Origin of the sequence: Blastococcus sp. CT_GayMR19, assembly GCF_004570385.1 — a bacterium.
Classification (GTDB): Bacteria; Actinomycetota; Actinomycetes; order Mycobacteriales; family Geodermatophilaceae; genus Blastococcus_B.
This window is the reverse complement of sequence record NZ_SPQL01000006.1, coordinates 114293-227480: the sequence shown is the minus strand read 5'-3', so window position 1 is coordinate 227480 and position 113188 is coordinate 114293. Positions and strand designations below refer to the sequence as shown.

114 protein-coding genes (2 of these 114 cut by a window edge) are annotated in these 113188 nt (G+C 73.9%); 31 read left to right on the top strand and 83 right to left on the bottom strand.

Annotated elements, in window-relative coordinates; all coding sequences use genetic code 11:
* Positions 1-1975, top strand: the 3' portion of a protein-coding gene (locus tag E4P39_RS11065; RefSeq protein WP_245159768.1) for a diguanylate cyclase. It extends 296 nt beyond the left edge of the window; the window shows 1975 of its 2271 coding nt (coding positions 297-2271); the start codon falls outside the window, past its left edge; its stop codon occupies positions 1973-1975.
* Between the two features lie 6 nt (positions 1976-1981).
* Here E4P39_RS11065 and E4P39_RS11060 read toward each other — a convergent pair whose 3' ends face one another.
* Positions 1982-2296: a DUF4873 domain-containing protein gene (locus E4P39_RS11060; protein WP_135136559.1), complete on the bottom strand. Its 315-nt coding sequence runs from the start codon at positions 2294-2296 to the stop codon at positions 1982-1984.
* 9 nt (positions 2297-2305) lie between these two features.
* Positions 2306-2977 carry a TetR/AcrR family transcriptional regulator gene (locus E4P39_RS11055; RefSeq protein WP_135136558.1) on the bottom strand — a complete coding sequence of 224 codons (672 nt, stop codon included), beginning with the start codon at positions 2975-2977 and terminating at the stop codon, positions 2306-2308.
* A 63-nt stretch (positions 2978-3040) separates the two neighbouring features.
* Here E4P39_RS11055 and E4P39_RS11050 point away from each other — a divergent pair, with 63 nt between their 5' ends.
* A complete protein-coding gene (locus E4P39_RS11050) occupies positions 3041-3967 on the top strand; it encodes a diiron oxygenase (protein WP_135136557.1) in 927 nt (308 codons plus the stop codon).
* 68 nt (positions 3968-4035) lie between these two features.
* Here the strand turns inward: E4P39_RS11050 and E4P39_RS11045 are convergent, their stop codons facing one another.
* The 5 genes from E4P39_RS11045 to E4P39_RS11025 all read right to left on the bottom strand — a co-directional run bounded on the left by E4P39_RS11045 (position 4036) and on the right by E4P39_RS11025 (position 7056).
* Complete coding sequence (locus E4P39_RS11045) at positions 4036-4830, bottom strand: RNA methyltransferase (RefSeq protein ID WP_135136556.1); 795 nt, start codon at positions 4828-4830, stop codon at positions 4036-4038.
* A gap of 88 nt (positions 4831-4918) precedes the next feature.
* Positions 4919-5308 carry a 50S ribosomal protein L20 gene (gene rplT, locus E4P39_RS11040; protein WP_135136555.1) on the bottom strand — a complete coding sequence of 130 codons (390 nt, stop codon included), beginning with the start codon at positions 5306-5308 and terminating at the stop codon, positions 4919-4921.
* Positions 5309-5346: 38 nt separating this feature from the next.
* Positions 5347-5541, bottom strand: a complete 195-nt coding sequence (rpmI, locus tag E4P39_RS11035) for a 50S ribosomal protein L35 (RefSeq protein WP_135136554.1) — start codon at positions 5539-5541, stop codon at positions 5347-5349.
* Positions 5542-5642: 101 nt separating this feature from the next.
* Entirely contained in the window at positions 5643-6317 is a 675-nt protein-coding gene (gene infC / locus E4P39_RS11030) for a translation initiation factor IF-3 (RefSeq protein ID WP_245159767.1), read from the bottom strand.
* Between the two features lie 250 nt (positions 6318-6567).
* Entirely contained in the window at positions 6568-7056 is a 489-nt protein-coding gene (locus E4P39_RS11025) for a PH domain-containing protein (protein WP_245159766.1), read from the bottom strand.
* 59 nt (positions 7057-7115) lie between these two features.
* Between E4P39_RS11025 and E4P39_RS11020 the strand changes: the two genes are divergently transcribed.
* The 3 genes from E4P39_RS11020 to E4P39_RS11010 all read left to right on the top strand — a co-directional run bounded on the left by E4P39_RS11020 (position 7116) and on the right by E4P39_RS11010 (position 9929).
* Positions 7116-8165, top strand: coding sequence for an MBL fold metallo-hydrolase (locus E4P39_RS11020; protein WP_135136553.1), 1050 nt, complete (start codon positions 7116-7118; stop codon positions 8163-8165).
* A complete protein-coding gene (locus E4P39_RS11015) occupies positions 8144-8746 on the top strand; it encodes a uridine kinase (protein ID WP_135136552.1) in 603 nt (200 codons plus the stop codon). The genes E4P39_RS11020 and E4P39_RS11015 overlap by 22 nt, the downstream gene beginning before the upstream one ends.
* 67 nt (positions 8747-8813) lie before the next feature.
* A complete protein-coding gene (locus E4P39_RS11010) occupies positions 8814-9929 on the top strand; it encodes a uroporphyrinogen-III synthase (protein WP_135136551.1) in 1116 nt (371 codons plus the stop codon).
* Here the strand turns inward: E4P39_RS11010 and E4P39_RS11005 are convergent.
* Positions 9919-10509 (bottom strand): GNAT family N-acetyltransferase, encoded by a 591-nt coding sequence (locus E4P39_RS11005; protein ID WP_135136550.1) that lies wholly within the window; start codon positions 10507-10509, stop codon positions 9919-9921. The two genes, E4P39_RS11010 and E4P39_RS11005, sit on opposite strands and share 11 nt — an antisense overlap.
* A 120-nt stretch (positions 10510-10629) precedes the next feature.
* Entirely contained in the window at positions 10630-12030 is a 1401-nt protein-coding gene (locus E4P39_RS11000; RefSeq protein WP_135136549.1) for an MFS transporter, read from the bottom strand.
* Positions 12031-12165: 135 nt separating this feature from the next.
* On the opposite strand from E4P39_RS11000, the gene E4P39_RS10995 reads away from it, so the two are divergent.
* Positions 12166-12969 (top strand): hypothetical protein, encoded by an 804-nt coding sequence (locus E4P39_RS10995; RefSeq protein WP_135136548.1) that lies wholly within the window; start codon positions 12166-12168, stop codon positions 12967-12969.
* Positions 12970-13005: 36 nt separating this feature from the next.
* Here the strand turns inward: E4P39_RS10995 and E4P39_RS10990 are convergent, their stop codons facing one another.
* Positions 13006-13635, bottom strand: a complete 630-nt coding sequence (locus tag E4P39_RS10990; protein ID WP_135136547.1) for a class I SAM-dependent methyltransferase — start codon at positions 13633-13635, stop codon at positions 13006-13008.
* A complete protein-coding gene (locus E4P39_RS10985) occupies positions 13632-14603 on the bottom strand; it encodes an NAD(P)/FAD-dependent oxidoreductase (RefSeq protein WP_135136546.1) in 972 nt (323 codons plus the stop codon). The genes E4P39_RS10990 and E4P39_RS10985 overlap by 4 nt, the downstream gene beginning before the upstream one ends.
* Positions 14604-14652: 49 nt before the next feature.
* Here E4P39_RS10985 and E4P39_RS10980 point away from each other — a divergent pair, with 49 nt between their 5' ends.
* On the top strand, positions 14653-15249 hold the full coding sequence (locus E4P39_RS10980) for an XRE family transcriptional regulator (RefSeq protein ID WP_135136545.1): 597 nt from the start codon (positions 14653-14655) through the stop codon (positions 15247-15249).
* A 28-nt stretch (positions 15250-15277) separates the two neighbouring features.
* On the opposite strand, the gene E4P39_RS10975 is transcribed toward E4P39_RS10980, so the two are convergent.
* Genes E4P39_RS10975 through E4P39_RS10965 form a run of 3 tightly spaced genes read right to left on the bottom strand, consistent with a single transcriptional unit; the run spans position 15278 to position 20777 of the window.
* Positions 15278-15631 carry a Rieske (2Fe-2S) protein gene (locus E4P39_RS10975; protein WP_209306480.1) on the bottom strand — a complete coding sequence of 118 codons (354 nt, stop codon included), beginning with the start codon at positions 15629-15631 and terminating at the stop codon, positions 15278-15280.
* A complete protein-coding gene (nirB, locus tag E4P39_RS10970) occupies positions 15628-18159 on the bottom strand; it encodes a nitrite reductase large subunit NirB (RefSeq protein ID WP_135136544.1) in 2532 nt (843 codons plus the stop codon). The genes E4P39_RS10975 and nirB overlap by 4 nt, the downstream gene beginning before the upstream one ends.
* A gap of 20 nt (positions 18160-18179) precedes the next feature.
* Positions 18180-20777, bottom strand: coding sequence for a molybdopterin oxidoreductase family protein (locus E4P39_RS10965; RefSeq protein ID WP_135136543.1), 2598 nt, complete (start codon positions 20775-20777; stop codon positions 18180-18182).
* 146 nt (positions 20778-20923) lie between these two features.
* Between E4P39_RS10965 and E4P39_RS10960 the strand changes: the two genes are divergently transcribed.
* The 3 genes from E4P39_RS10960 to E4P39_RS10950 all read left to right on the top strand — a co-directional run bounded on the left by E4P39_RS10960 (position 20924) and on the right by E4P39_RS10950 (position 23282).
* Positions 20924-21592, top strand: a complete 669-nt coding sequence (locus tag E4P39_RS10960; RefSeq protein ID WP_135136542.1) for a GNAT family N-acetyltransferase — start codon at positions 20924-20926, stop codon at positions 21590-21592.
* A 77-nt stretch (positions 21593-21669) separates the two neighbouring features.
* Entirely contained in the window at positions 21670-22038 is a 369-nt protein-coding gene (locus tag E4P39_RS10955; protein ID WP_135136541.1) for a YciI family protein, read from the top strand.
* Complete coding sequence (locus E4P39_RS10950; protein WP_209306479.1) at positions 22035-23282, top strand: sigma-70 family RNA polymerase sigma factor; 1248 nt, start codon at positions 22035-22037, stop codon at positions 23280-23282. The genes E4P39_RS10955 and E4P39_RS10950 overlap by 4 nt, the downstream gene beginning before the upstream one ends.
* A gap of 202 nt (positions 23283-23484) precedes the next feature.
* Here E4P39_RS10950 and E4P39_RS10945 read toward each other — a convergent pair whose 3' ends face one another.
* A complete protein-coding gene (locus E4P39_RS10945) occupies positions 23485-23865 on the bottom strand; it encodes a nuclear transport factor 2 family protein (RefSeq protein WP_135136540.1) in 381 nt (126 codons plus the stop codon).
* A gap of 127 nt (positions 23866-23992) precedes the next feature.
* On the opposite strand from E4P39_RS10945, the gene E4P39_RS10940 reads away from it, so the two are divergent.
* Both E4P39_RS10940 and E4P39_RS10935 read left to right on the top strand, forming a co-directional pair.
* Positions 23993-24349, top strand: coding sequence for a metalloregulator ArsR/SmtB family transcription factor (locus tag E4P39_RS10940; RefSeq protein WP_167761760.1), 357 nt, complete (start codon positions 23993-23995; stop codon positions 24347-24349).
* Positions 24346-24828, top strand: coding sequence for an SRPBCC family protein (locus E4P39_RS10935; protein WP_135136539.1), 483 nt, complete (start codon positions 24346-24348; stop codon positions 24826-24828). Before E4P39_RS10940 ends, E4P39_RS10935 begins: the two co-directional genes overlap by 4 nt.
* A gap of 73 nt (positions 24829-24901) precedes the next feature.
* On the opposite strand, the gene arfB is transcribed toward E4P39_RS10935, so the two are convergent.
* The 4 genes from arfB to E4P39_RS10915 form a co-directional block, all read right to left on the bottom strand.
* Positions 24902-25342, bottom strand: coding sequence for an alternative ribosome rescue aminoacyl-tRNA hydrolase ArfB (arfB, locus tag E4P39_RS10930; protein WP_135136538.1), 441 nt, complete (start codon positions 25340-25342; stop codon positions 24902-24904).
* Between the two features lie 15 nt (positions 25343-25357).
* Positions 25358-26389, bottom strand: coding sequence for a phosphotransferase (locus tag E4P39_RS10925; RefSeq protein ID WP_135136537.1), 1032 nt, complete (start codon positions 26387-26389; stop codon positions 25358-25360).
* 32 nt (positions 26390-26421) lie between these two features.
* Positions 26422-26895: a membrane protein insertion efficiency factor YidD gene (yidD, locus tag E4P39_RS10920; RefSeq protein ID WP_135136536.1), complete on the bottom strand. Its 474-nt coding sequence runs from the start codon at positions 26893-26895 to the stop codon at positions 26422-26424.
* Between the two features lie 117 nt (positions 26896-27012).
* Positions 27013-27870: a glucose 1-dehydrogenase gene (locus tag E4P39_RS10915; protein WP_135136535.1), complete on the bottom strand. Its 858-nt coding sequence runs from the start codon at positions 27868-27870 to the stop codon at positions 27013-27015.
* Between the two features lie 103 nt (positions 27871-27973).
* Between E4P39_RS10915 and E4P39_RS10910 the strand changes: the two genes are divergently transcribed.
* The 5 genes from E4P39_RS10910 to E4P39_RS10890 all read left to right on the top strand — a co-directional run bounded on the left by E4P39_RS10910 (position 27974) and on the right by E4P39_RS10890 (position 33742).
* Positions 27974-30535: a DEAD/DEAH box helicase gene (locus tag E4P39_RS10910; RefSeq protein ID WP_135136534.1), complete on the top strand. Its 2562-nt coding sequence runs from the start codon at positions 27974-27976 to the stop codon at positions 30533-30535.
* A gap of 2 nt (positions 30536-30537) precedes the next feature.
* Entirely contained in the window at positions 30538-31122 is a 585-nt protein-coding gene (locus tag E4P39_RS10905) for a GNAT family protein (protein WP_209306478.1), read from the top strand.
* A gap of 264 nt (positions 31123-31386) precedes the next feature.
* A complete protein-coding gene (locus E4P39_RS10900; protein WP_135136533.1) occupies positions 31387-31965 on the top strand; it encodes a hypothetical protein in 579 nt (192 codons plus the stop codon).
* A 218-nt stretch (positions 31966-32183) separates the two neighbouring features.
* Positions 32184-32972, top strand: coding sequence for a sulfite exporter TauE/SafE family protein (locus E4P39_RS10895; RefSeq protein WP_135136532.1), 789 nt, complete (start codon positions 32184-32186; stop codon positions 32970-32972).
* Positions 32969-33742, top strand: a complete 774-nt coding sequence (locus tag E4P39_RS10890; protein ID WP_135136531.1) for a sulfite exporter TauE/SafE family protein — start codon at positions 32969-32971, stop codon at positions 33740-33742. The genes E4P39_RS10895 and E4P39_RS10890 overlap by 4 nt, the downstream gene beginning before the upstream one ends.
* A 70-nt stretch (positions 33743-33812) precedes the next feature.
* On the opposite strand, the gene E4P39_RS10885 is transcribed toward E4P39_RS10890, so the two are convergent.
* From E4P39_RS10885 to E4P39_RS10865, 5 genes are all read right to left on the bottom strand, one after another.
* Positions 33813-34409: a hypothetical protein gene (locus E4P39_RS10885; RefSeq protein ID WP_135136530.1), complete on the bottom strand. Its 597-nt coding sequence runs from the start codon at positions 34407-34409 to the stop codon at positions 33813-33815.
* 134 nt (positions 34410-34543) lie between these two features.
* On the bottom strand, positions 34544-35257 hold the full coding sequence (locus tag E4P39_RS10880; RefSeq protein ID WP_209306477.1) for an HNH endonuclease family protein: 714 nt from the start codon (positions 35255-35257) through the stop codon (positions 34544-34546).
* An 81-nt stretch (positions 35258-35338) separates the two neighbouring features.
* Positions 35339-37009 (bottom strand): alpha-amylase family protein, encoded by a 1671-nt coding sequence (locus tag E4P39_RS10875; RefSeq protein ID WP_135136529.1) that lies wholly within the window; start codon positions 37007-37009, stop codon positions 35339-35341.
* Complete coding sequence (locus E4P39_RS10870; RefSeq protein ID WP_135136528.1) at positions 37006-37992, bottom strand: TIGR03885 family FMN-dependent LLM class oxidoreductase; 987 nt, start codon at positions 37990-37992, stop codon at positions 37006-37008. Before E4P39_RS10870 ends, E4P39_RS10875 begins: the two co-directional genes overlap by 4 nt.
* Positions 37993-38069: 77 nt before the next feature.
* The gene (locus E4P39_RS10865) at positions 38070-38702 is read right to left on the bottom strand and encodes a LysE family translocator (protein ID WP_135136527.1); all 633 of its coding nucleotides are present in this window, start codon (positions 38700-38702) and stop codon (positions 38070-38072) included.
* A 61-nt stretch (positions 38703-38763) separates the two neighbouring features.
* Here E4P39_RS10865 and hrpB point away from each other — a divergent pair, with 61 nt between their 5' ends.
* From hrpB to E4P39_RS10835, 6 genes are all read left to right on the top strand, one after another.
* Entirely contained in the window at positions 38764-41241 is a 2478-nt protein-coding gene (gene hrpB, locus E4P39_RS10860) for an ATP-dependent helicase HrpB (RefSeq protein ID WP_209306476.1), read from the top strand.
* A 37-nt stretch (positions 41242-41278) separates the two neighbouring features.
* Positions 41279-43111 (top strand): 4-alpha-glucanotransferase, encoded by a 1833-nt coding sequence (gene malQ / locus E4P39_RS10855; RefSeq protein WP_135136525.1) that lies wholly within the window; start codon positions 41279-41281, stop codon positions 43109-43111.
* 89 nt (positions 43112-43200) lie between these two features.
* A complete protein-coding gene (locus tag E4P39_RS10850; protein ID WP_135136524.1) occupies positions 43201-43542 on the top strand; it encodes a hypothetical protein in 342 nt (113 codons plus the stop codon).
* 72 nt (positions 43543-43614) lie between these two features.
* A complete protein-coding gene (locus tag E4P39_RS10845) occupies positions 43615-43815 on the top strand; it encodes a hypothetical protein (protein ID WP_135136523.1) in 201 nt (66 codons plus the stop codon).
* A gap of 14 nt (positions 43816-43829) precedes the next feature.
* The gene (locus tag E4P39_RS10840; protein WP_135136522.1) at positions 43830-44294 is read left to right on the top strand and encodes a hypothetical protein; all 465 of its coding nucleotides are present in this window, start codon (positions 43830-43832) and stop codon (positions 44292-44294) included.
* Between the two features lie 19 nt (positions 44295-44313).
* Entirely contained in the window at positions 44314-45117 is an 804-nt protein-coding gene (locus tag E4P39_RS10835; protein WP_167761758.1) for a DUF998 domain-containing protein, read from the top strand.
* A 13-nt stretch (positions 45118-45130) separates the two neighbouring features.
* On the opposite strand, the gene E4P39_RS10830 is transcribed toward E4P39_RS10835, so the two are convergent.
* Positions 45131-46141, bottom strand: a complete 1011-nt coding sequence (locus E4P39_RS10830; protein WP_167761756.1) for a nitroreductase family protein — start codon at positions 46139-46141, stop codon at positions 45131-45133.
* 103 nt (positions 46142-46244) lie between these two features.
* Here E4P39_RS10830 and E4P39_RS22315 point away from each other — a divergent pair, with 103 nt between their 5' ends.
* Positions 46245-46727 (top strand): pyridoxamine 5'-phosphate oxidase family protein, encoded by a 483-nt coding sequence (locus E4P39_RS22315; RefSeq protein WP_167761754.1) that lies wholly within the window; start codon positions 46245-46247, stop codon positions 46725-46727.
* Positions 46728-46742: 15 nt separating this feature from the next.
* Here the strand turns inward: E4P39_RS22315 and E4P39_RS10820 are convergent, their stop codons facing one another.
* The 6 genes from E4P39_RS10820 to E4P39_RS10795 form a co-directional block, all read right to left on the bottom strand.
* Positions 46743-47684 carry a DMT family transporter gene (locus E4P39_RS10820; RefSeq protein ID WP_245159765.1) on the bottom strand — a complete coding sequence of 314 codons (942 nt, stop codon included), beginning with the start codon at positions 47682-47684 and terminating at the stop codon, positions 46743-46745.
* 100 nt (positions 47685-47784) lie between these two features.
* Complete coding sequence (locus tag E4P39_RS10815; protein WP_135136518.1) at positions 47785-48540, bottom strand: SDR family oxidoreductase; 756 nt, start codon at positions 48538-48540, stop codon at positions 47785-47787.
* 94 nt (positions 48541-48634) lie between these two features.
* Positions 48635-49819 carry an amidohydrolase family protein gene (locus E4P39_RS10810; RefSeq protein ID WP_135136517.1) on the bottom strand — a complete coding sequence of 395 codons (1185 nt, stop codon included), beginning with the start codon at positions 49817-49819 and terminating at the stop codon, positions 48635-48637.
* A 79-nt stretch (positions 49820-49898) separates the two neighbouring features.
* On the bottom strand, positions 49899-50657 hold the full coding sequence (locus E4P39_RS10805; RefSeq protein WP_135136516.1) for an SDR family NAD(P)-dependent oxidoreductase: 759 nt from the start codon (positions 50655-50657) through the stop codon (positions 49899-49901).
* A gap of 81 nt (positions 50658-50738) precedes the next feature.
* Entirely contained in the window at positions 50739-51482 is a 744-nt protein-coding gene (locus E4P39_RS10800; RefSeq protein ID WP_135136515.1) for a DUF5995 family protein, read from the bottom strand.
* A gap of 11 nt (positions 51483-51493) precedes the next feature.
* A complete protein-coding gene (locus E4P39_RS10795) occupies positions 51494-53308 on the bottom strand; it encodes a PucR family transcriptional regulator (RefSeq protein WP_135136514.1) in 1815 nt (604 codons plus the stop codon).
* 407 nt (positions 53309-53715) lie between these two features.
* Here E4P39_RS10795 and E4P39_RS10790 point away from each other — a divergent pair, with 407 nt between their 5' ends.
* Positions 53716-54723, top strand: a complete 1008-nt coding sequence (locus E4P39_RS10790) for a DUF2877 domain-containing protein (RefSeq protein ID WP_135136513.1) — start codon at positions 53716-53718, stop codon at positions 54721-54723.
* Between the two features lie 19 nt (positions 54724-54742).
* Here the strand turns inward: E4P39_RS10790 and E4P39_RS10785 are convergent, their stop codons facing one another.
* The 9 genes from E4P39_RS10785 to E4P39_RS10745 all read right to left on the bottom strand — a co-directional run bounded on the left by E4P39_RS10785 (position 54743) and on the right by E4P39_RS10745 (position 61299).
* Positions 54743-55204, bottom strand: a complete 462-nt coding sequence (locus tag E4P39_RS10785; RefSeq protein WP_135136512.1) for an SSI family serine proteinase inhibitor — start codon at positions 55202-55204, stop codon at positions 54743-54745.
* 62 nt (positions 55205-55266) lie between these two features.
* Positions 55267-56133 carry an ATP phosphoribosyltransferase gene (gene hisG / locus E4P39_RS10780; RefSeq protein WP_135136511.1) on the bottom strand — a complete coding sequence of 289 codons (867 nt, stop codon included), beginning with the start codon at positions 56131-56133 and terminating at the stop codon, positions 55267-55269.
* 31 nt (positions 56134-56164) lie between these two features.
* Positions 56165-56428, bottom strand: coding sequence for a phosphoribosyl-ATP diphosphatase (locus tag E4P39_RS10775; RefSeq protein WP_135136510.1), 264 nt, complete (start codon positions 56426-56428; stop codon positions 56165-56167).
* Entirely contained in the window at positions 56425-56949 is a 525-nt protein-coding gene (gene ribH / locus E4P39_RS10770; RefSeq protein WP_135136509.1) for a 6,7-dimethyl-8-ribityllumazine synthase, read from the bottom strand. Before ribH ends, E4P39_RS10775 begins: the two co-directional genes overlap by 4 nt.
* Positions 56950-57022: 73 nt before the next feature.
* Positions 57023-58330: a bifunctional 3,4-dihydroxy-2-butanone-4-phosphate synthase/GTP cyclohydrolase II gene (locus E4P39_RS10765; RefSeq protein WP_135136508.1), complete on the bottom strand. Its 1308-nt coding sequence runs from the start codon at positions 58328-58330 to the stop codon at positions 57023-57025.
* Positions 58327-58938: a riboflavin synthase gene (locus E4P39_RS10760; RefSeq protein ID WP_135136507.1), complete on the bottom strand. Its 612-nt coding sequence runs from the start codon at positions 58936-58938 to the stop codon at positions 58327-58329. The genes E4P39_RS10765 and E4P39_RS10760 overlap by 4 nt, the downstream gene beginning before the upstream one ends.
* A gap of 1 nt (position 58939) precedes the next feature.
* Complete coding sequence (gene ribD, locus E4P39_RS10755; protein ID WP_209306475.1) at positions 58940-60028, bottom strand: bifunctional diaminohydroxyphosphoribosylaminopyrimidine deaminase/5-amino-6-(5-phosphoribosylamino)uracil reductase RibD; 1089 nt, start codon at positions 60026-60028, stop codon at positions 58940-58942.
* On the bottom strand, positions 60025-60696 hold the full coding sequence (gene rpe / locus E4P39_RS10750; RefSeq protein WP_245159764.1) for a ribulose-phosphate 3-epimerase: 672 nt from the start codon (positions 60694-60696) through the stop codon (positions 60025-60027). The genes ribD and rpe overlap by 4 nt, the downstream gene beginning before the upstream one ends.
* 111 nt (positions 60697-60807) lie before the next feature.
* Positions 60808-61299 carry an N-acetyltransferase gene (locus E4P39_RS10745; RefSeq protein ID WP_135136506.1) on the bottom strand — a complete coding sequence of 164 codons (492 nt, stop codon included), beginning with the start codon at positions 61297-61299 and terminating at the stop codon, positions 60808-60810.
* A gap of 62 nt (positions 61300-61361) precedes the next feature.
* On the opposite strand from E4P39_RS10745, the gene E4P39_RS10740 reads away from it, so the two are divergent.
* Entirely contained in the window at positions 61362-61988 is a 627-nt protein-coding gene (locus tag E4P39_RS10740) for a GPP34 family phosphoprotein (RefSeq protein ID WP_167761752.1), read from the top strand.
* A 21-nt stretch (positions 61989-62009) separates the two neighbouring features.
* On the opposite strand, the gene E4P39_RS10735 is transcribed toward E4P39_RS10740, so the two are convergent.
* From E4P39_RS10735 to def, 3 genes are read right to left on the bottom strand one after another with little or no spacing between them, the layout of a single operon-like run.
* Entirely contained in the window at positions 62010-63404 is a 1395-nt protein-coding gene (locus E4P39_RS10735; protein WP_135136504.1) for a transcription antitermination factor NusB, read from the bottom strand.
* A complete protein-coding gene (fmt, locus tag E4P39_RS10730) occupies positions 63401-64387 on the bottom strand; it encodes a methionyl-tRNA formyltransferase (RefSeq protein WP_245159763.1) in 987 nt (328 codons plus the stop codon). Before fmt ends, E4P39_RS10735 begins: the two co-directional genes overlap by 4 nt.
* Complete coding sequence (def, locus tag E4P39_RS10725) at positions 64324-64869, bottom strand: peptide deformylase (RefSeq protein ID WP_135136503.1); 546 nt, start codon at positions 64867-64869, stop codon at positions 64324-64326. The genes fmt and def overlap by 64 nt, the downstream gene beginning before the upstream one ends.
* 33 nt (positions 64870-64902) lie before the next feature.
* Between def and E4P39_RS10720 the strand changes: the two genes are divergently transcribed.
* On the top strand, positions 64903-65397 hold the full coding sequence (locus tag E4P39_RS10720; protein ID WP_135136502.1) for a hypothetical protein: 495 nt from the start codon (positions 64903-64905) through the stop codon (positions 65395-65397).
* A gap of 9 nt (positions 65398-65406) precedes the next feature.
* On the opposite strand, the gene E4P39_RS10715 is transcribed toward E4P39_RS10720, so the two are convergent.
* The 15 genes from E4P39_RS10715 to pyrR all read right to left on the bottom strand — a co-directional run bounded on the left by E4P39_RS10715 (position 65407) and on the right by pyrR (position 82504).
* Positions 65407-67368, bottom strand: coding sequence for a primosomal protein N' (locus E4P39_RS10715; protein WP_135136501.1), 1962 nt, complete (start codon positions 67366-67368; stop codon positions 65407-65409).
* A 74-nt stretch (positions 67369-67442) separates the two neighbouring features.
* The gene (metK, locus tag E4P39_RS10710; protein ID WP_135136500.1) at positions 67443-68657 is read right to left on the bottom strand and encodes a methionine adenosyltransferase; all 1215 of its coding nucleotides are present in this window, start codon (positions 68655-68657) and stop codon (positions 67443-67445) included.
* 105 nt (positions 68658-68762) lie between these two features.
* Positions 68763-69998, bottom strand: coding sequence for a bifunctional phosphopantothenoylcysteine decarboxylase/phosphopantothenate--cysteine ligase CoaBC (coaBC, locus tag E4P39_RS10705; RefSeq protein ID WP_135136499.1), 1236 nt, complete (start codon positions 69996-69998; stop codon positions 68763-68765).
* A gap of 156 nt (positions 69999-70154) precedes the next feature.
* Complete coding sequence (rpoZ, locus tag E4P39_RS10700) at positions 70155-70418, bottom strand: DNA-directed RNA polymerase subunit omega (protein WP_012949163.1); 264 nt, start codon at positions 70416-70418, stop codon at positions 70155-70157.
* A 77-nt stretch (positions 70419-70495) separates the two neighbouring features.
* On the bottom strand, positions 70496-71083 hold the full coding sequence (gene gmk / locus E4P39_RS10695; protein WP_135136498.1) for a guanylate kinase: 588 nt from the start codon (positions 71081-71083) through the stop codon (positions 70496-70498).
* Between the two features lie 41 nt (positions 71084-71124).
* Positions 71125-71451, bottom strand: a complete 327-nt coding sequence (gene mihF / locus E4P39_RS10690; RefSeq protein ID WP_135136497.1) for an integration host factor, actinobacterial type — start codon at positions 71449-71451, stop codon at positions 71125-71127.
* A gap of 330 nt (positions 71452-71781) precedes the next feature.
* A complete protein-coding gene (locus E4P39_RS10685) occupies positions 71782-72084 on the bottom strand; it encodes a hypothetical protein (protein ID WP_135136496.1) in 303 nt (100 codons plus the stop codon).
* Between the two features lie 38 nt (positions 72085-72122).
* Entirely contained in the window at positions 72123-73022 is a 900-nt protein-coding gene (gene pyrF, locus E4P39_RS10680; RefSeq protein WP_135136495.1) for an orotidine-5'-phosphate decarboxylase, read from the bottom strand.
* Positions 73019-73975, bottom strand: a complete 957-nt coding sequence (locus tag E4P39_RS10675; RefSeq protein WP_209306474.1) for a dihydroorotate dehydrogenase — start codon at positions 73973-73975, stop codon at positions 73019-73021. The genes pyrF and E4P39_RS10675 overlap by 4 nt, the downstream gene beginning before the upstream one ends.
* Before the next feature lie 94 nt (positions 73976-74069).
* Complete coding sequence (locus E4P39_RS10670; RefSeq protein WP_209306473.1) at positions 74070-74939, bottom strand: dihydroorotate dehydrogenase electron transfer subunit; 870 nt, start codon at positions 74937-74939, stop codon at positions 74070-74072.
* 26 nt (positions 74940-74965) lie between these two features.
* Complete coding sequence (gene carB / locus E4P39_RS10665) at positions 74966-78295, bottom strand: carbamoyl-phosphate synthase large subunit (protein WP_135136494.1); 3330 nt, start codon at positions 78293-78295, stop codon at positions 74966-74968.
* Positions 78295-79461 (bottom strand): glutamine-hydrolyzing carbamoyl-phosphate synthase small subunit, encoded by a 1167-nt coding sequence (gene carA / locus E4P39_RS10660; protein WP_135136493.1) that lies wholly within the window; start codon positions 79459-79461, stop codon positions 78295-78297. The genes carB and carA overlap by 1 nt, the downstream gene beginning before the upstream one ends.
* A gap of 76 nt (positions 79462-79537) precedes the next feature.
* Complete coding sequence (locus E4P39_RS10655; RefSeq protein ID WP_135136492.1) at positions 79538-80827, bottom strand: dihydroorotase; 1290 nt, start codon at positions 80825-80827, stop codon at positions 79538-79540.
* A 73-nt stretch (positions 80828-80900) separates the two neighbouring features.
* Positions 80901-81821: an aspartate carbamoyltransferase catalytic subunit gene (locus E4P39_RS10650; RefSeq protein WP_135136491.1), complete on the bottom strand. Its 921-nt coding sequence runs from the start codon at positions 81819-81821 to the stop codon at positions 80901-80903.
* The gene (pyrR, locus tag E4P39_RS10645) at positions 81818-82504 is read right to left on the bottom strand and encodes a bifunctional pyr operon transcriptional regulator/uracil phosphoribosyltransferase PyrR (RefSeq protein WP_135136490.1); all 687 of its coding nucleotides are present in this window, start codon (positions 82502-82504) and stop codon (positions 81818-81820) included. Before pyrR ends, E4P39_RS10650 begins: the two co-directional genes overlap by 4 nt.
* A 252-nt stretch (positions 82505-82756) precedes the next feature.
* Between pyrR and E4P39_RS10640 the strand changes: the two genes are divergently transcribed.
* Positions 82757-83314: a transcriptional regulator gene (locus E4P39_RS10640; RefSeq protein WP_135136489.1), complete on the top strand. Its 558-nt coding sequence runs from the start codon at positions 82757-82759 to the stop codon at positions 83312-83314.
* 219 nt (positions 83315-83533) lie between these two features.
* On the opposite strand, the gene nusB is transcribed toward E4P39_RS10640, so the two are convergent.
* The 15 genes from nusB to E4P39_RS10565 all read right to left on the bottom strand — a co-directional run bounded on the left by nusB (position 83534) and on the right by E4P39_RS10565 (position 98133).
* Positions 83534-83941, bottom strand: coding sequence for a transcription antitermination factor NusB (nusB, locus tag E4P39_RS10635; protein ID WP_135136488.1), 408 nt, complete (start codon positions 83939-83941; stop codon positions 83534-83536).
* A 17-nt stretch (positions 83942-83958) separates the two neighbouring features.
* Positions 83959-84519, bottom strand: coding sequence for an elongation factor P (efp, locus tag E4P39_RS10630; protein WP_135136487.1), 561 nt, complete (start codon positions 84517-84519; stop codon positions 83959-83961).
* Positions 84520-85623: a Xaa-Pro peptidase family protein gene (locus tag E4P39_RS10625; protein ID WP_245159762.1), complete on the bottom strand. Its 1104-nt coding sequence runs from the start codon at positions 85621-85623 to the stop codon at positions 84520-84522.
* A gap of 20 nt (positions 85624-85643) precedes the next feature.
* Positions 85644-86078: a type II 3-dehydroquinate dehydratase gene (gene aroQ, locus E4P39_RS10620; RefSeq protein ID WP_135136485.1), complete on the bottom strand. Its 435-nt coding sequence runs from the start codon at positions 86076-86078 to the stop codon at positions 85644-85646.
* Positions 86079-86139: 61 nt separating this feature from the next.
* Positions 86140-87189, bottom strand: coding sequence for a 3-dehydroquinate synthase (aroB, locus tag E4P39_RS10615; protein WP_135136484.1), 1050 nt, complete (start codon positions 87187-87189; stop codon positions 86140-86142).
* Positions 87186-87758 carry a shikimate kinase gene (locus E4P39_RS10610; RefSeq protein ID WP_135136483.1) on the bottom strand — a complete coding sequence of 191 codons (573 nt, stop codon included), beginning with the start codon at positions 87756-87758 and terminating at the stop codon, positions 87186-87188. Before E4P39_RS10610 ends, aroB begins: the two co-directional genes overlap by 4 nt.
* Positions 87755-88936, bottom strand: coding sequence for a chorismate synthase (gene aroC, locus E4P39_RS10605; RefSeq protein ID WP_135136482.1), 1182 nt, complete (start codon positions 88934-88936; stop codon positions 87755-87757). Before aroC ends, E4P39_RS10610 begins: the two co-directional genes overlap by 4 nt.
* 46 nt (positions 88937-88982) lie before the next feature.
* On the bottom strand, positions 88983-89675 hold the full coding sequence (locus tag E4P39_RS10600; RefSeq protein ID WP_135136481.1) for an A24 family peptidase: 693 nt from the start codon (positions 89673-89675) through the stop codon (positions 88983-88985).
* A gap of 12 nt (positions 89676-89687) precedes the next feature.
* Positions 89688-90491 carry a shikimate dehydrogenase gene (locus tag E4P39_RS10595; RefSeq protein ID WP_135136480.1) on the bottom strand — a complete coding sequence of 268 codons (804 nt, stop codon included), beginning with the start codon at positions 90489-90491 and terminating at the stop codon, positions 89688-89690.
* A gap of 53 nt (positions 90492-90544) precedes the next feature.
* Entirely contained in the window at positions 90545-92440 is a 1896-nt protein-coding gene (gene mltG, locus E4P39_RS10590) for an endolytic transglycosylase MltG (protein ID WP_135136479.1), read from the bottom strand.
* A gap of 73 nt (positions 92441-92513) precedes the next feature.
* Positions 92514-93188 (bottom strand): Holliday junction resolvase RuvX, encoded by a 675-nt coding sequence (ruvX, locus tag E4P39_RS10585; RefSeq protein WP_245159761.1) that lies wholly within the window; start codon positions 93186-93188, stop codon positions 92514-92516.
* A 6-nt stretch (positions 93189-93194) separates the two neighbouring features.
* Positions 93195-95882, bottom strand: coding sequence for an alanine--tRNA ligase (gene alaS, locus E4P39_RS10580; RefSeq protein ID WP_135136478.1), 2688 nt, complete (start codon positions 95880-95882; stop codon positions 93195-93197).
* A 102-nt stretch (positions 95883-95984) separates the two neighbouring features.
* Positions 95985-96266: a hypothetical protein gene (locus E4P39_RS10575; RefSeq protein ID WP_135136477.1), complete on the bottom strand. Its 282-nt coding sequence runs from the start codon at positions 96264-96266 to the stop codon at positions 95985-95987.
* Positions 96266-96691, bottom strand: coding sequence for a DUF948 domain-containing protein (locus E4P39_RS10570; RefSeq protein ID WP_135136476.1), 426 nt, complete (start codon positions 96689-96691; stop codon positions 96266-96268). Before E4P39_RS10570 ends, E4P39_RS10575 begins: the two co-directional genes overlap by 1 nt.
* A gap of 104 nt (positions 96692-96795) precedes the next feature.
* The gene (locus E4P39_RS10565; RefSeq protein ID WP_135136475.1) at positions 96796-98133 is read right to left on the bottom strand and encodes a replication-associated recombination protein A; all 1338 of its coding nucleotides are present in this window, start codon (positions 98131-98133) and stop codon (positions 96796-96798) included.
* Between the two features lie 35 nt (positions 98134-98168).
* Here E4P39_RS10565 and E4P39_RS10560 point away from each other — a divergent pair, with 35 nt between their 5' ends.
* Together E4P39_RS10560 and E4P39_RS10555 are read left to right on the top strand one after the other, a co-directional pair.
* The gene (locus E4P39_RS10560) at positions 98169-99074 is read left to right on the top strand and encodes an aldo/keto reductase (protein ID WP_135136474.1); all 906 of its coding nucleotides are present in this window, start codon (positions 98169-98171) and stop codon (positions 99072-99074) included.
* Positions 99075-99217: 143 nt separating this feature from the next.
* The gene (locus E4P39_RS10555; protein WP_135136473.1) at positions 99218-100093 is read left to right on the top strand and encodes a hypothetical protein; all 876 of its coding nucleotides are present in this window, start codon (positions 99218-99220) and stop codon (positions 100091-100093) included.
* 79 nt (positions 100094-100172) lie between these two features.
* Here E4P39_RS10555 and aspS read toward each other — a convergent pair whose 3' ends face one another.
* From aspS to E4P39_RS10535, 4 genes are all read right to left on the bottom strand, one after another.
* Complete coding sequence (aspS, locus tag E4P39_RS10550; protein ID WP_135136472.1) at positions 100173-101948, bottom strand: aspartate--tRNA ligase; 1776 nt, start codon at positions 101946-101948, stop codon at positions 100173-100175.
* Between the two features lie 45 nt (positions 101949-101993).
* Positions 101994-102983 (bottom strand): aldo/keto reductase, encoded by a 990-nt coding sequence (locus tag E4P39_RS10545; RefSeq protein WP_245159760.1) that lies wholly within the window; start codon positions 102981-102983, stop codon positions 101994-101996.
* A gap of 154 nt (positions 102984-103137) precedes the next feature.
* Positions 103138-104400, bottom strand: a complete 1263-nt coding sequence (gene hisS, locus E4P39_RS10540; protein WP_135136471.1) for a histidine--tRNA ligase — start codon at positions 104398-104400, stop codon at positions 103138-103140.
* Positions 104397-105080: an MBL fold metallo-hydrolase gene (locus E4P39_RS10535; protein WP_135136470.1), complete on the bottom strand. Its 684-nt coding sequence runs from the start codon at positions 105078-105080 to the stop codon at positions 104397-104399. Before E4P39_RS10535 ends, hisS begins: the two co-directional genes overlap by 4 nt.
* Positions 105081-105239: 159 nt before the next feature.
* Between E4P39_RS10535 and E4P39_RS10530 the strand changes: the two genes are divergently transcribed.
* Complete coding sequence (locus tag E4P39_RS10530; RefSeq protein WP_135136469.1) at positions 105240-106022, top strand: peptidylprolyl isomerase; 783 nt, start codon at positions 105240-105242, stop codon at positions 106020-106022.
* Between the two features lie 58 nt (positions 106023-106080).
* On the opposite strand, the gene E4P39_RS10525 is transcribed toward E4P39_RS10530, so the two are convergent.
* From E4P39_RS10525 to ruvB, 6 genes are all read right to left on the bottom strand, one after another.
* The gene (locus E4P39_RS10525; RefSeq protein ID WP_135136468.1) at positions 106081-108561 is read right to left on the bottom strand and encodes a bifunctional (p)ppGpp synthetase/guanosine-3',5'-bis(diphosphate) 3'-pyrophosphohydrolase; all 2481 of its coding nucleotides are present in this window, start codon (positions 108559-108561) and stop codon (positions 106081-106083) included.
* Between the two features lie 91 nt (positions 108562-108652).
* Positions 108653-109243 (bottom strand): adenine phosphoribosyltransferase, encoded by a 591-nt coding sequence (locus E4P39_RS10520; protein WP_135136590.1) that lies wholly within the window; start codon positions 109241-109243, stop codon positions 108653-108655.
* Positions 109240-110748, bottom strand: coding sequence for a protein translocase subunit SecF (secF, locus tag E4P39_RS10515; RefSeq protein WP_209306472.1), 1509 nt, complete (start codon positions 110746-110748; stop codon positions 109240-109242). The genes E4P39_RS10520 and secF overlap by 4 nt, the downstream gene beginning before the upstream one ends.
* Positions 110745-112433: a protein translocase subunit SecD gene (gene secD / locus E4P39_RS10510; RefSeq protein WP_135136467.1), complete on the bottom strand. Its 1689-nt coding sequence runs from the start codon at positions 112431-112433 to the stop codon at positions 110745-110747. Before secD ends, secF begins: the two co-directional genes overlap by 4 nt.
* Positions 112434-112447: 14 nt before the next feature.
* On the bottom strand, positions 112448-112789 hold the full coding sequence (yajC, locus tag E4P39_RS10505) for a preprotein translocase subunit YajC (RefSeq protein ID WP_135136466.1): 342 nt from the start codon (positions 112787-112789) through the stop codon (positions 112448-112450).
* A 166-nt stretch (positions 112790-112955) separates the two neighbouring features.
* Positions 112956-113188 carry the 3' portion of a Holliday junction branch migration DNA helicase RuvB gene (ruvB, locus tag E4P39_RS10500; protein WP_135136465.1) on the bottom strand. 901 nt of this gene lie beyond the right edge of the window, so the window shows 233 of its 1134 coding nt (coding positions 902-1134); the start codon falls outside the window, past its right edge — the gene reads right to left on this strand; its stop codon occupies positions 112956-112958.

The window sequence follows — 113188 nt, the reverse complement described above, 5'->3', positions numbered from 1 at the left end:
GGTGCTCGACAGCGCGCCGCTGGACGACCTCCTGGCGATCGCCGAGAGCGCTCCCCGGGAGCTGCGCGTCGTCCTCGAGATCACCGAGCGGGCCCTCGCCGCCCGCCCTGCTGAACTGCTGCGCACCGTCGAGCGCGTGCGCGCCCTCGGGTGGGGGGTGGCCGTCGACGACGTCGGGACCGACTCGATGTCCCTGGCCTTCCTCCCCCTGCTCGCCCCGGACGTGATCAAGCTCGACCTGCGACTCGTCCAGGAACGCCCCGGCCCGGCGATCGCGGAGATCATGAACGCGGTCAACGCACACGCCGAGCGCACCGGTGCCGTCGTTCTCGCTGAGGGGATCGAGACCGAGGAGCACCTCGCCACGGCGCGCGCGCTGGGCGCCACCCTCGGTCAGGGCTGGTACTTCGGCCGACCCGGCCCCGGCCCCGCCCCCGGCCTGGTCGCCGGCGAGCTCGTCCTCCCCGGCGGCCCGCCGGGCAGCACCACGGACGTCTCACCGTTCGCCTGCCTGCCGGGGGGCTTCCCGTTGCGCCGCTCGGCCAAGTCGCTGCTGATCGAGCTGAGCAAGCAGCTGGAACGGGAGGCACTGCGTCTGGGCGACACCTGCGTGGTCGCCGCCACCTTCCAGGAGGCGCGGCACTTCACCCCCTCGACCGGCCTCCGCTACCGCGACCTGGTCGAGCGCACCGCATTCGTGTGCGCGCTGGGTGAGGATCTCGCCGTCGAGCCCCTGCCGGGTCTGCGCGGGGCGACTCTCGGGGCGGATGACCCGGTGCGCGGGGAGTGGGACGTCGTCGTCCTCAGCCCCCACTTCAGTGCCGCCCTGCTGGCCCGCGATCTCGGGGACGGCGGGCCGGACCTGGAGCGCACCTTCGAGTACGCACTGACCTACGACCGCGACACCGTGGTGCGGGCGGCGGCGGCACTGCTGTCCCGCGTCGCACCGCGCCACACCGCCGTCATCGCTGTGCCGCCAACGCATCCCGTCGTCGTCGCGCGCCCGCACCGCCCGGTCGTCGCCCCCGACGCGGACGGTCTCCTGCACCGTGCCCTCGCCGCCACGACGAGCGGCGTGACCATCTCGGACCTGCGGCAGCCCGACCAGCCGCTGGTCTTCGTCAACGATGCCTTCGAGCAGCTCGCCGGGCTGTCCCGCGACGACGTGCTCGGCCGCAACTGCCGTTTCCTGCAGGGGCCGGACACCGACCCCGCGGCGATCGCCAGGATCCGCAGCGCCATCGACCGGGGTGAGGAGTGCCGGGAGACGGTCCTCAACCATCGCGGGCCGGAGCGGACGCCCTGGTGGAACGAGATCCACCTCGCCCCGGTCCTCGATGCCGAGGGGACCGTCGTCCAGTACATCGGCGTGCAGCACGACGTCACGGCGCGCGTCGAGGCCGAACGCGCGCTGCTCCAGGAGCGGGACCGCAACGCGATCTGCCTGGCGCGCATCGAGGAGCTGGCCTACACCGACCCGCTGACCGGGCTGCCGAACCGCCGGAGGCTCGAGGAGCAGGTCGAGACGGCGATCTGGGACGCGCGCACCGGGCGCGACACCCTGGCCCTGATGTTCGTGGACCTCAACGGCTTCAAGGCGGTCAACGACCGGTTCGGTCACGCCGTAGGCGACGAACTGCTGCAGACCGTCGCGCGGACCCTGCGCGGCCGGCTCCGCCGCGGTGACCTGCTGGCGCGGCTCGGCGGGGACGAGTTCCTGGTCGCGCTCCTCGGCCTCGACCCGGAGAGCGCGGCGGAGGAGGCACGGCGCGTCGCCGACGACCTGTCCGCCGCCGTCCGGCTGCCCGTGGTCCTCCGCGGCCAGGAGATGTCGGTGGGCGCGAGCGTCGGCATCGCCGTGTACCCCCGGGACGGCGAGGAGTTCACGACGCTCCTGCACAACGCCGACCTCAGCATGTACGCGCACAAGACCGCCGACGCCCCCGCGGCGGGCCAGGGGTCTGGGCGGCGCTGACTCTCCTCAGCGTGCCGGCCCTGTCCCGGATGCGGCGTCCAGCAGCTCGACCGGGAACGGTGGACGGCCCACGCCCCGGACGCGGGTGTTGCCCCAGGGGTCCCGCTCGACGGCCTCGGCCGAGCCGCTGCCGTGGAGGGTCCGGAGAACCAGCGGCGTCCGCGCGGGCAGCCCGGCGGAGACGCGTCCCTTCCAGACCACGTGCCCGGCCAGCGGGTCGAACCGGGCGGCCAGTGCGGCGTGCGCCGTACGGGGCTCCTCGCCCTCGACGACGACGGTCACGACGCCCTCGTATCCGTCCGGCTGTTCGTGCTCGCTCACGAGTCCTCCTCAGGGCGGCGGCAGCAGCGCGCCGAGCCCGCCGTACGCCAGCCCCGTGAGCTGGTCGACGAGTTCGGCGGGACTCACCTGGCGGGTGCCGGACCACCAGTGGGCCGCGAGCTGGACCATCCCGACCACGCCGTACGCCCACGTCATCGCCGGTCCGGCCGGCCGGCCCGCGGAGGTCAGCCGCTCGCCCAGCATCCGCCCCAGCGCCTCGGCGATCTCGTGCTCGGTGGCCGCCACCAGGTCCGCCCGGCCCGAGCGCCCTGCCTGGGCGTAGGCGAACCGGTAGAGCGCCGGTTCGTCCTCGATCAGCCGGACGAACGCGGCGATCACGGCGTGCAGCCGCTCCCGGTCGTCGGCGCGGTCCACCGTCAGTTCGCCGAGCAGACGCGGGAGCAGGATCGCCGTGGAGATCCGCTCGAGGACGTCGTTGATCAGCTCGTCCTTGTCGCTGAAGTAGCGGTAGATGACCGTCTTGGAGACGCCGGCGCTGCGGGCGACGTCGTCGACGGAGAAGTCCGGTCCGGCCAGCCGGACGGCCTCCACCGCGGCACCGACGAGCTCTTCCTTCCGGGCCCGCCGGTGCTCGGTCCACCGGGAACGGCGGCCGTCGGGATGCGGGTCCGGCGTCGCCGGGCCGGTCGTCCCACCGGGCGGCACGGCCACCTGTTGCATGTGTTCCACGGTAACAGCTACCTTTCCTCGCAGCCACGCATCGCCGTCCTGGGGAGCCCGCAGATGACCGCCACGCTGCCGCCCACCGCCACCGACCGCCCGGCCAGGAGACCGGTCGACCGGCAGGAGCTCTCCAGCCGCCTGCTCGGATCGGCGGCCAAGAAGTCCTACGACCCGGTCATCGACATCGACTGGGCCGCCCCTCTCCCTACCCAGCTGTACGGCCTGTCACCGGAATGGTCCACCCTCTACGGCACGCCGTTGTGGGATTCGCTCGACCACGAACAGCGCGTCGTCCTCACCATCCACGAGTACTGCTCGATCTCCGGCGTCGGGATCTGGCTCGAGTGCCTGCTCATGCAGCTGATCCTGCGCGACATCGCCGGGGACGACCCCGCGCTCCCCCACGTCCAGTGGGCCCTGACCGAGATCGCCGACGAGTGCCGGCACTCGGTCATGTTCGCCCGCACGGCGGAGACGTTCGGCGCGCCGTCCTACCAGCCGCCGTCGTCGGTCCAGCGGCTCGGCAGGGCGTTCGCCGCGAAGGGGGCCGGCCCGGCCGCCTACGCGGCGATCCTCGTCACCGAGGAGATCCTCGACATCTTCCAGCGGGACCTGATGAAGGACGAGCGGGTGCAGCCGCTCACCCGCGCCATCAGCCGGATCCACGTCGTGGAGGAGGCCCGGCACATGCGCTTCGCCCGCGAGGAGATCGCGCGCCGGACGCCTGAGCTGTCGCGCTGGCAGCCGCGCAAGCACCGCACCGCCGTCGCCGCTGTCGCTGTGATCGTCGCCGAGAACCTCGTCCAGCCGGCGGTCTACGCGTCGGTCGGGCTCGACCCGCGGGAGGCGCGGGCGGCAGCCCGGGCGAACGAGCACTACCGGTCGAAGCTGCGGGATGCCTCGGCCGGTCTGGTGTCGTTCCTGCGCGAGGTCGGGCTCATCGGCGGGCCGTCGGAACGCCTCTGGCGCCGCTCCGGCCTGATCTGACCTCTGCCCGCACGCTTTCGGTACCGAAAGCGACGCCCCACGCCCCCGCTTTCGGTACCGAAAGCGGGTCAGGCCTGGGCGAGCTGGGTGGTGTAGAGGCAGATCGCGGCCGCGGCGGCGAGGTTCAGGCTCTCCGCCCGTCCCCGCATCGGGATGCGGACCCGCGCGTCGGCCAGCGCGGCCAGCCCCTCGGGAACGCCGCGGGCCTCGTTCCCGAACAGCCACAGCACCGGGCCGGCCAGGCGTCCGGAGGCGGCGATCTCGTCGAGGGCCACCTCTCCCCCGCCGTCGGCGGCCAGCACCGTCACCCCGGCGTCCCGGAGCTGAGGGAGCACCGACGCCAGGTCGGCGCCACGGACGACATCGACGTGGAACAGGCTGCCGGCGCTCGACCGCACCGCCTTGCCACCGAACGGGTCGGCGGATCCGGCGCCGAACACGACCGCGCCCGCACCGCACGCGTCCGCCGTCCGCAGCACCGTGCCGGCGTTGCCGGGGTCGGCGAGCTCGGCGAGCGCGACCGACAGCCTGGGTGGGGCCGCGACCAGATGGGCGGCGGGCACGTCGCGCAGGGCGCAGACGGCCACCAGGCCCTGGGGCGTGACGGTCTCCGACAGCGAGGCCGCGGCCTTCTCGGTGACCAGGCGCACCGGGGCAGGGGTAGCGGCCAGCAGGTCCTGGTGCGCGGCCGCGGCCGCCTCGGTGGCGAACACCTCGCGCACGCCCGCAGGGTCGGCCAACGCCTCGGCGACGGCCTGACGCCCCTCGGCGAGGAAGAAGCCGGCGTCGTCCCGCCCCGGCCGCCGGGTCAGCTTGCGGGCGGCGACGATCCGCGCCGACCGCTCGGTCAGCACCTCGGTCATCCCATCTCCTCGGAACAGACGCCGACGCCGCCGGTGCCGGCCCCGAGGGACCGGTCACCGACGGCGTCGGAACGTGCGTGCGACCTGGTCAGGCGGCGTCGGTCGCCACGGTCGACGGCGCGGCCGCGACGGCGGCGCGCGAGGTCTCGACCAGGGCGGCGAACGCGGCCGGCTCGTTCACGGCCAGCTCGGCCAGGACGCGGCGGTCCAGCTCGATGCCGGCGAGCTTGAGCCCCTGCATGAACCGGTTGTAGGTCATGTCGTTCAGGCGGGCCGCGGCGTTGATCCGGGTGATCCAGAGCTTCCGGAAGTCGCCCTTGCGCGCCTTGCGGTCGCGGTAGGCGTACGTCGCCGAGTGGAGCAGCTGCTCCTTGGCCTTGCGGTACAGACGCGAACGCTGACCCCGGTAGCCACTGGCTGCCTCGAGAGTCGTCCGGCGCTTCTTCTGGGCGTTGACCGCCCGCTTCACGCGTGCCACGTGAGTGCTCCTGTCTTCTAGCCGTTAAGGGAGTGCGGTCAGAGACCGAGCAGCTTCTTCATGCGCGGAGCGTCGGCCGGCGAGAGGACGCCGACACCGCTCACCCGGCGCTTGCGCGAGGACGACTTCACCTCGAACTTGTGCTGGTTGTTCGTGTGCTCGCGCACGAGCTTTCCGGTGCCCGTCACGCGCACGCGCTTGGCGGTGCCCTTGTGGGTCTTCTGCTTCGGCATGTCCCTCGTCCTGTCGTATGTGTCGGTGCGCATGCGGCAGCCAGGGGCGGCTCCATGCGCACCGGCCGTCTCGGTGGTGCGGTGGTGCGGTGTGCGACCGGTCAGGCGGTCGGGGCCTGCTGCGCCTCGGACGCCGTGGCCTTCTCCGCCTTGGCGCTGCGGCGGGCGGCGTCGGTGGCGGCCTGGTTCCGGTGCGGTGCGATCACCATGACCATGTTGCGGCCGTCCTGCTTCGGGTTGGACTCGACGACGCCCAGCTCGGCGACGTCGGCGGCCAGCCGCTGCAGCAGCCGGTAGCCCATCTCCGGGCGGGACTGCTCGCGGCCACGGAACATGACGGTGATCTTGACCTTGTCGCCGCCTCGCAGGAAGCGCTCGACGTGGCCCTTCTTGGTCTCGTAGTCGTGCGGGTCGATCTTGAGGCGCAGCCGCATCTCCTTGATGACGGTGAGCGCCTGGTTCCGCCGGGCCTCGCGGGCCTTCTGGGCGGACTCGTACTTGAACTTCCCGTAGTCCATGAGCTTGCAGACCGGCGGCCGGGCCATGGGCGCGACCTCGACGAGGTCGAGCTCCGAGTCCTGGGCCAGACGCAGTGCTTCGCCGATCGACACGACGCCGACCTGCTCACCCTCGGGACCGACCAGGCGGACCTCGGGCACACGGATGCGGTCGTTGATGCGGGGCTCGGTGATGGCCTCTCCTCTGCTCTTGCCTGGGAGGAGCCGCTGGGCCACCGGACGCCGGGACGACGAAGGCCCCGGGAGCACGAAGCTCACGGGGCCCACTCTCCGGTGTCGTACGCGCCCCCGGAGGGGTGCGTGCGCGACGCGAGCACCGACCCGACGGGCCGGCTCTCGCGTTCCGGGGACCTGGACGCCTGGTAGGGCGTCAGGTGGGAGCGGACTCCTCTTGGTCAGCGGCTCCGGGGAGCCGCTGTTCGGTACGCGTGTCCCGATGGAACACCGGGACACGCGAATGCTACAGCGCTGCCGCCGCGCGTATCATTCCGGGTACAGCAGGGGCGGCTCATTCCGGGTACAGCAGGGGCGGCGGCACCGAATCCTGGGCGCGCTTGGCCGCATGCAGGGCGCGCAGCGCCTCGACCGCGCGGACGGCGCGCTCCTTGTCGGCGGCCTGCACCGCGAGGACGGCGACCTCGTCGTCGTTCTCCAGCTGCAGCGTCGCCCAGGACGACGTCCGCGCGAACGACACCGCCCGCACCGCCGTCCACGGCAGCTCGTGGTGCACCAGGATGTTGCGGATCCGCACCCCGTCGGCATCGGCGTCCACCCGGGACCGCCCGAGCGCCAGGATCGCCGCCCCGAGGGCGACCCCGAGCCCGAAGATCGCGATCTGGTCGACCGTCCGGAAGGCGACCACGCCGGTCGAGGACGACTTCAGCGAGACCGCGACGACGATCGCCACCACGACGACGACCGCCGCGGCCACCGCGCAGAGCAGCCGCATGCGACGGGGCACGACCGACAGGGACGACGGCGCAGCGGGACCGGTCACGCGCCCATCGTCCCAGGCCCGGACGGGCCGGCGGGCCACGGCTGGCAGAGTGCGGGGACGTGGAGGTCACCGGCACGGCGCAGCACGAGGCCTGGCAGTCCCGATCCCTGCCCCCTGTCGAGCAGCTCCGCGACGGCCTGTGGTCGATCCCCGTGCCGATCCCGCACAACCCGCTGCGCTACGTCAGCGTCCATGCCTTCGCCCTCGACGGCGGTGGGCTCGGCCTGCTCGACACCGGCTGGGAGAGCGACGAGGCGTGGGCGGCGCTGACGGGCGGACTCGCCTCGGTCGGCGGCGCGGTCGCCGACGTCCGCGGCGTCCTCGTCACCCACCTGCACTTCGACCATCTCGGCCTGGCCAACCGGGTACGCGAGGCGAGCGGCGCCTGGGTGGCGATGCACCCGGCCGACGCCACGCTGGTCGCCGGCCTCAACCGCGGCGGTGGCGCTGCCGCGATCGCCGCGGAGATCGAGTTCCTCGTCGGTCTGGGGGCGGACCGGGCCGACGCGGTCAGCGATGTGGGGCCGGCGGAGAACATGGAGCGGTTCACGAGCATGGCCGTTCCGGACCGGCTGCTCGAGGACGGCGACCTGGCCGACTTCCCCGGCTGGCGGCTGCGCGCCGTGCACACACCCGGTCACACGCCCGGCCACCTGTGCTTCGCCGAGGAGGACGGGCGGCTCTTCTTCTCCGGCGATCACGTCCTGCCGCGGATCAGCCCGAACATCTCCACAGGCGTCTCGGGTGCGGCCGACCCGCTGCGGAACTACCTCGACTCCCTGGCCGCCGTCCGCGACCTCGATCCGGCCGAGGTGCTGCCGGCCCACGAGTGGCGCTTCACCGGGCTGGCCGACCGCGCCGACGCGCTGACCGCTCACCACGAGCACCGGCTGACCGAGCTGCTGACCGCGATCCGCGCCCATCCGGGGTCGACCCCCTGGGACCTCGCCGCGCACCTCACCTGGTCCCGCCCGTGGGACTCCTACGCGCGGCGGATGCGGATCTTCGCCGTGACCGAGACCGACGCCCACCTGCGGCTGCTCGCGAGCCGGGGCCTCGTCGTCAGTGACGGCGGACCGGTGCCGACGTGGACCCTCGCCGCCCGTTGATCGGCACCGTCGCCGACCTCGCGGCGCTGGTGCTCGCCGCCCCCGCCCGGCTGGGCGGCGTCCGGCTGGTGAGCGTCGACGGCCCCGCCGGGTCGGGCAAGACGACGTTCGCCGGCCGGCTCGCCGACGCACTCGGAGCGGACTCGGAACTGGTGCACCTCGAGGACCTCTACGCCGGCTGGACCCTCACGGGCGCGACCTCACGGCTGTCCGCCGGTGTCCTCCGGCCGCTCTCCGAGGGCCGCTGCGGCGCGTACCACCGCTACGACTGGGCGGCCGGCCGCTTCGCCGCCGAGCCGACCGTCGTCCCGGTCCCACGCGTGCTGGTCGTCGAGGGCTGCGGCAGCAGCCCGCGGTCTCTGGACGCGTGGACGACGTTGCGCGTGTGGGTGGAGGCGCCCGCCCCGCTGCGGCTGTCCCGCGGGCTGGCCCGCGACGGCGAGGACCTGGCCGCGCACTGGCGCCGGTGGCAGGAGACGGAGGCCGCCCACTTCGCCGCGGAGGGCACGCGCGCCCGGGCCGACGTCCGGGTGGACGGCGCCGCCGCCGCGCCCGCCGGCGCGCTGGTCCTCCTCGACTGATCCAGGCGTGCGAAGCGTCTCATCTGCAGGACACACGCCCGGAACACGCACGCCTCACCATGGGGTCGTGACCGAGACCGATCCGGAGGCTCCGCTCCAGCCGCTCGCGGGCTACACGGTCGCCGTGACGGCGGCCCGTCGCAAGGAGGAGCTGGGCGCGCTGCTGGACCGCCGGGGCGCCCGCGTCGTCTACGCGCCGGCGATCCGGATCGTGCCGCTCTCCGACGACGCGGAACTCGTCGCGGCCACCCACGAGGTGATGGCCCGGCCGGTGGACCTGGTGATCGCGACGACCGGCGTCGGTTTCCGCGGGTGGCTCGAGGCCGCCGACGCCTGGGACCTCCCCCTGGTGGAGCACCTGCGCCCGGCCCGGGTGATGGCCCGCGGCCCCAAGGCGCGCGGGGCGATCCGCGGCGGCGGGCTGGTGGACGCCTGGTCGCCGGAGTCCGAGTCCTCGGCGGAGGTGCTGGCCCATCTGCTCTCCGGGGCGGAGGGGCCCCTCGAGGGACGGCGGATCGCCGTCCAGCTGCACGGTGACCCCCTGCCCGACCTGGTGGCCGCGCTGCGACAGGCCGGTGCCGAGGTCGTGACGGTGCCGGTCTACCGCTGGGTCCTGCCGGAGGACGTCGTCCCGGTCCGGCGCCTGGTCGCCTCGATCGTCGCCGGCACCGTCGACGCCGTCACGTTCACCAGCGCACCGGCCGCGGCGAGCCTGCTGACCGTGGCCGACGAGCTCGGCCAGCGCGAGGCGCTCGTCGCCGCGATGAAGGACCGGGTGCTCGCCATCGCCGTCGGCAACGTGACCGCCGGGCCGCTGGAGGCCGCCGGGATCCCGACGCACCAGCCCGAGCGGGCGCGACTGGGCGCCCTCGCTCGGGAGGTCGTCGCCCGGCTGCCGGAGCGGGACCCGGTGCTGCAGGTCGGTGCCCACTCGCTGCAGGTGCGGGGCCACGCGGTCCTCCTGGACGGCCAGGTGATCGAGCTCGCGCCGGGCCCCATGGCGGTGCTGCGGACGCTGGCCTGCCGGCCGGGCACCGTGGTGTCCCGCCCGGAGCTGATCGGCTCGCTGCCGGGTGGCGGCGACGGCCACGCCGTCGAGATGGCCGTGACCCGGCTGCGCTCCGCGCTCGGTGCACCGGTGGTCGAGACGGTGGTCAAGCGCGGGTACCGCCTCAAGATCTGAGCGGCGATGAGCGCAGGTCGAGCCGCATGAGCACGCGCGGGAAGCCGTTGACGACCGACTCCGTGTCGGCCGCCTTGCGGAACCCGGCCCGCTCGAACATCGTCCGCGTGCCGACGTAGGCCATCGTGAGGTCGACCTTCCGGCCGTCGTTGTCGACCGGGTAGGCCTCGATCACCGGTGCGCCGCGGGTGCGGGCGAACTGCACGGCTCCGTCGATCAGGTGGTGGGCGATCCCCGTGCCCCGATGTCCGGGACGCACCCGGACGCACCACAGGGACCACACCCCGAGGTCGTCGAGGTGCGGGATCTTCCGGTTGCGGGCGAAGGTCGTGTCCGCGCGTGGGTGGATCGCGGCCCACCCCACTACCTCGTCGCCGTCGTAGGCGAGCACTCCCGGCGGTGGGTCCTCCCGCACCAGCTGCTGCACGCGCTCGCCCCGTGCGGGGCCGGTGAGCGCCAGGTTCTCCTTCGACGGGATGCGGTAGCTCAGGCACCAGCACACGTTCGCGTCGGGGCGCTTGGGACCGACCATCGTCGCGACGTCGCCGAAGCTGGTCGCGGGACGCACCTCGATCGTCATGCGGGCATCGTGGCAGCGCGGTCGGACAGAAATGACGCCCTGCGGTCCGGCCCGGCGAGATCTGCACGGTGGCCCCCATCGACGCCGTGATAGGGGCCACCGGACTGATCCAACCGTTGCTCAGACGCGGCCGAGCGCCGTCCGCGGGCGGAGGTAGACGACCCAGGTGACGGCGACGCACACGACGTAGAACGCGATGAACACCAGGTAGGCGGAGTCACCGGTGCCGGTCGTCATGAACGACTGCCGGAACGCGAGGTTCACCAGCACACCGCCGAAGGCACCGACCGCACCCGCGATGCCGATCAGCGCGCCGGACATGCGCAGCGCCCGCCGGTCGGCGGCGTCGGCGTCCCCGCCCTCGGCCACCGCGGTCAGCGCCTGCGACCGGAAGATCGCCGGGATCATCTTGTAGGTCGAGCCGTTGCCGATGCCACTGAAGACGAAGAGCAGCACGAAGCCGACGACGAACAGCGGCAGCGACTCGAGCTGGCTCGCCGTCCAGACGACGCCGGCGCCCAGCGCCATGGCCACGAAGTTCCAGCAGGTGATGAGCGCGCCGCCGAAGCGGTCGGCCAGCGAGCCGCCGATCGGGCGGATCAGCGAGCCGAGCAGCGGGCCCAGCCACGTCAGCGACGCGGCGGCCAGCGGGGTGGCGAACGACTCGGTGAACTGGTTGACGAGCACCTGGCCGAAGGCGAACCCGAAGCCGATGAACGAGCCGAACGTCCCGATGTAGAGGAACGACATGATCCAGGTGTGCGGCTCGCGGGTTGCCTCCCGCATGGCCCGCGGCTGGTTGCGTGCGGTGGTGAGGTTGTCCATCAGCAGCGCCGCGCCGACGGCGGCGGCGACGATGAGCGGGATGTAGAGGAAGAGGACCAGCCGCGGCTGGGTGACCCCGGCGGTGGCCAGCACGAGCAGGCCGACCAGCTGGACGACGGGCACGCCGAGGTTGCCACCGCCCGCGTTCAGCCCGAGCGCCCAGCCCTTGAGCCGGTCCGGGTAGAAGGTGTTGATGTTGGCCATCGAGCTGGCGAAGTTGCCGCCGCCGACGCCCGCGAGACACGAGACGACCAGCAGCGTGGTGAACGAGACCCCGGGCTGCAGCACGATCGCCGTGGCGATGGTCGGGATCAGGAGCAGGGCGGCGCTGACGATCGTCCAGTTGCGCCCGCCGAACTTGGCGACGGCGAAGGTGTAGGGCAGCCGGACGAACGCGCCGAGCGCCGTCGGCAGGGCGGTGAGCAGGAACTTGCCGGCCGGGTCGATGCCGAACACCGGCTCGGGCAGGAACAGCACGATCACCGACCACAGGCTCCAGATGGAGAACCCGATGTGCTCGGAGAAGATCGAGAAGAACAGGTTGCGGCGGGCGACCTTCTTGCCCGTGGACTCCCAGAACTGCGGGTCCTCGGGGCGCCAGTCGTCGATCCACGTCCCGCGGCCGGCCGGTGGGCTCGGCGGCGGGGCGACGACGGTGTCCTGTTCCAGCTGCGGGAGATGTGTGGGGGCGGCCATGCGAGGACGGTCGCAACGCAGCGTTTCCCCGGCGTCGCCCTGCGGCTGGATTCGTGTTCCGTTTCCCTCACCGCGGCTGACCCGATGCGGTGAGGTACCGGGCCGACCGGGTGCGTGAGCGACCGGGAACCGGAGATGATCGACCGTGTGACCGAGCCCGATCCCTCCGTGCCCGGCCGCGCCCTCATCGAGGCCGGCGCACCGGTGGCGGGTTCGATGTGCTCCGCCGCGGCGGCGGTCGTCTTCGAGTCGTCGTCCGTCGCGGTGCAGGTGGACCCCCGGCTGGCCGCCTGCCTGCGGGCGGCCGCCGCCGAAGCGGCGCCCATCTCCATCCCCCGCGAACGGGTGCGCGCCGGTGCGGTGCTCGCCTTCGCCGTGGAGCACAGCGTCACGCTGGCCCGCTCGGCACGCCGGCTCCGCAACGACGCCTTCTTCGCCGGCCGGCCGGGCGCACGGCCCGCCGCCGGTGAGGTGCTGGAGGGGATCGTCACCGCGGCGCGACTGTCGGCCGACGAGCGCCGTGTGCGCCACCTGGGCTACCTGCTGGCCGAGGTCGCCCACTCCACCGACGTGGACGCCGAACTGGTCGGCCGCGCCCTGCGGCTGGCCGAGCAGCTGAACTGGCGGCAGCTGGCGATCCTGGCCGGAGTGGGCCGGCGCGACCGGGTGCCGATGCCCATGGCCGCGCTCGACGACGAGCCGGCCGGCTGGAACGCCTGGGCGGCCCGCGAGGACGTCACCGACCTGCAGCGCAGCGGCCTGCTCGACCCGCCCGTCACGGCTCGCCGTCCCGGCGGTGCGGCGCTGCCCCGGCTGCGCGCCGCCGATCTGCGCCTGACCCGGCGGGGCGTGCTCGTGCACCGGCTGCTCGTGCTCGACGTCCTCCGGGACGACGCGGTCGCGGCCGCCCTCGCCGACCTGGGGCTACCGCGCTCCTGAACCCTCGGGACTTTCCGCGCGGCAGGTCCCTCGCCGTCAGGCCCGGCCGCGGCGCGCCACGAGCACGGTGTCCGGCGCGTGGTTCGCCGTCCGGGAGACGGCGTCCGGGTCCCGTTCCCGGGTCTCGGTGACGACGTCGCGCCACTCCTCCGGGTCGAGCAGCGACGCGACGTCCTCCGCGGTGTAGAGCACGCCGGGGTCGTGCGCGTGGTGCTGGCCGTGGCCCCAGTCCTCGCCGAGGAGGTGGCCCACCACGAGCAGGGTGCCGCCCGGCGCGACCGCGGCCGCGAGCCGCCTGAACATCGTCGGGCGGTCCGACCAGGTGGCGTGCAGGTAGTGCGCCGTCACCAGGTCGAAGCGCCCTTCCGGCGGCGTCCAACCGTCGAGGTCCTCGTGCCGCCAGTCGATCCGGTCCGCGAGCCCCCGGGCCCGGGCGACCGCGGCGGCGCGCTCCAGCGCGACGGCCGAGAAGTCCACCGCGGTGACGCGCCAGCCCCGCTCGGCGAGCCAGAGTGCGTCGCCGCCCTCGCCGCTGCCGGCGTCCAGCGCGGTGCCGGGCGGCAGATCGGCCGCCTCGACGACCAGCTGGCGGTTGGCCCGGCCGCTCCACACCGCCGGCGTCGAGCGGTAGAGCTCGTCGTAGGACTCCCGGTCGACGGCGCTCATGCAGCCACGCCCCGCTGCGCGGCGACGGCGTTCCGGGCGTCCTCCATGACCAGGTCGGCGTTGATCATGGCGCCGGCCCGCATCCCCGCGGCGGCGGAGACGACCACCTGCGCGGACATGTCGGACACGTTCCCCGCCACCCACACCCCGGGAACGGCGGTGGCCCCGGTCGGGTCCGCGGTCACGGCGCTGCCGACGACGTGGCCGCGCGTCTCCTGCTCCGTCGCCTCGAGCCCCAGGGAGGCGAGGACATCAGCATTGGCGGTGAACCGCGGCGCGACGACGACGGCGGCCCGCAGCACCACCTCGCCCGCGACCAGGCGGACCCCGGTGAGCCGGTCGTCGGTCACCTCCAGCCCCGCGACCTCGCCGTCCACCGTGCGGATGCCCAGCGCGGCCAGCTGATCGGCCTCCTCGTCCGCAAGTTCGGGCCCGGTGTGCCGGAAGAACGTGACGTCGTCGCTCAGCTGCCGGAACAGCAGGGCCTGGTGCACCGACATGGGACCGGTCGCGAGGATGCCGATCGCCCGGTCGCGGACCTCCCACCCGTGGCAGTACGGGCAGTGCAGGACGTCTCGGCCCCAGCGCTCGGCCACCCCCGGCAGGTCGGGCAGCTCGTCGACCAGGCCGGTGGCCACCAACAGCCGGCGGGCCGAGACCTCGCGCCCGTCGGCGAGGGTCACGCGGAAGGTGCCGTCGTCCTCACGCCGGGCGGCCGTGACCACGCCGGACACCACCTCACCCCCGTACCCGGCCAGCTCGGCCCGTCCCAGGGCGAGGAGCTCCCCGGGCGGGGTGCCCTCCCGGCCCAGGTAGTTGTGCACCCCGTCCGCCCGGGCGTTGCGCGGCTGCCCCGCGTCGACGACGAGCACCGACCGGCGCGACCGCGCCAGGGCCACCGCCCCGCTGAGTCCGGCGGCACCGCCACCGATGATGACGACGTCGTAGTGCTGGTCCCTGGAAGTCATGCCGCCACGGTCTCCTGTCGTGGCTGCTTCGACAACTATGCTTGCCGGTATGGCAAAGACTTTCGAGCCTCCCCCGGTGGACGACGTCCTGGATGCGGTCGGCCCCCGGCTGCGGGCGCTGCGCACCGAGCGGGACCTGACTCTCGGCGCCGTCTCGCGGACGACCGGCGTCTCCGTCAGCACGCTCTCGCGGCTGGAGTCCGGCGGCCGGAAGCCCACGCTCGAGCTGCTGCTGCCGCTGGCGCGCGCCTACCAGGTGGCGCTGGACGACCTGGTCGAGGCGCCGCCGCCCGGGGACCCGCGCGTCCACGGCCGCCCGTTCGACCACAACGGCGTGACGATGGTGCCGCTCACCCGTCAGGACGGCGGGCTGCAGGCCTACAAGCAGGTGTTCCCGCCGCGGTGGCCGGACGTCCAGCCCGAGCAGAAGGTGCACGACGGCTACGAGTGGCTCTACGTCCTGTCCGGCCGCCTGCGTCTGCTGCTCGCCGCACGGGACTTCGTGCTCTCCGCCGGCGAGGTCGTCGAGTTCGACACCCGCGTCCCGCACGCCCTGACCAACCCGTTCCCCGAGCCTGCGGAGGTGCTCACCCTCTTCGGCCCGCAGGGCGAGCGCATGCACGTCCGCGCCCGCCCGAAGGCCTGACCCGCTTCCGGTACCGGAAGCGGGAAGGTCAGACGTCGACGACGAGGTAGCCGTCGCGCTCGCGCACCGGGTACAGCCGGACCGGCGGCGCGCCGCCGGGCGAGGTGCCGTCGGCCCACCGGAAGGCGTACTGGTGCAGCGGGCAGACCAGCACGTTGACGTCGGTCTGCCCGTCGGCCAGCGGTCCGCCGGCGTGCGGGCAGGCGGCCTGGGTGGCGTGCAGCGAGCCGTCGCGCAGCCGGAAGACGGCGATCTGCGTGCCGCCGGCGACGAAGGCCCGCCCCTCCCCCGGCGGCACGTCGTCGGCCATCCCGACCGTGTAGGCCTTCACGCCCGCGCCCTGGACGGCGGGCGCGGCGGTGGTCAGTTCGCTGATGCTCATCGGACGGGCACCTTCGGGAGGGCGATCAGGGGCAGGGAGGGCCGGAACTGGCCGGGGGTGGCCGGCTGCTTCGCGTCCTGGCCCCACGGGTCGGTGTAGGCGTCGATGGAGCGCTGCATCCCGGCGTCGAGGTCGGCGACGATGCCCTCGGCGTCCTCGAGGAGGACCTCCTTGAGCCGGTCCAGCCCGATCCGGGGCACGAAGTCGTACGTGCGCTCCAGCCAGTTGGCGTTCTCGCGGTAGTACTGCAGGAAGCGGCCGGTCAGCTCGAGCACGGCCTCCGGGGAGTCGACGGTGGCGAGCAGGTCGCCCTTGCGCACCGAGGCGCCCGCCGCCCCGCCGACGTAGACCTCCCACTTGCCGTTGCCCACCGCCACGACGCCGACGTCCTTCACGTAGGCCTCGGCGCAGTTCCGCGGGCAGCCGACGACGGCCATCTTCATCTTCGCCGGGCTCTCGATGCCCTGGAACCTGGTCTCGAGGTCGATGCCGAGCTGGGTGGAGTCGCCGAGGCCGAACCGGCAGAAGTCCGATCCGACGCAGGTCTTCACCGTGCGCATGCTCTTGCCGTAGGCGTATCCCGACGGCATGCCGAGGTCATCCCACATGGCGGGGAGGTCCTCCTTGCGGACGCCGAGGAGGTCCAGCCGCTGGCCGCCGGTGATCTTCACCATCGGCACCTCGTACTTCTCGGCGACGTCGGCGATCTTCCGCAGCTGGGCCGGTGTGGTCACCCCGCCCTTGATCTGCGGGACGACGGAGAAGGTGCCGTCGCGCTGGATGTTGGCGTGGACGCGGTCGTTGATGAACTCGCCGTCCTTCTCCGGGACGTAGTCGTGGCCCCACAGCATCTTGAGCAGCGAGGTCAGGCCCATCTTCGACCTGGCGTCGTCGACCCCGCCCGGGGCGAGGGCCGCGAACACGGCCGAGACGCTGCGCAGGTCCTGCGCCCGGATGGCGGCCATGAGCTCGGGCTTGGCCATCGGGATGCCCGGGACGTACCAACTGGCTGATACGTCCTCGGTGACGTCGCCGTCGGCGGCCCACTCGACGATCTGCTTGACCAGCGACTTGCAGGAGCCGCAGCCCTTGCCGGCGCGGGTCTTGTCCATGACGGCGCCGACGCTGCCGCAGCCGTCGGCCACGGCGCCGCAGATCGCGCCCTTGGTGACGCCGTTGCAGTTGCAGACCTGCGTGGTCGCCGGCATCTCCGCGACGCCCACTTCGACCGCCCCGTCGGAGAGGTCGACGAGCAGCTTGATCCGCTCCTCGGGCAACGCCAACCCGCGGTCGAAGGCCTGGGTCAGGAAGGCGACCTTGCGGGTGTCGCCGAGCAGCGTGGCGCCGACCAGCCTCTCGTCGCGGATCACGACCGACAGGTGCACGCCCCGCCGGGGCTCGGAGATCACGAGGAACTCGTCGTCCTCGCGCTCGGGGGTGTTGATGCCCATGACGGCGACGTCGACGCCGGCGACCTTGAGCTTCGTGGCCGTCCGGCTGCCGTGGTACTCCGCCGTCGGGTCGGTTCCGGTGAGCACGTCGGCCAGCACTCTCGCGTGCTCCCAGGCGGGGGCGACCAGGCCGTAGACCTCGCCGCGGTGCTGCGCGCACTCACCGATCGCGTAGACGTCGGGGTCGTCGGTGCGCAGCTGGTCGTCGACGACGATGCCGCGCTCCACCTCCAGGCCCGAGCGGACGGCGATGTCGGTGGAGGGCCGGACGCCGGCGGCGACGACGAGCAGGTCGGCGTCGATCCGCCGTCCGTCGGCCAGGCCGACGCCCTCGACGGAGTCGATCCCGAACACGTCGGTGGCGAAGACGTCGAGGTGCACGGTGATCCCGAGCTTCTCGACGCTCCGCTTGAGGATCGCGCCGGCCTCCGGGTCGAGCTGCATGTTCATCAGGTACGGCATGGCGTGCACGAGCTCGACGTGCAGGCCGTGGCCCTGCAGCGCGCGGGCGGCCTCCAGGCCGAGCAGGCCGCCGCCCATGACCACGGCCTTCCTGCACCGGCCGACGGCGTCGAGCATGGCGCGGGTCTCGTCGATGGTCCGGAACCCGTAGACGCCGGGCCGCAGCTCGCCGTCGTCGGTGCGGACGCCCTTCATGGGCGGGATGAAGGAGTAGCTGCCCGTGGCGAGAACCAGGTGGTCGTATGCGGTGACGGTGCCGTCGGCCGCGTAGACGAGCTTGGCCGCGGTGTCGATCCGCTCGGCCATGACGCCGGCCCGCAGCGTGACGCCGTTGTCGGCGTACCAGTCGTGGCTGTTGAGGACGATGTCGTCCTCGTGCTCCTCGCCGGCGAGGACCGGCGACAGCATGATGCGGTTGTAGTTGCCGTGCGGCTCGTCACCGAAGACCGTGATCCGGAACTGCTCGCCGCCGCCGCGCTCGAGCACCTCCTCGACGAAGCGCGCACCCGCCATGCCGTTGCCGATCACGACCAGCCGAGCGCGCGGGTCGAGGTCGTCGTCGTCCAGGTGGAGTGCCGTGAGCCCCTCGATGCGGCCACCGAGAACGGCGTTCATCGACCCTCCCGACCCGCCCACTAGACCTCCACCAGGCCCAGGTCGACGACGATCTCGCCGGTGACGCCCTCGGGCGCCGCGGCGTGCAGCTCGATCACGCAGCCCCCGGCCAGGTCCTCCACGACGCGCAGCGGCACGTGGGTGTCGCCCTTCGCGCCGATCGGGAACCAGCGCATCGGCACGCCGTCGCGCAGCAGCAGGACGTACACCAGCTCGGCCGTCGAGTTGCCGCCGCGGAAGTACAGCGCCTGGGCCGACATCCCGAGGGGCACGGAGTACCGCAGGGCGGCGTCGAGCGGGCCGGGCTTGGACAGCCCTTCCCCGACGATCGGGTAGACGCCTTGCAGGAAGCGTGGGGTGCTCTTCATGCGGGTGCTCCTCTTCCGGGACGGGGCCCTGGGCTCGGGGGTCGTGGAGTGCTCGGGGGTCGTGGACGGCTCGTGCGAGCGGGTCTGCGGCTGCGCTGCCGGAGGGGGGATGCGTTCGTCGGGACCGCCGACGCGGGTGACGGCGACGGCGCAGACCTTGAAGGCGGGCATCCGGCTGGTCGGGTCCAGCGCCGGGTCGGTGAGCACGTTGGCGCTGGACGGGCCGCCCCAGTGGAAGGGCGCGAAGACGACGTCGCGCCGGATCGTGTCGGTGACGTGGGCATGGAAGCGGGCGACGCCGCGGCGGGTGGCGAGCTCCACGACGTCGTCCTGACCGATGCTCAAGCTCCGGGCGAGGTCGGGGTGCAGCTCGGCGCGCGGCGTGGGCGCGATCAGCGAGAGGCTCCTCGTGCGGCGGGTCTGCGTGCCCGACTGGTACTGGGCGAGGACCCGGCCGGTGGTGAGCACGTACGGGTAGTCGGCGTCGGTGGGCTCGTGGGCGTCGACGTGCTCGACGCGGAGGAAGCGCGCCCGGCCGTCGGGGGTGGCGAAGCGCTCGGTGAACAGCCGCGGCGTGCCCGGGTGGGCCTCGTCCGGGCAGGGCCAGAACACGCCCTGCTCGTCGTCGATCCGGCGGTAGCTGATGCCGGCGTAGTCGGCCACTCCCCCGGCGCTGGCCCGGCGCAGCTCCTCGAACACCGTCTCCGGGTCGCCGCTGAACCTGTCGCCGGCGCCCAGCCGGTCGGCCAGGGTGGCCAGGAGCTGCAGGTCGTCGGGGACGTCGGTCGGCGGGTCGAGTGCCCGGCGGCGGCGGATCACCCGGCCCTCGAGGTTGGTCATGGTGCCGTCCTCCTCGGCCCACATGGCGCTGGGCAGGACGACGTCGGCGAGCTCGGCGGTCTCGGAGAGGAAGAAGTCGCTGACCGCGAGGAAGTCGAGGTCGCGGAGCCGGCTGATCACCCGGCGCGCGTCGGGCGCGGAGACCGCGACGTTCGACGCCAGCACCAGGAGCGTGCGCACGCCGCCGTCGGTGCCGAGCGCGTCGAGCAGCTCGAAGGCCGACTTGCCGGGCATCGGGAGGTCGTCGGGGTCGACGCCCCAGACGGCGGCGACGTGGGCGCGGGCCCCCGGGTCCTTCAGCGAGCGGTAGCCGGGCAACTGGTCGGCCTTCTGGCCGTGCTCGCGGCCACCCTGGCCGTTGCCCTGACCGGTCACGGTGCCCCAGCCGCTGCCGGGGCGGCCGGGCAGCCCGAGGGCCAGGGCCAGGTTGATCCACGCCTGCGCGGTGTCGGTGCCGGACCGGTGCTGTTCGGCGCCCCGGGCGGTCAGGATGATCGCCTTCTCCGCCCGCGCCAGGGCGAAGACGGTGCGCCGCTGGTCCGCGACGGGCACGCCGGTGAGCCGCTCCACCCGGTCGGGCCAGTAGGCCCCGACGCCGGCCCTCACCTCGTCGAACCCGGTGGTACGCTCGGCGATGTACGCCTCGTCGACCAGGCCCTCGGCGAGCGCGATGTGCAGCAGCCCGTTGGCCAGGGCGAGGTCGGTGCCGGGCAGCACCTGGAGATGCAGGGCGGCGTTGCGGGCCGTCGCCGTCTTCCGGGGGTCGACGACGACGTGCTGCGCGCCCCGGGCACGGCCCTCGTCGAAGTACTGCATCGCCGGCGGCATGGTGTCGGCCGGGTTGCTGCCGACGAGGACGACGACATCGGCGGCGGCGATGTCGCTCAGCGGGAAGGGCATGCCGCGGTCGAGGCCGAACGCCCGGTTGGCCGCGCCCGCCGCCGAGGACATGCAGAACCGGCCGTTGTAGTCGATGGCGCTGGTGCGCAGGGCGACGCGAGCGAACTTGCCGAACTGGTAGGCCTGCTCGTTGGTCAGCGAGCCGCCGCCGAAGCAGCCGACGGCGTCGCGGCCGTAGCGGGCCTGGGTGCGCTCGACCGCGTCGACCAGCCGCCCGAGCGCGTCCTCCCAGGTGGCCTCGACCAGCGGGCTGGTGCGGTCGCCCGGGGTGGCCCGGACGAGCGGGCGCAGCAGCCGCTCGGGGTGGTCGAGCAGCTCGGTCGACGACCAGCCCTTGGAGCACAGGCCGCCCTTGTTGGTCGGGAAGTCGGCCGGGACGAGGGTGGCGGGGCGGTCGCCCGCGGTCACCTTCATGCCGCACTGCAGGGAGCAGTAGGGGCAGTGGGTCAGCGTCGTCCGTGCGATGCCGAGCCCGCGGGCGGCGGACTCGGGAGACGCGGCGGCGGGCATGGAACGAGGGTCTGTCGGTCTCGTTTCCCATCCGAACCACCGGCGTCAACGCTGCGTTCCGTCGTCCTCACCGCAACCGTCCGGCCACTGTGCGTTCCCGGGACGGCCGAAATGGCCATATTGGCCGAGGGTGGTCGAATGGCGGCGTGACAGCTCACCGTCCCACCGTCCGGCGGATCGACGACCCGGACGACGACGGCCCCGACGTCCGCCCGGCGGAGCAGCGCGACGTGCCGCGGATCGCCGCCACGCTCACCATCGCCCACGCCGACTCCCGCTGGACCCGGTGGGCGCTGCCCGACGACGGCCGGATGCAGCGGCTGACCCGCCTGCACGAGCTCGACGCCGGCCACCGGGGCGTCTCCACCGGCGGCGCGTGGGTGACCGACGACGTCACCGCCGTCGCCGTCTGGGAGCCGCCGCCCGGGGCGCCCGGCACCTCCTCGCTCCCCTCCGACGTGCGCGCCGCGCTCGACCGGGAGCTGCCGTACCTGGCCGCGGGCCGGGCCTCCGTCGTCGCGGAGACGGCCGCCCTCGTGACGGCCGCCCGGCCGGACGGCCCGCACTGGTGGCTGGCCCACCTCGGCGTCCGGCCGACGTCCCGGCGCCGGGGTCTGGCCGCGGGGGTGCTGGCCCCGGCACTCGTGCGCTGCGACGCCGACGGGCTTCTGGCGGCTGCCGCCGTCTTCAGCTGGGCGAACGTCCGCTTCCTGCGCGGGTTCGGCTTCGAGGTCACCACCACGACGCGGACGGCGGACGACGCCCTGCCGCTGTGGGTGGTCGTGCGGCAGCCTCAGCCCGTGGCCGCCGGCTGACTGTCGATTTCGGCGGGCGCCGTTCGTACAAGGGGTGAGCAGCCGGCGCGACGCCGGCGCCGACCGAGGAGGTACAGATGCCGCGTTACCTGATGACAGTCGTCGAGCCGAGTGTCGGCGAGCCGCCCACGCCGGAGGCCCTGGAGCGGATCATGAAGGACGTCGACGCCCTTCACCGCGAGATGGCGGACGCCGGGATCTGGGTGTTCGGCGGCGGCCTGCACCCCCCGACCACGTCCACCACGCTGCGACCTTCCGGCGGCGACATCCTGGCCGTCGACGGCCCGTTCATCGAGGGCAAGGAGCACGCGGGCGGCTTCTCGGTCATCGACGTGCCCGACCTCGACGCCGCCCTCGCGTGGGGCCGCAAGCTCGTGCGGGCGACCACGATCCCGATCGAGGTGCGCCCCTTCTACGCGGACTCCACGGACACCCCATCGGCGTGACCGGGCCGCCCACGGCGGAGATCGAGCGGGTGTTCCGCGAGCACTACGGGCGCGCGGTCGCCGTCCTGATCCGTCTCCTCGGCGACATCGGTGCCGCCGAGGAGGCCGTGCAGGACGCCTTCCTCACCGCCGTGGAGCGGTGGCCGACCGACGGCCTGCCGCCCAGCCCCGCGGGCTGGATCGTCACGACCGCCCGCAACCGCGCGATCGACCGTCTCCGACGGGAGGCGACGCGCGCCGACAAGTACGCCCAGGCGGCGCGGCTCTCCGCCGACGCCGAGCCGGAGGAGGCCGGACCCGTGCAGGACGACCGGCTGCGCCTGATCTCCACCTGCTGCCACCCGGCGCTCGGGACCGCCGCGCAGGTCGCGCTCACCCTGCGGCTGCTCGGCGGGCTGACGACGGCGGAGATCGCGTCCGCGTTCCTGGTGCCCGAGCCGACCATGGCGCAGCGGCTGGTGCGGGCCAAGGGGAAGATCCGCGACGCCCGCATCCCCTACCGGGTGCCCACGGAGGCGGAGCTGCCCGACCGGCTCCCGGCCGTGCTGGCCGTCGTCTACCTGATCCTCACCGAGGGGCACACGGCCACGTCCGGCGAGCGCCTCATCCGGGAGGACCTGTGCGCCGAGGCGATCCGGCTGGGCCGGCTGCTGGCCGAGCTCATGCCCGACGAGCCCGAGGTTCCCGGGCTGCTGGCGCTGATGCTGCTGACCCAGGCGCGACGGGCCGCGCGGACGACGCCCGACGGCGGCCTCGTGCTGCTGGCCGATCAGGACCGCACCCGCTGGGACCGCGACCTGATCGCCGAGGGCCAGCAGCTCGTGCGCCGGTGCCTGCGCCGCAACCAGCCGGGTCCCTACCAGCTGCAGGCGGCGATCAACGCCGTGCACACGGACGCCGCGACGGCGGCCGACACCGACTGGCGCCAGATCGTGCAGCTCTACGACCACCTGCTGGCGATCGCCCCGAGTCCGGTGGTGGCGCTGCACCGCGCGGTGGCGCTGGCCGAGGTGGACGGCGCGGCGGCGGGACTAGCACTCGTCGACGCGCTGGACCTGCCGCGCCATCACGTCTTCCACGCCGTCCGGGCCGACCTGCTGCGGCGACTGGGCCGGGAGGACGAGGCTGCCGAGGCCTATGACGCCGCTGTCACGCTGTCCGGCAACGCGCGGGAGCAGGCGTTCCTCCGGCGTCGACGGGACGAGCTGACGCGCGGGCACGGCGCACCACGACGGTCGCACTGAGCGGTCGACTCCCGCGCCTCAGGAGCGGCCTGCGCCGCCGATTCGGTGAGTACCTTCTGGCTACGACTGGAGCGGGACGTTCGAGCCCGAGGAAGACGTGGCACCCGACAGCTGAGCTCGCTGCCACCGGTTGGACCGCCGCCGTTCCTGACCGGCGGGCAACCAGGAACCTCGTGCAACTGGTCAGCCGTGCGGCCTACGGCTACCCCATGGGCTCGACCCATCGGGCCCGCCATTCGGGTGGATCCCACGGCTCCCCGAAGTAGATGCGCTCGCGGACGACCTTGCCGTCGCGGAACTCCATGATGCCCACGACATGGAGAGGCTTCGTGTCGTCGTAGCGGATCGCGTACTCGTTGACCCACAGGTCCAGGAGGCCGATGGTCCGATGCATCTCGAAGGTCACGCGGGCGGGATAGGCCGACCGAAAAGCGATGATGTGGGCCTTGCCGCGGATGCGCTCCCTGCCCTGGGGGAACTCGAGCACGGCCTCGTCCGCGTAGATCTCGGAGGCGCGGACGATGTCGTCCGTGGACGCGTCGAAGTGATCCTTGATCATCGCCCGCACGGCGTTCTCGTCCATGTCGAAACCTCTTCTGCGGTTCCCCGGGTCGGCACATCGTAGGAGCCCTCGAGGCCCCCAGCGGATCGCTGCATGGCGCTCGAGACCGCCTTGACGGCCCGGCTCCGTTCGTCCAGGCTAACCGTTCGTGGGCACTTACCGAGAGGCCGACGCGTGGAGCGCGCTGGGTGACCCCTCTCGGCGGGCCATCGTCGAATGCCTCGCCGAGCGTCCGCGGGCGGTCGGCGAACTGGCGGAAGCCCTGCCGATCAGCCGGCCGGCCGTCTCCCAGCACCTGAAGGTGCTCAAGGACGCTGGGCTGGTCGCCGAGCGCGTCGCCGGCACCCGCCGGATCTACCGGCTCAATCCGGCCGGCGTCGCGGCCATGCGCGACCAGCTCGACACCTACTGGAACCGGGCGCTGACCGGATTCCGGGACGCCGTCGCTTCCCCCGATGACAGCGAGGAACAGGACGTCGTCGAACCAGGACAGGAGAGGTCATGACACAGGCAGCCACCGCCGCCATCCGCAAGCAGATCATCGTCGAGGCATCCCAGGAGCGGGCCTTCATGGTGTTCACCGAGAACTTCGGGGACTTCAAGCCGCGCGAGCACAACATCATGCGGTCGCCGATCGCCAGGACCGTGTTCGAGCCGCAGGTCGGCGGGCACATCGTCGACATCGCCGAGGACGGCAGCGAGTGCCGCTGGGCGCGGGTGCTGGCCTTCGAGCCGCACGAGCGGGTGGTGTTCAGCTGGGACATCGGCCCGGACTGGCAGCTCGTCGCCGACCCGGACAACGCCAGCGAGGTCGAGGTGCGGTTCATCGTCGAGACGCCGCAGCGCACCCGCGTCGAGCTCGTGCACCGCAACCTCGACCGGCACGGCCCCGGCTGGGAGGCCGTCCGCGACGGCGTTGCCACCGACCAGGGCTGGCCGCTGTACCTCGACCGCTACGCCGGCCTGCTCGCCCCGCCCAGCTGACCCGGTCGCTCCGCATTTCTGCCGCTGCGTCGGTCGCTTCGTCGAAGCCGGCCTCGGCGTCCGCACGCTCGAGCTACTCCCATGAGCGGCGCTGCTTCTTGAGCTGCCCGCGCTGCTTCTTCGCCTCGATCCGGCGTTCCTGCGACCCGCGCGTGGGCTTGGTGCGGCGCCGGCTCGGGGGTGGAGGCGCGAGCGCCGCACGGAGGACGGCGGCCAGCCGTTCCCGCGCCGCCTGCCGGTTGCGGAGCTGCTGCCGGTGCTCGCTGGCCGCGATGGTCAGGACGCCGTCGGTGAGCCGGCTGCCCAGGCGCGCGGCCAGCCGCTGCCGCTGCGAGTCGCTCAGCCCGGGCAGGTCGAGCGGGGCCACCGACAGCTCGACCCGCGAGTCGGCGGTGTTCACCCCCTGCCCGCCGGGGCCCGAGGACCGCGAGAAGCGCCAGTTCAGGGCGGCGGCGGGGACGACGAGGGAACCGGTGACCGCCAGGTCCCCGGCGGCGTCGTCGTTGGCGGCCATCCGTGCAGTCTGACGTCAGCCGCGGCCGGGGGCAGCGCTCAGGGTGCCGGGCGCGAGGTGCTCCGCCGTCCAGCCCGGCACGGCGTCGGCCCACTCCCCGACCTCGTCGGCGTGGACGCCCTGCAGGATCCGGCGCCAGGTGAGCGCGCGCTGCAGCGGTCCGACCTGCAGGGCCCGGTCGCACTGCTCCCGCAGCTGCTGCGGGCTCCCGTGGTCGCGCCACACGTCGAGGTAGGAGTCGCGGAGCCGGAACAGCACCGGATGTCCGGGAGGCACGGCGAGGGCCTGTCGCGCCATCCGCAGGGTGACCAGCAGGCTGAGGAACGGGTGGGAGACGGAGGCGTCGCCCCAGTCGAAGAACCGGTGCCGGTTCCGCGAGACGAAGACGTTCGCGTCGTGCAGGTCGTCGTGCTGCAGCGTCGCCGGGATGCCGCCGTCGGCCAGCTGCCCGCACAGCTCGGCGTATCTGGTCAGATCAGCGACCACCCGCTCCCGAATCCGGGGCGCCAGCCCACCCTCGCGTCCGGCGAGCTGCGCGTCGTCGTCGGCCAGCAGGTCGCCGACCAGCGCAGGCAGGCGGTCCGGCCGGGAGTCGGGGACGCCGAGCGCCAGCATCTCCGCCGCGTGCGGCACGAGCTCGAGCTGCAACCGGGCATAGGCGCGGAGCATCGACTCCCAGGCCTCCGCCAGGGTCGCCCCGCCGACGTCGCGCAGCGTCCGGCCGCCGTCCGGGAGGAGGATCAGCCGACGCCCGGCGTCGATGGCCAGCGGTACCAGCACGCGGTCGGGCACCCAGCCGCCCAGCGCGACGGACAGTGCGGGCTCGTGCGCCGAACCGGGCCCGACGGCTTTCAGCCAGACGGCCCCGCCCCGCACGGGCAGCCGGAACGCGGTCGACCAGGGGTACACGTGCGGCTGCGCGGGTTCGCCGTCGAGGGTCAGGCCGGCATGCTCGAGTTCCGCACCGGCCCAGTCGAGGGCGGCTGCCCGCCACGCCGGGTCAGTCCAGGTGCCGACCCCGGCGGTGGGGCTCTCCTCGCTGCGCACCGGGGAACGATAGGTGCCCCGCCACCCCCTGCTCAGACCGCCGGGACCGCATCCGCCCCGCGCGCCGCCCCCGGCCGGCAGCGGACGAGCCGCCGCAGCGTGAGCCAGCCGCCCCGGCGGGCGCCGTGGCGCTCCAGCGCCTCGACGGCGTACGCCGAGCACGTGGGCTCGAAGTGGCAGCAGGGCGGGCGCTTCGGGCTGATCTCCCGCTGGTAGACGCGGACCGCGGCGATCATCCGGGCGGTCACCCGGGTGCCGCGCCCGCCCGTGCCCTCCCGACCGACCGCCCGCAGCGTCGTCGGGGCCAGCAGGAACGAGTCGGTGCCGCAGCCGATCGCGTTGGCCAGGCAGCAGCCCGTGTTGAGGAACAGCAGGTCGCGGAGGCAGGAGTCGTCGCGGCGGTACCCGTGGCCGCGGCCGAAGCCCCGCCGGCCGTAGCCGTGGCCGTACCCCCGATGCGACCGGCGGCGCCGCGGACCCCAGTTGCTGCTCCAGATGAAGACCATGGGTACCCGTTACCGCCGGATGCGCGCGCCCATGCGTCTCCCCGGCCGTCCTCGCGCCGAGATCCGCCCCACGACGGTCGTGCCGGCGTGGAAACCGCCGTACAGCTCGGCGCACCGTCAGAGGATGGGCTTGCCCCCGGTGACGGCGATCCGCGCGCCGGAGACGTAGGAGGCCTCGTCGCTGGCGAGCAGCACGTAGACCGGCGCGAGCTCGGCGGGCTGCCCGGCGCGGCCCATCGGCACCTGCTCGCCGAAGCCCTCCACCTTCTCCGGCGGCATGGTCGCGGGGATGAGCGGCGTCCAGATCGGGCCGGGGGCGACCGAGTTGGCCCGGATCCCCTTCTCGGCCAGCATCTGCGCCAGCGACGCGGTGAAGTTCGCGATGCCCGCCTTCGTCATCGCGTAGGGCGCCAGGTCGGGGCTCGGCATGTCGGAGTTGATCGACGACGAGTTGATGATCGAGCCGCCCTCCGGCATGTGCGGGATCGCGTCCTTGCACAACGTGAACATCGCCGTGAGGTTCACCGCCAGGGTGTGGTCCCACTCCTCGTCGGAGACCTCGTCGAGCGACGGATGGTTCATCTGGAACGCCGCGTTGTTCACCAGGATGTCGACCTTGCCGAACTCCTCGACGGCCTTCGGGATGATCGTCTTCGTGTGCGCTCGGTCGGCCAGGTCACCGGCGACCAGCACGCACTTCCGGCCGGCCTCCTCGACGTGGCGCGCGGTGTCCTTCGCGTCGTCGTGCTCATCGAGGTAGTGGATGAGGACGTCGGCGCCCTCGCGGGCGAACGCGATGGCCACCGCGCGCCCGATGCCGCTGTCGCCGCCGGTGATGACGGCCGCCTTGCCGGCCAGCCGCCCGGAGCCGCGGTAGCTCTCCTCGCCGTGGTCGGGCTTCGGCGTCATCTCGCCCAGGACGCCGGGCGGCTCCTGCTGCTGAGCGGGCTGGCTCTCGGGACGGGGCTCGGACACGTCTCCTCCTGCGATCCGGGTGCGTCCGCGTCCGGCTACCCGGCCCGCCGCGCCCGACACCTGCACGGGAAGGGAAGTGCCGTCGGGCACGCTGTTCCTCACGATGTCCTCCTCCCTTGCCGCCCCTCCCCTGCTCGACGACGCCGGTGACCTCGCCGCCCTGCGCGCCGAGGGTGCCGATCCCGACCAGCTGTTCGCGAGCTTCGCCGCGTGGGCCGAGGCCGGCGGCACCGTGCTCTACCCGGCGCAGGAGGAGGCGCTGATCGAGCTGGTCAGCGGCGCGAACGTGGTCCTCGCGACGCCGACCGGGTCCGGCAAGTCGCTGGTCGCCACCGGCGCGCAGTACGCGGCGCTCGCGGCCGGACGGCGGAGCTACTACACGGCACCGATCAAGGCGCTGGTCAGCGAGAAGTTCTTCGCGCTCTGCGGGGTCTTCGGCGCGGAGAACGTCGGCATGCTCACCGGCGACGCGTCGGTCAACCACGACGCCCCGATCATCGCCTGCACCGCCGAGGTGCTGGCCAACATCGCGCTGCGCGAGGGGGGTCAGAACGACGGCCTCGGCGACGTCCTTGTGGTTATGGACGAGTTCCACTTCTACGGCGATCCCGACCGCGGCTGGGCCTGGCAGGTGCCGCTCCTGGAGCTGCCGAAGGCGCAGTTCCTGCTGATGAGCGCCACCCTCGGCGACGTCACGTTCCTCCGCGAGGACCTCACCCGCCGCACCGGCCGGCCCACCGCGCTGGTCGCGAACGCCGAGCGCCCGGTGCCGCTGCACCACTACTACGCGACCACGCCGATGCACGAGACGATCCAGGACCTGCTGGACACCAGGCAGGCGCCGATCTACGTCGTCCACTTCACGCAGGCCTCGGCCCTCGAGCGGGCGCAGGCGCTGATGAGCGTCAACGTGTGCAGCAAGGAGGAGAAGGCGGCGATCGCCGACCTGATCGGCGGCTTCCGGTTCTCCTCGGCCTTCGGGACGACGCTGTCGCGGCTGGTGCGTCACGGCATCGGCGTCCACCACGCGGGCATGCTGCCCAAGTACCGGCGGCTGGTGGAGCAGCTGGCCCAGGCCGGGCTGCTCAAGGTCATCTGCGGCACCGACACCCTCGGCGTCGGCATCAACGTGCCGATCCGCACGGTCCTCTTCTCCGCGCTGAGCAAGTACGACGGCACCCGCACCCGGCTGCTGCAGGTGCGCGAGTTCCACCAGATCGCCGGGCGGGCCGGGCGCGCGGGCTACGACACCGCGGGCACCGTCGTCGTCCAGGCTCCGGAGCACGAGGTGGAGAACCTCAAGCAGTTCGCCAAGGTCTCCGACGACCCGAAGAAGCGCCGCAAGCTGGTGCGCAAGAAGGTGCCCGACGGCATGGTGCCGTGGAGCGAGGCGACGATGAACCGGCTGGTCGAGGGTGAGCCCGAGAAGCTGACCAGCAACATGCGGGTGTCGACGTCGATGATCCTCGACGTCGTCGACCGGCCCGGTGACCCGTTCGTCGCGATGCGCCGCCTGCTCACCGAGAACCACGAGCCGCGGAAGAAGCAGCTCGCGCACATCCGCGAGGCGATCGGCATCGCCCGCTCGCTGCTGCAGGCCGGCGTCCTCGAACGGCTGCCCGAGCCCGAACCGGACGGACGGCGCTACGACCTGACCGTCGACCTGCCGCCGGACTTCGCGCTCAACCAGCCGCTGTCGACCTTCGCGCTGGCCGCGATCGACCTGCTCGACCCGGACTCCGACACCTACGTCGTCGACGTCGTCTCGGTGATCGAGGCGACCCTCGACGACCCGCGCCAGATCCTCGCCGCGCAGCTGAACCAGGCCAAGGGCGAGGCCGTCGCACAGATGAAGGCCGAGGGCATCGAGTACGACGAGCGGATGGAGCTGCTCGAGGAGGTCAGCTACCCGAAGCCGCTCGAGGAGCTCCTCGACGCGGCCTTCGAGGTCTACGTCCGCACCAATCCGTGGGCGGCCGACGCGCACCTGTCGCCGAAGGCCGTCGTCCGGGAGATGTGGGAGCGGGCGTTCACCTTCCGCGAGTTCGTGAACACGTACGGGCTGACCCGCGCGGAGGGTGCGGTGCTGCGCTACCTGTCCGACGCGTTCAAGGCGCTGCGGTCCGGCGTGCCCGCGGACGCCCGCACCGAGGAGGTCACCGACCTCGTCGAGTGGCTCGGCGAGCTCGTGCGCCAGGTGGACTCGTCGCTGCTGGACGAGTGGGAACAGCTGACCTCGCCCGACCAGCCGCTGGACGTCCCGGTCGCGGTGCCGGCCCGCCCGCGCCCGCTGACCGGGAACGAGCGCGCGTTCACCGCGATGGTGCGCAATGCGCTGTTCCGGCGGGTGGAGCTGTTCGCGCGGCGGCGCTGGTACGACCTGGGCGAGCTGGACGGCGGCGCCGGCTGGGACGCCGACCGATGGGAGTCCGTGGTGCGGGCCTACTTCGCCGAGCACGGCGAGGTGCAGACCGGGGCCGACGCCCGCGGACCGGCGCTGCTCATCGTGGACAAGTCGGAGCCCGGCCGCTGGAAGGTGCGGCAGATCCTCGACGACCCCGAGGGGAACCACGACTGGGGCTTCGACGTCGAGGTCGACCTCGAGGCCTCGGACGAGGAGGGCAGCGCCGTGATCCGGATGGTCGACGCCGGCCGCAAGGACTGAGCGTGGAGTTCCGGCACCTCACCACGGCACGGCTCCGGCTGGACGCCGTCGTCCCCGACGACCTGGACGCGCACTTCGCCCTGATGTCGGACCCCGCTGTGTGGGAGCACCTGCCGTCGGGCCGGCACACCTCGCCGGAGCGCACGGCCGAGGGGATCGAGCACTCCGTGGGCCACTGGGAGCGCGACGGCCTCGGCTACTGGACGGCGCGGCTGCTCGTCCACCTCGGCGGCACACCCCTGCGCGCCGGCGACGTGGTGGGCACCGGCGGCTGCGCCGTCCGCGTGGGGACGTCGTGGTGGAACCTCTACTACCGGCTCACGCCGCCCGCCTGGGGGCACGGGCTGGCGAGAGAACTGGTCGAGGCCGCCCTCGACACCGCCCGCGCGGTGGACCCGGACCGGCCGGTCGTCGCCTACCTGCTCGAGCACAACGTGCAGTCCCGCATCCGGGCCGAGCACGCCGGCCTGACCCTGGTCTGGCGGGGACCCGACGCCGGCAATCCGGATCCGGACGCCGTCCGTCTGGTCTACGCCGACCGCCCCCTCGACGCCGACCTGATCACCCGGATCGCCGAGCACCCCTGACGCCCCGGCACCCGGCACCGGACGGGAAGGGACGTCGGCCGATTTCGTCCGGCGCCGTGCCGGTTCTGCCGCCACGACGGTCCTCCCCGTCCTACCCTGGGGAGCAGCGGGTGCCTCCCCTCGCCCGCGCCGTCGGAGGACCCGATGACCGAGCGCCTACAGCCTTCCGGTTCCGGCTCGCGAACGGCGCGCAGGCGAACGTCGCGGTCCCGCGCCGGCGGCATCTGGGGCGCACGGACGATTCCCGGTGCCACGGCCCGGGACGTGGTCGCGGAGAGCGAGCCGAACCTCTTCGGTCTGCCGGCGGAGATCGTGCGGGACGACGACACGGGCGAGCGTCCGTCCGCCGACATGCCCGAGGCCCCGCCGTCCGACGTCGGTCTGGTGGTCGTACGGCGTCCCGACCGGATCGGCGCCGGTGCGCTCGTCCTCGCCGGTGTGGCCGCGAACGTGAGCCTGTCGCTGTCCTGGGCGCCCGGCGACGGCCCCTCCGGCCTGTCGCTGCTGCGGCGCGGCGTCGAGGAACTGGGTGTCGGCGCCGGCACGTGGGCTCTGAACGGGCTCTGGCAGCCGTTCGTCGTGGTGCTGTGCGGCGGCCTGCTCGTCCTGCTCGGTCTCCTGCTGCTCGTGCCCGCCCGCGCGCACCGGCTCGTGGGGGTGCTGGCGCTGGTCGTGTCGCTGACCGCGGCCACCGCGATCGTCCTCCTGATGGCCGACGGCGGCTGGGGGGCCGACCAGTTCGGTCCCGGGATGTGGTGCGCCGTGGCGGTCCCGGTCCTCGGCGCACTGGGCTCGCTGAAGGCGATGCTCACCACCCCGCTGGTCACCGTCGTTCCCTCCTGATCCGCCCCCCGCGCGGGTTCCCCCGCCCTCGTCGCGCAGGCCCCGACCGGCCGCGAACGCACCCAGGCACCAGAAGGCGCTTTCGGTACCGAAAGCGGCGGCGTCCACTCCCGCTCTCGGTACCGAAAGCGGGATGTCACATCCGGACTGTGAGCTGATCCACCCGGCCTGCCGGGCGGCAGTGCCGTGCGCCGTGTCAGGCTCGACCCGATGGACGCATGACGGCGTGGGAGATGGTCGCGGTGGCGGCGGCCGGGTTCGCGGCGGGCGGCATCAACGCGGTCGTCGGCTCCGGCACGCTCGTGACGTTCCCGGTGCTGCTGGCCGTAGGTCTGCCGCCGGTCACCGCGACCGTCACGAACTCCCTCGGCCTCGTCTCCGGGAACCTCGCCGGAGCGATCGGCTACCGCCGTGAACTGCGCGGCCAGCGAGGGCTGCTGCTGCGTCTGCTCCCGGCGTCCATCCTCGGTGCACTGACCGGGGCGTTCCTGCTGCTGAACCTGCCGGCGTCGGCGTTCGAGGCGATCGTCCCGGCACTGATCGCGCTGGCCGTCGTCCTCGTGGCCACCCAGCCCATGCTGCAGCGGGCCCTGGCCCGACGCCGGGCGTCCGGGGACGCAGAGCCCGAGGCCTTCCGGATCGGGCCGGGTCGGCTCGTCGGCCTCCTCGCCGGCGCCTACGCCACCGGCACGTACGGGGGCTACTTCGCGGCCAGCCAGGGGGTGCTCCAGATCGGCATCTTCGGACTCCTGCTCCCCGAGTCGATCCAGCGGCTCAACGCGCTCAAGAACGTGCTCACCATGGCCGTCAACGGGGTCGCGGCCATCGCCTACGTGATCGTGGCGCCCGACCGGGTGCGGTGGGCTGCCGCCGCGCTCATCGCGGTGGGCGCCCTCGCGGGCGGCTTCGTCGGCTCCTCGCTCGGCCGGAAGCTGCCGGCGGTCGTCCTTCGGACGGCGATCGTCCTGCTCGGGCTCACGGCGATCGTCGTGCTGATGTCCCGGTGACCGCGCTGGAGTTCGCGCTGCTCCTGGGAGCCGGCATCTGCGCCGGGCTGGTGGGCAGCGTCGCCGGGCTGGCCTCCCTGATCAGCTATCCCGCGCTGCTGGCGACCGGGGTGCCCCCGCTGACGGCCAACATGACCAACACCGTCGCCATGGTCTTCCAGGGCGTGGGCTCGGTGAGTGCCTCACGACCGGAGCTGAAGGGCCAGGGCCGGCGGGTGCTGCGGCTGGCCGTGGCGGCGGCCCTCGGCGGCGCGGCCGGTGCCGCGCTGCTGATGCTCACGCCGACATCGATCTTCGAGCGGGTCGTCCCGCTGCTGATCGGCGGCGCCTCCGCCGCGCTAGTCGTCCAGCGGCCGCCGCGCGAGCTGGCGATCGAGGGGGCCCGTCTCCATCCCGGCCGCGCCCACGACGACCCGCGGTGGCTGCCGGTGGGGACCTTCGCCATCGCCATCTACGGCGGCTACTTCGGTGCCGCCGCCGGGGTCATGATGCTCGCGATGCTCCTGCTCTCCACCGGAGAGGGGCTCCCGCGGGGCAATGCGCTGCGCAACGTGCTCCTGGGCCTCGCCAACATCATCGCGGCGATCGCCTTCATCGCGCTGGCCCCCATCGCCTGGTCGGCGGTCCTGCCGCTGGCGATCGGGCTGTTCACCGGCAGCCGCTGCGGCCCGTGGGTGGTCCGCCGCGCGCCACAGACCGCCCTGCGGCGGGTCATCGGCCTCGCCGGTATCGGCCTGGCGATCCATCTCGCGATCGAGGCGTACGGCTGATCGGCGACGGCGGTGTGGTGGCGAGTGCCGCGCTGCAACGCGGTACCCGCCACCGCACGGAGGCGCTGGCTCAGCCGCGGCTGACGTAGGCCGCGAGGAACAGCACGAACCCGCTCACCAGCAGCAGCAGGCGCGCCGGCGTCAGCCCGTTGAGCAGGCCGGCCGTCGCCTCCACCCACGCCGGGCGGACCGTGGCCCCGCGAGCGCCCATGCGCAGCATGCGCACCTCGTCGGCCAGCAGGATGCCGGCGGTGCCGAGCATCCCGAGGCCCAGGACCACGAACGCGAGGGCGAGGCGCTCCTCGAAGACCTCGGCCGAGCCGGCCAGGAACAGCACGACGACCACGCCGACCAGCAGGCCCAGCAGCCCACCGGCGACCGGTGCCCATGGCCCCATCACCGTGAGCGGACCGCGGCGCGGCATGCGGGGCGCCGGCCGGACGGTCACGGGCGCGGTCGGGTGCGGGCCCGGTACGGGGCCGGGCTCAGCGGGTGCCGACGCGTCCCCATCAGGGGCCGCCGGGACGGGCGGAACCGCCGGCGGGTCGCCGGCCGGGGCGGTCGCCGCCGGGGGGCGGACGACCGGGGCGGTCGCCGCCGGGGGGCGGACGACCGGGATCTCGGCGGTTCCGGTGCCGACGGACGTGCTTCCGTTGGGTTCGCTCATCTGCTCATCACCTCACCCGTCACGCTAGGCCCACCCGCCCCCGGACCCGGGACATCGCCCCGGCGTGCCGCAGGTGACCGAGAACTCACCAGGCGGCCGGACTCAGCAGGCGGCGGACTCAGCAGGCGGCGGACTCAGCAGGTGGCGAGCAGGCCCTCCAGCGCCGCGGCCTCCGGCGGGGTCACGGTCAGGGCGTAGCGGTCCTTGACCGTGATCACCACGGTGGCGTACGAGCAGCCGTAGGTGGGGTCCGGCGGCACCCACTCGTCGGCGGTCGAGTCACCCTTCGCGGAGTTCTCCGCACGGGTGGTGGCGATCAGGTTGGTCAGATCGTTGGCGAAGAGCGCACGCTGCTCCGGCGTCCACGCCGCCGCCCCCTGCACCCAGGCGGCGGCCAGGGGCACGACGTGGTCGATCGGCACCTCCGCCGCCTCGGCCTTGGCGAAGGGCAGGACGGCGCCGGTGTACGGGTCGTCCAGGACCCCGGCGACGACGACGCAGCCCTGCGTGCCCTCCCGCACCTGCACGTCGGTCAGGTCCCGCTGCAGGACGTCGTTGCGCTGGTCGCAGCCGTTGCGGTCGACGTCGGCCCAGGCGGGCCCGAAGACGCACCCCTCACCCTCGCCGCAACCGCGCTCGTAGCCCTCCAGCGGCGTCTTCTCCGCCACCGCGAGCCCGGCGAGGGCGGCCGACGCCGCCGACGGCTCGAACGTGCCGGCGGGGACGTCGCCCTGCCCGACCGAGGTGAGCGCCGGCTCCGCCGGACCCTCCACCTGCCACTCGAAGGTGCAGCCGGTGAGCGCGATCAGGACGGAGATGAGCAGGAGAACCGCCCGGGAGGTGCGCACCGCCCGACGCTACGAGCGGCGACCGACGCTTCCCGGGACCGACAGGCGGCCCCCTCCGGCCTTTGTGGCCATGAAGGCCGCTCAGACCAGCCGGCGGCTGTCCTGGGCCACGACGCGCAGCCAGCGGTAGCCGTAACCCTCCAGCGGGATCTCGACCTTCCCCTTGTCCGAGACGGACGCCTCACCCGACTGCAGCAGGTCGACCAGCCGGTGCGAGGAGTCGCATCCCTCCAGCGTCAACGGCACCGTGCGGGGTTCCGCACAGAGGTTGTGCAGCGCGACGAGCGAGCCGTCGTCCCAGGTGGTGAGGTGCGCGAGCACCTCCGGGCACGAGTGCTCGAGCACCCGGAAGTCGCCCCAGCCCAGTTCGGGCGACTCCCGGTAGCGGCGGATCAGCAGCTTCATGAAGGAGAGCAGCGAGTCGGGGTCGTTGCGCTGCGCGGCGACGTTGACGTACTCGGGGGCGAAACCGCCGCTCACCACCGGCCCGGGGAGCTTGCGCGGCGGCGCCGGTGAGAACCCACCGTTGCGCCCCGAGGTCCACTGCATGGGCGTCCGGACGGCGAGCCGGCCCTCGGCGTCGAGGTCCTCCCCCATCCCGATCTCCTCGCCGTAGAAGAGCACCGGGGTGCCGGGCAGCGAGAACAGCAGGCTGTAGACCATCCGCACCCGCCGCGGGTCGCCGTCCAGCATCGGGGGCAGCCGGCGGCGCAGCCCGCGGCCGTAGACCTGCATGGTCTCCTCCGGGCCGAACGCGGCGAACACCTCGGCCCGCTCGTCGTCGGACAGCTTGTCCAGGGTCAGCTCGTCGTGGTTGCGCACGAAGGTGGCCCACTGCGAGTCGGGGTTCAGCGTCGGCCGGCCCTCCAGCGCGGTGGCCAGCGGCCCGGCGTCGGCGCGGGCGAGTGCCAGGTAGAGCGCCTGCATGCCGATGAAGTCGAACTGCATGGTCAGCTCGTCACCGTCGGTGCCGCCGAAGAACTGCAGCTGCTGCTCGTAGGGCAGGTTCACCTCGCCGAGCAGGACGCCGCTGCCCGACCGCCGGCCGAGCAGCGCGCGCAGATCGCGCAGGTACTCGTGCGGCTCCGGGAGCGCTCCGCCGTCCGCGCCGGCCGTCTCCAGGAAGAAGGGGACGGCGTCGACGCGGAAGCCCGCCAGCCCGACCTGGAGCCAGAAGCCCATGATCTTGGCGACCTCGTCGCGCACCCGCGGATTGGTGACGTTCAGGTCGGGCTGCTCCTTGTAGAACTTGTGCAGGTACCACTCCCCCGTCGGCTCGGACAGCGTCCAGATGCTGGTCTCCTGGTCGGGGAAGACGACGTCCTTCTTCGTGTCCGGCGGCGGGTCGGACCGCCACACGTAGAAGTCCCGGTACGGAGAGTCCTTCGACGCCTCCGCCGACCGGAACCACGGGTGCTTCCGCGAGGTGTGGTTGACCACCAGGTCGGCGATCACCCGCATGCCGCGGTCGTTCGCCGTCCGGATGACCTCGACCAGGTCGCCGTGCGTGCCCAGCCGCGGGTCGACGCCGTAGAAGTCGGTGATGTCGTATCCGTCGTCGCGCTCGGCGGTCGGGTAGAAGGGCATCAGCCACAGGCAGGTCACGCCGAGGTCGGCCAGGTGGTCGATCCGCTGGGCGAGGCCGGCGAAGTCACCGATGCCGTCGCCGTTCCAGTCCATGAACGTCTCGACGTCCAGGCAGTAGACGACGGCGTTCTTCCACCAGAGGTCCGAGGTGTCGGTGATCCTCATATCGCCACCGCCGGCGCGGGGGCCGTCACGCCCAGCTGCGGCAGCACGTGCTCGCCGAACGCGTCGAGGAATGCGCGCTGCTCCTGGCCGACGTGGTGCAGGTAGATCTCGTCGAAGCCCAGCTCGGCGTACTCCGCCAGCCAGGCGGTGTGCTGCCCGAGGTCGGCCGAGACGTTGACCACCTCCGCGACGTCCTCCCGAGTGACGCGCTCGCTGGCGGCGTCGAAGGCCTCCACGTGGTCGAGGTCCCAGCAGACCGGCGGGGGGAAGACGTTGCTCCGCCACTGGTCGTAGGCGATCTCCGTGGCCCGGTCGGGGTGGGGGTCCCAGGAGATGTGCACCTGGACGGCGAGCTTCCCGCGTCCGCCGGCGTCGCGGTAGGCGGCGATCATCTCGCGGAGCTTGTCGTGCGGCTGGTTGACGGTCACCAGGCCGTCGGCCCACTCCGCGCCGTTCCGGGCCGTCGCCACGCTCACCGCCGGGCAGACCAGGCCCGGCTGCACCTCGGGCAGCGTCCAGATCCGCGCCCGGTCGACGGTGACCAGGCCGTCGTGGCTGACCTCCTCCCCCGCCAGCAGCGCCCGGATGACGTCCACGCACTCGCGCAGGCGGGCGTCGCGCAGCTCTTTGCGCGGCCACCCTTGCCCCGTGATGTGCTCGTTCGACGCCTCACCACTGCCGAGGGCCACCCAGAAGCGGCCCGGGAACATCGCGCCGAGGGTGGCGATCGCCTGGGCGATGATCGCCGGGTGGTACCGCTGGCCGGGCGCGTTGACCGCGCCGAACGGCAGCGACGTCGTGGCCAGGGCGGCCCCGAGGAACGACCAGCCGAACCCCGACTGGCCCTGGCGCGCGCTCCAGGGCGAGAAGTGGTCCGAGCTCATCGCCGCGGTGAAGCCCACCTCCTCGGCGTGCCGGACCGCTTTCAGCAGCTCGGCGGGGTGGACCTGCTCGTGCGAGTTGTGGAATCCGATCACCGGCATCCGTCATGCCTACCGGGGTCGGCAGAGCGCGGCCAGGTGACCTGCCCCGTCGCCGGCCGACGTAGGGGTCGCCCGGGTCAGCGCGCCGAGGTCGCGAGCCGGACGCCGAAGCCCACGAGCGTGGCGCCGGTGACCCCGTCGACGGCCCGCACGGTGGCCGGCCGCCGCAGCCACCGGCCGAGTACCGAGGCCAGTCCGACGAGCAGCGCGAACCAGACCACGGACAGCCCGGCGTGCACGCCGGCGAGGAGCAGCCCGACGAGCAGCGGATCGCTGCCGGCCGGCAGGAACTGCGGCAGCAACGCGGCGTAGAAGACGCCGACCTTGGGGTTGAGCAGGTTGGTGGTCAGGCCGGTCCGCGCCGCCCGCCACGCCGAGCTGCCGGCCAGGCCCTCCGCACCGACGCCGGCCGGCCCGGGGCGCAGCGCCCGGACGAGCAGCCGGACACCGAACCCCACGAGGTAGGCCGCACCGGCGTAGCGCAGCACGTCGTAGGCCGGCTCGGACGCCGTCAGGAGCGCGGAGACCCCGACGGCGGCGGCCGCACCCCACACGAACAGGCCTGCCACGATCCCGCCGGCGGTGGCCGTGGCCACGCGGCGGCTCCGGGTGAGCGCTGCCCGGAGGACGAGCGCCGTGTCCAGCCCCGGCGTCACGGTCAGGGCCATGGCCACGACGGCGAAGGAGAGCACGGCCGCAGAGAGGGTCACGGAGCCATGGTCGCGCAGCGGCACGAGGGCGGTGAATGTGCCGCACGCGAGACTGGGTGCCGTGCTGCCACCGCCCGGGACGCCGGGGACCGACCTGCCGGTCCGCTCCGCGCTGCCCGAGCTGTCCGACGCGCTCTCCTCCGGTGGAACGGCCGTGCTGATGGCGCCGCCCGGTACCGGCAAGACGACGCTCGTCCCGCTCGCGCTGGCCGGCGCCCTGCCGGGCCGGATCGTCGTCGCCGAACCGCGCCGGGTGGCCGCCCGTGCCGCCGCTCGCCGCATGGCGGCGCTACTGGGTGAGACCATCGGCGGACGGGTCGGCTACAGCGTCCGCGGGGACAGCCGGCGCAGCGCCGGGACCCGCGTCGAGGTGGTCACCACCGGCCTGCTCGTCCGCCGGCTGCAGGCCGACCCGGAGCTGCCGGGCGTGGCCGCCGTCGTCCTCGACGAGTGCCACGAACGGCACCTGGACACCGACCTCGCGGTCGCCTTCTGCCTCGACGTCCGCGCCACGCTCCGCCCGGACCTGCAGCTGCTCGCCATGTCGGCGACCGCCCAGGCGCAGCGGCTGGCCGCACTGCTCGGCGGGGACGGCGGCCCGGCCCCGGTCGTCACGGCGACCGGCGCCCTGCACGAGGTCGACGTCGTCTGGGCCCCGCCGTCCACCCCGGTCGACCCACCGCACGGGCTCCGGGTCGACCCGCGACTGCTCACGCACGTCGCCGGGACCGTCCGCCGGGCGCTGGCCGAGCAGGCCGGCGACGTACTGGTCTTCCTTCCCGGCGCCGGCGAGATCGGCACCGTCGCCGGGCGGCTGAGCGGCGTCGATGCCGACGTGCTCCCGCTGCACGGCCGGCTGCCGGCAGCCGCGCAGGACGCGGCGCTGCGGGCCGGCCCCCGCCGCCGGGTCGTGCTGGCCACGGCGCTCGCGGAGAGCAGCCTGACCGTGCCGGGCGTCCGCGTCGTCGTGGACGCCGGCCTCTCCCGGGTCCCGCGCGCGGACCTGGCCCGGGGGCTGGGATCGCTGGCGACCGTGCGGGCGTCGCGGGCGGCGGTCACGCAACGGGCCGGCCGGGCCGGCCGGGAGGGGCCGGGTGCCGTCTACCGCTGCTGGACCTCGGCGGAGCACGACCGGCTCCCCCCGCACGACGAGCCGGAGGTCGCCACCGCCGACCTCACCGCCTTCGCGCTCGAGCTGGCCTGCTGGGGTGCGCCCGGCGGCCACGGCCTGCCGCTCCTCGACGATCCCCCACCGGCGGCCCTGCTCGTCGCCGAGCAGACCCTGCGGAGCCTCGGCGCCGTGGACGACGACGGCCGCGCGACTCCGCGGGGACGGGCGCTGACCGCGGTCGGGGTGCACCCGCGGCTCGCCCGGGCGCTGCTCGACGGCGCGCCGCTGGTCGGCCGGCGCCGGGCGGCCGAGGTCGTCGCGCTCCTCTCCGGGGACACGGCCTTCCGCGGCGACGACCTCGCCGCAACCTGGCGGAGCCTGCGCGGCGGCGCGGACCGGGGTGCCACCGCCCGCTGGCGCGACGAGGTGACCCGGCTGGAGCGTGCGGTCGACGACGCCGTCCCGCCCGCCGTCCCCGACGACACCGCCGCCGGCCTCGTCGTCGGGCTGGCGCACCCCGAGCGGCTCGCCCGGCGCCGGCCGGGCGGCAGCGGCACGTACCTGATGGCCGCCGGCACCGGCGCGGAGCTGGTGCCCGGAACGGCCCTGACCGGGGCCCCGTGGCTGGCGATCGCCGTCGCCGACCGGTCCCCCGGTCGCCGGGACGCCCGGGTTCGTTCGGCCGTCGCGATCGACGAGGCGACCGCGCTGGAGGCGGGGACCGCGCTGCTCAGGGAGCGCGGCGAGGTGACGTGGCGGAACGGCGACGTCCACAGCGCGCACGTGCAGCGGCTGGGCGCGATCGTGCTGGTCGAGCGACCGCTCCCCGACCCGGACCCGGGCGAGGTGGCCGCCGCCCTGGCCGAGGGGCTGCGTCTCGAGGGGCTCGGGCTGCTGAACTGGACACCGGCGGCAGTCCAGCTGCGGGCCCGCCTGGCCGCGGCATCCGCCGGACTCGGGCAGCCATGGCCGGCCGTCGACGACGACGCCCTGCTCGCCGCGATCGACGTGTCGAGGGCCCGCGGTCGCGCCGACCTCACCCGCCTGGACGTCGTCGCGGCCCTGCGTGCGCTGGTCCCGTGGCAGCTCGCCGGCCGGCTCGACGACGTCGTCCCCGAGCGGGTGGAGGTCCCCACCGGCTCCCGGATCCGGGTCGACTACACCGATCCCACGGTCCCGACGCTCTCGGTACGGGTGCAGGAGGTGTTCGGCTGGGCGCAGGCACCGACGGTCGCCGGCCGCCCGCTGCGGCTGCAGCTGCTCTCCCCCGCCCAGCGGGTCGTCGCGACCACCGCGGATCTCGCCGGCTTCTGGGTCACCGGCTATCCCGCCGTCCGGAGCGAGCTGCGCGGTCGCTACCCCCGGCACCCCTGGCCGGAGGATCCGGCAGTGGCATCCGCCACGAAGCGGGCCCGGCCGCGACCCTGACGCTGCGGGCTTTCCCCGTCCCGGCGAGGATCGCCGGGTGACACCGACACCGACCACCGACGAGTGGGGCATCGACGCGAGCTGGCTGGACGCGCTGGACAAGGAGCACCACGTCGCGCAGGCCACCATCGATCGCCTGCGCGAGGTCATCGGCACGCCACCGCCCGACCTCGAGGAGCGGGCGCCGATCGTCGCCCGCCCCGGGGACGCCCTGGAGGTCGACGAGGCCGAGGTGCTCTGCGAGGACGGCGAGGTGCGGCACATCGACGGCGAGCTGCCGGCCGACTTCCCGCTCGGGTACCACTGGCTCTCCTCGGCCGACGGCCGCCGTCGCCGGCTGATCGTCTCCCCGGGCCGCTGCTGGCTGCCCGAGGGCTACCGGGCGTGGGGCTGGGCCGTGCAGCTCTACGCCACGCGGAGCCGGACGAGCTGGGGCATCGGTGACCTGGCCGACCTGCGGGCGGTCCGGCAGATGGCCGCCGACCAGGGCGCCGGCTTCGTCCTGATCAATCCGCTGCACGCCGTCGCCCCGACCGCCGGGCAGGAGGCCAGCCCCTACCTGCCGGCCACCCGCCGCTTCCGCAACCCGATCTACCTCCGGGTGAGCGAGGTTCCCGGTGCCGACGGGGTGGACCTCGAGGAGGACGCCGGCCGGGCCCTGTCGGACGGTCCGCTGATCGACCGCGACGCGATCTGGGCGCGCAAGCGCGAGGTGCTGATGCGGATCTTCTTCGCCCACGGCGGCGGGGAGGCCTTCGTCCGCTGGCGGGAGGAGCAGGGGCAGACGCTGCAGGACTGGGCCACCTGGGCCGCCATCGCCGAGGAGCACGGCGGCGACTGGCACAGCTGGCCCGAGGAGCTCCGCCGTCCGCAGGGCCCGGCGCTGTCGGACTACGTCGAGCAGCACGGCGCCGTCGTGGCGTTCCACGCCTGGCTGCAGTGGGCGCTGGAGCTGCAGTTCACCGCCGCCACGGACGGGATGACGGTCATCCAGGACCTGCCGATCGGCGTCGCCGGGGGCGGCGCGGATGCCTGGACCTGGCAGGAGGTGCTCGCCGAGGGCGTCAGCGTCGGCGCTCCGCCGGACGCCTTCAACTCCCAGGGCCAGGACTGGGGCTCGCCACCGCTGGTGCCCTGGCGGCTGCGGGACGCCGACTACGAGCCCTTCGTGCAGTCGATCCGGGCCACGATCGCGGGCGCCGGAGGGCTGCGCGTCGACCACGTGATGGGGCTGTTCCGGCTGTGGTGGGTTCCCTCCGACGGGACCGCCGCCGACGGCGCCTACGTCCGCTATCCCGCCGAGGACCTGCTGAACATCGTCGCCCTGGAGAGCCACCGGGCGGAGGCGCTCGTCGTGGGCGAGGACCTCGGCACGGTCGAGGACGGCGTCCGCGAGGCGATGGCGGAGCACGGCGTGCTGTCCTACCGGCTGCTCTGGTTCGAGGACGACGACCCGGCGGAGTGGCCGGCGACGTCGATGGCGGCGGTCACCACCCACGACCTCCCCACCGTGGCGGGGCTGTGGACCGGGGACGACCTGGTCGAGCAGCGGGAGCAGAAGACCGGCACCGAGGAGGAGCTGGCGCGCGGGCGGTCGTCGCTGCTCGAGCACCTTCCCGGCCTGGACGAGGACGCCACCCCCGAGGACGCGGTGGAACGGGCACACGAGCTGCTCGCCCGGGCGCCGTCGACGCTGCTCTCGGCGACCCTCGACGACGCCCTCGGCGAGGTGCGCCGGCCGAACATGCCCGGCGCCACGGGCCGGCCGAACTGGTCGCTGCCGCTGCCCGTCCCGGTGGAGGACCTGCCGGCACACCCGCTGCTCCAGCGGGTCGCCCGGACGCTGGCGGACGGGGTCGCCGGCGGCTGACCAGCGGACGCCGCCGGCGACACGCCCGCGCCGCCGGTCGCGAGACAGCGGATCGAACGTGTGTGCGAACGTCGTGCCACACTGCGCAGATGGCCGGCGGCATGCTCCCAGGACGATCCGGGCGCTCCCTGGGCGAGCGGGCGGCGAACTCCGGCGTCCGCGGTGACGATCCCCGGCCGACGGCAGCCCCGGACCCGCTGGGCCCGGGACCCGCGCGCAGCGGATACGCGCCGGCCGGTACCGGCGGAGAGGGCCGGCACTGCTGGGTGCGGGACCCGCCGGACGCGCCGGGGATCTGGCCGGGCCTCCTGGTCGAGTGGCGGCAGCGGGACGGCGCCTGGCAGGGCCGGGTCGCCTACACCGTGACGGGACCGCACGGGCCGGCGCTGGTCGAGACCTGGCTCCCCGCGGCACGGCTCGAACCTCGCTGACCGGGGATTAGGCACCGTCGGCCGCGGCTATGGCCTTCCGCGGAGACGATCACCCCACCGGACGGAGCAACGATGACCGGCCCGAACGACCGCCCCACCCTCGACGACGTCATCCAGCCCGAGGAGAGCGTGACCCGCGATCGGACCCAGCACGCGAAGGACCCGCACCCCAGCGACGAGGTGCTCGAGCGCCGCACCGAGCAGGAGCGCCAGGCCGTGGGATCCGACGACGCCGATCCCACCGGCGGAGTGGAGCACTCCGCCACCGACTGAGGCGACCGACCGACGTGGCCCGCCTGGCCGCCGCGGACATCGCCTGCTGGGTGTTCAAGAGCGCCGTGCCGCCGGCGCAGCTCGCTCCCGGATGGCGGCCGGGCACGACGCGGACCATGACCCGGTGCGTGCGCCCCTCCTACCGGCTGGAGCTCATGGCTGCCGGGCAGCCCTGCCTCCTCTGGCTCAGCGGCCGCACCGACCCAGGTGTGCACGCGGTCGGCCTCCTGACGGCCGGGCCACAGGACGCCGACGGCGAGAGCGCGAGTTCCGCTTCCGCTGCCACGAGCGGAACGGGCGGGCCGGTCGTGCCGGTCCGTCTCACCCTCCTGGCCGAGCCCCTGGCCCGGGAGGCGCTCCTCGCCGACCCTCGGGCGCGGGACGCCGAGGTCCTCCGGATGCCGGCGGGGAGCAACCCCTCGTGGCTGTCGCCGGCGCAGTTCGCCGTCGTCCTCGACGGGATCGGCGCGGTCGGGTGAGGAAACCCTGCCTGGGAGCATGGGTCGCGTGAACCAGACCCGGCTCCGGTGGGGCGCCTGCGCCTGGCTGCTGACCCTCCAGTTCTTCGTCGTGGAGGCCGTCGCGGAGTCGCGCTTCGCGGGCCCCTACTCCCGCGCCGGCGACGTCATCAGCGCGCTCGGCGCCGCCGACTCGCCCGCGCGCCAGCTGATGAACGCCTCCTTCGTGCTGCAGGGAGCGCTGATCCTCGCCGGGACGCTCCTGCTCCGGCCGGCCCTGCTCCGGGGTGCCGCCCAGGCGGTCCCAGTGCTGCTCGGCGCGGCGGCACTCGGCGTGCTGCTCGTCGGGGTCTTCCCGTTGGACGGGAACGCGACGCTGCACGCGATCGGCGCCGTGCTCTACCTCGTCGGAGGCGGTCTCGGGCTCATCGCACTGGCCTACGCCGTGCGGCCGCGGTCGGAGGCGCTGGGCAGCGCGCTGGCGCTGCTGGGGCTGGTCGGCACGGCCGCCACGGTCCTGTTCCTGACGGGTGTCACCTCCTACCTGGGGGACGGCGGCACCGAGCGGGCAGCGGCCTACGTCCTGCCGGTCGGCCTGGCGCTGGCGGGTGCGGCCCTGTGGTGGCTCGGCCGGCGGCCGGCAGGCGACGTCCGCCCGTCCCGCCGGGAGGAACGGGAGCTGGAACGGGCCGGGCGGGCCGAGCAGGACCGCCGCCGGGACGAGGCTCTCGAGGCCGCCGCCCGCCGCCGCGAGTCCGACGCCACCGGGGTACGTCCCGTCGACGGCGGCCACGAGGACGAGAGCGACCCGTGGGCAGCGCCGCCCGCGCGGCGCAGGGACTGAGGCGGGCGGCCGGTCAGTCGGCACCGGGAACGAAGCGCAGGACCTCGGCCACGGGGCGACGGCCGCTGACCGCGCCGGGCGGAGCGTCGGACGGGTAGCCCAACCGGAGGAGCATCTGGGGGTGCCCGACCAGGGACAGTCGCCCACGCAGCCGGGTGCGCGTGGCGGGCCAGTCCAGGGCCTGGGTCAGGGGTGAGGCCGCCAGCCCCGCCGCCGTCGCGTGCAGCAGGAGCCGCCCCAGGGCCCGGCCGGCCTGCAGCCAGGCGCGCCTGTCGTCGCCGTCGGTGCCCATGAGCACGACGGCCGGCCGCTCCACGTCGGGCGGGGGCGCATCGGGGTCCCCGCCCCCGAGGAAGCGGTGCTGCTCCCGCTCGGCGACGACGAAGTCGCGGATGAGCCAGTTGGAGGGCCGGGCGTGCGGATCGCCGCTGGGCACGGCCTCCACGGGGACGCCGTCGACGGCCGCCGGGTCGGTGCGCAGCCAGCGCTGGAGCTCCTCGAGGTAGGCCGGATCGCTCTGCTCCATCTCCTCCGCCCGGGAGATCAGGAAGACGGTCGCCACCTCCTCCTCGGAGCGGGTGATCGGCTTGACCCACGTGTCGAATGCTCCGGCTTCGGCTCGCAATCGGTCGACGAGCTCGGCCGGAACCGCGCGAGCCAGGAAGGCGGCACGCACGGTGTGCCGACGGTCGATCGCCTCGGCAAGGGCACGGTCCTCCCCCGACGCCGGCGCGGAACCGGTCGCGCGGATCGTCACCAGGTGGTCGGGGTCGGCGTCGGGCAGCAGATCGATCTCCGTGGCCACGCCCGCGGCGGCGGCCGCGACGACCGCGAACTCGATCGCGCAGCCGCAGCTGATGACCTGCTGCCGGCCTGTCGGGTCCAGCACGGGCAGGGCCCGCTCCGGGTCCAGGAAGACGTCGAGGCGGTCGACGGAGGCCGTGAACCGCCACGGCTGCGTGTTGTGGATCGAGGGGGCCCGGACGGCCGCGGCCACCACCTTCGCCCAGTCCTGCTCGTCCACGCCTGCCTCCAGTCCTCTCGCGCCCGGAACGGGTGCCCTCCATGCCTACCTCATCGCCGGTCCGACGGTGCGCACAAGGCCGACCCTCGTCAGAATCGGACGCATGACGAGTCCCCAGTCCGACACCGCCGCGACCGGTGGGCCCCACGCGACCATGGAGGTCATCCCCACCGACGAGTGCTACCGATTGCTCGCCACCCAGGAGATCGGCCGCATCGGGGTCAACGCCGAGCACTATCCGCTGGTCCTGCCCGTCAACTACGCGCTGGACGGATCGACGCTGGTGATCCGGACCGGGGACGGGACAATTCTGCAGGCGGCCGAGCACGCGAACGTCACGTTCCAGGTGGACGAGGTGGATCGGCGCACCCGGAGCGGGTGGAGCGTGCTGGTCCGAGGTCAGGCCGAGCAGGTCGGCGCGGCCCACCGCGAGGAGCTCGTGGCCCGCACCGAGGCCAGCGGCGTCGAGCCATGGGCGCCGGGCGACCGTGGCAACTGGCTGCGCCTCATCGTGCACGACATCTCGGGGCGGCGGATCGTGCCCGGCGAGCTGCCACCCCCCGTCGACCCGCGGGCCTACCTCTGACCGCAGGCGGGCCCGTCAGACCGGCGCGCCGGCCTCCTGTGGCACCGGCACCGGAGGCCGCACTCGGCCCTTCCGGCGGGACAAGGCCACCCCGGCCAGGCACACCGCGCCCCCGACGAGAGCGAGGCCGGGCGGGATCTCGTCCAGCAGCAGCCAGCCCAGGAGGATGACCAGCGGCGGCACGACGTAGGTGGTGACGCCGAGCTTGCCCGCGTCCATGCGGCGCAGCGCGTAGGCCCACGTGCTGAAGGCCAGCGCGGTGGGCACCACGCCCAGGTAGGCCATGCCGGCGATCGAGCCGGCCGGGGCACGGACGATTTCGCCGGCCAGGGCGCCGGACCACGGCAGCAGACACACCGCACCGATCGCGCACGCGGTGAAGGTCACCTGCAGGCCCGGCAGCCGGCGCAGCAGCGGCTTCTGCGACACGACACCGATCGCATAGGTGAGCGCGGCGACGACACACAGCACGACGCCCACCGTGTCGGTCTCGGCCCCGCGCGTAGCCACCCCGATGATCACGACGCCCGCGAAGGCGACCGCGATGCCCACGACCAGCCAGCGCGGGAACCCCTCGCCCAGCAGCAGGCCGGCGAAGACCGCGATCAGGATCGGGCCGATGTTGACCAGCATCGCCGTCGTCCCGGCGTCCAGGTGCTGCTCGGCGGCGTTCAGTGCCACGTTGTAGATGCCGAACCAGCCGATCCCGCACACGGCCAGACCGGTCCATTCCCGGCGGTCGGGGCGCACCCAGCCGCGCCCCGCCAGGAGCAGCCCGAGGACCGCCGTGCCGATCAGCAGCCGCCCCAGGGCGAGGGCGCCCGGCGAGAAGTCCTCCCCCACACCGCGGATCGCCACGAAGGCCGACGCCCACGCGAAGATGGTGAACGCGACGGCGGCCAGGAGGAGAACGGCGGAGCGGCGGGTCTCGGGAACGGGCGGTGCGGCGATGCTCACGGGCCGACCCTAGGAGGCGGCACCGACATCGCTCCGGCGGTTTCCGGACAGCGAGGTCAGATCGTCCGTCGCGTTCCCATTCCTGGCAGGACCACGGCGGTCAGTGCGCGGGCCGTCGCAGGTGCTCGGCGTAGGTGCGCCGGCCACGGGCGCCTCCGGTGGGACAGGCCGCCCCGTCCCGGAAGGCGGCCCCCAGCTTCCCCGGCACCGGTGTGGCCACCACGTGCGTCCCGGGGGAACGGGCGGCGACCCAGGAGCGGGCGAGGTCGGCTGCGGAGAGCTCCTCCGGCCCGCCGTACTCGACGACGTCCCCCGCCGGTGGTGCGGCGATGACCGTGCCGATGTGTTCGGCCACGTCGCCCACGTCCACCGGCTGCACCCGCCAGCCCATCGGCACCGGGAGCACCGGTCCACGCCGGGCCGTGTCGAGCAGGAGGTCGACGAAGTCGTGGAACTGGGTGACGCGCAGCAGCGTCACCGGCAGCCCCGAGGCGAGCAGCACCTGCTCGGCGGCGAACTTCGCGCGGTAGTAGCCGTACGGGATGCGGTCCACGCCGACGATCGAGACGTAGACGAGGTGCCGCAGCCGGTCGCGGTCCACGGCCTCGACCAGCCGCCGGGTACCCGCGACGTCGACCTGCCAGGGATCGCCGCGCGGGTCGCTGGCCGCGTGCACGATCACCTCGGCACCGGCCACGGCGGACCCGAGGTCCCGCCCGGTCGCCAGGTCACCCCGGACCCCGCCCGGGCCGGTTCCCCGGCGCGACATCTGCTTGACCGAGTGACCGGCCGCCTGGAGCGGCCCGATGAGCCGTTGCCCGAGCCGTCCTGTTCCACCGGTGACGAGTACGTCCATGCCGGCAGTCTGACCCGGATGACCGTCTCGGCGCAGCACCGACCCGGGACCCAGGTGCCCCTGGACGCCGCAGCGAGGTCGTCCGCGGCCGATCTCAGCCGAGCACGCGACCTCCGCGGATCACCGCCCGGGGCGGGTCATGGCGGGCCAGCAGATCGACGGTCCTGGTCGCCGCGTGCACCAGCAGATCCGCCGGGCCGCCCTTCCGCAGCCCGTAGTCGGACAGGCCCAGGACGCGGGCGGCCGAGGTCGTGACGAGGTCGACCAGCACCTCCTGCTGCGGCGCGGAACGCATGTCCAGAAGGTGGGCGGCGAGGAACGCCACCTCCAGCAGGTTGTGCCGGCCGAACGGGTAGTACGCATCCTCGATGTCGTCCTGCCCCAGGGCGACCGCCACGCCCAGCGCCAGCGCGCGCTCCACGGGCAGCGCGACCGAGCCGGTGTGCGGGTCGCTCACCAGTCCCAGCCCCACGTCGCGGGTCAGCTCGAGGACTGCGGTCTGCCGGTCGGGCGGGTAATGGCCGACCGCCCGGGCGTGGCAGGCGACGCCGCGACCCTCCAGTCCGTGCCGGCGCATCGCCTCGGCGAGCATCCGGGTGGTGTCGAAGCCGGGGTCGGGTGCGTCGTCGGTGAGCATGGCGACCCGCCGCCCGAGCCGGGCGGCCAGCGAACACGACCACTCGACGTGCGCCTCCTGGTCGGCCGTGGTCGCCTCGATCCAGGGGATGCCGCCCACGACGTCGGCCCCCAGGGCCATGGCCTCCGCGACCAGCTCCGCGGCACCCGGGTCACGCAGCACGCCGTCCTGGGGGAACGCGACCACGGAGACGTCGACCCGGCCCCGGAACTCGTCACGGGCGGCGAGCACCGCCCGGACGCCGATCAGACCTGCCGCGGTGTCGACGTCGGCGAACGCCTGCACGTGCAGCACCCCGTTGCGCTCGCCGTCCGCCAGCGCCTCCCGGATCGACGGCAGGAGGGTCTCCTCCGCGTAGTGCGCCTTGACCGCCCGGGCGAGGTCGATGCCACGAGCGGAGTCGGCCATGCCGTCAGCCGTGTAAGCCTCGAGCGCGGCGTCGCCGATCAGCGGGAGCGTGCGGACCTTGTCCAGGTGCAGGTGTGCGTCGACGAACGGCTCCGTCACCAGCCCGCCGTCCGCGTGCACCACGACGGCGCCCGGCGGCGGGGTGACCTCTCCGGGCGGCGCCAGCGTCGTCACGCGTCCGCCGGCGCAGTGCACGTCCACCACCCCGCCACTGCGCAGGCGCCCCTCGGTCACGACGAGCGCCCCCGCCTCTGCAGCCGGCGCAGGAATCACCTGCGGAGCCCTAGCAGACGGGGGCGTCGAGCGGGAGTAGTCAGCGCTCCTGGTCGGTCGGCCGGACCAGCACCTCGTTGACCGCCACGTGCGGGGGCTGGCTGACCACGTAGACCACGGCCCGGGCGATGTCCTCGGACTGCAGCGACCGCATGCTCGTGTACATCTGCTCGGCGGCCGCCTTCGCCTCCGGCTGGGTGATGTGGTCCCGCAGCTCCGTCGCCACCGCCCCGGGCTCGACCAGCGAGATCCGGACCCCCTGGCCGGTCACCTCCTGGCGCAGGGACTCGCTGAACGCGTTCACCGCCCACTTGCTGGCGTTGTAGACGCCGGCCCCCTTGCGGGCGGTGCGCCCGGCGACGCTGGACATGTTCACGATGTCGCCGGAGCCCTGCTCGACCATGCCCTCGATCGCGGCGTGGGTCATGTACATCAGGCCGAGGACGTTCGTGCCCAGCATCCGGCGCCAGTCCTCGGGGTCGGCGCCGACGATGGTGCCCAGCAGCATCACGCCGGCGTTGTTGACCAGGACGTCGAGGCCGCCGAGCTCCTCCCGCGTCGTGCGGACGGCGTCGGCGCAGGCCTGCTCGTCGGTGACGTCGAGGTCGAGCTGCAGCACCGTCGAGCCGCCGTCCCGCAGCCGGGACGCCAGCGCGTCCAACCGGTCCTTGCGGCGCGCGCCGATCGCGACGGCGGCTCCGGCCTCGGCCAGGGCGACGGCGGTGGCCTCGCCGATGCCCGACGATGCTCCGGTCACCAGGGCGACCTTGCCTGCGAGGGGACGGGCAACCTCGGACACACGGACCTCCTTCGGGGCCGCACGGTGCGGCACGGCCTCCACCCTGCCCCGCCGCGCCGCGGTGCGCGCCCCGGGACCGAGTCAGCTCGCGGGCAGTGTGACGCCGAAGCCGTAGACGGCCAGCCGGAGCAGCACCGGCCCGGGGCGCAGCAGGTCACGCACGCGGGCGGCGCTGGCCTCCTCGAGGTCAGCGAGCCGCTCGGCATAGGCAGCCGGCCCGCGCAGCCGGGCGGCGTGCAGCGCGCCCGTGTTGACCCACACCTTGCGGCGGGACTCCCGCAGGAACAGCCGGCTCGCCTGGCGGTTGGCCGGGGCCAGCGCGCGGTCCAGCGTCGTGCGCCGCCCGCCGGCGCGCTCCAGCGCCACGTCCTCCTCGGCGACCCGCGAGGCGAGCACCTCGTCGATGCGCTCGTGGTCACGGCGGCGCCGGTCGAGCACCGAAGGGGAGGTGAAATCCGTGGGCGGGATCATGCGGACCAGCGACTGCGGCAGGTCGAAGTTGATGTGCGCGTTCATGCCGAGCAGCACGTGGGCCTCGGGTCGCAGGCCGGGGTCGGCGCCGAAGGCCAGCCGCCACGGCCCGGCGACCGAGCCGGCGTCCCGGCGGTGGGCCTCCAGCGCGTCGAGGTACAGCCCGGCGAAGTCGACGTCCCATCCCGCGACCCAGTCGGGGTCCTCGAAGACCCCGCGACCGAGGGCCGCCCCGACCGCCCGCGTCGTCCGGAGGTAGGTGCCCAGGAAGAACCGGGCCGGGTCGCGGGCGGCCTCCAGGCCGGCCAGCAGCCCCTCCATCCGCCCGACGAGCGCGGTGACGAGCGGGTGCACGGCAGCGGCGCTCAGACCAGCGAGTCCAGACCCTCGTCCGCCTGCAGGGCCAGACCCGCCTCCACCGGCGGCCGGTGCGGCTGGTCCAGGCCCCGCATGCGTGCCGCGTGCAGGGCCAGCAGGAGATTCAGCCGGAGAGTGGGATCGGTCGTGAACGGGCCGAGCATCCGCTCCAGCTTGCCGATCCGGTACCGCATCGTGTTGTAGTGGAAGTGCAGGCGGCGGGCCGACTCGGCGACGTTGAGGTTCGTCTCCAGCAGGACGCGGAGCGTCTCCCGCAGGTCCGCCGAGTCCGGGTCCGCGGCGTCGGCCAGCGTGCCGAGCACCTCGTCCACGTACGTGCGGAGCTCCGTGCTGTCCGGGATCAGCGACAGCAGGCGGAAGACGCCGAGCTGGTCGAAGTGCGTGACCGACGAGACGCCGTGGATCTCCTGCCCGACGCCGAGCGCGCGCTGCGCCTGGCGGTGGGCCTCCGCCAGCGCGGACAGCGACTCCGCCGTCCGGCCGATACCGGTGCCGAGCAGCCGGCCGACCCGCCGCAGCCGGCCGTTCACCCGCGAGGTGACGGCGGCGACGAGGGCGGAGACCTCCTCCGGCGTCCGTCCGTCCAGCGGCAGGAGGGTCACGATCTCGGTGGCGAGCCCGGCGACCGCGGCGCCCGCCACCTCCGGTTCCAGAGCCGCCCGCCAGCCGTCGGCGAGGCGGTCGAGCACGTCGAGGGCCTTGGTGGGGTCCGCCGCGGCGTCGGCGACGGTCTCCGTGGCGGTGACCAGCACCGCCACCGGGCCGTCCAGCCGCCAGCCGAAGGACCGCGTGTACGCCAGGGTCCGCTCCGTGTGGCCGACCGAGCCGCCCACCAGCCGCCGCACCAGGTCGCCCTGGAAGCGCAGCTCGACCGAGTGGACGGCCTGCAGCCGGATCACCGACAGGGCGGCGATGACCGCGGCGCGCTCCAGCACGCCACCGGCGCCGAGCATCATCGCGCCGGTCCGGTGCACCGCGACGAGCCAGCCGTGCCGCTGCTCGCCGGCCATGATCGGGGCGACGGCGTACTCGCCCACGCCGCCGGGGAGCTCGTGGTGACCGGGGACGAGCAGGATGCCGTCGGCCGGCGACAGGTCGGCGTCGGCCAGCACGTTCGCCGGCGTCACCACGGTCTGGTCGGCGCGCACGCCGGACACCCGGCGGGAGGGGGTCAGCTCGGCGAGCGCGTCGTCGGCCGCGGCGTCCAGCAGCCACAGCCAGTCGCTGATCTCCTCGACCTCCTCGGGCGGGCCGGCGGAGGTGACGACGTCCCGGTCGGGTCCGAGGCCGAGGACGGCGACGCCCTCGAGCATCACGGCGAGGCGGTGGGCGACCTCGGCCAGCCCGCCGCCGCGCAGCGCCACCCCGATGAACTCGTCGTCCATGCGGGAGGAGAGCGCCAGCGCCTGGCTCTGCTTGGTCACCACCGTGCCGAGCACCTCGGACAGCACCTCGTCCAGGCGCACGCCGGCCGGGAGGGCCAGCACGGGCAGACCGCGCCGGTCGGCCTCCGCCAGGATCTCTCCGGGCACGGGGGCCGGACCCTCGCTCCGCCGATAGGCCAGGGCGGAGGTGCCCATCGAGTCCAGCCGCTCGACCAGCGCCCGGCAGTTGGCGGCGTCGGCCGGGGGCAACCGGGCGCCCAGGACGACGAGGACGTCGGCACCGGCACCGGCGAGCGGATCGGAGGGGTCGTCGACGACCATGTGCCGCACCACGCGGCCGAGCCCGGAGGCGCCGGCGGCGATCGACGTGCCGGCCAGCGACGGGAGCTGGAGGGCCTCCTCGACGGTGAGCCCCATCCGCTCCTGCCAGCTCGACCGCTCGTCCCGCGGCTGCTCGGCGCGCGACTCGGCGACCGCCCAATTCCTCCGGAACGTCAGAGAGCCGTTACGGTGCGTTGACGCCGCGAACGCGGCATCACCCTGGGTCACCACGTGTCCCCTTCCAGTTGTCGCCCAGATTGCCACACCGCAGCTGCCTGTCAGGTGTCCCCGGACGCCGGGGTTCATTCTTGGCGACATCCGCCATAAGAGGGCATGCGACGCGCCGAATAAGTTCGAACCCCGGTCCACCCCGTTCAGCTGGATGGTAGGCCTTCGCCGGATCCCGGTGACCGCCCCTCCCTCCGACCGAGCGGACGTGGGGCGGGTCCGGGCGGGGGGGCCATGGCAGGCACTCCCGTCGTCCCTCCCAGTGAAGGGCCGTCATGCGCACCGTCGACCAGACCTCGGGCCACGTCCACCGCTCGCCGACGGAGGCGCCGCGCCACGGTCGCGCTGCACAGGCGGGCTTCCCCACGATCCCCCTCCCCCGCGAGTCCGCCCAGGCGACGGCCCGCACGGCCCGCCCGGCACGGGCGGCGACCGCCGTCCCGGCCCAGGCCAGCACCGGCGTGGCCGAGCTGCTGCGCGGGCCCGTCCGGCCGGCACGGGTGCTCCTGAGCTTCCCCGCCGCCGTCTACCTGCACGTGCCGGGCGAGCGCGGTGGCGACGTGGTCGGCGTGCTGACCAGTGACGCCGCCCGTCTGCCGCTGGCCTGCGTGCTCTTCCGGCCCAGCAACGGCCGCCCGCTGGTCGCCCTGCCCAGCGGCGCCCCGGCCGAGGTCGGCGGCGGTCGCATCGTCGTCGGCGACCTGGCGGTGAGCGCGGCGGCCTGGTGGAACCCCCGGCCCAAGCTGCCGAGCCTGCGCCCGGCGCTGCTGCCCGAAGGCGTTCGACAGCTCCGCAACGCCCTGTACGGCGAGGGTGTGCCGCACAGCGCCTTCACGCTGCCCGGACTGCCCGCCGGCCCCGGCGGCCCGCTCGCCGCGCTGCGCGGCGCGGTGCGCCGGGCCGACCTGGACGCCGCGCTGCGGACGGCGACCCGCCTGATCGGGCTCGGCCCCGGCCTGACCCCCGCCGGGGACGACGTCATGGCCGGCACCATCGCGGGGCTGGTGCTCCTCGGCCACCCGTCCGCGGACCGGTTCGCCGCCGGCGTCTACGCCCTGGCCGCCGGCCGCACGACGGAACTGTCGCGGGCGCTGCTGCGGCACGCCGCCTGCGGGCGGGTCAGCGGTGAGTTCGCGGCGGTGCTCCACGCCCTCGTCGGCGAGCGCCCGCTCATGCCGGCCGTGGCCGCGCTGCTGGCCACCGGATCCACGAGCGGCCGGGCGATGGCCCTCGGCCTGAGCACCGCGATCGACCTGGTCGAGCGGACCACCCGGGTCCGCTGACGCTCGCGACCCGGACCGGTCAGCCGACCGGTCCGGGGAGCAGCGGTCCCAGAGCGTCCCACTGGGAGATCCGGCAGCCGTCCGTCCGCGAGAGCTCGAGGTCCACCGGCTCGCCGTTCCACCGGCCGAGCACGCGTGCCGTCTGCGCGCCGCCGTACTGCTCGGTGCAGACGACGTCAGCGGGCAGCGGGGCGAACGGCTCGGCCGTCGCCTTCAGGTGCGCGCAGGCGGCCTCTGCGTCGGGGTGGCTGCCCTCGACGAAACCGACGCAGGTGAGCGTCCAGGTCTCCGGTTCCGTGCCGTCACCGGGGTCGAACTCGACCTGCAGGTCGTTGTCCGCCTGCTCGATGCCGCCGCCCGCCGCCGGATCGTCGGAGCCGGAGGTCGCGGGCCGGTCGCCGGCACCCCCGGCGTCCCCGGACGGGGACGCGCAGGCGGTGAGCAGGGTGAGCAGGGCGACCAGGGCCAGGAGGATGCGCACGTACTGGAGACGCCGGGCAGGCCCGGAAGGTTGCCGCCCGAGGGAAAGTGGCTACGCCTGGGTCAGATGCGGCAGGCGTGGATGCTCGTCACGAGGATCGCGCGGGCCCCGAGCTCCCAGAGCTCGTCCATGACGCGGTTGGTCTCGGCCTGCGTCACCATCGCCCGCACCGCCGACCAGCCCGGCGTCTGGAGGGGGCTGACCGTCGGGCCCTCCAGTCCGGGGGTGACGGCCGTGGCCCGGTCGAGCAGCTCGTTCGGGCAGTCGTAGTCGAGCATCACGTACTGGCGGGCGACGAGCACGCCGCGGATCCGGCGCCGCAGCTGGGCGACCGCCGGGATCTCCTCGGCGCCCTCCCGGCGGACCAGGATCGCCTCGCTGGTGAGCACCGGCTCGCCGATGATCTCCAGCCCGGCGGCACGCAGCGTCGTCCCGGTCTCGACCACGTCGCAGACGGCGTCGGCGACCCCGAGCCGGCAGGCGGTCTCGACGGCGCCGTCCAGTTTGACCACGCTCGCCTTGATCCCGGAGTCGGCCAGGTACCGCTGGAGCAGCACCGGGTAGGCGGTGGCGATCCGCTTGCCCGCCAGCTGCTCGACCCCCCCGATGCCGGACTCGACCGGAGCGGCGAAGCGGAAGGAGGAGCGGCCGAAGCCCAGCGGCATGACCTCCACCGCGGCCGGCCCCTCGCCGTCGTCCGGCGCGGTCTCGAGCAGCATGTCGCGGCCGGTGATGCCGACGTCGAGGGTGCCCGAGGCGACGTAGACGGCGATGTCACGCGGGCGTAGGTAGAAGAACTCGGTGTCGCTGTCCGGGTCGTAGACGGCGAGGTCCTTGGTGCTCCGGCGCTGGCGGTAGCCGCTCTCGGCGAGCATCTCCGCCGCCGGCTCGCTCAGGACGCCCTTGTTGGGCACGGCGACGCGCAGCACGGTCAGGAACTCCCTCGGGCGGACAACAAGATCACAGGTGAGCGTAGACGTCGTTCAGCGTCAGGCCGCGGGCGAGCATGAGGACCTGCACCCGATAGAGGAGCTGGCTGATCTCCTCCGCCGTCCGCTCGGGGCCCTCGTGCTCGGCGGCCATCCACGCCTCGGCGGCCTCCTCGACCACCTTCTTGCCGGCGGCGTGCACCCCGTCGACGACGGCGCGCACGGTGCCCGAGGTGGGGTCGTCCGCGGCAACCTTCCCCGCGAGCTCGGCGAACAGCGAGTCGAACGTCTTCACGAGCGGATCCCCCGGGCCGGCGACGCGGCGAACCCGGTGGTCCGCTGCGGGGTGCGCAGCTCGCGCAGGGTCAGGGCCGTGGCCAGCGCGGCGACGGCCGCCTCCCAGCCCTTGTCCTCGGCCGAGCCGGGCAGGCCGGCGCGGTCGCGGGCCTGTTCCTCGCTGTCACAGGTGAGGACGCCGTTGCCGACCGGCTTCCCGGCGTCCAGCGCCACGCGCGTCAGCCCGGCGGTGACCGCGTCGCAGACGTAGGTGAAGTGCGGCGTCCCCCCGCGGATGACCACGCCCAGCGCGACGACGGCGTCGTGCCGCTCGGCGAGGGCCTGCGCCACCACCGGCAGCTCCACAGCGCCGGGCGCGCGGACCACCGTCGGCTCGGGCACGCCACTGGCGTGCGCCGCCTCGATCGCCCGGGCCAGCAGCATGTCGGTGAGCTCCGCGTGCCAGGTGGTGGCCACGATGCCGAGCGTCAGCCCGGCCGCGTCGACCGGCTGCACCTCCGGTGCTCCGCTGCCGCTCATTCCGCCTCCTCGCCGGCGCTCGCCGGCCGCATCCGCGACGCTGCTCCGCGCATCGCTGAGCTCGCACGCTCGCTCACGACGGCTGCTCGTCGACGCCGAGCCGGACGTTCGGCGACAGGGCAGCGGCGTCGGCCGGCCCCGACTCGGTCTCCGGCTCGATGATGTCCAGCAGGTGTCCCATCCGGTCGCGCTTGGTGCGCAGGTACCCGAGGTTCTCGGCGGTCACGTGGCTGGGCAGCGGCACGCGCCCCGTCACCCGCAGGCCGTACCCCTCGAGCCCCGCCCGCTTGGCCGGGTTGTTGGTGAGCAGCCGCATGGTGTGGATGCCGAGGTCGACGAGGATCTGCGCGCCGGTGCCGTAGTCGCGGGCGTCCGCCGGCAGGCCGAGGTCGAGGTTGGCGTCCACCGTGTCCGCGCCGCGGTCCTGCAGCTGGTAGGCCTGCAGCTTGTGCAGCAGGCCGATGCCCCGGCCCTCGTGGCCGCGGATGTAGAGCACCACGCCGCGCCCCTCCTGCGCCACGGTGGCGAGCGCGGCCTGCAGCTGGGGGCCGCAGTCGCACCGCAGCGAGCCGAAGACGTCGCCGGTCAGGCATTCGGAGTGCACGCGGACCAGCACGTCCTCGCCGTCCGCGATGTCGCCGTAGACGAAGGCGACGTGCTCCCGGTTGTCGTAGGAGCTGCGGTAGCCGACGGCCGTGAAGGTGCCCGCCGCCAGCGGCACGGTCGCCTCCGCCTCGCGCTCGACCAGCTTGTCGAAGCGCTTCCGGTAGGCGATCAGGTCGGCGATCGAGATCATGCAGAGGTCGTGCTCGTCGGCGAAGACCCGCAGTTCCTCGCCGCGGGCCATGCCGGTCGGGTCCTTCTCGCTGACGATCTCGCACAGGGTCCCCGACGGCCGGAGGCCCGCCAGGACCGCCAGGTCGACGGCGGCCTCGGTGTGGCCGGGCCGGCGCAGTACGCCGCCGTCCTTGGCCCGCAGCGGGACGATGTGGCCGGGCCGGGCGAGGTCGGCCGACGTGGTCTCCGCGTCGGCCAGCAGCTGGATGGTGCGCGCGCGGTCGACGGCCGAGATGCCGGTGCTGATGCCCTCGCGGGCGTCCACGGTGACCGTGTAGGCGGTGCCCCGCCGGTCCTGGTTCACCCGGAACATGGGCGGCAGGTCGAGGCGGTCGGCGTCGGCCTCGGTGACCGAGACGCAGATGTAGCCCGAGGTGTACCGGACCATGAACGCCACGAGCTCGGGGGTGGCGAGCTCGGAGGCGAAGATCAGGTCGCCCTCGTTCTCGCGGTCCTCGTCGTCGATGACGACGACGGGCCGGCCGTCCTTGATGTCGGCGATGGCCGTCTCGATCGCATCGAGTCGTGTCAGCGGACTACTCATGAGCGACCTCCCAGCAGGCGCTCCACGTACTTGGCGATCACGTCGACCTCCAGGTTGACGGGGTCCCCCGGGGTGCGCGCGCCCAGCGTGGTCTCGCGGAGGGTGGTCGGGATGAGGCTGACCTCGAACCAGGGTTCGGGGAGATCCGCGGCGCTGACGGCGCTGACGGTGAGCGAGACGCCGTCGACGGCGATGGACCCCTTCTCGACGACGTAGCGCGCGAGCTCGGGCGGCAGGCCGATCCGCACGACCTCCCAGGCATCGCCCGGCGTGCGGGTGAGGATGCTGCCGACACCGTCGACGTGGCCCTGCATCAGGTGCCCCCCGAGCCGGGTGTGCGGGGTGACCGCCCGCTCGAGGTTGACGGAGTCGCCGGAACCGGCCTTGCCTAGGCTGCTGCGGCGCAGGGTCTCGGCCATGACGTCGGTGCTCCACACGCCGTCCGGCGTCACGCCGGTGACGGTCAGGCAGACACCGTTCACGGCGATCGAGTCGCCGAGGGCCACGCCCTCGAGCACGCGCCGCGCCTGGATCCGGAGGACCGCGGAGTCGGCCGCGTCGTCGCGGACGACGAGGGTGCCCACCTCTTCGACTATGCCGGTGAACACCTCAACTCCTTCCCTCCGCGAACTGCCGACCACCAGTGTGCCGGTTCGGCCGCAGGCGGACCTCCACGTCCCCGCCCAAGCGGGTGACGTCGATGATCGCCAGGGACAGCGCACCGGCGATCGTGGGGATTCCCAGGTTCCCCACCAGGGAGGGGCCGGCGCCGAGCAGTTTGGGCGCGAGATGCACCACCGCCTCGTCCACCAGCCCGTGCCGCAGGAAGGCCGCGGCCAGCGTCGGCCCGCCCTCGAGCAGCACCCGGCGCACGTCCCGGTCGAACAGCTCGGCCAGCAGCTCCACGGGGCCCGCGGCCCGGCTCACGTGCGTCGGGGCGGCGTCGTCGAGCACGCGGGCGGTCGCCGGCAGCCGGCCCCGGCGGTCGACGACCACGCGCAGCGGCTGTCGCGGCGCCGTCCGTCCGTCGGCACCGCGGACGGTCAGCTGGGGGTCGTCGGTCAGCGCCGTCCCCGATCCGACGACGACGGCGTCGCAGGTGGCGCGCAGGCGGTGGACGGCCGCCCGCGCCTCCTCGCCGGTGATCCAGCGGCTGGTGCCGTCGGCCGCGGCGACCCGCCCGTCGAGGGTCGCGGCGACCTTCCAGACGACGAAGGGCCGGTGCTCGCGCACGCCGGTCAGCCAGCCCGCGAGGGCGCCCGCCTCGGCCGCGGCCTGCTCCACGCCGAGCTCGACGTCGATGCCCGCGGCGCGGAGCTGGTCCGCTCCCCCGCCGGCGAGCTCGGTCGGCTCGGGGACGGCGACGACCACGCGGGCCACGCCCGCGGCGATCAGCGCGTCCGCGCACGGCCCCGTGCGGCCGGTGTGCGCGCACGGCTCCAGGGTGACGACGACGGTGCCACCACGGGCCCGGTCCCCCGCCGCGGCGAGCGCGGCGATCTCCGCGTGGGGACCCCCGGGCGGGGCCGTGGCCCCCTCGCCGATCGGCGTGCCGTCGGCGGCCAGCACGACGGCGCCGACGGCAGGGTTGGGGCTGGTGGTGCCGAGGACGCCGGAGGCGAGCTCGCGGGCCCGGGCCATGGCGCCGGCCTCGCTCGCCCGGATCATGGCGGCCGGTTCGGCAGGGGTGGCGGTCATCCCCGCATGGCCGATGCGGCCTGCGCCCGCAGGGCCGCGATGGCCTTCCCGGGGTCGTCGGCGCCGTAGACCGCGGACCCGGCGACGAAGACGTCGGCACCGGCCTCGGCGGCCTGCTCGATGGTGTCGGCGTTGATGCCGCCGTCCACCTCGATGAACAGCGTCAGGTGGCCGGCGGCGACCAGATCCCGGGCCCGGCGCACCTTGGGCAGCACCTCGGCGATGAACTCCTGACCGCCGAAGCCGGGCTCGACCGTCATGACCAGGAGGGTGTCGAAGTCGGGCAGCACGTCGAGGTAGTCCTCGAGCGGCGTCCCCGGCTTGAGGGCCAGGCCGGCGAGCGAGCCCGCGGCGCGGAGGTCGCGGGCGACGGCACGCGGGTCGGTGCAGGCCTCGGCGTGCACCGTGACGTTGCGGGCGCCGGCCTCCGCGTAGCCGGGCGCCCAGCGCTCCGGGTTCTCGATCATCAGGTGGCAGTCGAGCGGCACCGGGCTGGCCGCCTGGACCGCCTTCATGACCGGCAGCCCGAAGGTCAGGTTGGGGACGAAGTGCGCGTCCATGACGTCGAAGTGCAGCCAGTCGGCGTCAGCGACCCGCTGGGAGTCCTCCGCCAGCCGGGCGAAGTCCGCCGACAGCAGGCTCGGCGCGATCATCGGTTCCCGGGACACGTCCGCCGAGTCTAGGTGCCGCCCGGAGAGCGACGTCCGTGCATCGAGACCGTGCGCCGATGAGCAGGTCCGGGCCGATTTCCTGCGCATCCGCGCCCACTGATCGGATGCCTAGCGCGGGGGAAGCGCGTTCCACTCCGCCCAGGAGAGATCGCGGCCGACATAGCGGGGCCGGCGAATCGGCCAGCTGTCCAGCCATCGGGGCACGAACTCGTCCAGCGCCCGCTCGACGTCGCTGCCGACGAGGCGGTCCACGACCCACCAGGAGACCTCGGCCCCGACGCCACCGGACTTGGTCGGGGGATCGATGTAGACGCAGCCCAGCAGTTCCGCCTCGTCGTCCTCGAACAGCCCGTAGAGGAAGCTCTCGTGCGCCGCGATCTCCCGCTCGTGGTGGGCGAGGTCGTCGCGGTCCTGCTCGGGGGTCATGTGGGCCGGCGGCCAGCCCCAGGCGTCGCCGTAGATCGACCAGAGCCGCTCGCGCGAGCCCATGACCGCGGGAAAGTCGATCTCGGTGTCGGCCGCGCCCATCGGTCGCAGGTGCTGCCCCGTGGGCAGCCCGACGCGGACGGGGTGGTCGAAGTCCTCGGGAAGCCAGGCCACGGGCGGCAAGGTAGCGCCTCCGCGGGATGCCTCTCCGCCGACCCCCGGCCTACGGTGCCGACGTGGACCTGTCCGGAGGTGTGGCGGTGCGGGTGTCCGCGCTGTGCCTGGACCGGGACGGCCGGCTGACGGATCGGCTGCTCTTCTCCGACGCCGTCCGCGCGGGTCTGCTGCTGGACCTCGCCCTGGCCGGGCGACTGCAGTCGACCGCGGAGAGCATCGAGGTGGACGAGGCGCCGACCGGGTTCGGGCCCGCCGACCGGCTGCTCGCCGCGATGGCCGTCGAGTCCGGGCGGTCCCTCGACGAGTGGCGGGTCGAACGGCGGATCGGACTGCGCGACGTTGCGGCGGCGAACGTCGCATCCGGGTCCTGGGTGCGCCGGACGGGGCCGTTCGGCCTGCGCCCCCGGTACACCGACCGGAACCGCGACCGGGCCGCACGCGACGCGGCTCGGAGCACGGCGGACTGGCCGCGGGACGCGACCCCGGCGGACGCCTGCGTGACCGCTCTCGCCGCGGCGAGCGGCCTGCTCGACCGCGACGCCGGCCTTCCGGAGGGCCCGGCCCCGGCGGTGCTCGCCGCGGCCGCGCCCGTGGAATGGCTCTGCGCGGTCGCCGCCGAGCACCTCCAGCGGGCCCACCGCCGATACCTCGACCAGGCGAGTGCCCTGGGGACCGGCTTCTTCTGAGCGACGCGGTCCGGGCGGCCGTCAGCGCGTGCGGCGGAGCAGTGCCATGAACATCGCGTCGGTGCCGTGCCGGTGCGGCCACAGCTGGCCGTGGTCGCCGCGGGCCATGTCCGGGACGTCGGGGAACAGCGGCGGGACCGCGAGCACCTCGACGTCGTCGCGCGCAGCTGCAGCGTCGACGATCGCCACCGTCTCCGCGGGATGGGGCGAGCAGGTCACGTAGGCGACCACTCCCCCGATCCGCACCGACGCGAGGGCGCTGTCCAGCAGCGCCGTCTGCAGCTCCGCGAGCGGCGCGACGTCCTCGGCCGTCCGGCGCCAGCGCACCTCCGGCCGGCGCCGCAGTGCTCCCAGGCCGGTGCACGGCGCGTCCAGGAGCACCCGGTCGAAGGAGCCGGGTGCCCAGGGCGGCGCCAGGCCGTCGGCGGCGAGCACCTCGACGTCGTCCTCGCCGGCCAGTGCCGAGCGCACGAGCTCGGCGCGGTGCGGCGCCCGGTCGGCCGCGGTCAACCGCACGCCGTCGGGGCGGACGGCGGCCAGCAGCCCGGACTTGCCGCCCGGCCCCGCGCACATGTCGAGCCAGGCCCCGTCCGGCCCGTCGACGGGAGCGCGTGCCAGCAGCAGCGCGGCCAGCTGACTGCCCTCGTCCTGGACCGCGGCCGCACCGGAGCGCACGGAGCGCAGCCGGCCGGGATCACCCCCGTGCAGCCGGACGGCGAACGGCGACCACGGCCCCGGCTCGCCGCCGGACTCCGCCGCCAGCTCGTCGCGGCCGATCCGGCGGGCCACCAGGTGCACGTCGGGCGCCGCGTCGTCGGCCAGCAGCGCAGGCTCGAGCTCGTCGTCGCCCCCCAGCGCGTCGCGCCAGGCGTCGACGATCCAGCGCGGGTGGTTGGTGGCGAGGGCGAGCCGCTCGGCGTCGTCCCCACCCAGCCGGTCCAGCCAGTGCTCCCGGTCGCCCGCCGCGACCTTCCGCAGCACGGCGTTCACCAGGCCGGACGCGCCGGCGCCGATGATGGCGCGGGTCAGGTTGACGGTCGTGTCGACCGCGGCGTGCGACGGCACCCGGAGGTCGATCAGCTGGTAGGCGCCCAGGCGCAGCAGGTCGAGGACGCGGGGATCCAGCTCGGCCAGCGGGCGGGACACGAGCCCGGTGAGCACCGCGTCGAGCGTGCCCTGCGCGCGCAGCGTGCCGTAGGCGAGCTGGGTGGCGAAGGCGGCGTCGCGCTCCTCGAGGTGCCGCTCGCGCAGCAGCTGCGGGAGCAGCAGGTTCGCGTAGGCGGCGCGCGAGGAGACGCCGTCCAGGACGTCGTAGGCGGTCAGCCGCGCCCCGTCCAGGACGGGACGCCGGGTGGCGGGGTGGCGGCGCTGACCGGGCCGCGGTCCGCTGGAGGTCTTCCGGGGCGGGCGGTTCATGTCCCCACCCGTTCGCCGGCCGCGGGACGTGCGCCGCGGGCCCAGTCGGCGGCGGGCAGCATCCGCTTGCCCGCCGGCTGGACCTGCCCGAGGCGGACCGCTCCGCGTCCGGTGCCGACCAGCACGCCGTCGGCGGAGGACCGGATCTCACCGGGGTGGAGCTCGTCGGCGGGCACCGGCTCCACCGGGCCGAGCCGGAGCCGCTCCCCGCGCCACGTCGTCCAGGCGCCGGGGGCCGGGGTGACGCCCCGGACGCGCCGGTCGACCACGTGGGCGGGCAGCGCCCAGTCGACGCGGGCGTCGGCGGTCTCTATCCGCGGCGCGAGGCTGACCCCGTCGGCCGGCTGCGGCTCGGCGACCAGGGTGCCCGCCTCGATCCCGTCCAGCGTGGCGACCAGCAGGCCGGCACCGCTCACGGCGAGCCGGTCGAGGAGGTCGCCGGCGGTGTCCCGCGGGCCGATCGGCTCGGTGACGAGGCCGAAGACGGGACCGGTGTCGAGGCCCGCCTCGAGCCGGAACGTCGCGGCGCCGGTCAGCTCGTCGCCGGCCATGATCGCGTGCTGCACGGGCGCCGCGCCGCGCCAGGCCGGGAGCAGCGAGAAGTGCAGGTTGACCCACCCGTGACGCGGGATGTCCAGGGCGGCGGGAGGCACCAGCGCGCCGTAGGCCACCACCGGCGCGCAGTCGACGGCGAGGCCGGCGAGCTCGGCCAGGAACTCCGGCTCACGCGGCGAGCGCGGCTGCAGGACGGGGATGCCGGCGGCGTCGGCGCGTTCGGCGACCGGTGACCGGGACACCTTGCGGCCGCGGCCGGCCGGGGCGTCGGGCCGGGTGAGCACCGCCACGACCTCGTGACCGGAGCCGAGCAGTGCCTCGAGCGAGGGGACGGCGGGCGCCGGGGTACCCGCGAACAGGAGCCTCAGTGGGGGCTCACCTTCACGACGGGAGCCGGCGCGGGCAGGTAGTGGGCCATGCCCGCCCACTCGGCCTCCCGGAGCTCGCTGAGCGCAGCGGCCCGGGCCGCTGCGTCGAGCCGGTCGACGAACAGGACGCCGTCGAGATGGTCGGTCTCGTGCTGGATGGCGCGGGCCAGCAGCTCGGCCCCCTCGACGCGCACGGGGTCGCCGTGCATGTTCCAGCCGCTGGCGACGACGTGCAGGTGACGCCGGCAGTCCCAGCGGTAGCCGGGGATCGAGAGGCACCCCTCGGGGCCCTCCTCGACCTCGTCGCCCACCGGCGTGACGTCGGGGTTGACCAGATGGCCCACCTCGCCGTCCACGTACCAGGTGAAGACCCGCAGGCCCACGCCGATCTGCGGAGCGGCCAGACCGGCGCCTCCCGCCGCGAACATCGTCTCGGTCAGATCGCCGACGAGCTGCCGCAGCTCGGCATCGAAGTCGACGACCGGCGCGGCGGGCGTGCTCAGCACGGGGTCGCCGAACAGCCGGATCGGGGTCACGCTCACCCGTCGATCGTAGGCGGCCCTAGATTTGTCTCCGTGCCATCGCTCCGCACCCACCGGATCCGCGCCGTGACCAGCAGCCTGGTCGAGGGACTCGCCGTCGGCGGCCTGCTGGCCGGCCGGGAGGCGCCACCCTGGTCCCGGCCCCGCGTGCTCATCGCGACCGCTGCCGGAGCACTGCTGGTCGTCGACCAGCTCAGCGTCGACCTGCCCCGCGTGCTGCGCGAGGCGCGCACGCTCGGGACGGTCGCGGCCACGCCACCGGAGGAGCGCCGCGCACTCGTCGAGGCCGGCGTGCGGGCCGTCGCGGGCGGCCTGGCTCTGCAGCTGCTCGATCGGCCGGTCCGCGGCAGGCTCGCCCGACGCGGCATCCGGCATCCGCACCGGTGGTTCGGAGCGGCGGCCGGGCTGACCCAGGTCGCGGTCGTCGCGCCGGTCTACTGGCGGCTGGCGGCCGACCGGGCCCGGCGGGAGGCCGAGCTGGACGCGGCGATCGAGGCGGAGCTGCAGGAGATCGCCGCGGGGCACTGAGCCCGCGGGTCAGACCAGGTCGAGGGGGTCGAGCTGCACGCGCACGTGCTCGGGCACCTTCTTCGCGCTGCGCACGCCCTGGACGTCCGCGAGCGCGCGGGCCAGCGCGAGGCCCTCCCCGCGCGGGACCCGCACCAGGTAGCGCTCCCGCTCGCCCTCCTGCCCCGGCCGCGGGGGCTCGGGCACCGGGCCGAGCAGGTCGGCGCCCTCCGGTAGCCGGGCCGCCGCCAGGAACTCCGCCAGCGCCGCCGGGGAGCCGGCCAGCGACGCGATCCGGGTGACCGGCGGGAAGCCGAGCTCCCGCCGGTCGGCGAGCTCGCGCTCGGCCAGCCACGCCGGGTCCCAGCGCACCAGGGCCTGGACGACGGGGTGGGCGGCGTCGGCGGCGACCACGACGTGCCCGTCCGCGGACGCGGGCCGGACCAGGGACGCCGCGTTCATCCAGCGGCGCAGCGTCTCCTCGCCGGCGCGCAGGTCGGCGCGGCCCAGCAGCGCCCAGGAGTCCAGCAGCAGCGCCGCGCCGTACCCACCGTCGGCCACGGGCTCGGCTCCGGGGGTGGCGACGACGAGCGAGGGTCCGGCCGGCACCGTCGCCAGCACCCCGGACGTGCTGCCGGACGTGCGCACCACGGCCCCGGGGAAGGCCCTCGCCAGCTCCTCCGCCGTCCGGGACTCCCCGACGACGGCCGCCCGCAGCTTGGTGCCGTGGCAGTACGGGCAGTCGAAGGTCGCCGCCGGGCGGGCACACCACCGGCAGGCGGGTATCCGGGCGCCGCCGGGCCCCGGCCGCGGCGAGATCCCGAGGGGTCCCGCGCACGAGGCGCACCGGGCCGGCGCCCGGCAGCGGGCACACGCCAGGGAGGGGACGTAGCCCCGGCGCGGCACCTGCACGAGCACGGGCGCGCCGGAGGCGAGGGCCCGGCGGGCGGCCTCGTGCGCCAGCGAGGGCAGGCGCGCGGAGCGGGCGGCGGGGTCGCGCGCCAGCTGGAAGTCGTCGCCGAGGGCCTCGACCCGGGGCGCCGTCGTCCGGAGCACGGACCGGTCGGCGGCGAGCTCGTGCGCCCAGCCTGTCTCGACCAGCAGGGCCGCCTCGGCGGTGCGCGACGTGCCGGCGACGACGGCGGCGCAGTTGTCCAGCCAGGCCCGCTGGACGAGGACGTCGCGGGCGTGCGGATAGGGGGCGTGCTCGTCGGCGTGCAGGTCGTCGCCGTCGTCCCACACGACCACCAGTCCGAGGTCGCGCACGGGCGCGAACATCGCCGCCCGGGTGCCGAGCACCACCTGGGCCGCTCCGCGGGACGCGGCGAGGAACTGGCGGTAGCGCTTCTCCGGGGAGTCGTCGGCGCGCAGCACGGTGAACGAGGCGGCGGGCAACGACCGCGCCGCGGCGGCGGCGAGCCGGTCGAGGTCCCGCCCGTCGGGGACGACGACGAGCGACCCCCGCCGTCCGGACAGGGCGGCCTGGCAGAGCTCGACCAGCCGGGTGGGCCAGTCCTCGCCCGGGAGCGCCGTCCACACCGCCCGCGCGGGGCGTCCGTCGGCCAGCGCGGTGAGGAGGGCCGGCCCCGCCGCATACCGGGCGAACCCGGCCGGATCGGGGCCGCCCGGCAGGGTGTCGGGCGTCGGTGTCGGCCGCTTCTCCGCGGCCGCGCGACGGGGCGGGACCGCCAGCCGCAGGACGTCACCGAGGGTTCCCGCGTACCGGTCCGCGACCACCCGGGCCAGGCGGGCCACCTGCGCGGTGAGCACCGGCTCGCCCGAGGGGACGTGCGACAGCGGCAGGAGCTTCCCGGCGAAGTCGGTGGCGTCGGCCAGCGACAGCACGAACCCGTCCAGCAGCTGGCCGCTGAACCGGACGCGGACCCGGCAGCCGGCCTGCACCGTGCCGGCGAACTTCTCCGGCACGGCGTAGTCGAACGGCCGGTCCAGGTGGGCCAGCGGCACATCGACGACGACCCGGGCCACCTGCACGGGGCGGTGGGCGGGTTGGCCACCAGCGCGCGAGGAGCCCGGGTCGTCGGGTGGAGCGGGGGTGTCCAGTGCGGTCAGGCGCCGGCCGTAGAGATGCCCACGGCTGATTGCAAGGCCGCCACGCGGTCGAGACGCTCCCAGGGCAGCTCGACGTCGGTCCGGCCGAAGTGCCCGTAGGCCGCCGTCGGCGTGTAGATCGGCCGCAGCAGGTCGAGGTCTCGCACGATCGCGCCGGGTCGCAGGTCGAAGACCGAGCCGATCGCCTTCTCCAGGACGTCGTCGGCGATGGTGCCGGTGCCGAACGTCTCCACGAACAGGCCGACCGGGTGGGCGGCGCCGATGGCGTAGGCGACCTGCACCTCGCAGCGGCGCGCGAGACCGGCGGCGACGACGTTCTTGGCGACCCAGCGCATCGCGTAGGCGCCGGAGCGGTCGACCTTCGACGGGTCCTTGCCCGAGAAGGCGCCGCCGCCGTGGCGGGCCATGCCGCCGTAGGTGTCGACGATGATCTTCCGGCCGGTCAGCCCGGCGTCGCCCATGGGGCCGCCGATGACGAACTTGCCGGTCGGGTTCACCAGCAGCCGGTAGCCGTCGGTGGGCAGCCCGAGCGCGGCCAGCTCGGGCTCGACCACGAGCTCCTGGATGTCGGGGGTGAGCAGCTGCTCGATCGAGATGTCCTCGGCGTGCTGGGAGGAGACGACGACGGTGTCGACGGCGACCGGCTGGTCGTCCTCGTAGACCACCGTCACCTGGGTCTTCCCGTCGGGCCGCAGGTAGGGCACCGAGCCGTCCTTGCGCACCGCGGACAGCCGGCGGGCCAGCCGGTGGGCCAGCGCGATCGGCAGCGGCATCAGCTCGGGGGTCTCGTCGGTGGCGTAGCCGAACATCAGGCCCTGGTCGCCGGCGCCCTGGCGGGAGATCTGGTCCTCGGCGTCCTCGACGTGGGTGCGGGTCTCGTAGGCGGTGTCCACGCCCTGCGCGATGTCGGGCGACTGCGCGCCGATGGACACGCTGACGCCGCACGAGGCACCGTCGAAGCCCTTGCGCGAGGAGTCGTAGCCGATCCGCAGGACCGTCTCGCGCACGATGGTGGCGATGTCGACGTAGCCGGCGGTGGTGACCTCACCGGCGATGTGCACCTGACCGGTCGTGATCATGGTCTCGACGGCCACCCGGCTGGCCGGGTCCTGCGTCAGCATCGCGTCCAGGATCGAGTCGCTGATCTGGTCGGCGATCTTGTCCGGGTGGCCCTCGGTGACCGACTCGGAGGTGAAGAGACGGCGTGACACTCGGTACTCCCTGCGACGGCGGACGGTCGGCTCTGGCTGGAGCCGCCATGAACGTTACCGGCGGGGGCCGACCGTCGTGCGGGGGCGGCGGCCACCGGCCGGTGGTCAGCGCGAGGGCGGGTCGCCCAGCCGCGCGGCGACCGCGGTCCAGATGCCCGCCGCGACCGCGTCCTTGCTGTCGCGGGGCACCTCGGTGGCCGAGCCGTCGGCACCGAGCACGATCACGGCGTTGTCGGCCCGGCCGAACACCTGGCCGCCGGAGACGTCGTTCACCACGAGCAGGTCGCAGCCCTTGCGGGCGAGCTTGTCGCGGGCGTGCGTGAGCACGTCGGCGTCCTCGTCGCCGGTCTCGGCGGCGAAGCCGACGACGAGCTGGCCGGCCGTCCGCTTGGTGACGAGCTCGGCGAGCACGTCGGGGTTGCGCACCAGCGGCACGGCGCTCGGCTCCCCGGCGCTCCCCTTCTTCAGCTTGGTGGCGGCGGCGACCTCGGGGCGGAAGTCCGCGACGGCGGCGCTCATGACGACGACGTCGGCCTCGACCGCCTCGGCCAGCATCGCGGTGCGCAGCTCCTCCGCCGTCCCGACCGGGACGACGCGGACGCCGAACGGGACCGGCAGGTCCACGTTCGCGGCGACGAGGACGACGTCGGCGCCGCGGGCCGCCGCCACCCGGGCCAGCGCCCAGCCCTGCTTGCCCGAGGAACGGTTGCCGAGATAACGCACCGGGTCCAGCGGCTCCCGGGTGCCGCCGGCGCTGATCACCACCCTCCGGCCGGACAGGTCGGGCCGGAGTGAGTCGGCGCCGTGCTTCAGCACGACCATGGCGAGCGCCGCGATGTCGGCCGGTTCGGGCAACCGGCCCGGCCCGGAGTCGGGGCCGGTCAGCCGCCCGACGGCCGGCGGGAGGACGACCGCTCCGCGGCGGCGCAGCGTGGCGACGTTGTCCTGCGTCGCGGGGTGCAGCCACATCTCGGTGTGCATCGCCGGCACGAAGACGACCGGGCAGGAGGCCGTCAGCAACGTCGCGGTGAGCAGGTCGTCCGCGCGGCCCATCGCGGCGCGGGCGAGCAGGTCGGCGGTGGCCGGCGCGACGACGACGAGGTCGGCGTGCTGGCCGATCCGGACGTGCGCGACCTCGGGGACGTCGGACCAGACGTCGGTGGTGACCGGGTTCCCCGAGAGCGCCTCGAACGTGGCGGCGCCGACGAAGTGGAGCGCGCCGGGTGTGGGGACGACGCGGACGTCGTGGCCCGCCTCGGTGAAGGCGCGCAGCACGAAGGCGGCCTTGTACGCGGCCACTCCCCCGCTCACACCCAGCACGATCGACGACACGACGCTCATCCTCCCAATCGCACCTCCGGTGTGTAGCCGGAGCCTGCGGCACTACCTCAAAAGAGAAGGCACCCGGCAGCGACTGCCGGGTGCCTTCTCATCAGTTCTGGTTGCCCCGAACGGGGCGGTCGGAGTCTGTGTTCCGGTTCCCCAGCGGAGCAGCGATCAGTTCTCGCCGGCGGTGTGGGTCAGCAGACCCTCGTTGATCTCGCGGAGCGCGATCGACAGCGGCTTCTCCTGCGGTGCGGTGTCGACCAGCGGGCCGACGTACTCCAGCAGGCCCTCGGAGAGCTGGCTGTAGTAGGCGTTGATCTGGCGGGCCCGCTTGGCGGCGAAGATGACCAGGCCGTACTTGCTGCTGGTGCGCTCGAGCAGCTCGTCGATCGGCGGGTTGGTGATGCCCTCGGGGGCAGGTGCGACTCCGGACACGGGCGGGCGTGCTCCTCATTCGATAGCGGGAGGAAGCGGCCGGTGGGGACCACCGGCGGTGCTCTTCCTCGGGGGCACTACTCGCCTGGCACGAGACCGGGCGAGGGCGCAGTCAGCAAGCTTACCAACTCGTCCGCGGCCCGGGCGACGTCGTCGTTGACGACGACGCGGTCGAACTCCCCCGAGGCGTCCAGCTCGGCCTGCGCCAGGGCGAGGCGACGCTCCTGGACGGCGGGTGGTTCCGACCCCCGGCCGGCCAGTCGGCTGACCAGGGCGGCCCAGGACGGAGGCGCCAGGAACACCAGCTGCGCCTCGGGATCGCGGTCCCGCACCTGCCGTGCACCCTGCAGCTCGATCTCCAGCAGCGCCGGGGCGCCGGTGGAGAGTCGCTTGCGCAGCTGGTCGAGCGGTGTGCCGTAGCGGTTGCCTGCGTACTCGGCCCACTCCAGCAGGCCGTCGGTCTCGATCAGGCGGTCGAACTCGGCGTCGTCCACGAAGTGGTAGTCGACCCCGTCGACCTCACCCGGTCGAGGACGACGAGTGGTGACCGACACCGACACCCAGACCTCGGGATGCCGTCGCCGGACCTCCGCGACGACGGTGCCCTTGCCTACCCCGGACGGGCCGGAGAGCACGGTCAACCGCGCCGGTGTTGCTGCTACCACTCGTCGTCCTCATCCGGGGTCGTCCATCGCGCCGAGCGTGCTCAGCCGGCCTTCTCGCCGGCGAACTCGGCCTCGAGCGCCTTCCGCTGGTTGGCTCCCAGGCCGCGCACGCGGCGGGTCGGGGAGATCTCCAGGCGCTCCATGATCTTCGCAGCCCGGGCCTTGCCGACTCCGGGCAGGGACTCCAGGACCGCGGAGACGCGCATCTTGCCGATCACCTCGTCGGTGTCGCCCTGCTTCAGGACGTCGCCGACCGTGGCGCCCTTGCTCTTCAGCCGCTCGCGCAGCTCGGCGCGTGCCTTGCGGGCCGCCGCCGCCTTCTCGAGCGCGGCGGCGCGTTGTTCCGGGGACAGGTCAGGCAGGGGCATGGCAGACCCAATCGTGTCGTTCGCGGGACCGTTTCTCGACCCGTCAGTTGGGGGTGAGTCGTTGAGACAGCGGCTCGCCTCTGAGCCTCATGGAGACCGTACTTCCCGGCAAATCCGCTGGTCACGCCCCCTGCGCGCGGAAAACCACAGCCTCCCGCGCGCCGACTTCACACCCTGTCCACGAGTGTGATCACGCGTGGTGATCAGTGCAGGTCAGCGCGCTCCGATACGAGTCGGTTCCGGATAGGTGTCTTGCGCTTTCCCGGGCGCGTCCGGGTGCGACACGCCGTCGCCGACACGCCGGACGCCTCTGGTCCCGATCGGCGGAAGTCACCCGGCGCGGCGACGAGCCGCGCGAAGGCCGGCGAACCAGCCGGCCAGACCGGTGAGCACCAGCAGCCCGAGGACGGCGATCCCGCCCCCGACGAGCTGCCCGACGCTCGAGCGCACCGCGCCGTCGAAGGCCAGGGTGAGCTCGCTCCGGTACGCCCCGGGATCCTCCGCCTCCAGCGGTGCGTTCCCGCCGGTGTAGACGGTCACGGGGTCCGCGGCCGAGCTGAGGACCACCGCCGCCCCGGCGACGACCAGCGCCGCGCCGAGGCCGGCGAGCAGCCAGGGCAGCGCTCTGCTCATCCCGCCAGGCTCATCCCGCCAGGCTCATCCCGCGAGGCTCATCCCGCGAGCTCCCCCGCCCAGCGGTCCGCGGCGGCGCGCAGCGCGCCGACGTCGGGCCCGGCGGACAGGACGTCCCGGGACACCGTGGGGACGACGGCCCGGCCGGTGCCGAAGAGCCGCCGGAGGTCGGCCGGCGAACCGCCCTGCGCCCCGAGGCCCGGTGCGAGGATCGGGCCGCCGAGGCCGTCGAGGTCGACGTCCAGCTCGGGCAGGGTGGCGCCGACGACGACGCCGAACGATCCGGTCGACGGACCCCAGCCGGTGGCCAGGTCGCGGACCGCCGCGATGTCGGGCACCGGGTCGCCGACGACCCAGTCCGGGGTGTTCCAGCCACGCACGGTGTCGACCACCACCTGGGCGACCGACCGCTGCCCGACGAGCGCGTGCTGCAGCGTCCCCGCCTCCGGGTTCGAGGTCCGGGCCAGCACGAAGAGCCCACCGCCGGAGCGGACGGCGGTGCGCCGGGCGGGCTCGAGCGACTCCGGCCCCAGGTAGGGGCTCACGGTCAGGGCGTCGACGCGCATGGGGTGGTCGCCGGCGAGGTAGTCGGCGTAGGCGTCCATCGTGGAGCCGATGTCGCCCCGCTTGGCGTCGAGCAGCACCAGGGCGCCGGCGGCCCGGATCCGGGCGACGGCGTCCTCCAGCACTGCGACCCCGCGGGCCCCGAAGCGCTCGTAGAACGCCATCTGCGGCTTGAGCACCGCCACCGAGCCGGCCAGCGCCTCGACGACGGCGTCGGTGAACCGCCGCAGGCCGTCCAGGTCGTCGCCGACGCCCCAGTCCAGCAGCAGTGCCCGGTGCGGGTCGATGCCCACGCAGAGCGGGCCACGGTCGGCCACGGCGGCGGCCAGACGGCGGCCGAACGGTGCGACGTCGTCGAGTGCAGAGGCGCTCATCGCTCGACTCCGGCCGGACGGTGGGCGTGGCCGACGGCGTCGGACAGCGATGCGAAGCCGCGCGCCGCGAGCACCGCCGCGAGCTCGTCGTGGATCCGGACGGGCGCTGACGGGTCGTTGAACACGGCGGTGCCGACCGAGACGGCGCTCGCGCCGGCCAGGACGAACTGCAGGGCGTCCAGGCCGTTGCGGATGCCACCCATCCCGAGGATGGGCACCTCCGGCATCGCCGCGTGCACCTGCCAGACGCAGCGCAGCGCCACCGGGCGGATGGCCGGCCCGGAGAGGCCGCCGGTCACCCCGCCGAGCACCGGGCGCATGGTGTCGGGGTCGATGACCAGGCCGAGCAGGGTGTTGATCATCGACAGCCCGTCGGCGCCGGCGTCGCGAACCGCACGCGCGACCGAGACGATGTCGGTGACGTCCGGGCTGAGCTTGGCGTAGACCGGCTGCGCAGGGTCCGCGGCGGCGCGGACGGCGGAGAGCACGTCCGAGGCCGCCACGGGGTCGCAGGCGAACACCTCGCCGCGGCTCTCCACGTTCGGGCAGCTGATGTTGACCTCGAGGCCGAGCACCCCGGGGACGCCGCGCAACCGCTCGGCCAGCTCGGCGAAGTCCTCGACCCGGGTGCCGGCGATGGAGACGAAGGCCCGCGCCCCGCGCTCGGCCAGCCAGGGCAGGTCCTCGGCCAGCAGCCCGTCGATCCCCGGGCCCTGCAGGCCGATCGAGTTGAGCATGCCGCTCGGCGTCTCCGCCATCCGCGGCGTCGGCCGGCCGGACCGCGGGCGCAGCTGCACCGACTTGGTCACGACGGCGCCGAGCGCGGTCAGGTCGACGAACGGCTCCAGCTCCTGCCCGAAGGCCGAGCACCCGGAGGCGGTCAGCACCGGGCCCGGGATCTCCACCGCGCCGAGCGCCGTCCGCATGTCGACGCCGGTCTCGACGACCGTCATGGCGAGACCGCCCCCACTCCATCAGTGAGCTTTCGGTACCGAGAGCGCGCGCCGACGGCGCAGCTTTCTGTACCGAAAGCTGGTTGGACGGCGGTCACGGGGCCACCACTCCCATCGCGTCGGCGCCGACGACGTCGTGCGGCAGCTTCCCCACGTCGTCGAAACGCACCCGGTCACCGCCGAACACCGGCCCCTCCACGCAGGAGCGGGAGAAGCGGGTGCGGCCGTCCTCGCCGACCACCGGCAGGACGCACGTCATGCAGACCCCGATCCCGCAGGCCATCGACTCCTCGACGGCGACGTAGGACGGGATCCCCAGCGCGGTCGCCGCGTCCGCCACGGCCCGCAGCATGGCCATCGGCCCGCAGGCGTAGACCACGCCGACGCCGGTCAGCAACTCGTCCACCGCGACGGTGACGCGCCCGGTCCGGCCGGCGCTGCCGTCGTCGGTGGTCACCTCCACCGGCGCGGCGAGGGCCGAGAGCTCCGCCACCGAGCAGAGCCGGTCGGCCGAGGCCGCGCCAGCGACCGCGGCCACCTCGTGCCCCTGGGACCGCAGTCGGGCGGCCAGTCCCACCAGCGCGGCCGCGCCGTAGCCGCCGCCGACCAACAGCGCCCGCGCTCCGGCGGGCGCGGCGGGGAACGGCCGGCCGAGCGGCCCCACGACGTCCACCCGCTCCCCCACCCGCAGCCCCGCCAGCCAGGTCGACCCCGGCCCGTGCGGAGCCACGACGACGCTGACCACGCCGTCGCCGGCGCCGGCGATCGCGATGGAGCGGCGCAGCAGGAGTGCCGAGGTCTCCCCGCCGATGGCGAACGCGAGGAACTGCCCCGGCTCGGCCCGCTCCGCGATCTCCGGGGCGGCCAGGCTCAGCTCGACGTAGGCGTTCACCGGGCGCCGGCCGACCACCTCGACCTCGCGCTGCACCGGCGGATGCGCGGGTTTCGGCGCCGGCTCGGTCACGTGGCCGGCGTGGCCATTCCGGCCGGTCACTGCGCGTCCCGGGAGGCCGCCAGGGCGGCGTGGACCTGCTGCAGGCTGCGGACACCGATGTCCCCGCGGCGCAGCGACTCGATCCCCTGGACGGCGGCGGCCATGCCCTGCACGGTGGTGATGCAGGGGATGCCGGCGGCGACGGCCGCCGTGCGGATCTCGTACCCGTCGAGGCGGGGCCCGCTGTTGCCCGGCGAGCCGAAGGGCGTGTTGACCACGATGTCGACGTCGCCGGCGAGGATCAGCTCCACCACGTTCCCGGGCCCGTCGCTGAACTTGCCGACCACCTCGCAGTGCACCCCGTTGCGCCGCAGCACCTGAGCGGTGCCCACGGTCGCCAGCACGCGGAAGCCGAGGTCGGCCAGGCGCTTGATCGGGAAGACCGCCGAGCGCTTGTCCCGGTTGGCCAGCGAGACGAAGACCGTGCCCTCGGTCGGCAGCGAGCCGTAGGCGGCCGCCTGCGACTTGGCGAACGCCCGGCCGAACTCCGAGTCGAGCCCCATGACCTCACCGGTGGACTTCATCTCCGGCGAGAGCACGGTGTCGACGCCGTGGCCCTCCACCGTGCGGAAGCGGTGGAAGGGCAGCACCGCCTCCTTGACCGCGATGGGTGCGTTCTCGGGCAGGTCCGTGCCGTCGCCCGTCGTCGGCAGCACCCCCGCCTTCCGCAGGTCGGCGATCGACTCACCCACCGCGATCCGGGCGGCGGCCTTGGCGAGCTGCACCGCCGTCGCCTTCGAGACGAACGGCACCGTGCGGCTGGCGCGGGGGTTGGCCTCGATGACGTAGAGGATGTCGTCCTTGATCGCGTACTGGACGTTCATCAGCCCGCGCACGCCGATGCGGCCGGCCAGTTTCTCCGTCGCCGCCCGGATCTTCAGCAGGTCGGCCGACCCGAGGGTGATCGGCGGCAGGGCGCACGCCGAGTCACCGGAGTGGATCCCCGCCTCCTCGATGTGCTCCATGACCCCGCCCAGGTAGAGGTCGGTGCCGTCGAAGAGGGCGTCGACGTCGATCTCGACGGCGTCCTCCAGGAACCGGTCGACCAGCACGGGGTGGGCGGCGCTCAGGTCGGTGGCCTTGGCGATGTAGGCCTCGAGCGTGGCCTCGTCGTAGACGATCTCCATCCCCCGGCCGCCGAGCACGTAGGACGGCCGGACCAGCACCGGGTAGCCGATGGTCGCCGCGATCTCGCGCGCCTCGGCGAACGTCGTCGCCATGCCGTGCTTCGGCGCGGTGAGCCCGGTGTCCGCGAGCACCCGCGAGAAGGCCCCGCGGTGCTCCGCGTCGTCGATGGCCTCGGGCGACGTGCCGAGCACGGGGACGCCGGCGTCCTTGAGCCGCTGCGCCAGGCCGAGCGGGGTCTGGCCGCCGAGCGTGCAGATGACCCCGGCCACCGGGCCGGCGGCCCGCTCGGCCTCGACCACCTCGAGGACGTCCTCGAAGGTCAGCGGCTCGAAGTAGAGCCGGTCGGCGGTGTCGTAGTCGGTGGAGACGGTCTCGGGGTTGCAGTTGACCATCACCGCCTCGTAGCCGGCGTCCTGCAGAGCCATGACCGCGTGCACGCAGGAGTAGTCGAACTCGATGCCCTGCCCGATCCGGTTGGGTCCCGAGCCCAGGATCAGCACCGCGGGCTTCTCCCGGGGCTGCACCTCGGTCTCCTCGTCGTAGGAGGAGTAGTGGTACGGCGTGGCGGCGGCGAACTCGGCGGCGCAGGTGTCGACGGTCTTGTAGACCGGCCGGATGCCCAGCCGCCAGCGCAGCGTCCGGACGCCGTCCTCACCGGCCAGCTCGGGGCGCAGGGCGGCGACCTGCCGGTCGGACAGCCCGAACCGCTTGGCCCGGCGGAGCAGCTCCGGGGTGAGGGACGGCGCGCTGCGCACCTCGTCGCCGATCTCGCGGACCATTGCGATCTGGTCGACGAACCACGGGTCGAAGCCGCTGGCCTCGGCGACCTGCTCGATGCTCGCCCCCGCGGCCAGCGCCTGCTCGGCGAGATAGAGCCGGCCGTCCACCGGGACCCGGAGCGCCTCGAGCAGCTCCTCGGCCGACCGGTCCGCGTATCCACCCGCCCCACCGCCCCAGCCGGCCGGACCCGTCCAGAAGCCGGCCACCTTCGTCTCGGTCGAGCGCATCGCCTTGCCGAGGGCCTCGGCGAAGTTCCGGCCCATCGACATGATCTCGCCGACGCTCTTCATGGTGGTCGTCAGCCGCGGGTCGGCCCCGGGGAACTTCTCGAACGCGAACCGCGGGATCTTGACGACCACGTAGTCCAGCGTCGGCTCGAAGGCGGCCGGGGTGACGCCGGTGATGTCGTTGGTGATCTCGTCGAGCGTGTACCCGATGGCCAGCTTCGCGGCGATCTTGGCGATCGGGAAGCCGGTGGCCTTCGAGGCCAGCGCACTGGATCGCGAGACGCGCGGGTTCATCTCGATGACGACGAGACGCCCGGTCCCCGGGTGGACGGCGAACTGGATGTTGCACCCGCCGGTGTCCACGCCGACGGCGCGCAGCACCGCGATGCCGACGTCGCGCATCTCCTGGTACTCGCGGTCGGTGAGGGTCATCGCGGGGGCGACGGTCACGGAGTCGCCGGTGTGCACGCCCATCGCGTCGATGTTCTCGATCGAGCAGATGACCACCACGTTGTCGCTGCGGTCGCGCATCAGCTCGAGCTCGTACTCCTTCCAGCCGAGCACCGACTCCTCGATGAGGACGGTGTGCACCGGGGAGTCGGCGAGCCCGTGGCCGGCCATGCGGCGCAGCATCGGCTCGTCGGTGGCGATGCCCGAGCCGAGACCGCCCATGGTGAAGCTCGGCCGGATGACGACGGGGTAGCCGACCTTCTCGGCGGTGGCGAGGGCCTCCTCGACGGTGGCACAGACGGTCGACCGGGGGGCGTCGGCGCCGATGGAGCGCACGATGTCCTTGAACAGCTGCCGGTCCTCGCCGCGGTTGATCGCGTCGACGTCGGCGCCGATGAGCTGGACGCCGTACTTCTCGAGGACGCCGTTCTCGTAGAGGCCGATGGCGATGTTGAGCGCCGTCTGCCCGCCGAGGGTGGCCAGTAGCGCGTCCGGGCGCTCGGCCGCGATGACCTTCTCGACGAACTCCGGGGTCAGCGGCTCGATGTAGGTGGCGTCGGCGACGTCGGGGTCGGTCATGATCGTCGCGGGGTTGCTGTTGACGAGGCTGACCCGCAGCCCCTCGGCGCGCAGCACCCGGCAGGCCTGCGTGCCGGAGTAGTCGAACTCGGCGGCCTGGCCGATGAGGATCGGCCCCGAGCCGATGACCATCACGTGCTTCAGATCGGTGCGCTTCGGCATCAGAGCTTCTCCCCCGTGCTGTGCTCCACGACGGGCGGTGGGCTGACCGCGTCGCCGCTCCCCCGCGCGCTGTCCATGAGGTCCACGAACCGCTGGAAGAGCGGCGCCGCGTCGTGCGGCCCGGCTGCGGCCTCCGGGTGGAACTGCACGCTGAACGCGGGGACGTCGAGGCAGCGCAGCCCCTCGACGACGTCGTCGTTCAGGCCGACGTGGCTGACCTCGACCCGGCCGTACGGGGTGTCGGTGGCCCGGTCGAGCGGTGCGTCGACGGCGAAGCCGTGGTTGTGGCTGGTCACCCGGACGGTGCCGCTCACGCGGTCGAGCACCGGCTGGTTGAGCCCGCGGTGGCCGAAGCGCAGCTTGTACGTGCCCAGGCCCAGCGCGCGGCCGAGGATCTGGTTGCCGAAGCAGATGCCGAACAGCGGCCGGCGCGCGTCGAGCACGCCCCTCACCGCCTCGACGGCGTAGTCGGCGGCGGCCGGGTCGCCCGGACCGTTGGAGAGGAAGACGCCGTCGGGGCCGGCTGCCAGGAGGTCCGCCGCGGTCGCGGTGGCGGGCAGCACGTGCGTCTCGACGCCGAGCTCGGCCAGGTGCCGCGGGGTCGCGGTCTTGATGCCGAGGTCGAGGGCGGAGATCGTGTACCGCTTCTCCCCCACCGCCGGGACGACGTAGGCCGACTCCGCGCTCACCTGCGGCGCGAGGTCCGCACCCACCATGCTCTCGGCCGCGCGCACCTCGGCCAGCAGCCGGTCGGCGTCCGTGTGCTCGCTGGTGATGCCCACCCGCATGGCGCCGCGGTCGCGCAGGTGCCGGGTCAGGGCGCGGGTGTCGATGCCGCTGATCCCGACCACGCCCTGCCGGACGAGCTCGTCGTCCAGGCTGCCGGTCGACCGCCAGTTGGCGGGGCGGCGGGCGGGGTCGCGGACCACGAATCCGGCGACCCACATCCGGCTGCTCTCGTCGTCCTCGCCGTTCACGCCGGTGTTGCCGATGTGCGGGGCGGTCATGACGACGACCTGGCGGTGGTAGCTCGGGTCGGTCAGCGTCTCCTGGTAGCCGGTCATGCCGGTGGAGAAGACCGCCTCGCCGACCGTCGTCCCGGTCGCGCCGTAGGAGTCGCCCCGGAACGTCCGCCCGTCCTCGAGCACGAGGATCGCGTTGCTCATTGCTCCCCTCCGGACTCGCTCCGCTCCTCGCTCGCAGACCTCGCTGCGATGCTCACTCGCCCGTCGTGTTCGTTCCTCACTTCTGCGCCTTTCCGTCGAGCACGGTCGGGACGCCCCGCAGGAAGGTCGCGACCACCCGGCCGGGGAGCTCCCGGCCGGCATAGGGGCTGTTGCGGCTGCGGCTGGCCAGCGCGGCCGGGTCGACGGTGGCCCGGGTGGAGGGATCCAGCAGCAGCAGGTTGGCCGGCTCGCCGGGGGCGAGCGGGCGGCCCTGCTCGGTGAGCCGGCCGATGACCGCCGGGCGCACCGACATGCGATCGGCCACGCCGGCCCAGTCGAGCAGCCCGGTCTCGACCATCGTCTCGACGACGACGGACAGCGCCTGCTCCAGCCCGAGCATCCCTGGCCGGGCCGCGGCCCACTCGCTCTCCTTGTCCTCCACGGCGTGCGGGGCGTGGTCGGTGGCGACGGCGTCGATGGTCCCGTCGGCCAGCCCGGCCCGGAGGGCGGCCACGTCCTCGGCCGTCCGCAGCGGGGGGTTGACCTTGAAGACCGGGTCGTAGCCCTCCGCGCAGGCGTCGGTGAGGAGCAGATGGTGCGGGGTGACCTCGGCGGTGACCTGGACGCCGCGCGCCTTCGCCCAGCGCAGCAGCTCGACCGAGCCCGCCGTCGACACGTGGCAGACGTGCAGGCGGGCGCCGACGTGCCCCGCCAGCAGGACGTCGCGGGCGATGATCGCCTCCTCGGCCGCGGCCGGCCAGCCCGCGAGCCCGAGCCGCGCCGACCGGTCGCCCTCGTGCATCTGCGCGCCGACGGTGAGCCGCGGCTCCTCGGCGTGCTGGGCGACGACGCCGTCGAAGGCCTTCACGTACTCCAGCGCGCGGCGCATCAGCGCCGGGTCGCTCACGCACATCCCGTCGTCGGAGAAGACGCGGACCCGGGCCGCGGAGTCGGCCATGGCGCCGAGCTCGGCCAGCCGCTCGCCCTTGAGGCCGACGGTCACGGCGCCGACCGGGACGACGTCCACCAGGCCGGCCTGCTGGCCCAGCCGCCAGACCTGCTCGACGACGCCGGCGGTGTCGGCGACCGGGTCGGTGTTGGCCATGGCGTGCACAGCGGTGAACCCGCCCAGCGCGGCCGCCCGGCTGCCGGTCTCGACGGTCTCGGCGTCCTCCCGGCCGGGCTCGCGCAGGTGGGTGTGCAGGTCGACCAGGCCGGGCAGTGCGACCAGGCCGGCGGCGTCGATCACGTCGGCGCCCGGCACCCGCAGGTGCTCGCCGATCGAGGCGATCCGGCCGTCCTTGAGGAAGATGTCGGCGGCCTCGCCGCCGTAGGGCTTCGCGCCCTTGATCAGGTAGTTCGTCATGCGGGCTCCCCGTCCACACTCGCTCCGCTCGTCACTCGCTCCGCTCCTCGCTCGCTGGCGCTCGCTGCGATGCTCACTCGCTCCGCCCCCCCAGCAGCAGGTAGAGCACGGCCATGCGCACGGAGACCCCATTGCCGACCTGCTCGACGATCGTGGAGCGGACGGAGTCGGCCACCTCGGCGGCGATCTCCATCCCGCGGTTCATCGGGCCGGGATGCATGACGATCGCGTCGTCGGGGAGGGTGGCCATCCGGCGGGCGTCGAGTCCGTACCGGCGGCTGTACTCGCGGGCGCTGGGGAAGAACGAGGCGGTCATCCGCTCGGCCTGGACGCGCAGCATCATCACGACGTCGGCCTTGGGCAGGACGGCGTCCAGGTCGTAGCTGACCTCGACCGGCCAGCTGCCGACGCCGACCGGCACCAGCGTGGGCGGCGCGACAACGGTGACCTCGGCGCCGAGGGTGTGCAGCAGGCCGACGTTGGACCGGGCGACCCGGCTGTGCAGCACGTCGCCGACGAGCGCGACCCGGACGCCCTCGAGCCGCCCGAGGCGCTGCCGGATCGTGTACGCGTCGAGCAGCGCCTGGGTGGGGTGCTCGTGCGTCCCGTCGCCGGCGTTGACCACGCTGCCCTTGACCCAGGAGGCCAGGCGGTGCGGCGCCCCGGAGGCGTGGTGCCGGACGACGATCGCGTCGCTGCCCATGGCCTCGAGGGTGAGCGCGGTGTCCTTGAGGCTCTCGCCCTTTGACACGCTGCTGCCCTTGGCCGAGAAGTTGATGACGTCGGCGGAGAGCCGCTTGGCCGCGAGCTCGAAGGAGATGCGCGTGCGGGTGGAGTCCTCGAAGAACAGGTTCACCACCGTGCGGCCGCGCAGGGTGGGCAGCTTCTTCACCTCGCGCCCGGCCAGCGCGGCGTCGATCTGCGCCGCGGTGTCCAGTACCAGCGTGGCGTCGGCGCGGTCCAGGTCCGCGGCCTCCAGCAGGTGGCGCTTCACTCTGCCTCCCCTTCGCTCCCGCGGGTCGCTCCGCTCCTCGCTCCCGTGCCCAGGCCGTCCCCCTCCGTGACCAGGACCTCGTCGGTGCCGTCGATCTCGGTCAGGTGCACGCGCACCTGCTGAATGCGCGACGTCGGGACGTTCTTGCCCACGAAGTCGGCCCGGATCGGCAGCTCCCGGTGGCCACGGTCGACCAGCACCGCCAGCTGCACCGCCTTCGGTCGCCCGAGGTCGCGCAGGGCGTCGAGGGCGGCGCGCACGGACCGGCCGGAGTAGAGGACGTCGTCGACGAGGACGACGAGGCGGTCGTCGATGCCCGCATCGGGCAGCAGCGTGGGCTCCAGCGCCCGCACTCCGCGCCGCCGTAGGTCGTCGCGGTAGAGCGTGATGTCGACCGTTCCGACGTCGACCCGGGTGCCGGAGAAGGCCTCGATCCGGGCGGCGAGCCGACGGGCCAGGGGGGCGCCGCGCGTCGGGATGCCCACGAGGACGAGCGCGGAGAGTCCGCCGTCCGCAGCGCCCGGGTCCGTGGTGGCGGCCCGCTCGATGAGCTGGTGCGCCATGCGGTCGACCACGCGGCCGACGTCGCCGGCGGAGAGGAGCACACCCCCGGCGGCTGGGGTGCCGGGCTTCGGCGCGTCGGTGCCGCCCGGAATCCGGGCAGGCTGGGTCGAGCTGGCCATGTGGCCTCCTTCCCCGCCTCACTGGACGGGTCGTTAAAGGAGTGATTTCGGACCGCGGACGACGGTACTGCACGGGCCCCGATCCACTGCGCGCACCCGTCCAGACGCAGGCAGCGATCGGCTCGACCACGAAGGGTCGCATCTCGGTTACCGAGCCCGAGGGGAGCATCCGCCTGTTGCGCGTCGGGCCCGACCAGTACGGTGAGTGACCAACAGGACCCATACGAGACGACGGACAGTGAGCATGCAGCGATGAGCACCGACTATTCGCGGGCACTCGGCGCCCGGCTCCGCGCCATCCGTAACCAGCAGGGCCTCTCCCTGCAGGGCGTGGAGGACAAGTCGCACGGCCGCTGGAAGGCAGTGGTCGTCGGCTCCTACGAACGCGGCGACCGCGCCGTCACCGTGCAGCGGCTCTCCGAGCTCGCGGTGTTCTACGGCGTGCCGGTCTCCGAACTGCTCCCCGACCCGCGGCCCAGCTCCGCGGTGACCACCAGCACCAAGATCGTGCTGAACCTCGAGTCGCTGGGCTCCCTGCCCGCCGACGAGGCCGGCCCGCTCGCCCGATACGCCTCGACCATCCAGGCGCAGCGGCACGACTACAACGGCAAGGTCCTCTCCATTCGCACCGAGGACCTCAAGTCGCTCGCGATCATCTACGACATGAGCCCCGACGAGCTGACCACCCGGCTCATCGAGTGGGGGGTGCTCTCCCCCGGCATGGAGGGCATCGTCAGCACGGGCGGCGACGACCTGCTGGAGGACGACGAGCTCGACCCCAACTGGGAGCGCCGCCGCGCCCCGCGCTGACTCAGCAACGTCCGAGGAGGCTCCGTCCGCAGCATGCGGACGGAGCCTCCTGCGTTCGCCCCAGCCGAGGGCGCGCGCGATTGTGCACGTACCGGGGCATCAGCGGCCGGGAGACCCCGCTGAGCGCACAACCGATCGCCGGCGATTGCGCAGAAGAGGACCTGTCCGGGGGCTCGGACAGGTCCTTTTCTACGCAACGGGGACGCGCGTCGCGGCGCCTCAGGCGGTCGGGACCTCGGCCGCCAGGATCGCACCGAGCACGCCGTTCACGTAGGCCGGCGAGTCGTCGGTCGACAGCACCTTGGCCAGCTCGACCGCCTCGTCGATGACGACGGCGTCGGGGACGTCGTCGGCCCACAGCAGCTCGAAGACGGCCATCCGCAGGATCGCCCGGTCGACGTCGGGCAGCCGGTCGATCGACCAGTTCGACGCGTGCGCGTCGATCAGCGCGTCGATGCGCACCGCGTGCTCGGCGACCCCCTCGACCAGCCGGACGGTGTGCTCGTGCACCGGCTGCGTCTCGTCGGCCAGCCGCTCGCGCAACAGCGTCAGCGGGTCCCCGCTGCGGATGTCGGCCTCGTAGAGGACGTCGACGGCCCGCTTCCTCGCCTTGGACCGTGCGGCCATGTGCAGCTACCGGGACTTCAGTTGACGCGGCCGAGGTACCGGCCGTCGCGGGTGTCGACCTTGAGCTTCTCGCCGGTCGTGATGAACAACGGCACCTGGATCTGGGCGCCGGTCTCCAGCGTCGCGGGCTTGGTACCGCCGGTCGAGCGGTCGCCCTGCAGGCCCGGGTCGGTGTGCTGGACGACGAGCTCGAGGGTCACCGGCAGCTCGACGTAGAGCGGCACGTTGTCGTGCACGGCGACGACGACCTCGGTGTTCTCCAGGAGGTAGTCGGCACCCCCGCCGACGGTCTGGGCCGAGACGTGGATCTGGTCGTAGGTGTCGCCGTCCATGAAGACGAAGTCGGTGCCGTCCTTGTACAGGTAGGTCATCGACCGCTTGTCGACGTTGGCCGTCTCCACCTTGGTGCCGGCGTTGAACGTCTTGTCGACGACCTTGCCCGAGAGCACGTTCTTCAGCGTCGTCCGCACGAACGCGCCGCCCTTGCCCGGCTTCACGTGCTGGAAGTCGGTGACGGTCCAGAGCTGACCGTCCAGGTTGAGGACGATGCCGTTCTTCAGGTCGTTGGTGGTAGCCATCTAGAGAACCAGCAGTTCCTTGCTCGTGAGGGTCAACAGTTCGGGCGCGTCGTCCGTGACGATCAGCGTGTCCTCGATCCGGACACCGCCGCGTCCGGGTAGGTAGACGCCCGGCTCCACGGTGACGGCCATGCCGGCAGCCAGGGTACCCGCGCCCAGCGGCCCGATACCCGGCGCCTCGTGGATCTCCAGGCCCACACCGTGGCCGAGGCCGTGGGTGAAGTGCTCGCCGTGACCAGCCGCGACGATCACCTCGCGCGAGGCCCCGTCGATCGCGACGACGTCGGCGCCGACCTCCAGAGCGGCCCGCCCCGCGGCCTGGGACGCCGCGACGAGCTCGTAGATCTCCCGCTGCCAATCGGCCGCACGACCCAGGACGACGGTGCGGGTCATGTCGGAGTGGTAGCCGTCCACCGTCGCGCCGAAGTCGAGCTTGAGGAAGTCGCCGTCGGCCAGCACGGTCGCGTCGGGCCGGTGGTGCGGGATCGCGGAGTTGGCGCCGGCGGCGACGATCGTCTCGAACGACGGCGCCTCGGCACCGAGCTGCAGCATCCGGGCGTCGAGCTCCCGGCCCACCTGCAGCTCCGTTCGGCCGGGCCGCAGGGCACCCTCGGCCACGAGCTCGGCGAGCGCCTGGTCGGCCACGGCGCAGGCGCGGCGCAGCGCCTCGATCTCGTCGTCGTCCTTGATCGCGCGCAGCGCCTCCACCGCCCGGCGGATCGAGGTCAGCTCGGGTACCGCTCCCCCGTCGGCCGCCGCGGTGAGGACCTTCTCGAGGCCGACCAGGCCGTCGACCGTGAGGTCGTGGGACTCGTAGCCGAGCCGGCCGACGCCGCGGCGTACGGCCTCGCGGGCGAGCGCCGGGACGGTGCCGCGGTCCACGATCAGCTCCACGTCGGGCACCTGGGTGCCGGCCTGGGTGGTGTACCGGCCGTCGGTCCCGAACAGGTCGCCGCCGTCGGTGCGCACCAGCAGCGCGCCGTTGGAGCCGGTGAAGCCGGTCAGGTAGCGGACGTTGAGCAGATTCGTCACCAGGACGGCGTCCAGCCCCTGCCGGGCTGCGGTGGCCCGCAGCGCGTCCCGCCGATCGGCTCTGCGGTCCACCGACCCCACCCCGGCCGTGCTCACCGGACGCCCTGCTGCGCGAGCCATCCCAGCGCCAGGATGTAGCCGCTGACGCCGAGGCCCGCGATGACGCCGTCCGCGACGCCCGAGACGTAGGAGTGGTGCCGGAACTCCTCGCGGGCGTGGATGTTGGTGATGTGCACCTCGATCAGGGGCGCGTTGAGCCCCGCCAGGGCGTCCCGCAGCGCCACGGACGTGTGCGACCAGCCTCCGGGGTTGATGAGCACGGGGTCGGCCGCGTCGGACGCCGCGTGGACCCAGCGCAGCATCTCGCCCTCGTCGTCGGTCTGGCGGACCTGCACCTCGACGCCCATGTCACGCCCCGTCGCCTCCACCAGTGCCACGAGCTCGGCGTAGGTGGTCGTGCCGTACTTCTCCGGCTCGCGGAGACCGAGCCGGCCGAGGTTCGGGCCGTTGAGCACCTGGATCGTCATGCGGCTCCTTGTTCGGGGCGGTGGGAGCGGGTGGATCGGCTGGGGCGGTGGGGTGGGTGAGCTACAGAGCGACGGCCGACCAGGCGGCGTCGAGCCAGGCCTGGGCCGGGTCGGTCAGGATCATCGGCGTGCCGAGCCCGTCGAGGACGACGAACCGGAGAGATGCGCCGCGGGCCTTCTTGTCCACCCGCATCACCGCCTGCAGCCGGTCCCAGTCGCCCGCGTACCGGGTGGGCAGGCCCATGGCGGCCAGCAGGGTGCGGTGCCGGTCGACGTCCTCGCGGGAGAGCAGCCCGGCCTGCCCGGCCAGCTCGGCGGCGAACACGAGTCCGACGGCCACCGCCTCGCCGTGCCGCCAGCCGAAGTCCTCGACCCGCTCGATGGCGTGGGCGAGCGTGTGCCCGTAGTTGAGGAACTCCCGCTGCCCGGTGTCGTAGAGGTCCCCGCCCACGGCGTCGGCCTTCACCCGCACCGCCCGCTCGATGAGCTCGGCGGTGTCGCGGCGGCCGGTCGCGTCGGCGTCGAGCAGCTCCAGGATCGCGGCGTCGGCGATGAAACCGCACTTGACGACCTCGGCGAGCCCCGAGCGGAACTCCGCCTCCGGCAGCGCAGCCAGGGCGTCGGTGTCGGCCAGCACCGCGGCGGGCGGGTGGAACGCGCCGACCAGGTTCTTGCCTGCGCCGGTGTTGATCCCGGTCTTGCCGCCGATGGCGGCGTCGACCATGCCCAGGAGGCTGGTGGGCACCTGGACCACGGGGACGCCGCGCACCCACGTGGCGGCCAGGAACCCGGCGAGGTCGGTGACCGCTCCCCCGCCGACCCCGACGACGGCGTCCGAGCGGGTCAGCCCCAGCCGGCCGAACTCCTCCCAGGTGCGGGCGGCGACCTCGGCGGTCTTGGCCGCCTCCCCGTCGGGGACGACGACGGCCCCGGCGGCGACCCCCGCCGACTGCAGGATCTCGACGGCCGCGCCCGCGGCGGCGGCCAGCGGCGGCGCATGGACGACGACGGCCCGCGGTGTGCCCGCCAGCACCAGGCCGAGCTCGACCTGGGCGCCGGGGCCGACGACGACGTCGTAGGGCTTGTCCCCCGCGACCGGCACGCGCCTCATCGGCCGGCCGACGTCGTGGGGCCAGGCGCCGCAGGCTGCGGGTTCCCCTGCGGAGCAGTGACGGCGAGCACCTCGGCCATCACCTCGTCGGGGCCCCGCCCACCGGTCGGCACCCTCTGGGTGGCCACCTCGCCGTAGAGCGGCGCCCGCGTCTCGAGCATGTGCCTCAGCATCGCGCGCGGATTGACGCCGAGGATGGGGCGGTCGCGGGAGAGACCGACGCGCTTCGCCGCCGAGGCGAGGTCGACGTCCAGCCAGACGACGGTGCCGCCGCTCTGCCCGTACTCCACGAGCAGCTTCCGGGTGGCCGCGCTGGTCACGGCTCCCCCGCCGAGCGCGAGGATCCCGCCGTGCGTGGCCAGGGCACGGGCGGCGGCCTGCTCCTCCAGGGCGCGGAAGTGCGGCTCCCCCTGCGAGATGAACACGTCGGCCACCGAGCTGCCGGTCTCGAGCTCGACGTCGGCATCGGTGTCGCGGAAGGCGACGCCGAGCGCCTGCGCCACCGCCGTCCCTACGGTGGTCTTGCCCGACGCCGGCGGCCCGACGAGCACCAGAACGGGGAGACTCACCGGATCTGCAGCGCGTCGAGGTAGGAGTGCACGTTGCGGCGGGTCTCCGCGACCGAGTCGCCGCCGAACTTCTCGAGGACCGCGTCGGCGAGGACGAGGGCCACCATCGCCTCCATGACCACGCTCCCCCGGGGCACGGCGCAGGCGTCGCTGCGCTGGTTGATCGCGACGGCGGCTTCGCCGGTCGCGACGTCGACGGTCTGCAGCGCCCGCGGCACCGTGGAGATCGGCTTCATCGCGGCACGCACCCGCAGCACCCCGCCGGTGCTCATGCCCCCCTCGATGCCGCCGGCGCGGTCGGTGACCCGCTCGATCCGGCCGTCGTCGTTCCGGACGATCTCGTCGTGGGCCACCGAGCCGCGGCGGCGGGCGGTCTCGAGCCCGTCCCCGACCTCGACGGCCTTCACCGACTGGACGCCCATCAGGGCACCGGCCAGCCGCGCGTCGAGCCGGCGGTCCCAGTGCACGTGGCTCCCCAGGCCGGGCGGCAGCCCGTGCACGACGACCTCGATGACGCCGCCGAGGGTGTCGCCGTTCTTCCGGACGTCGTCGATCTCGGCCACCATCGCCTCGCTCGTCGCCGGGTCGGCGCAGCGGACCGGGTCGTCGTCGATCCGCGGGTTGTCGCCGGGGCCCGGGACGACCCCGTCCGGGACGACGACCGGGCCGATCGCGACCACGTGGCTGACCACCTCGGCGCCGACGGTCTGGCGGAGGAACGCCGACGCGACGGCGCCGAGCGCCACCCGCGCGGCGGTCTCCCGGGCGCTGGCCCGCTCGAGCACGGGGCGGGCGTCGTCGAAGCCGTACTTCTGCATGCCGGCGAGGTCGGCGTGCCCGGGACGCGGACGGGTGAGCGGCGCGTTGCGGGCCTGGCCGGCCAGGATCTCGGGGTCCACCGGGTCGGCGGACATCACCGTCGTCCACTTCGGCCATTCGGTGTTGCCCACCTGGACGGCGATCGGGCCACCCTGGGTGCGGCCGTGCCGCACACCGCCGGTGAGGGTGACCTCGTCCTGCTCGAACGACATCCGCGCGCCGCGCCCGTGACCGAGCCGGCGACGGGCCAGGGCGGCGTCGAGATCGGCGGTCTGCACCTCGACGCCGGCCGGGAGCCCCTCGAGGATGGCGGTGAGCTGCTGCCCGTGCGACTCACCTGCGGTCAGCCAGCGCAACATGGCCGGGATTCTGCCAGGCGGGCCCGCCGCACCCGTCCGGCACCGCTCAACCGACGGGTACGGGGCCCGCCAGCGCCAGGGCGATCACGGCGCCGGTCAGCAGCGGCGGCCCGAACGGCAGCGCCGTCCGCCATCCGGCACGGCGGGTGGCCAGGAGCACCAGCGAGACGACGGCGCCGGTGAGCAGGCCGAGGAAGACGCCCACGAGCACCACACCCCAGCCCACCCAGCCCAGGACCAGACCGACCATCCCGAGCAGCTTCACGTCCCCGAAGCCGAGCCCCTGCGGCGACACCGCCGCGGCACCGGCCGCCACGGCGAAGGCGGCGGCCGCCGCGACCACCGCCCGGCCGAGCGGTGCCCACTCGTCCATCACGGCGGCGTCCACGGTGAGGGAGACGGCGCAGACGGCGTAGGCGGGATAGGTGACCCGGTCGGGCAGCCGGTGCACCAGCAGGTCCACCGAGGCGAGGACCACGGCGGCGCCGCCGGCCCAGGCGAACGCGACGGCCGCCGGGCGGACACCCGTGAGCAGGAGCGCCCCGGCGAGCAGCGCCCCGAGGGCGACGACCGTGACCACCACCCGCACCGCGGTAGGACGCAGGTCGGCGTCCCGCGACGCCAGGCGGACGGCGACGCGGGCCAGCCACGGCCCGAGCACCACCGCGACCAGCGCGGCCACGACCAGCACGGCGGCCGGGTGCGCTCCCCCCGCCGCCGGCCCTTCGAGGACGTCCATCGGGTCAGGACGTCAGCGGGGGCCCACGGCGGCGTCCAGAGCCGCCCGCATGGCGGCGATCGGCGCGGGCTGCCCCGTCATCAGCTCCACCTGCAGGGTCGCCTGCCAGAACAGCACGTCGAGCCCCCCGGCGACGGTCCCGCCCACCTCGCCCACCCGTTGCGCCAGCGGCGTGGGCCAGTTCGCGTAGAGGACGTCGAGCACGGTCTGGCCGCCCCGCCAGGGAAGGTCCAGGACGTCGGGCTGGGCGTCGACGGGGACGGTGCTCACCACCACGGCCGCGTCGAGGACGGCGTCGGCCAGCCGGGAGACGGTCACCGGGACGCCCAGCGTGTCCAGCACCCGGGTCAGGCCCGCCGCACGCGACGGATCCCGGACGACGACCTCGACGTGCGCCGCGCCCAGGGACGCCAGGGCGACGGCCGCCGCGCCCGCCGTGCCGCCGGCACCGACGATCGCCGCCTCACCGACCTCCTCGACGCCGGCCAGCTGCAGGGCCATCCCGACGCCGCTGACGTCGGTGTTCTCCGCACGCCAGCCGGCGTCGGTGCGGATCAGCGTGTTCGCCGCCCCCAGCAGCCGGGGCAGTGGTTCCACGACGTCGGCGACCGCCGCGGCCGCCTGCTTGCACGGCATCGTGACGGAGAAGCCCCGCCACTCCGGCCCCAGCCCGGCCAGCAGCTCCGGGAGGTCCTCGGCGCCCACGTCCAAGGCGTCGTAGGTCCAGTCGGCCAGCCCCAGTGCCGCGTAGGCGGCCCGGTGCAGCAGCGGCGAGAGGGAATGGCTGACGGGGCGACCGAGGACCGCTGCCCTCACCGCACCGTCCTCATCCCGCGCGTCCTCATCCCGCTGTCCTCATCCCGCTGTCCTCATCCCTCGGGGTTCTCCCGCAGCCACTGCTGGAACAGCAGCACGTTCTGCTCGTGCTCCTCGGCGGTGGCCCCGAACCGGGTCTCCCCGGTGTCGGGGTCGACGACCACGAAGAAGCGCCAGTCGCCCGGGGTGGGTGCCAGCACCGCCCGCAGCGCGTCCTCACCGGGGTTGCTGATCGCCCCGGGCGGGAGGCCGGCGTGCACGTAGGTGTTGTACGGCGAGGGGTTGGCCCGGTCCTGGGCGGTGGTGGTGATCCCGCCCTTGTTGTTGGCGTAGTTGACCGTGGTGTCGAGCTGCAGGGCCATCCCGTCGGCCAGCCGGTTCTCCAGGACGCGGGCCACCTTGCCCATGTCCTCCACCGAGCCCGCCTCGGCCTGCACCAGGCTCGCCTTGGTGACGACCTCGAGCCGACGCTCGACCGGGATCTGCAGCTGGTCGAGCATCTGCACCGAGCGGGTGACCATCTGCCGCAGGATGTCCGCCGGCGCGTCGTCGGGCTCGACGTCGTAGGTGGCCGGGAAGAGGAAGCCCTCGAGGCCGCCGGTGGCGTAGGCGGGCAGGCCGAGCGCCGCGAGGTCGGAGGCCGCGGCCTGGAACTCCGCCTCCGGCCGGCCGGTCGCCTCGGCGAGGCGGGCCAGCGTGCGCTGGACGGTGAGCCCCTCGGGCAGGGTGACCCGGGAGAGCTGGCGCGCCGCGGGGTCGAGCAGCAGATCCAGCGCTGCCTGCCCGCTCATCTGCTTCCGCAGGGCGTAGACACCGGGCTGGATGCCCTTGGACTCCGCGTTGGCCTCGGCGGCCACGACGAACGGGCCGGCGGAGGCGATGACGCCGGCGTCGACCAGGGTCCGCGCGATGTCGCTGAGCGTCTCACCTTCGCTGACGCGGATGTCCTGCGTTCCTGTCCCCTGCCCGGTGTAGTCGCGCGACGTAGGGTCGATCAGCGTCAGCAGCCGCTGCCCGCCGACGACGATGCCGACGACGAGCCCGGCCAGCAGCAGCAGCGAGACCACGATCGCGATCGGACGCCGGCGCCGGCGCGCGCGGCTGGAACGCGGGTCGTAGGGCTTGACGGGGATGTCCTCCCCGAAGTGCTCGTCGCGCACCAGGCCGTCGGGACCCAGGACGTCGTGCTCGAGGTCGTCCGGCTCGAGGCCGGCCGCCTCCAGGTCTTCGCCGGCTTCGTACTCCGCGCGGCGGGCGGCCTCGGCGGCCTCGCGGCGGGCCCGGCGTCCGCGCGGACGGGGCGCGTCCTCGGCGACGTGGGCACCGATGACGTCCAGCCCGCCGGTCTGGTCCTCCCAGGCGCGTGGGTCGAGGTGGTGCGCCTCGGTCTCCTCGTCCGACGGTGCGCCGGGCTCCTCGGACACCGGGGGCGCCCCGGGGACGAGCGGCTGCGCCACGGTCGCGGCGTCGTCGCCCGGCGCGCCGTGGCGGGACTGCAGCCGGTCCCACACGCCCGGGGGCATCGGCGGGAGCGGGGCGGAGGGATGGGGCGATGCGGGGCCGGTGCGGGGGTCGGAGCCCCAGGCGCCCCGGCCGGGCGGCTCGTCACGGCTGTGCCGTGCGGTCAGGGGACCGCCCAGGTGCTCGGCACCGGGAGAGGACCACCACTCGGGCTCGACGAGCGGGCCGGTCTCGTCCGGACGGCGGTCGAGCAGGCCGGAGCCGGAACGGAGGCCCCCGGTGGTGTGCGCGGATGCGTCGAACGCGGAGCCCGCGGTCGCGGTGGTCCACAGCGGCGGCTCGTAGCGGGCGTCCTCGTAGCGCGGGGCGGCGAAGCCCGGAGTGCGCGGCACCGGGAAGTCGGCGCGGAACTCGTGGCCGGCCGTGAACGGGCTCTCCGGGAAGCCGGACGAATGTCGGCCTCCGCGCGATCCGCTGGGATCGGTCATGTGTCCTCCTCGCTGGCGCACGCCGGCGATTCGCCCGGCGGCGGTGCTGTCGAACAGCGCCCCGCCGAGCCGGTCATGATCGGGTCTGCCGGCTGTCGAGGTACTGCTGCAGGATCACCACCGCGGCCGCCTGGTCGATCACCGGACGCTGCTTGCGGCTGTCGATGCCGCCCGCGCGCAGGTGACTGGCTGCGGTCACGGTGGAGAGCCTTTCGTCGATCAAGTACACCGGCACATCCGCTGCGCGACTGGCCAGTGCCTCAGAGTAGGCACGGGCATCCTGGGCGGAAGCGCCCGACGCACCTGACAGATGCCTCGGCTCTCCCACCACCACCTCTGATACCTCGTGTTCCACGACGAGCGCCGCGAGCCGGTCCAGATCGGACTCGTCCTTCGCGCGATGGAGCGTCTCCAGCGGGCTGGCGATCGTGCCGGTCGGGTCCGACAGAGCGACGCCGACCCGGACCGTGCCCACGTCGACCCCCAGCACCCGGCCGGACGGGCGCGACGACGCCCGCCGGGGCGGCACCTTCAAGTGCTCGGGCCAGCCGCCACTGAGATCGATCTCGCTCGTCTCGTGCGTGACCGGCGGCGGGAACCCGCGGCCGAGGTCGAGCTCGGTCGTCGGGTGGTACGTCGGCTGAGGTGTGGTCGCACGCGGCCGGGCCGGTGGGACGGCCGGCAGGTCGCGCCGCCGTCCGCCGACGGGACCGGTGTCCTCGGGGTTGTAATCGTTCCGATCAGGCACGCTGGTCTACCTCCCAGTGGCGGTCGCAACCGCCTGCTCGCCGGCCTGCAACGCCGCGGGGATACCCGCGGGGTCGGTTCCGCCACCCTGGGCGACGTCGGCCTTGCCGCCACCCCGGCCCCCGACCGGCGGGGCAGCAGCCCGGAGCAGGTCGTTGGCCGACAGTCCGCGCGCGAGCGCGGCCGGGTTCAGTGCTGCCACCAGCGCCACCTTGCCACCGGACTCCGACGCCAGCAGGACCACGGTGGGCGCGGCGTCCGGCAGCCGGCCCCGGATGTCCAGGGCGAGCGTCCTCAGGTCGCCCCCGCCGAGGCCGGCGGGCGAGCCGGTGACCACGGTGACGCCGCCGACGTCGTGCGCCGAGGCGGCCAGCGAGCCCGCTGCCGCGAGGTTCTGCTGGCCGCGCAGCTCGGCCAGCTCCTTGTCCGCGTCGCGCAGCCGCGCCAGCATCCCGCTGACCCGCTCGACCAGCCCGTCCTGCGGCGCCTTCAGCAGGTCGGCGAGCTGGCGGACCAGGTCGCGCTCCCGGGCCAGGTAGCGGAAGCCCTCGAGCCCCACGACGGCCTCCACCCGGCGCGACCCCGAACCGACCGAGGACTCCCCTGTGAGCGCCAGCGTGCCGATCTGCGCGCTGCCCCGCACGTGGGTGCCACCACAGAGCTCCCGCGACCAGGGCCCGCCGATCTCGACGACGCGCACCTGCTCGCCGTAGGTCTCCCCGAAGAGCGCCAGCGCCCCGAAGGCCTGGGCCTCCGGCAGCGTCATGTAAGAGGCGGTGACCTTGTGGTCGGCACGGACCGCGGCGTTGGCGACGTCCTCGATGTCGCTGCGCTGCTGCTGGCTGAGCGCGCCCTGCCAGGCGAAGTCGAGCCGCAGGTAGCCCGGCCGGTTGTAGGAGCCCGACTGGAGCGCCTGCGGGCCGAGGACCTGGCGCAGCGCGGCGTGGACGACGTGCGTGCCGGAGTGCGCCTGGCAGGCCGACAGCCGCCACTCGTAGTCGACCTCGGCGGTGAGCTCGGCACCCTCGCGGAGCTCGCCCTCCAGGACGCGGACCTGGTGCGCGACCAGGCCCTTGACCGGCCGCTGGACGTCGAGGACCTCGGCGGTGCCTTCGTCCCAGGTGAGCACGCCCGCATCGGCGACCTGGCCGCCGGACTCCGCGTAGAACGGGGTGCGGTCCAGGACGACCCGGGTGATCTCGCCGGGGCCGGCGACGGTCGCGCCGTCGTCCTCCCCGGCGAGCTCGGAGACGACGGCGAGCACGCGGGAGTCGGTGCGCAGGGTGTCGTACGCCTGCCAGTCGGTGGGACCGTGCTCGGCGAGCAGCCGGCGGTAGGCCAGCACGTCGACCGCGCCGGTGCGCTTGGCGCGGGAGTCGGCGCGGGCGCGGTCGCGCTGCTGCTTCATCAGCGCGCGGAAGCCCTCCTCGTCGACGGTCACGCCCTGCTCGGCGGCCATCTCGAGGGTGACGTCGATCGGGAAGCCGAACGTGTCGTGCAGGCTGAACGCCTGCTCGCCGGAGAGCGCCGGCGTCCCAGCCTTCTTGGCCTGGTCGACGGCGGTGTCGAACAGCGTCGTCCCGGCCGAGAGCGTGCGCCGGAACGCCTCCTCCTCGGCGTAGGCGATCGAGGAGATCCGGGCGAAGTCGGTGGCGACCTCCGGATAGCTCGCCGACATCGCGTCCCGGGACACCGGCAGGAGCTCGGGCAGCGTGGCTTCGTCGATGCCGAGCAGCTTCATCGAGCGGACGGCGCGGCGGAGCAGCCGGCGCAGGATGTACCCGCGGCCCTCGTTGCCGGGCGTCACGCCGTCCCCGATGAGCATCAGCCCGCTGCGCACGTGGTCGGCGACGACGCGCAGGCGGACGTCGGCGGCGTGATCGCGGCCGTAGGTGACCCCGGCCAGCTCGGCGGCGCGGCGGAGCACCGGCGCGACCTCGTCGATCTCGTACATGTTGTCGACGCCCTGCATCAGGAAGGCCACCCGCTCCAGGCCCATGCCGGTGTCGATGTTCTTCTTCGGCAGCTCGCCGAGGATCGGGAAGTTCTTCCCCTCCCCCTCGCCCCGCTCGTACTGCATGAAGACGAGGTTCCAGATCTCCAGGAACCGGTCGCCCGCGAGGTCGACCTCCGGGCCGCCGTCGGGGCCGAACTCCGGACCGCGGTCATAGTGGATCTCCGAGCAGGGACCGGCCGGCCCGGGGGCGCCGGTGTGCCAGTAGTTGTCCTCCTTGCCCCGCCGCTGGATCCGCTCCTTGGGGACGCCGGCGACGCGGTGCCAGGCGTCGAAGGCCTCGTCGTCGTCCAGGTAGACCGTGGGCCAGATCCGGTCGGGGTCGAAGCCGAGCCCGCCGTCCTCGATCCGCCCGGTGACCAGCTCCCAGGCGTAGGAGATCGCGCCTTCCTTGAAGTAGTCGCCGAAGGAGAAGTTGCCGTTCATCTGGAAGAACGTGCCGTGCCGCGTGGTCTTGCCCACCTCCTCGATGTCGAGGGTGCGGACGCACTTCTGCACGCTGGTCGCCCGCTGGAAGGGCGCCGGCTCCCGGCCGGTGAGGTACGGGATGAACGGCACCATCCCGGCGACGGTGAACAGCAGCGTCGGGTCGGGAGAGATCAGCGAGGCGCTCGGGACGACGGTGTGCTCACGCTGGGCGAAGTGCTCGAGGAAGCGGCGGCGGATCTCGGCGGTCTGCATCAGGTCTACTCAGTTCTGCGGGGCCGGCGCCGGAGCGGGCTGCTCGGTGCCTCCGGCCGGAGGTAGGTGGTCGTCCACGTCGGGCGGCGTGCGGACCGGGCGTCAGGCGGAGTGCGCGCCGCGCCGTCCGGGCAGCTGGACCTGGTCACCGGTGGGCAACGGCGCGTCCAGCCCCGTGCCCGCCCGCAGCTCCGCCTCCCGGTCGGCGGCGGCGGCGCGGACGTCCGCGCCGAAGTCACCGATCGCGTCGGCGAGCTCGCGCAGGCCCTCGGCTATGGATGCGCCAATGCCCGCGGGCGTCATCTTCTCCGCGGCGCGGGAGAGCTTGCGGACGACGAGGGCACCGATCGTGATGCCCATGGCGAGCCAGAACAGGCGGCGCATCAGGAGCTCCTCCGCTCGGCCCGGCGGGCGCGACGGGCCTCCTTGTCCCGGGCCGCCGCGTCGGCGACGGCCTGACCCTCACGCTTCTTCTTCGCCGCGGTGCGCACGCCGTAGCTGAAGGCGGCGACCTTGATCAGCGGGCTGCCCAGCGTGGCGGCGACGACGCTGCTCAGGGCGGCGACGTTGCTCGAGACGTTGGCGGCGTTGCCGGTGATGTCGTCGACGCGCTCGAGGTTGCTGTTCACGTGCGCGACCGTCGTGCTGGCCTGACCGAGGATCGGCGCGCTCTGCTCGCGCACCTGTCGGACGGTCAGCGTCGTCTCGTCGAGCGTGCGCCCCAGCTTGAGCAGGGGGATGGCGAGGAACACCACCAGCAGCACGAAGGCCAGGGCGGCGATCAGTCCGGCCCACTCTCCTGGGGACACGCGGGGTCTCCTGTTCCTCGGTCGTTTCTGCCTCGGGCGGGCGTCGGCCCGGCGTGGTCACAGTAGTCGTGGGCCCCGAGAGGCGTCCGTCGGTGGACGGTTGGTCAGCGCGTGCGGCGGATGATCGCGCGGAGCTTGGCCAGGCGCTCCGCCAGCCGACCCTCGACGCCCCTGTTGGTCGGCCGGTAGTAGTCCTTCCCGACCAGCGCATCGGGCGGGTACTGCTGCGGGACGACGCCGTCGGGATGGGCGTGCGGGTAGTCGTAGGTCTTGCCGTGGCCGAGCTTCTTGGCCCCTGCGTAGTGCGCGTCCCGCAGCCCCGGCGGCACGGGTCCGGCGAGTCCGGCGTGCACGTCGGCCATCGACTCGCTCATGCCGACGGTGACGGCGTTGGACTTCGGGGCCGTCGCCAGGTGGACGACGGCCTGCGCCAGCGGGAAGTGCCCCTCCGGCATGCCGATGAAGGCGACCGCGTCGGCGGCGGCGACCGCGGTCAGCAACGCCGTCGGGTCGGCCATGCCGATGTCCTCGCTCGCGGAGATGACCAGTCGCCGCGCGATGAAGCGCGGGTCCTCACCGGCCGCCACCATCCTGGCCAGGTAGTGCAGGGCGGCGTCGACGTCGCTGCCCCGGATGCTCTTGATCAGCGCGCTCGTGACGTCGTAGTGCTGGTCGCCCTGCCGGTCGTAGCGGACGGCCGCCTGGGCGACGGCGGTCTCGAGGGTCGCCAGGTCGAGGACGTCGGTGCCGGCGGACGTTGCAGCCCCGGCGCCGGACTCCAGCGCGGTCAGGGCCTTCCGGGCGTCGCCACCGGCGATCCGGAGCAGGTGCTCCTCGGCCTCCCCAGTGAGGGTGACGGCGCCGTCGAGGCCGCGGTCGCTGGTGAGGGCGCGCTGCAGGACGGCGCGGATGTCGTCGTCGCTCAGCGGTTGCAGGGCCAGGACGAGGGAGCGGGACAGCAGCGGGCTGACGACGGAGAAGAACGGGTTCTCCGTGGTCGCGGCGATGAGGCTGACGATCCGGTCCTCGACCGCGCTGAGCAGGCTGTCCTGCTGCGTCTTGGAGAACCGGTGGACCTCGTCGATGAAGAGCACGGTCCGGCGGCCGGCGTAGGTGAGCTCGCGCTTGGCGGCGGTGATGACCGCGCGGACCTCCTTGACGCCCGAGTCGAGCGCCGACAGCTGCACGAACTGCCGCTTGGTGGCCAGCGAGATGACGTGGGCCAGCGTCGTCTTGCCGGTTCCCGGCGGGCCGTACAGCACCAGCGACATGGGCTCGTCGGACTCCACCAGCCGGCGGAGCGGGGCGCGCGGCCCGAGCAGGTGTTCCTGGCCGACGACCTCGTCGAGCGCTCGCGGCCGCATGCGGACGGCGAGCGGAGCCCCGGCGTCGACAGCGGCCTCGGCGGCGGCCTCCGCGGGGTCGTCGAACAGCGAACTCACGGTTCAGAAGCTACCCGCGGGGCACGACTGCTTCCGTGCAGCAGCGATCGATCGGCAACGACACCGTGGGCCGCCTGGCCGTGGGGGCCATCGGCCTCGGCGCGATGCCGCTCTCCACGAAACAGCCCCGGCCCTCGCCGTCGGACGCCGAGGCGACGGTGCATGCCGCGCTGGACGCCGGGGTGACCCTCATCGACACCGCGGACGCCTACTCCCGCGACGAGGCCGAGTTCGGGCACAACGAGGAGCTGGTGGCCAACGCGCTGCGCTCGTACGGGCGCGCGGACGTCCTCGTCGCGACCAAGGGCGGGCACACGCGGCGCGGCAGGGACTGGGATCTCGACGGGTCGCCGGCCTATCTGCGGCGGGCCTGCGAGGACTCGCTGCGGCGGCTGCACGTCGAGGCGATCGGGCTCTACCAGTTCCACCGGCCCGACCCCGCGACGCCGTGGGAGGAGTCGATGGGCGCCCTGCGCTCGCTGTTCGACGACGGCCTGGTGCGGATGGTCGGCATCTCGAACGCGGACATTCCCCAGATCGACGCCGCCCGGGCGATCTGCGGCGACGCCCTCGTGAGCGTGCAGAACCAGTTCTCGCCCGGCTGGCGGTCCTCGGCCGACGAGCTGGCGCACTGCGCCGCCACCGGGCTGGCGTGGTTGCCCTGGAGCCCGTTCGGCGGGGTGTCGGCGGCCGGCTCGCTGGACGCCGCCGCCCCGGCCTTCGCGGAGGTCGCCGACGAGCTCGACGTCTCGGTCTACCGGGTGACGCTGGCCTGGCACCTGGCGCAGGCCGACGTCGTTCTCCCCATCCCGGGCGCCTCCCGGCCCGAGTCGATCATCGACTCGGCGGCCGCTGCAGACCTGAAGCTCACCGACGACCAGCTCGCCAGGCTCAACGCCACCTGGCCCCCGCCCGCCCGCCCCGCCCACCCCCCGAGTTGATCATCGAGTTGTTGCCGCCGACTGCGGCGTGGCTACGCGTGTCAGCGGCAGCAACTCGATGATCGCCGTCCACAGCCTCGAGCGCTGTCCACAGCTGTCCCCTCTCCGGCCCGGCCGCGGCTCGGAGACCGCACGGTTCGGCGATGGAAGACGTCGAACTGGGCTCGGTCTACACATGGCGGGGAGCCCTCGACGGCGGCGCCCGGAGAAGGCAGATCGTCGCTGACGGCCTGCGCGTGAGCCGCGGCGTCTATCTCTCGTCGGTGGTGGAACCCACCCTCGCCGAGCGGTGCCGTGCGTGGTCCCGGGTCCTACCGGCCGGTGCCGCCTTCGGGCTGGAGACGGCGGCAGAGCTGTACGCGCTGCCGACCCGGTGCTCCCCCACCGTTCATGCGGTGGTGCCCGCACAGAAGGTGTTACCCCAGCGGCGCGGGCTGCAGATGCACGTCCGGCAGCTCGAGGACGAGGACGTCGTCGCATTCGAGGGGCTACGCGTCACGTCGGGCGAACAGACGTATCTCGACCTGGCAGGAAGGACCTCGGCTGCCGAGCTCGTGGTGATCGGAGACGCTCTCATCCGCCGCGGGCTGCTGACCGCCGAGGGGCTGGCGCGCCGGCTCGCCCGGGCCGATCGGGTACGGGGAGTCGTCCGCGCACGGGCATGCGCACAGATGATCTCGGCGCTCGCCATGTCCCGTCCCGAGAGCCTCATGCGCTACTGGCTCCTGATCAGCGACCTGCCGGACCCGGAGGCGCAGCTGCCCGTCCACGATCGATGGGGCCGCGAGGTGGCCCATGCTGATCTCGGCTATGCACGGTGGCGGGTCGCACTGGAGTACGAGGGTCGACACCACGCAGAGCGCGATCAGTTCGGCCGGGACATCGACCGCTACTCCTTGATGGCCGCCGACGGATGGCTGACGCTGCGCTTCGCGTCCCGCCACGTCAACGGCCCCACGGTTCTGCTGGATCGCACGCGTCGGGCGCTCGTCAGCCGCGGCTGGCATCCCGGAGCGTGATCACCGAGTTGTTGCCGCCGACACGCGCCGGCGCGCTCAACCGGGCGGCAACAACCCGATGATCAACTCGGAACCGGCGTCAGCTGGTCGGGTTGCTCGGCCCGGGCGCGCCTGGGTGGCCCGGCAGCGGCGGCTCCTCCGGCTTGGCGTCGATGCCGGCCTCGGTGCGCTGCGCGTCGGTGATCGGTGTCGGCGCGCCGGTCAGCGGGTCGAACCCGGCGCCGGTCTTCGGGAAGGCGATGACCTCGCGGATCGAGTCGACGCCGGTCAGCAGCGCCGAGAGCCGGTCCCAGCCGAGCGCGGCACCCGCGTGCGGCGGCGGTCCGTAGGCGAACGCCTCCAGGAAGAACCCGAACCGTTCGCGGGCCTCCTCGCGGGACATCCCGAGGGTCTCGAACACACGCTCCTGCAGCCCGGCGTCGTGGATACGCACCGAGCCGCTCATCACCTCGTTGCCGTTGATCACCATGTCGTAGGCGTCGGACAGCGCCTCGCCCTTGTTCTCGGCGAAGGACTCCCGGTAGTCCGGCGTGGGCGAGGTGAACGGGTGGTGCATGAACGTCCAGTCGCCGCTCTCGGTCTGCTCGAACATCGGGAAGTCGACGACGAACAGGAACGACCACGTGCCGGGCTCGATCAGCTCGAGGCGCTTGGCGATCTCGTTCCGGGCGGCGCCGAGCAGCTCCTGGGAGGACCGGCGCTGGCCTGCGGCGAAGAAGACGCAGTCGCCCGGCTTCGCGCCGACGGCCTCGACCAGGCCTCCGCGCTCGGCGTCGGAGATGTTCTTGGCGACCGGCCCGCCCAGCTCGCCGTCCTCGCTGATCGTGACGTACGCGAGGCCCTTGGCACCGCGGGACTTCGCCCAGTCCTGCCAGGCGTCGAACGCCCGTCGCGGCTGCGAGCCACCGCCGGGCATGACGACGGCCCCGACGTAGGGCGACTGGAAGACGCGGAACGGGGTGTCGGTGAAGTAGGAGGTGAGCTCGGTCAGCTCGATGCCGAAGCGCAGGTCGGGCTTGTCGGAGCCGAACCGGTCCATGGCCTCGCGGTAGGTCATCCGCGGGATCTCCGGCACGTCGTAGGACGCCAGCTCGCGCCACAGCGCCCGGACGACGTCCTCGGCGATCGCCAGGACGTCGTCCCGCTCGACGAAGCTCATCTCGAAGTCGAGCTGGGTGAACTCCGGCTGCCGGTCGGCGCGGAAGTCCTCGTCCCGGAAGCAGCGGGCGATCTGGTAGTACCGCTCCAGCCCGCCGATCATCAGCAGCTGCTTGAACAGCTGCGGCGACTGCGGCAGTGCGTACCACTTGCCGGGCTGCAGCCGGACCGGGACGACGAAGTCGCGGGCGCCCTCCGGGGTGGAACGGGTCAGCGACGGCGTCTCCACCTCGACGAACCCGTGCCCGGCCATCACCCCGCGGGCGATCCGGTTCACCTCCGAGCGCAGCCGCAGCGCCTTCGCCGGGCCCTGGCGGCGCAGGTCGAGGTAGCGGTAGGCGTAGCGGACGTCGTCCCCGGCCGCCTGGTCGGTCTCGATCGGGAACGGCAGCGGCGCAGACGCCGACAGCACCTGCAGCGACGTCGTCGCCACCTCGATCTCGCCGGTCGGGAGCTCGGGGTTCTCGTTGCCCTCCGGACGGCGGCGCACCTCACCGGTCACGAGGACGCAGTACTCGTTGCGGAGGTGGTGGGCCTCCTCCTCGCGGACGACGACCTGGACGTAGCCGGAGGCGTCCCGCACGTCGAGGAAGACGACGCCGCCGTGATCGCGGCGGCGGGCGACCCAGCCGGCGAGGGTGACGGTGGAACCGGCGTCGGACGCGCGGAGCGTGCCGGCGTCGTGGGTGCGAAGCACTGAGAAGGGCCTTTCAGAGGGCGGTGGGAAGGACCGGGTGGCCGGTTACCAGCGGTCGTGGACGTGGGCGCGGATGCGCTCGTCGTACACGCGCTCGAGGTCGCTGAGCTGGGACTGCGAGAGCGGGGCGAGGGTGGCGGCGGCGACGTTGCCGCGCACCTGGGAGACGTTGCGGGCGCCGGGGATGACGGTGGTGACGCCGGGCTGGTCGATCACCCAGCGCAGCGCGAACGCGGACGTCGGCACGTCGGGCCCGGCGATCGCGGCGACCTCCCGTGCGGCGTCCACCCCGACCTCGAAGGGCACGCCGGCGAAGGTCTCGCCGACGTCGAAGGCCTCGCCGTGCCGGTTGAAGTTCCGGTGGTCGTCGGCCGGGAACGTCGTCGACTCGTCGTACTTGCCGGTCAGGAGCCCGCTGGCCAGGGGCACCCGGGCGAGGATCCCGACGTCGGCCCTCCGCGCGGCCGGCAGCAGCTCCTCCAGCGGCTTGCGTCGGAAGATGTTGAGGATGACCTGCAGCGACTGGACGCCGGGGCGCTGGATCGCGCGCAGACCCTCCGCAACCGACTCGACCGAGACCCCGTAGGCGGCGATCGCCTCCTCGGCGACCAGGGCGTCCAGCGTGTCGTACACGCGGTCGTCCTCGTAGGTCGCGGGGGGCGGGCAGTGCAGCTGGACGAGGTCCAGGGTGTCGACGCCGAGGTTGCGGCGGGACCGGTCGACCCACGCCCGCAGGTTCTCCGGCGTGTACTGGGCCGCCTCGAAGGGATCGGCCCGGCGGCCGGCCTTGGTGGCGACGAAGGGACGGTCGGACCGGGCGGCCAGCGACTGACGGATCCGCACCTCCGACCGGCCGTCGCCGTAGACGTCGGCGGTGTCGAGCAGGGTGACCCCGGCGTCGAGGGCGGCGTCCAGGACCTCGGCGGCGGCGTCGTCGTCGACGTCCCCCCAGTCGCCGCCGAGCTGCCAGGTGCCCAGCCCGATGACCGACACGTCCGCGCCCGTTCGCCCCAAGGGCCGCTGCTCCATGCTCATCGTTCGACTCCGCGCTCGTTCCGCTCCTCGGTCGAGATCGTCAGTCGCCTCCGCGCTCGCTCCGCTCCTCGCTCACTGGCGCTCGCTGCGATGCTCACTCGCTGTCGGCTCCCGGCATCTCCCTGCGATGCTCGCTCGCGCGTCCTTCTCACGGTCACGCCCCCACCGTTCCACGCACCGTCTCGAACAGCTCCCCGACCGGGACCGGCCGCTGTTCGCCGGTGGACATGTCCTTGAGCTGGCCGACTCCCTCGGCGAGGTCGCGGTCGCCGATCACCACGACGTGCGAGGCACCCGAGCGGTCGGCGGCCTTCATGGCGCCCTTGAGGCCGCGGTCGCCGTAGACGGTGTCGGCGGCGACGCCGGCCTGCCGGAGCTCCCCCACCAGGCGGACGGCGACCCGCTTGGCCTCGGCCCCCAGCGGGACCACGAACGCCTGCACGCCCGCGGACGTGCCGATGTCCAGCCCCTCGGCCTGCACCGCCAGCAGCGTCCGGTCCACACCGACGGCGTAGCCGATGCCCGAGAGGTCCGGTCCGCCGAGCGCCGCGGACAGACCGTCGTAGCGGCCGCCGCCGCCGATGGCCGACTGCGACCCCAGTCCGTGGTGGACGAACTCGAACGTCGTCTTCGTGTAGTAGTCCAGTCCGCGGACCAGCTTCGGGGCCTCGGTCCAGGTCACCCCGAGGTCGGTGAGGTGCTGGCGGACGGCGTCGTAGTGGGCCCTGGTGGAGTCCGAGAGGTGGTCGACCATCAGCGGGGCGTCGTCCAGCTGCGCCTGCACCTCGGGCCGCTTGTCGTCCAGCACCCGCAGCGGGTTGATCTCCGCCCGCCGCCGGGTGTCCTCGTCGAGGTCCAGCTTCGCGAGGAACTCCACGAGCAGCTCGCGGTACTGCGGGCGGCAGGTGGCGTCGCCCAGGGAGGTGAGCAGCAGCTCGAAGTCGGTCAGCCCGAGGTCGCGGAAGCCCTGCACCCCCAGCGCCACCACCTCGGCGTCCAGCGCCGGATCGTCGACGCCGAGCGCCTCCATGTCGACCTGGGTGAAGTGCCGGTACCGGCCGGCCTGCGGGCGCTCGTACCGGAACGCCGAACCGACTGTCCACAGCTTCACCGGCAGCGCGCCGTCGTGCAGCCGGTGCTCGATGAACGCCCGCATCAGCCCGGCGGTGAGCTCGGGGCGCAGGGTCAGCGAGCGGCCGCCGCGGTCGTCGAACGTGTACATCTCCTTGGAGACGACGTCGGTCGACTCCCCCACCCCGCGCGAGAAGACGGCGGTCTCCTCGAACACCGGCGTCTCGACGTAGCCGTAGCCGGCCCGGCGCAGCGGCGCGGTCAGCGTGTCGCGGACGGCCAGGAAGCGCGCCGAGTCCGGCGGCAGCGTGTCGAACGTGCCCTTCGGGGCGCGCAGATCGCTCACAGCCCGCGCCCGCTCGGTGCCGAGGCGGCCTCGGCGAGATACGGGTTCGTCGCCCGCTCGCGGCCGATCGTGGTGGCCGGCCCGTGCCCGGGCAGTACGACCGTCTCGTCCTCCAGCGGCAGGACGACGTCGCGCAGCGAGCGGAGCATCGCCTCCCACGACCCACCGGGCAGGTCCACCCGGCCGACGGAGCCGGCGAACAGCACGTCGCCGGCGAGCAGTCCGGGAGCCTCCCCCAGGTCGACGGAGAACATCACCGACCCGCGGGTGTGGCCCGGGGCGTGTCGCACGGTCAGCTCCACCCCGGCCAGCGACAGGACGGCGCCGTCGTCGAGCCGCTTGACGTCCGACGGGTCGGGCAGCCGGACCCCGGTGATCAGCGGGGCCAAGGCGGGACCGTGCCAGCGGCCCGGGTCCGACAGCATGCCGAAGTCGTCGGGGTGCAGGTAGGCCGGGATGTCGTAGCCGTCGCAGACCGGGAGCACCGAGAACGTGTGGTCCAGGTGGCCGTGGGTCAGCACCACCGCGACGGGCTTGAGGCCGTCCGCCGCCAGCATCTCGGCCAGCGGAGCGACGGCGTCCATGCCGGGATCGACGACGACGCACTCCTGCCCCGCCCCCTGGGCGACGGCGTAGCAGTTCGTGCCGAACGCGCCGGCGGGAAAGGAGCGGATGAGCACCCGTGCAGGTTACGCGGGGCGCTCCGAGGGCCCCGGCGCTGCCGGGGAACGCACAGCACCGCCTCCTAGACTCGGACCTCGACCAGCGGACCGCGGCCGTTCCGGGACTTCTCCGGCGCCGCCCCGCCGAGCCCCCGCCTGTCCGAGGAGTTCCCGATCGTGCCCACAGACAAGCAGCGCCGTCAGGCCGCGCAGCGCCACCTGCAGAAGCAGCTGGAGCGCCGCGCCGAGCAGACGGCCCGTCGCCGCCGCAACCTCGCGATCGTGGCGACGGTGGTCTCCGTCCTCGTGGTGGTCGGGGCGGTGCTGCTGCTCACCGGCGTCTTCAGCGGCGACGACGACACCGAGAACGACACCACGGCCGCGGCCGAGACCGGTGCCTGCACCTACGTGGCCGACACCTCCGGAAACCCGGATCTGACCGAGGTCGACGTGCCGTCCGGTGACGTGCCGACCACCGGCACCCGGGCGGTGACCATGTCGACCAACTTCGGCGACATCGGCCTCACCCTCGACCAGGAGAACGCGCCGTGCGCCGCCGGGGCCATCGTCCACCTGGCCGAGCAGGGCTTCTTCGACAACACGAACTGCCACCGGGAGACCAACAGCCCCAACCTGCAGGTGCTGCAGTGCGGTGACCCGAGCGGCACCGGTCGCGGCGGGGCTGCCTTCGACTACCCGACCCAGGCGACCGGCGAGGAGACCTACCCGCGGGGCACCGTCGCCATGGCCAACTCCGGGCAGGGCAGCGACGGCAGCCAGTTCTTCCTGGTCTTCGGTGACAGCCTCGAGGGGAACCCGAACTACACCGTCGTCGGCACGATCGACGAGCCGGGCCTGGCGGTGCTCGACAGCATCGCCACGAACGGGATCGCCGACGGCGCTGCCGACGGGCCCCCGGCCGAGCCGGTGACGATCACCGCCATGACGGTCGCCGGGTGACCTGACGAGCGACGGACGGCCCGGTCCCCTCGGGGGGCGGGCCGTCCGGAATCGTTCGTCAAGCAGTGACGCGCTCGACGTCGAAGACGCCGTCGACGTTGCGCACCGTCTGCAGCACGGCGCCGAGATGGGCCGGATCGGCGAGCTCGAAGGTGAACCGGCTGACCGCCACCCGGTCGCGGCTGGTCTGCACGGACGCGGACAGGATGTTGACCCGCTCGTCGGCCAGCGCCTTGGTGACGTCGGACAGCAGGCGGTGGCGGTCCAGCGCCTCGACCTGGATGGCGACCAGGAAAACCGAGCCCGGGGCGCTGGCCCACTCGACCTCGACCAGCCGTTCGGGCTTGCGCTGCAGATCGGCGGCGTTGGTGCAGTCGGTCCGGTGCACGCTGACCCCACCGCCGCGCGTGACGAACCCGAGGATGGCGTCACCCGGGACGGGGGTGCAGCACTTGGCGAGCTTGGCCCACACGTCGGTCATCCCGTGGACGACGACGCCGGGGTCGCCGCCGGCGGCCCGCCGGGTGACCGTGTGCCGCGTCGGGATCGCCGTCTCGGCGATGTCCTCGGCCGCGCCCTCGGGCCCGCCGAGCGCCGTCATCAGCTTCTCGACGACGGAGGCGGCCGAGAGCTGGTGCTCCCCGACGGCCGCGTAGAGCGCGGTCACGTCGGCGAAGCGCAGGTCCTTGGCCAGCGTGCTCAGGGCCTCGCCCCCGAGGAGGCGCTGCAGCGGCAGGCCGGCCTTGCGCATCGCGCGGGTCAGCGCCTCCTTGCCGGCCTCGACGGCGTCCTCGCGGCGCTCCTTGGTGAACCACTGCCGGATCTTGGTGCGCGCCCGGGACGAGCCGACGAAGCTCAGCCAGTCCTGCGAGGGGCCGGAGGACGAGCGGGTGGTGAAGACCTCTACGACGTCACCGTTGGAGAGCTTGCTGTCCAGCGAGACCAGCGAGCCGTTGACCCGGGCGCCGGTGCAGTGGTGCCCGACCTCGGTGTGGACGGCGTAGGCGAAGTCGACCGGGGTGGACTCGCCCGGCAGGCTGATGACGTCGCCCTTGGGCGTGAAGACGAAGACCTCCTGCGGACCGAGGTCGTAGCGCAGCGTCTCCAGGAACTCCCCGGGCTCCTGCGCCTCGCGCTGCCAGTCCAGCAGCTGGCGCAGCCACAGCATGTCGTCGGGCGTGCCGGGCTTGGCCGGCGCACCGAACTCTCCGGCGCTGGGCTTGCCGCCGGCGCGCGCCTTCTCCTTGTACTTCCAGTGCGCCGCGATGCCGTAGTCGGCGGTGCGGTGCATGTCGTGCGTGCGGATCTGCAGCTCGACGGGCTTCCCGTGCGGGCCGATCACCGTCGTGTGCAGCGACTGGTACATGTTGAACTTCGGCATGGCCACGAAGTCCTTGAAGCGCCCGGGCACCGGCTGCCAGTGGGCGTGCATGATGCCCAGCGCCGCGTAGCAGTCGCGCACCGAGTCGACCAGGACGCGGATGCCGACGAGGTCCCAGATGTCGGTGAAGTCGCGGCCACGGACGATCATCTTCTGGTAGATCGAGTAGTAGTGCTTGGGGCGGCCGGTGACGACGGCCTCGATCTTGGCGGCCTTCAGCTGCTCGGTGACCGCGGAGGTCACCTCGGCCAGGTAGGTGTCCCTCGAGGGCGCCCGCTCGGCCACGAGGCGCACGATCTCGTCGTAGCGCTTCGGGTAGAGCGTGGCGAACGCGAGGTCCTCGAGCTCCCACTTGATCGTGTTCATGCCGAGGCGGTGGGCCAGCGGCGCGAGGATCTCCAGCGTCTCGCGCGCCTTGGTCTCCTGCTTCTCCGGCGGCAGGAACCGCAGGGTGCGCATGTTGTGCAGCCGGTCGGCCAGCTTGATGACCAGGACGCGCGGGTCGCGGGCCATCGCCACGATCATCTTGCGGATCGTCTCGGCCTGCGCCGCGTCGCCGAGCTTGACCCGGTCGATCTTGGTGACGCCGTCGACGAGGTGGGCGACCTCGGACCCGAACTCCGCGGTGATCGCCTCCAGCGTGGCGCCGGTGTCCTCCACCGTGTCGTGCAGGAGGGCGGCCACCAGCGTCGTGGTGTCCATGCCCAGGCCGGCGAGGATGGTGGCGACGGCGAGCGGGTGGGTGATGTACGGGTCACCGCTCTTGCGCTTCTGGCCGGCGTGGGCGGCCTCCGCGACGTCGTAGGCCCGCTGCAGCAGCGCGAGATCGGCCTTCGCGTGACTCTGCCGGTGGAGGGAGGCCAGCGGCTCCAGCACCGGCCGGACCAGCGGGCTCCGCTGCCCGGCGACGATCCGGCGAGCCAGCCGGTCCATCACACTGCGCCGCGGGGCGCCGGGCTCGGAGTCGGGCTCGGAGCCGACGTCGTCGGGACGGCGGACCGCGGGGCGGTCGGGCAGCGGGCGACGGTCCGGCGCGGTCTCCTGCGCGGTGTCCGGCGCGGTCTCCTGCGCGGTGTCCGTCGCCGCGGGCGGAACCGTCCCGGTGGCCGGCTCCCCGGGGCGCGCGGCGGCCGCATCGGCGGCTACGTCGGGGGCCACGGCGACTCCTGCGGGACGAAGAACGGCGGACCATCGCCATGTTAGCCGGGCGGCCCCCCGATCGACCGGGTCCTGGTGAGGTGGCGCCCGGTCAGGTGGTCCAGAGCGCGTGCACGGCGTGCGGCGCGATCCGCTCCCGCCCACCGAGGGCGGCGAGCTCGATGATCACCGAGACGGCGGCCACCACTCCCCCGGCGCCTTCCACGAGAGCGATCGCCGCGCCGAGCGTGCCGCCGGTGGCCAGCACGTCGTCGACCACGAGCACGCGCTGCCCCGGCCGGATGGCGTCCGCGTGCAGCTCGAGGGTCGCGGTGCCGTACTCGAGCGTGTAGTCGGCGGCGAGGCTGGCGCGCGGCAGCTTGCCCGCCTTGCGTACGAGGACGACCCCGACACCGGCGTCGTAGGCCACCGCCGCGGCGAGCAGGAACCCACGGGCCTCCACCCCCACGACGACGTCGAACGCCCGCTCACAAGGCCCCGCGGCGGCGCGCGGGTCGGCCACCGACGGTTCCGCGAGCCCGTCGATCACCCGCCGGAAGGCCGGACCGTCGGCGAACACCGGCGTCAGGTCGCGGAAGAGCACGCCCGGCTCCGGGAAGTCGGGCACGTCCACCGCGAGGCCGGCGATGAGCGCGTCGATCGGCGTCGCCGCGTCCGCCGGCTCCCGCGGAACGGTGCTCACTTGCGTCGCTTGCCCGGGGACCGGCGGTCGGAGCCGGGGCGCTGCGGGCGTGCCCCCGGCCGCGGGGCCGCCGTGGCACCACCGCGCTGGCCGGCCAGCGCGCCCTGTCCTTGTCCCGCCCACCCATCGGGCCGGACGGAGGACGGCGACTCGACGACCACGTCGGCCTCCGCGTGCTCCGGCAGATCGCGCTCCGTGAGCGCGACGGCCGAGCTGCTCCGGGCCGGGGCGGCCCGCCGGGCGCTGGCCACCTGCCCGGGTCGGGTGGCCGGAGCGGGGCCGGTGCGGCCGGCCGCGGAGCGGCGGGCGAGCACCCGCCGGCGCAGGGCCACCTGCTCCGGCTCGCGCTCCTTGAGGTCGGCCACGATCGGGGTGGCCAGGAAGATCGAGGAGTAGGCGCCCGCGGCGAGACCGACGAACAGCACCAGGGCGAGGTCCTTGAGCGTCCCGACGCCCAGCAGGCCCGCGCCGACGAACAGCAGCCCGGCGACCGGCAGGAGCGCGATCACGGAGGTGTTGATCGAGCGCATGAGGGTCTGGTTGACCGCGAGGTTGGCCGCCTCGCCCCAGGTCATCCGGGCGCTCTTCTCCAGGTCCTTAGTGTTCTCGTCGACCTTGTCGAAGACGACGACGGTGTCGTAGAGCGAGAACCCGAGGATGGTCAGGAAGCCGACGACCGTGGACGGGGTCACCTCGAAACCGATCATCGAGTAGACCCCGGCGGTCACCACGATGTCGTGCACCAGCGCGGCGATCGCGCCGATGGCCATCTTGGGCTGGAACCGGACCGCGAGGAAGAGGATCACGGCGACGAGGAAGACGGCCAGGGCGATGAGGGCCTGGTCGGTGATGTCGCTGCCCCACTCGGCGCTCACCGACTCGGGGCTCACCTGGTTGGGCTGGATCCCGGCCGCATTCGCGACCGCCTCGACGACCGACCGCTCGGCGTCGTTGTCCAGCTGCTCGGTGCGGACCAGCAGCGTGTTGCCGCCGACGACCTGCGCGCTGGCCACCTCGGCGCCGGCGCCCTCGGCCGCCTCGCGGACGTCGACCAACTGCTCCGCGGTGCCCGGCAGCCGGAAGCTGTTGCCGCCGGCGAAGTCGATCCCGAAGTTGAAGCCGCGGAACACCATCGAGGCAACGCAGAGCAGGACCACCACCGCGGTGACCTTGTAGATCAGCCGGCTGCGGCCGACCACGTCCAGCCCGACCTCGCCGTTGTAGAGGCGGCTGGACAGGGCGGCGCGGGCCGGCCGACGCGGCGGCGCCGGGGACGGACGCGCGCCGTCCACAGCGGGCGCCGCGGCGGGACCCGCACCCGAGGCAGGGTCTCCCGTCCGGCCTTCCAGCGGCAGGCCGGCGTCGGCCAGGGCCTCCTCGTCGGCCGACGCCGTGGCATCGGCGAGGACGGCGTCCGAATCCTGCTGCTCGTCGGCCTCGGTGCCGACGGGGATCGTCTCCTCGTCGGCCGAGGGCTGCCCGCCCGGCGCGTCGCGGTCGGTCATGAGGTGCTCCTGTCCTGGCCGCCGGCGAGGGATCCCGCGCCCACGAGCTCACGGCCCGGCGTGGCGTCTCCGCCGGGACGGCGGGTGTGCCCCACCTGGCCGAGACCCGAGATGCGGCTGCTGCCGAACGACTTGAACCGTGCGAGGACGGCCATCAAGGGGTGGGTGAAGAGGAAGACGACGACGAGGTCGAGCACGGTCGACATGCCGAGGGTGAAGGCGAAGCCCTTCACGTCACCGATGGCCAGCAGGTAGAGGATCGCCGCGGCGAGGAAGCTGACCGCGTCGGCGGAGAGGATCGTCCGCCGGGCCCGGACCCAGGCGCGCGGCACCGCCGACCGCAGCGTGCGCCCCTCGCGGATCTCGTCCTTCAGCCGTTCGAAGTAGACGACGAACGAGTCGGCGGTGATGCCGATCGAGACGATGAAGCCCGCGATCCCGGCCAGGCTGAGGGTGAAGCCGATCTCCCGGCCCAGGAGCACCAGGCAGGCGTAGACGATCACCGCCGACAGCGCGAGGCTCGCGATCATCACCAGGCCGAGCAGCCGGTAGTAGAACAGCGCGTACACGAACACCAGGGCGATCCCAATGGCCCCGGCGATCAGGCCGGCCTCGAGCTGCTCGGCGCCGAGCTCGGTCGTGATCGTCTGCGCGGTAGCTTGCGTGAACGTCAGCGGGAGGGCGCCGTACCGGAGCTGGTTGGCCAGCTCGGTCGCCTTCTCCTGGTCGAAGTCCCCGGTGATCGTGGTCTGCCCGTTGATGGGCTGGTTGATCGTCGGCGCGGAGATGACGCGCCCGTCCAGCGTGAAGGCGACGTTCTTGCCGACGTTCGCGGTGGTGTACTCCGCCCACGCCGAGCGCCCCTGCGACTTGAAGTCGAGCAGCACGATCCATGCGCCGTCGGTGGGGCTGGTCCCTGCCGCCGCGTCGTCGATCTCGGTGCCCTCGATGATCGTGGGTCCGAGCAGGTATTTGAGGGTGCCGTCCTCGCTGCAGGTGGCGACGTGGTCGTCGGGGCGGGACACCTCGCCGGTGACGTTCTCGGCCTCGCAGGTGAGCGTGGCGAACTGGGCGGTCGCCTCCTCCAGGGTGACCGGCGGAGAGCCCGGCTCGGGCGCCGCGGGACCGTCGGTCGCACCGTCGCTCCCGGCGGCCGGGGAGCCGCTCGCGGTCGGCGCGGCGCTCGACGACGGCGTCGCGCCGTCGGTGGGCTCGGCGCTGTCGGTGGGCGTCGCCCCGTCGGTGGGCGTCGCGCCGTCCGTGGGCTCGGCCCCGTCGGTCGCCTCGGGGCTGTCCGTGGAGGGGCCGGCGGGCTCAGGCGCCCCGAGCACCGGCCGGAACCGCAGCTGCGCGGTGGCGCCCAGCTCGCGGGCCTGTTCGCCGTCGTCCCCCGGCACCGAGATGACGATGTTGGAGTCGCCCTCGGTGACCACCTCGGCCTCGGCCACGCCGAGGCCGTTCACGCGCTGCTCGATGATCTGGCGCGCCAGCTCGAGCTCCTCCTGCGCCGGCGGCTGCCCGTCGGGGGTGCGGGCGGTCAGCGTGACCGTCGTCCCGCCGCGCAGGTCGAGCCCCAGCTGAGGGGTGCGGTCAGTCCCCGTGAGGAAGATCAGCCCGTACAGCAGGGCGACGATCGCGACGAAGGCGCCGAAGTACCTCGCCGCCGGCATCGAGCGGTTGGCCATGGGAGTCGCCTGGCTCAGAGGGTGCCGTCGGCCGGCCGACCGCCGGCCGCACCGTTCCCCGGACCGTCGATCCCCGTGCCGTCGTCCTCCGTGAGGACGGCGGGACTACGCACCTCCATGATCGCCGGCCGGGCGAACGTGACGACGACGCCGGGGGCGAGCTCGAGATCCACGGTCTTCTCGTCCAGCGAGGCCACCGTCGCGTGGATCCCGCTGGTGGTCATCACCGGGGTGCCGATGGTCAGCGACTCCTGCAGCGCCTGCGCCTGCGCCTGCATCCTCTTGCGCTGCCGGGCGGGGAGGACGAACAGCACCACTGCGAACAGGGCGAGCAGGACGATCGGGAAAAGTTCCACGACAGGTGTGCCTCTCTACCGCGGGTCATGCTCCGCGGTGGGTGCGGGCCTATACGGCCCGCTCGGGAACGTCGGTTGCGTTGGTCATGTGGATGGCGCGCTCAGGCAACCGGGCGGGACGCGCACGGCAACGGCCTGACGGAGTTGCGCGCCAGCGGTACGGAGTCTATGCGCCGAACAGGGGCTCTGACGACGCACCCGGGATCCCCGGTGTGCCGCCTCCCCCGCCGGAGCCGCCGAGCAGGGCGCCGCCACGGGGCAACGGATGGCCCAGGTGGTGCCACGCGGCCTCGGTGGCCACGCGTCCGCGCGGGGTCCGCGCGAGGAGGCCGGCACGCACCAGGAACGGCTCGCAGACCTCCTCCACCGTGTTGGGCTCCTCGCCGACGGCGACCGCGA

Coding starts and splice junctions, on each gene's coding strand:
- E4P39_RS11055 (WP_135136558.1), bottom strand. CDS start 2,977: ATGCAACAGGTGGCCGTGCCGCCCGGTGGGACGACCGGCCCGGCGACG.
- E4P39_RS11050 (WP_135136557.1), top strand. CDS start 3,041: ATGACCGCCACGCTGCCGCCCACCGCCACCGACCGCCCGGCCAGGAGA.
- E4P39_RS11045 (WP_135136556.1), bottom strand. CDS start 4,830: ATGACCGAGGTGCTGACCGAGCGGTCGGCGCGGATCGTCGCCGCCCGC.
- rpmI (WP_135136554.1), bottom strand. CDS start 5,541: ATGCCGAAGCAGAAGACCCACAAGGGCACCGCCAAGCGCGTGCGCGTG.
- E4P39_RS11005 (WP_135136550.1), bottom strand. CDS start 10,509: ATGACGATCGAGGTGCGTCCCGCGACCAGCTTCGGCGACGTCGCGACG.
- E4P39_RS11000 (WP_135136549.1), bottom strand. CDS start 12,030: ATGGCCGCCCCCACACATCTCCCGCAGCTGGAACAGGACACCGTCGTC.
- E4P39_RS10995 (WP_135136548.1), top strand. CDS start 12,166: ATGATCGACCGTGTGACCGAGCCCGATCCCTCCGTGCCCGGCCGCGCC.
- E4P39_RS10990 (WP_135136547.1), bottom strand. CDS start 13,635: ATGAGCGCCGTCGACCGGGAGTCCTACGACGAGCTCTACCGCTCGACG.
- E4P39_RS10985 (WP_135136546.1), bottom strand. CDS start 14,603: ATGACTTCCAGGGACCAGCACTACGACGTCGTCATCATCGGTGGCGGT.
- E4P39_RS10980 (WP_135136545.1), top strand. CDS start 14,653: ATGGCAAAGACTTTCGAGCCTCCCCCGGTGGACGACGTCCTGGATGCG.
- E4P39_RS10975 (WP_209306480.1), bottom strand. CDS start 15,631: ATGAGCATCAGCGAACTGACCACCGCCGCGCCCGCCGTCCAGGGCGCG.
- nirB (WP_135136544.1), bottom strand. CDS start 18,159: ATGAACGCCGTTCTCGGTGGCCGCATCGAGGGGCTCACGGCACTCCAC.
- E4P39_RS10965 (WP_135136543.1), bottom strand. CDS start 20,777: ATGCCCGCCGCCGCGTCTCCCGAGTCCGCCGCCCGCGGGCTCGGCATC.
- E4P39_RS10955 (WP_135136541.1), top strand. CDS start 21,670: ATGCCGCGTTACCTGATGACAGTCGTCGAGCCGAGTGTCGGCGAGCCG.
- E4P39_RS10945 (WP_135136540.1), bottom strand. CDS start 23,865: ATGGACGAGAACGCCGTGCGGGCGATGATCAAGGATCACTTCGACGCG.
- E4P39_RS10935 (WP_135136539.1), top strand. CDS start 24,346: ATGACACAGGCAGCCACCGCCGCCATCCGCAAGCAGATCATCGTCGAG.
- arfB (WP_135136538.1), bottom strand. CDS start 25,342: ATGGCCGCCAACGACGACGCCGCCGGGGACCTGGCGGTCACCGGTTCC.
- yidD (WP_135136536.1), bottom strand. CDS start 26,895: ATGGTCTTCATCTGGAGCAGCAACTGGGGTCCGCGGCGCCGCCGGTCG.
- E4P39_RS10910 (WP_135136534.1), top strand. CDS start 27,974: ATGTCCTCCTCCCTTGCCGCCCCTCCCCTGCTCGACGACGCCGGTGAC.
- E4P39_RS10895 (WP_135136532.1), top strand. CDS start 32,184: ATGACGGCGTGGGAGATGGTCGCGGTGGCGGCGGCCGGGTTCGCGGCG.
- E4P39_RS10885 (WP_135136530.1), bottom strand. CDS start 34,409: ATGAGCGAACCCAACGGAAGCACGTCCGTCGGCACCGGAACCGCCGAG.
- E4P39_RS10875 (WP_135136529.1), bottom strand. CDS start 37,009: ATGAGGATCACCGACACCTCGGACCTCTGGTGGAAGAACGCCGTCGTC.
- E4P39_RS10870 (WP_135136528.1), bottom strand. CDS start 37,992: ATGCCGGTGATCGGATTCCACAACTCGCACGAGCAGGTCCACCCCGCC.
- E4P39_RS10850 (WP_135136524.1), top strand. CDS start 43,201: ATGGCCGGCGGCATGCTCCCAGGACGATCCGGGCGCTCCCTGGGCGAG.
- E4P39_RS10845 (WP_135136523.1), top strand. CDS start 43,615: ATGACCGGCCCGAACGACCGCCCCACCCTCGACGACGTCATCCAGCCC.
- E4P39_RS10835 (WP_167761758.1), top strand. CDS start 44,314: ATGGGTCGCGTGAACCAGACCCGGCTCCGGTGGGGCGCCTGCGCCTGG.
- E4P39_RS22315 (WP_167761754.1), top strand. CDS start 46,245: ATGACGAGTCCCCAGTCCGACACCGCCGCGACCGGTGGGCCCCACGCG.
- E4P39_RS10815 (WP_135136518.1), bottom strand. CDS start 48,540: ATGGACGTACTCGTCACCGGTGGAACAGGACGGCTCGGGCAACGGCTC.
- E4P39_RS10795 (WP_135136514.1), bottom strand. CDS start 53,308: ATGGGGCTCACCGTCGAGGAGGCCCTCCAGCTCCCGTCGCTGGCCGGC.
- E4P39_RS10790 (WP_135136513.1), top strand. CDS start 53,716: ATGCGCACCGTCGACCAGACCTCGGGCCACGTCCACCGCTCGCCGACG.
- ribH (WP_135136509.1), bottom strand. CDS start 56,949: ATGAGCGGCAGCGGAGCACCGGAGGTGCAGCCGGTCGACGCGGCCGGG.
- E4P39_RS10765 (WP_135136508.1), bottom strand. CDS start 58,330: ATGAGTAGTCCGCTGACACGACTCGATGCGATCGAGACGGCCATCGCC.
- ribD (WP_209306475.1), bottom strand. CDS start 60,028: ATGACCGCCACCCCTGCCGAACCGGCCGCCATGATCCGGGCGAGCGAG.
- E4P39_RS10735 (WP_135136504.1), bottom strand. CDS start 63,404: ATGAACCGCCCGCCCCGGAAGACCTCCAGCGGACCGCGGCCCGGTCAG.
- coaBC (WP_135136499.1), bottom strand. CDS start 69,998: ATGAGCGTCGTGTCGTCGATCGTGCTGGGTGTGAGCGGGGGAGTGGCC.
- mihF (WP_135136497.1), bottom strand. CDS start 71,451: ATGCCCCTGCCTGACCTGTCCCCGGAACAACGCGCCGCCGCGCTCGAG.
- E4P39_RS10685 (WP_135136496.1), bottom strand. CDS start 72,084: ATGAGCAGAGCGCTGCCCTGGCTGCTCGCCGGCCTCGGCGCGGCGCTG.
- pyrF (WP_135136495.1), bottom strand. CDS start 73,022: ATGAGCGCCTCTGCACTCGACGACGTCGCACCGTTCGGCCGCCGTCTG.
- E4P39_RS10675 (WP_209306474.1), bottom strand. CDS start 73,975: ATGACGGTCGTCGAGACCGGCGTCGACATGCGGACGGCGCTCGGCGCG.
- carB (WP_135136494.1), bottom strand. CDS start 78,295: ATGCCGAAGCGCACCGATCTGAAGCACGTGATGGTCATCGGCTCGGGG.
- carA (WP_135136493.1), bottom strand. CDS start 79,461: ATGAGCAACGCGATCCTCGTGCTCGAGGACGGGCGGACGTTCCGGGGC.
- E4P39_RS10655 (WP_135136492.1), bottom strand. CDS start 80,827: ATGACGAACTACCTGATCAAGGGCGCGAAGCCCTACGGCGGCGAGGCC.
- pyrR (WP_135136490.1), bottom strand. CDS start 82,504: ATGGCCAGCTCGACCCAGCCTGCCCGGATTCCGGGCGGCACCGACGCG.
- E4P39_RS10640 (WP_135136489.1), top strand. CDS start 82,757: ATGAGCACCGACTATTCGCGGGCACTCGGCGCCCGGCTCCGCGCCATC.
- nusB (WP_135136488.1), bottom strand. CDS start 83,941: ATGGCCGCACGGTCCAAGGCGAGGAAGCGGGCCGTCGACGTCCTCTAC.
- efp (WP_135136487.1), bottom strand. CDS start 84,519: ATGGCTACCACCAACGACCTGAAGAACGGCATCGTCCTCAACCTGGAC.
- aroQ (WP_135136485.1), bottom strand. CDS start 86,078: ATGACGATCCAGGTGCTCAACGGCCCGAACCTCGGCCGGCTCGGTCTC.
- aroB (WP_135136484.1), bottom strand. CDS start 87,189: ATGAGGCGCGTGCCGGTCGCGGGGGACAAGCCCTACGACGTCGTCGTC.
- aroC (WP_135136482.1), bottom strand. CDS start 88,936: ATGTTGCGCTGGCTGACCGCAGGTGAGTCGCACGGGCAGCAGCTCACC.
- E4P39_RS10600 (WP_135136481.1), bottom strand. CDS start 89,675: ATGGACGTCCTCGAAGGGCCGGCGGCGGGGGGAGCGCACCCGGCCGCC.
- mltG (WP_135136479.1), bottom strand. CDS start 92,440: ATGACCGATCCCAGCGGATCGCGCGGAGGCCGACATTCGTCCGGCTTC.
- alaS (WP_135136478.1), bottom strand. CDS start 95,882: ATGCAGACCGCCGAGATCCGCCGCCGCTTCCTCGAGCACTTCGCCCAG.
- E4P39_RS10575 (WP_135136477.1), bottom strand. CDS start 96,266: ATGCGCCGCCTGTTCTGGCTCGCCATGGGCATCACGATCGGTGCCCTC.
- E4P39_RS10555 (WP_135136473.1), top strand. CDS start 99,218: ATGGAAGACGTCGAACTGGGCTCGGTCTACACATGGCGGGGAGCCCTC.
- E4P39_RS10545 (WP_245159760.1), bottom strand. CDS start 102,983: ATGAGCATGGAGCAGCGGCCCTTGGGGCGAACGGGCGCGGACGTGTCG.
- secF (WP_209306472.1), bottom strand. CDS start 110,748: ATGACCGACCGCGACGCGCCGGGCGGGCAGCCCTCGGCCGACGAGGAG.
- secD (WP_135136467.1), bottom strand. CDS start 112,433: ATGGCCAACCGCTCGATGCCGGCGGCGAGGTACTTCGGCGCCTTCGTC.